Here is a 115343-nt window from a genome sequence, read left to right on the forward strand (position 1 = left end):
CATTCTTGCCATGCTCAGTACCGTCATCTGAACCAGAATCTGTGACGCGAATATCAAAAGATACTTTGCTGTCCACTGCGCTTCCGCTTAACGGAATAGCAGCAGTAATTGTATAACCTTTATTCGTTTCTACAGCGTTAGCTGCCCCTCTTTCAACCTGTACCTTTTTAATTTCATTTCCGCTCTTCACGAACAAATCGACCTTATCACCAGCAAATTTCGATGGATCAGTCACGATTGCCTTTACATAGATATTATTTTCATCCCACAGCACTTTCATAGCAGCTTCTAATACGCCGCTCTTCTCCAATGAAATAGCTGGAATTGTACTCCAGAAAATATCATTGATGTTGCTTGGGTTTGGACTTCCATTTGCAGCATTTGCAGTTTTCTTCACCGCTACCAGCTTCGTTGGATCAACCATTCCCCAATAAGCAGGTTTCGCTTGGAAGTTTTTATCGAAAGCAAATGGCGCGTCTTGACGAGTGACCGGACGATTGTGGAGCCATGTATGGTCGTCAGCGATTCCCCAGAAGGTAACATTACTTATCCAGCCTTCCGGATTTTCAGCTGTCCTGCCCATATCATCCAATTTCTTCAATTCTTCGAACAACTCTTTAAAACGGTAACCTTGTTTGGCAAGCAAATCTTGAGGCACTTCTTGATAGGCATCCGTGTTGTTCGTATAAACCGAGACATCAAATTCAGTTAATTGGTTGTCGAAGCCGGCCTCACCGAACATCTTAATTGAATTCGAAATTTGCTGAATTGACGGTCCGCTAATGTTAATATGAGTTTGGTGGCCAACCGAATCAATAGGCACACCTTCTGCTTTTAATCTCTTTACAAGGGTTAATAAAAAGTTTGCTTTTTGCGGATTATTTGTTCCGTAATCATTAATAACTAGCTTGGAATCCTTAGCCTTTGCATATTTTATCGGGTCCTGCGCATACAACTCATCGAGCAATCTACGCGTTTCAGTAAAGGCAACTTTAATGAAATCTTCGCCTGTTAATTGATACCATAAACTATTACGCATTCCATTCGGTCTGCCCTCATCAATGACCTCATTCACGACATCCCAATCCGTCGCGACGTCTGCATATCTTGGTACCACTGCGCTTAAGTAATCTTTTAGCCGACTGAGAACAAGCGCTTTGTTTTCTGGAGTTGGACTCAATACGGTGCCATTATCATCGTTAAACATCCAGTTTGCTGCTTGTTCATGCCACACAAGCGTGTGGAATCGCATGTTTACTTTGTTGTCTCTTGCGTATTTGGCAAGCCTATCCGCACTCTCGAAATTGTAAGTTCCCTTTGTTGAATTAATTGAACCAGGCTTCATTGCATTCTCAGCAACGACTGAACTGAAATGCATATCTAGAAGTTCTCTGCTTTTCCCTTCAAGCTGAATCGGCTCTAGCGCTGCCCCTATTTTGAAATAATTTTGATAAACATCCTTCAGCTTCGCTAGATCTGTCTGAACAGGTAGGGATGTCTTAGGCGGCGGTTCCGTCATTAAGACATTAATATCGTCGATATAATAAGCGTCACTTACACCCGAACTTTCAACATAGAAGCTTAAATCTGTTAAATTCGAATTGAAACTAAATGTCCCCTTAAGCTGTACCCAATCTGTCGAAGCTACTGCTGCTGAGGCAATGCTTAACCAGCTATATGAACCACTTGCATCCAGTTCAGCCGATAACTTTATCGTTCTGGAAGCGGAAGGCGTTTCAGTAAGCTTGACGAAAGCTGTAACCTCATATTTAGCATTTCTGGTCATTTTGTCGAATACACTAACGGCCGGTCCGTTCCAGTCCAACGAACGGCCTGTCGTTTTCAAGCTGTATTGGCCTGACTTTTGCTGTTCTTGTGATACCGCTACGGCTACGCCATCTCCCCTTGGTTTCCAGCCTTCTACTGTACCGCCATCAAAGTTATAGCCGAATTCCAATGGCCCAATCGGAGTACCTCCACCACTACCAGGGTTTTCAGTTGGTGTATGATCTACGATCAAAAGATCATCAATAAACACGTCAGCAGTCGACGAAACTGTCTCCAAATACATCGTCATAGCTTTTGAGCCAGTAGGTCTCGTATACGATGTTTTCAAGAAGGTTGTCCAGCTTTGATCATTAATGTTTTGGTTGCCCACGATCCAATCAAAGTTATTCGTTTGATCGGTCATTCTCATCGTAACATGCGCTTGATCTGTACCTGCTCCAAGCTTTACTTTAAACGAAATATCGTAACTATGTCCCTCTTGAAGCAAAGCATTGAGCTCAATGCTCGGGCTGCAGCTAACACTCCCCCGCCCAGATAACTTCAAAGCTTTTGATCCCGTTGCGGCCTGCTCTGAAGAAACGGCTGCCTGCGGAGTGCCTCCGCTGCAATTAAACGGCTGCCAGCTGCCAGCATTTCCATCCTCAAACCCATTTTGAAGCACTGTTGTAGATGCTGCTTGAGCTGTGTTCCCGAATCTTCCTATCGGCGTCAGCATACCGAAGAGCAAAATGAACGCCAATAGCATACTTAACTTCCTTCGCATTTCCATCCCCCTTATCTTAATACGAATTGATAACGCTTACACAAAAATCTTATCAAAGCAGAAAGGAATAAAATACCTGAAGAAATATAGATTGTGCTCTAAAAATAATAGTTATATTTATTACTTTAACTAGAGATTTACAGTTTACAAGGGATGAGTTCCACCCAAAGCAGTCGACAATTATCCGCACAAAAAAGACCCTTATCTCACAAATGAGAAAAGGGTTTAACCATTATTATCATTACGTTTAGTTAAAATCGCATAATACGGAACTGCACATTAGAGAGATCAACAAGCTTTACATACACTTTTGTTCATTCTCTGTAACTCCATTATTATCAACGGTTAACTTCGTGCTCCCAGAAAGGGATTCTGTATAACCGCAAGCAACAGTCTCCTTCGTCATTCCCCTGTCATCCGTATATTTCAAGTATACGGCACCTTCACCTGTTAATTTCAATTGCGGTTTTATTCGAACCGTGTCGCCAGCTTTTATTATTTTTGCATAGCTATGCTTTTCAAGGCTTGAAATAATTCCAGTTTCAACCGAAACGATATCATAATCCGATTGATTATTAATCGTCACAGAGAAGCTCTGCAGCATTCCGAAATTGTCAGTATTTGTTCTAAGCCAGTTGAATAAAAAAATGACAAGCAGCAAAGAGAAAACGCCTAATAACATATATCCCATTTTTTTGCTCAATATGGCTCCTCCCTCTCTTCAAGGTATTCATCTGATTATCGATGCGTTTTTCCGAAATATGCATGAAGACTAACTTCTTCCTGATATGTAATAAGACACTCTTCCTATTAAAAAAGTAACATGTCGTTAAAAAATGTTTAAAAAGAAGGGTGTTTTAAAAAGTTAACTTCGGAATCCATACCCAAGCTTTACATCTATTAATTTTCGAGAAAAGAACCTTCGTTTCCACTTTTACAGTTTATTGGAAGGTTCTTTCTACATCCATAAAGTCTACTCACTCACGCCCTTTTGGGGACAGTTTCTAAACTTAGAATTTTGTTCTATAAAATAAAATAGCCTGTGGCCTGTTGTTCCACTAGGAACAAACAGGCACGCAGGCCAAGTACAATGAAATTTATAGTAGTGGCCATTAGGCCATATTAATTTGCTATAGTCTGTTCATTTATTAAATCTATTGCTCGGTTAAAATAATCGGACCATTTTCTGTAATAGCAAGCGTGTGCTCGTATTGCGCAGATAAACCGCCATCGATCGTTCTAGCCGTCCATCCGTCTTCATCGATTTTGCTGTGGTACTTCCCAGTATTAAGCATAGGCTCAATTGTCAAAACCATCCCGGCCTTTAAACGTGTACCTCGATTCGGCGGGCCATAATGAGGCACTTGAGGCTCCTCATGCATTTTCTGACCAATACCGTGACCTATAAAATCTCTTACAACCGAGAAGCCTTGTGCTTCAGCAAAAGCTTGAATCGCATGAGATATGTCGCCGATTCTGTTTCCGACTACAGCCTGCTCTATCCCTTTATACATGGATTCCTTTGTCACATCAAGCAGCTTTTGTGATGTTTCCGATATATTGCCGACTGCATAAGACCAAGCGGAATCTGCTAACCAACCGTCTAGGTTGACTACCATATCAATGGTTACGATATCACCATCGACTAATGCCCGCTCACTTGGAAAACCGTGGCATATTACATCATTAACCGAGGCGCATGTTGCAAAAGGGTAGCCGTGATATCCTTTTTGTTCAGGAGTTGCTCCATTCTTTTGCAAAAAAGCTTCGACAAATTTATCAATCTCTAATGTCGTTTTGCCTGCTTGAATAAATGTACGCAGCTCTCGGTGGCAAGCAGCTAAAATTTCACCAGCTTTTTTCATCTTTGCTATTTCTTCACTCGTCTTGATAACAATCATTTCAATCACCCAATCCTTTACTTCATGGACAATGATGCCTGAAGTATTTTTCTAAAAAACAATGTGATTCTAAGGATACCTCAAATGGTAAAAAAAATATATCCAAACTGCACAAAAACCGTCAGCATGTTGTCAGTTGCGTGTTCTCATTATATGTGCAAATGTCTCTGAGTGTGTAGAGAAGCATTATAAGGTTTTATCCCTTAGGGAGAGATAGCAGCTTATCACGAAGCTCGATATATGCATGATCCCAGCCCATTTTCGCAAAAAAACGAAGACCGTCCAGACCTTTAAAGTATCGAGCTCCAATAAGCCGTTCTTTAAAGTTTTCAATTGGTTTGCCTAAATGCTCATAATGAACACGGAATGCTTCACCCAAATCTATACCAGGTACAGCTTCTTCTATCGTCGCTATATCGATCATAAAGTCGCCATAGATGAAACCTGCATCTATAATTCCGGTAATGCTGCTGCCATCAGAAATAATATTCCACTCATGACAATCATTATGAACAAAATGTCTATGTGCTGCGTTATAGCTGCAAAATGCCAACAGCCTCGAATATATCTCTTCAAAAACATCACGCTCTAAACATGTCGTGCGATACAGCTCATGCCAGTTTTCCCAAAAGGTTCCCTCCTGATTCTCTGCAAAAAACGCTGYTACAAATGACTCCCAATCCGCATATTGACCATTTTTCCCGTCGATGACCGGGCCATATCCTGTTGTTTGTCCTAATTGAACCTGATTCATCTTGGAAATGACATGAACCAGATCCGGCACAACGGCCATTTTTTGCTCAGCCTGCAAATCCGCCAGTACGGTTCCAAGCTTTCGCTCTGAAATACAATAGGAGAAATGCCGCTCTTCACCGATACCGCAAACTTTTGGATAAGGCAACTCTTGTGAAGAAAGCAGATTTGAAATCGTCTCTTCCTGCAGAAAAGATTCTTTGGATGAATTGAAGCGTATCACATATGGTTCATTTGCCCATTCGAAGAAAAAAACGCTGCTGAAATTACCGCCCTCATTAGCCATAATATGGCTTACTTCACTTCCAAAGTGGCGCTGCAGCACCGTATTCACTTCTTGAATCGATAAGCTCGGTTTCGTGTGCGACATAATCAAGCCCCCCTATAATTTGGATTAAATATAGCTTGATTTCGTTAAACGCAGCAAGAGAAACAATAGATATATTCATTTGATACTTTTACCTCAGGTGATCTATTTCTGCATTCGAATATGCAAATAAAAAAAGCCCGCAATGGGCTTTTTTAGAAACCTATTATTCTATTATTCTCCAGTAGCTACTTCGCCTTGCCATTGAAGCATGCCGCCAGCTACGTTTACTACTCTATAACCTTGAGACTCGAGGTAATCACAAGCTTTCCCGCTGCGACCGCCGCTGCGGCAAATAATAAGGATCTCTTCTTCCCCTTGCTGAAACTCATCAATCCGCTCTTGGAGCGACGATAGCGGGATGCTGCGTGCTTCTTTAATATGGCCTTCTTGCCACTCCTCTGTTTCACGAACATCAACTAGATTTAAGGTTTTACCTTCCTTCAACTGGCTCTCTAACTCGGCTGTCGTAATCTCTGAGTACATGTTACCCATCCCTTCAAGCGTTGCATTTAAATTTTCATTTACAAGCATTGTAACGCTACGGCCAGCTCATGTCTATCTTGATTAACCCGATTAATTATTAATAGCATTAAGTAATTGGAACATACTCGCCGCTCCATTCATATTGGTAGTCATTGCTTATCCGTATGTACCCCAGTATAAAGCGTTGTCTTTCCCTGTAAAAAACATCTGAGTAGTTCTGATTGTCTCGATTACCCTCAGCTACGAGTATCTGAGTATCTTCGCAACTCAAAATGATGCCAATATGATCATGAGGCTCATCAGAGAGCAGCTTATCGTAAATGACAATATCGCCTCGCTGAGGTTTAAATCCATCCTGCCCATCCTTATAAAAAAATCCGGTTTCAGGCAGTTGTGCCCATTCCAGCCAAGCAGCTACACCCGCAAAACGACAAACACCATTCGGGTAACGAATGGGGAGACGAAATCCGGCCAATTTGCAGCAATAATAAACAAATGCAGCGCACCAGCTATTTTTCAATACTTTATGGATATCAGAGTCCGGCCAATATCGGCATATCTCTCTATACCTTTCATCGCCAGGCACGCCAATAATATCTTTACCCGCAAGCGACTCTGCGATGTCAGCAAGCAGCTCGCGCGTAGTTGAACGCTCATCCGTCCCGCCAGTATCACAGTTTATTAACGCTCCTACAAACTTGGCAGGAATCATAAGTTCATTTAATACCTTTTCAAGTCTACTTTTACCGTCCTGATCAAAACAATGATTTGGCTGGTAAAGATACAATTGCAATAAATAGGCATCCTTTAAAATTTCTTCATAAGGCCCTTGGCTTCTGCTTCTGTCTTCATAATAAAAGATCGCTCTAAGAATTGTATTTTGCTCTTCCTTCGTAAACAGATCCAAATCCCGAATAAAAGGTCGTACGGACTCCGCACTGTTAAGACCAGAAAACTCACTAATACCGGTTTTGTAATCATAATATCGGTGAAGCAATGCTGCGATTGAAGCGAGCTCAGCATCCTGTCCTCTTTTCATTGCCAACATGGAGGCCAAGCTAGCAACGCCGAATAAATGAATAGACGCTTCTTGTTTTTTCGCCTCATTATTGATCGATGAAATCAATTCTTGGACAAAAAAACGAATACTTTCCATTCGATGCTCTTTTTTTATCGTGTTCAATTGGGCACCTCCTCCGCATAAATAGTAGTATACTAACGCTTCTTTCTGTTTTTCGCTGCAAGCAGACGATTAATCGTGGCTCCGTTCTCTGCTTTGCCTTGCATATTCACACGATTCGAATCTAGTTCTCTTGCAACGCTAGGATCATTTTCTTGCGCGCGCTCCACCTCTTTGGTTGGCACTTGTACGCTCTTGTTCCTTGCAATAGAAACGTTCATTCTTTTCTCATCGTCTCGTTTGCCTGAAGGATCTCCCGATGGGCCTTTATCTTCACGATATCGTGGATGGTTATCTCCGCTATAAAAACGGACTGCTTCTGACTTTCTTTCCTTTAAGCGACTCACAGAGCTTGACGAATGGCCACTTAAAGCTCTTTCGTTATCTCGCTGGATTGATAACTTCGTTTTTCTACGAAATGTTTGGATAATCGGCTGAAACCCACGTTTCCATGAAATAGACAATCTACGAATGGCGATATCGAGCAGCCATAGCAGCAGTGCTGCCACGAGAACGCCATGTGTCCAGTTATAAACTTGCCGTGTAAGAACAGGTTCAAATTGGAAGGCTTGCTTTGGGTCTGTTGGATCTAACATTCTTCCACTAGTTGTGGAGGCCACCTGTTCAAGCAGCTTTAAACCATCCTGATTTGCGATTCGATATTCTGGCGAATAAGGGATCACAAATCCTGCCGTATTCCCATTATGAATAGACGATTGACTATCCCCTTGACCAATCTGCACCAAATAAACACCGGGTTCAGTAACTGCTAGCTTCGTTTCAAATTCACCAGGTGCCACTGGCATTAACCGCTTCCGTTCGCTTTCTCCCTCTTGATTCAGAATACCTGCAGAAAGCTTGCTGTCAGCCCCTGCTCCCTCTGCCTGTGAATGAACGGTTAACTTTGCTTCATTACCATCTACTTGTGCAGTAATGGAATAAGGAGCATGCTCAAACTGTGGAAACGTCCATTTTACCCAATCAACGAAAACTTTAGGAAGCTCTGCCCATTGCACCCATTGGCTTGACCATTTTCCGCTTAAATCACTAGTCCATGCAACCGTCCTTCCAGAACCATAAGACCAGCGTGCGAGGAGTGGATCGCCTTCAGGTGTCCATAATGCAATCTCAGCTGTTTCTTTCGGCGAAGTTGCTATATAGGCATGGATTGCAGGCAATCCATTGCGCCAAAGGGAAGACCACTCTCCTGCTTGACCGATACTTGGGGTGAAGGTTTGCTCCACGACGTACGTTCTAGACATCATCACGGTCTCTCGGCTAAAAATAGCGGGAAGCGTGCTTTCGTCTTTCGTAAAGTAATACCGTCCTTTGGCATTTTTGGCCAGCTGCTCAAGCAGATTTTGATCAGCGCCTTCTCCTACAGCAACTGTCGACAACGTCATATTTTTCTCATTCATTGCATCTGTAATCGTATTGTAGTTGGCATTCGTTGAAGATTGACCATCCGTCAGCAAAATCATGTGCTTGCGCTGTGCGTCAAGCTTATATAAACCTTCATAACCTTCATTCAGCGCTGAAAATATTTCGGTGCCTCCTTCAGGCTGAATGCTTTGGATTTGATCAAGGACAGCTTGGCGATCTGTAAGCTTCGTCGGCTTTACAACCCACCAAGGCGAAGAATCAAACGCAACTACTCCTACTGTATCTGTATCTCGCAGCAGCTCAATCGTTCGCATGGCAGCTTCTTTCGCAAGGTCAAGCTTGCCATCCGACATGCTTCCAGATCGATCAATGACGAGTACAAGTCCTAGCGATGGAATTTGTTTTCTTCCTTGCAAGTCCATATATACGGGTAACGCACGCTCAACTGGCGTTTTGAAATAACCGCCAAGCCCAAAGCTTTCGTCACCTCCGACCATCATCAAGCCTACCCCATAATCGCTAACGGCTTTTGCAATCCATTCCATAGGCTTCTCAGCTATACGCGCAGCGGATACATTATTCATAATAATGCTGTCATATGCTGCATATTGTGCTAGCTCGACCGACAATTGCTCTGGCATGATCGTCTCGTAACGGATGATGGAAGCTTGCAGTGCAGCTTCTATGTTAGCTGAGGAATCAGGGACGCCTTCCACAATTAATACATTTGGTGGACCACTTACCCGGCTAAAGGCATGTGCTGTATTATTTGCCGGCTGTTCATCGCCTGCTGTAAATATTTCAGCTCTAAAACGGTGAAAGCCCGGGTCCAGCGCAACACTTTGCAGCGAATAACGATTTTCGCCTCTTTCAAGCTGGATATCCGATACTGAGAGCTCAGTATCATCTGCATATAGTCGAAGCTGCGCCCGACCCGTAATTGTACTGTTAATGGCAATCTCAAAAGTAAAGGTCTCCCCTTGCTTAAGAGCTGCCGGTACATTCAGTTCTTCAATCGAGGTATCCGTTACAACCGAAGTGTTGATATGGACAACATCAACGGAAATACCTGCATTTTTGAGCATACGTGCTTGTCGAAGTACATCACCTGTATTTTCTGCACCATCAGAGAGCAGAACAATACGTCCTCCGCCTTCTTTTTGCAGCATAGCTCCTGCTAACTGAAGCCCTTGTGACAGATCGGTATAGTTCCGATTGACATTCGCTTGGAAATTAAACTCGGTATCCTCTGCTAAGTTCTTATTCGTAACCGTCCGTTCAACTGCCGCATTCAACCCAGAAGAAATGATTCCTCCCCGATCAGCTTCTTCTTTAGCAGTCCACGCCTCATTTATCCACTTGCCTATACGTTTATCGGCTCGCATGCTCTCTGACCTGTCAGCGACAAATACGAGGCTGCGCTGCTCTCGCTCAATAAACGGCTGGACTTGAGCTGCAATTGCAATCAGGAGTAACAGTATAATCGATCGTGTGGCAATAGACATTATTTTTCTGCGACCGCGAAGTCGAAGGGTCATTATGAACATCCAAACGATATATAAAAGCCAAGGAAGCAGCAATAGAAATGCGAGCGGGAACTCAGCCTGAAAGCCCACGGCGATACACCTCCCATTCAGCTGCCATTATGAAGAGCAATAAAATCGCAACATACAATTGCAATGATATCTGCTGTTCTTCTGTTGAACGATCTATGCCGGGAGCTGGAGCGAGCTCAGAGGTTGCGTTCGGCAAAAACACCCCTGCATCGGGTCCATTATTCTGCAGCTCCTCATGATCAACCGTAACAGCGAGCAACCGACTGCTTACAGCCATTTGATCTTTGTCGCTTTCTACGAGGCGGTATAACCCTGGAATGGAGGGTGCGATATATAATCCAGCTGAATCCAAATCAAGCTCTGCTGACTGACGAAGCAGCGCACGCTCAGCTCGGGAGTCTCCTCCAGTAAGCTCAACCGCTTCCCAAACCGCTTTAACCGTATTCGTATGTAGAGAAATTTCCATTAACTGCTCAGAAATGACAGAACCAAGCTCAAGGCGAGAACCGCCGCTCATCCACTGTGCAGCTTGAAGGATAAGAATCGGAAACTCTGGCCGGAGCGGCAAATCTGTATCTTGAAAATTAAAAGTAAAGCGAAGCTTCGCCTTGCCATTCTCCTTGCCTGCATAAATTGCTGGTATTCCGCCATAGCTAAGTACCGGCTCTCCCCATAAAAGCTCAGATGCATCAGGCTTCTCCAGTCGACCAATATGCGTATCAGCAAATGTGATATAAGTCGTAAGGGGATGCTCCTTCTTCTCTACTCTCGTGTTCGTTGGAATGCTTGCTGTTTCATCCGATTGATCGGGATGATCGATCATCCATAGCGGCTTTGATTTAAGCAGCAGGGACCATTCAGAGTCGGCCATCAGCCGTTCATTCATCCCATCTAAAATAATCCAATCCAGTCTATTAACCTGCTCACCTGTTGGAACGGCGCTGTCTGGACTTATTTTTACCGTTTGGACGCCTGCCAGCTGAAGTGCTTTCTCCAGAAACAAATTTCCTTCCGAAATGAGAAGTGCTTGCCTAGCACTTGGAATTGTCGGAAATTGAAATGCTGTGTTATCAATGACAACAGCATCCATGCGTTGTTCAATTCTGGCTTTGTAATAAAGGGCTGGAGGAAGATCGACGATCTCCACGCTTTCCCACTCGCCTGCTGGAACAATAACGGTTCGATTTGCAGCTAGAATCTGCTTTTTCACATCACTCTCATCATTTGCAGCGAATACATCAAGGTTTACCGTCTGCTCCCGCTTGCTGTCATTTTGTATCGTGATCATACCCACACTTTTACCGCTATCGTTAGAATCTGCTTTGATGCCAAAATATAAAAGCGATACATTGCTGTCAGAGCTCGCTTGTCCTACGATTACACGCTCAACTTTTGCATGCAGGTTGAGCTTGTTGGCTTCTGCAGCATCTGACCACTGGCCATCTGTAAAAATTACGACCTCTCCATTTGAATCCTCTTGCAACAAAGAATCTGCTAACGAAAGGGCTGCGGTATGATCTGTTTTTCCATAAAAAGGAGTTATCGCTTGCAGTTGTCGTTTCATCTGCTCTTTGTTTCTTTGGCGATTCGTCAACACTTCAGGCTGCGCACCTGTGGCAACAATCGTAATCAATCGAGTATTTGATTGTTTGTCAAGCCAGATCTCTGCTGCTTCTATTGCTGATTCAAGGCTTGTCTTCGCAGTAAGATTGTTGTCTCCTGTTTTTGCCGACATGCTTGCAGAACGATCAATGAGGAGGACAGCATGACCAAATGGTGCTGCCTGCCTCATGACTATTGGCTCCATTAAAGCGAAAACGAGTATTAGAGCAACGAGCAGCTGCAAAATGAGAAGCCAGCGGCTGCGGAGCTTTTGCCATGGCCGATTCGCTTCCTGCTCCTGCAATACCCGTCTCCATAGCAGGTGACTAGCGATATGCTGGTTCTTATAGGTTCTCTTTAGGATATACATGGCAGCGATAGCTGGCAACGCAAATGCAAACCAAGCTGATGCCACGGACAAAAACTGCATCCAATACCCTCCAATCCATTCTAATCATGCTTTAAAGAGATCTAGGAAAGTACATATGCAAAAACCTTATAAAGCGATAAATTTGGAACTAGCTGTTAAGTACATGCGAGGACAAAAAAGTGTGTCTAACCGTTTCCTCTAAGGAAACACCAGTATTCACGAAAATATAGGAGGCGCCGCGTGCTGCGCAAATGCTCTTCAGTTCATTTTGAAAGCTTGCAACTGCACTACGGTATTCCTGAAGCAGCTTTTGACCTATCGCTACTTCCTTTCCCGTCCCCAGCTCGCTGTCAATTAGCTTGAGTTCTCCGCTCAAATCGGGGCTTAACTCTTCAGGCGACAATAGATGTACCAGCACGACCTGTTGACCTGCTGCTGTTAACGAAATGAGAGTCTCTTCGATTCCCTGTTCAAACATAGCATCCGTAAGTACCCACGCGGAACCAGAACGTCTCGGCAATGCAGCTGCCGTCTGGAATGGTGCTGCCATGTTAACGAATTTTGTTGCAGCAGAGGAAGAAGAATCGCTATCCCTCTCCAGCTGCTGCATGGCATCTGCTAAAAAATGAAAAAGCTTTGACGAAGAAACACGCCCATGCAGCGGCTGCAGCTCCTTAATGATCGTATCACGAAACAATCGCACCGAAATTCGATCATCTCCGCAAAGGGCGATATGCCCTAAGCATGCAGCTAGTCTTAAGGCATATTGAAGCTTGTTTGTATCCGAATGACCAAAAGCCATGGATTGTGATACATCGATGTAGAGGCTAACCTGCAGCTCTTGTTCATCCCAATATTGCCGAATAAACGCTTTGCCTGTTCGGCCGTAAACATTCCAATCTATTCGGCGGATATCATCACCGGATGAATAGGGCCGATAATCAGCAAATTCTTGCGATCCGCCAAGCGAGCTGGAGCGCCTTTTGCCTGCCAGCAAACCTTTGATGCGGTTACCTGCACGAATACGCATTCGTTCAAGCTCCGTAAGAAAAGATAGATTAGGAAATAATAGCTTCAAAGCTTCCTGATTCGAAAGTCCGGCAGATGGAGAATAGGCATTCTGTAATGAATTTGCTGATTCTTTGCTCACGCTCATCGCGCGGCCTCCACAGCCGTTAAAATGGCTTCGGACATCTGGTCGCTCGACAAGCCCATCGCTTGTGCCTCATAGCTAAGCACGAGTCGATGCCGAAGCACCGGCAAAGCCGTTTGCCGAATGTCATTCCAAGAAATATGAAGCCTTCCAGCTGATAATGCTCTAACTTTACTAACAGCGATAATGGCTTGAACAGCACGCGGCCCCGCTCCGAATCGAACATATCGTTTAACCTCTTCTGGTGCGTCAGGCTCGCCAGCATGCGACATCATAACAACCTTAACCGCTAAATCAAGCACATCATCGGCGACTAAAATCTGTTTAGCAGACATCTGCAGATCCAATAATTCAGCCGCGGAAAGAACAACTGATACTTTGGGCTGAGTGATTGAAGTTGTGCGGAGCACGATTTGTTTAAGCTCCTCGCGGCTTGGATAATCCACTCCAATTTTGAGCAAAAAACGATCAAGTTGCGCTTCAGGCAGCGGATAGGTTCCCTCTTGTTCTATCGGATTTTGGGTAGCTAGCACAAAAAAAGGTTTTGGCAGCTGATGCGTCTCTCCGCCTGCTGTTACCGTACCCTCTTGCATAGCTTCCAGCAATGCGCTTTGTGTTTTGGGCGTCGCCCGATTGATTTCATCAGCGAGCACTAAATTTCCGAAAATCGGGCCTGCTTGAAACCGATGTGCGGCTGCGCCTTGGGTACCAAAATCTATCAATGTTGTACCCGTAATATCCGAAGGCATTAAATCAGGCGTAAATTGGATACGAGAAAACTGCAAAGAGATGCAATCCGCAACAGTGCGGATCAGCATCGTTTTGCCAAGGCCTGGTATTCCTTCGAGAAGGGCATGACCCCCGGCAAGCAAACACCAGAGCAGCTGCTCCACAACGGATTGCTGACCGACGATGACACGGCCAATCTCTTCTTTCAATGCAGCAATCCGCGCGGCAGCCTCATCTAACTGTGCTTTGGATTCAATCATATCGGATCATCTCCATTATCGGTTCGGTTGAATTTGATCAAAATATTGCTTAACCTTCTCCTGCATACTATCAGGCAGCTGAGAGCGTCCTAACGATTGCTTCGCTTCTGCTGCATATTCGTTATAGACATCCTCATAAGGACGTGTCGTTCCATCGATCATCGGGGATTGACCGCCATTTACGGTCTGTCCCCCTGTTGATGGACCACCATCCTGCTGTACATTACCGGAGCCCTGCATCGTACGAGGCGTTGTGACCAAATTTCTACCGCCGGCTCCTGTGCCAGCTCCTGGTCCAGTGCCGGAGCCAGAGCTGGAGCCAGATCCGGATCCAGAACCATAGCCAGAGCCGGAGCCGGAGCCAGACCCGGAACCATAGCCAGAACCAGAGCCGGAGCCGGAGGCAGAGCCAGTACCGGAGCCAGAGTTAGAGCTAGAGCCAGTGCCAGAGCTAGATCCAGTACCTAAGGCAGAGCCAATACTAGAGCCAGAGCCAGAGCCAGTGCCAGTGCTGGAGCCAGTGCCTAAGGCAGAGCCAGTGCCGGAGCTAGAGCTAGGGCTAGAGCTAGAGCCAGAGCCAGTGCCAGTGCCAGACCCGGAGCCAGTGCCTGAGGCGGAGGCAGAGGCAGAGCCAGTACCGGAGCCAGAGCTAGATCCAGTGCCTGAGCTAGTTCCTGAACCAGAGCTGGAACTTGAGTTAGATTGAGGAACAGTGCCGGATGCAGCATTAGAGCTAGAGCCAGTGCCGGGCGCAACGCCCGCGGCGCCTTCCGCAGCAAGCTGCTGTGCCAGCTGCTGCCCGCTTTGCCCGAGCTGGCCCGCCATACCTCGGGCCAACTGCTCCAGCTCGCCCTGCGATAATTCGCGGGCGAGCGCTTTCTTAAGCGCCGCGAGTGCATCGCCGGCGCTCTCGCCATCCGGGGCGGCTCCGCCGTCCGCCCCGGCATCACCTGCGGCGCGCACCTGCTGCGCCGCCTGTTCAAGCGCCGCAGCAAGCTGTGCGGCGCCCTGCTCTTGCGGCTGCTCTGCTGCCAGCCGCTCAAGTGCACTCGCCAGCGCTTCACGCTGCGCTGGCGACAGTTGATGCAGCTGCGATCGCATAGCGTCGATCGCTTGCTGCATGCCTGCGGCGTCTCGATCCTGCAAAGCTTGACCGAGCTGCCGCAGGCTTGGCTCATTGCTCATCGTATTCGCCGCAGCTTCCAACCGCTTCGCCGTTTTTTGCGCAGCTTCAGCTGCTAATTCCAGCTTGTTAATCGCAGCCTCCAGCTGCTCTAGCGCCTCAGTTCCATCGCTGCCCAGCGAATCGAGCTTGCTGCGCAGCTCCTTCAGTGGTTTAAGCAGCTCCTGCTTCTGATCCTCTGGCAGCTCTGCTGCCTCCGCGAGATCAGTAAGCTTCTCCGTTTCTTGATCCAGCGCCACAAGCCTTTCCTTTGCCGCTGCGAGCGCTTCCGCTCGTTCGTCAAGTGAATTAGGCAGGAATAGCAGTATCGCCAAAACGATCCATACAGCAGCTGCGCTATAGATGAGCAAACGCCAGCTTCGCCAGCCTGGCCACGGCAGCGAAGAATGCAATCCGCTCACATATTTATCTGCAGCCTCTGTTGCCGCTTCTCGCTGCATGATAACGATCGGATGAGCGTGATCTTCTTCACGCATTAACCCATCAAGAGCAGTCGATATCGCATCCTCGGTTACTTGTTTATCCATCATTCTAGCTGCTTCCCTTAAGGAAGCACGCTTCCATAATCCAATGCCCGCACCAACAACGAAACCTAAACTGGCAATGATGAACACAAGCAGTCGAACATGCAAAATAGGCCACAGCCTGCTTGCACCAAGCAGCAAAAGGCCAGCAGCACTGCTTCCAAGTAAACCTATCAGCGCATAACGGCTCACTGTAAACATTGTCAACCTGCGTCTAACAGGATGGAGCAGTTCAACCAACGACTTTTTTTGCATAACTGGCCCTCCTATAAGTTTTGCAAAGCAAAACTTTACTTCGTAAGCATCATTTGCGCAGCAAAACCTTACTCTACAGCATGATTTGCTTCACAACTCTCTCTTTCGCAACCATAATTTATTTTTCAAGCATTATTTCCGTCTCAAACGAGGACGAAGTCTACGTATGCCCAGCCATAGAGCTAGGATGGAGAGAAGCGTATAGATAATAATGAACTCCTGCCACAATGCAAGCGGCGCATTATTCCCTTTCTGTCCAATCGAATTTACAGAAAAGGCTTGATTTGAGACGAGCGGATCTAAAATGCTGTACAAAGCAGCGGCAGGATTCAAGGCAATAATATGACCGATCCAGCTGTAAGCATTTGTAGTCGTTTGCGGCATTTGCTCCATCACGCCTACGAGTACAATAAATAATAATGCTGTTCCGCCAAACATAAACAACGTAACGCCATACGTTACGATGACAGAAATCATTGTTCGCTTGAATAATGTCGAGAATAATATGCCGAAGGAGCCGAGTACAAACATAATAAATAAATAAAACAAGAAAACGAGAAAGAGCTGTTCTGGCGAGATGCCGCCATACAAAAAGATCATGCTGTATACAGGAATCGTACTGATCACAATCAGTACCATAAAGCTTAGTGACGATACAAGCTTGCTAAGCACAATCGTTGCTGAGCTCTGCTGCGTCGTGAGCAGCAAATTAAGGGTCTGCTTCTCGCGTTCGCCGCTAATAACACCGGAAGTGAGGCCCGGTGCCATGAAAGCAATTAAACCAAGCTGTGCCATGCTCATAAAATAAAACAAAATTTTGCTTTGCTCAGGATTATAGGACTGTCCTCGTCCAGAAGTTACTTCAGTTAAATAAATAGCGCTTAAAGCCATTAAGCCGATTGCAAATAAGTAAAAGAACAGCGTCCACATCGCGCGAGGCGTTCTCATTCTAAGCTTGAACTCTTTATTCAATACGGGATTGATAAGCTGGTGGCGCCAGCTCATTCGGTCTGCTCTTGCCGAAGATTGCTCCTTCATTCGAGTCCGTCTCCCCCTTTCGTAATTTCCAAAAACACATCCTCAAGATTCGTCTGCGCTTCACTGAAGGAGATCAGCTGAAAACCTGCTGCAACCAGCTCATGAAGCAGCTGCGATTGCTCGGCATCTTGTCCGCCAAAGTGAATTTGTATTCCACGATCATCTCGGAAAATTCGGTTAACATAAGGGCGATCACGCAAAAACAGCTCCGCTTCTGACTCCCGATCAACTAATCTCACATGCAGGAAACGTTTGACACGCAATCTATTTTGAATATCTGCGACATTTCCGATCGCAATCATTTCACCATGCTCAATGACGCCGATTTCATCTACCATTTCGGCAAGCTCAGGCAATATATGTGAAGAAATGATGATCGTTTTCCCCATTGACTTCAGCTCTCGCAATATTTCTCTCATCTCAATCCGTGCTCGAGGATCAAGGCCGGAAGCAGGCTCATCCAAAATAAGCAGCTCTGGATCATGAACGAGGCAGCGTGCCAAGCAAAGCCGCTGCTTCATACCCCGAGACAATGAGTCAACGTAAGCATCTTTTTTATCACTTAAATTGACCAGCTCCAGCAATTGCGGAATCAGCTGCTCCCGCTCCGCCTTCGGTATACCATAGCTGGCGCCATAGAAATGCAAATATTCTAACGTTTTGAATTGGTCATACACACCAAAAAAATCCGGCATATATCCAATTCGCTTACGCACCTCATGCGGATGTTTAGTCACATCAAATCCGTCTACTTTTGCGATGCCTGAGGTGGGTATCATTAATGTCGCAAGAATAGACATCGTCGTTGATTTCCCTGCCCCATTGGGCCCAACAAAACCAAATACCGTTCCTTTTGGAATCGTTAGATCTATTGATTTAAGCGCTTGAAACGTTCCGAATGTTTTGGAAAGCTGCTTGATCTCAATCATCGGAACCAGAGGCGCATCATTTGATGGTTGTTCCGCAGGTTCCGTTTTAGGCACTTCCACATTAATGATCTCTATTTCGTGATTTTTGCTCATTTTTTCTGTATCTCTCCTTCTAAAGCAATCTGCGGTAAAGTCATGTCCACAGAACCAATGACAGAAAACTTCATTCGAACAATTTGATTGTTAATCAAATACTCTTTTGGCGCTGCTGCAGCTTTGCTTGGATCTGTCCAATTTCCTTCTTTCTCGTTCCAGACAGTCAATGTGAGATTTGAAGCAGTTGTACTATTGTTGTATAGGATTTCGAGATGATCATATACAGCATCATGATCATTTGGCAAAATATATTCAAATATAAGTTCGCCATCGCCTACAAAATAAGAACCGTTCCCGTAGTGCTGCAATTGACTCGTGGCATTCTCCGTAATAATGGGATTAATAAGACCTGCTGGTACGATGACACGATTCCCATCAATAAAAGATGTCTCGACCTTCTGAACCCACAGCTTCAAGTTATCAGTCTTTATCGTTTCGCCGTTTACCTTGTAATTCTGCTCATGATCAGTGCTAAAGCCAACCACTATAGGCTCCGGCGGGACAATGCCGCCATTGTTTCGATTCCCAAAGCTGTCTACAAGCTGTCGCTCTCGATTATACCCGTCATTGCCTCGGTTAGATGGATTAGGAAACATCATCTGTCCATAAGGGAAATAACCTGATTGATTAACCGTACTCGTTGTAATCGTCGTTTGCCCACTCTCGCCGACCTTCAAATCGCCAAAGAGCTGAGCTTGCCCATTGATTAGCATGGAAACATTCGTAAGATTAGTTGTCGTATTGTTGGTAGCAGTTACCTCAATCGCATGTCTGATCTGCTTATAAGCAAGAGTTAGCTGCCCCGTATCACTGCTCATCGTCTGCTTTTCTATCCATAGTTTCCGTGTCGACCAATAAGGAACGGAGCGCCATAGTGCTGTAGTCGAATCATTTTCAGAAATCAATTGCGTTTTATCATCCATAATCTGATTTCCATTTTGGTTGTAATTGGCGTAAAAAGATAAATTTACTCTTTTATCAAATTCTGCAGTCACTGTGCCCCCAGTTGGAATGAACACCGCAGTTGCACCTGATCGTACAGCGTCTCCTTGTCCAGTCAACTCAATGATCTCAATCGTATGGGCTGATAAATTCCGCTTATCTTCTGCGCCAAAGAAAAAGATTGCGAAACCGGTAATAACAGAAAAAGCAGGGATAAGCCACCAAGACCACTCTCTGCGATCTGCCTTAGCTAAAATTATATACAGTACCGGCGCTACGATGATCATATAGCCGATAAACATCCACATAAGCAGCATAAAGTTGGGCGGTTTAATCGATGGGAACTCATCTATAATACTTTCAATATTCCATTTCATATTATTGTTGATGCTCATCGCGCCAGGCTGAAGCGGCGTCAAATTTTTTTTAAGCACCTTCGCCCATAGCATCGCGCTGCCAGTCCATGTAGACATAGGCTCAAGTGATGGATCAAAAGCGATATAAATAACGCTGCCAAATCCATGTTCACGGGATATGACAAGCGGCAGGCCATTCTCAGCAAGCTCCGTTTTGCCATCTATTATACGACCTGTCGAGACGAGCAAAGGTTTTTCAAGTGGAAGTGTGGTACCTCCGAAGCTGGCAAGTGAATCCGCGCTGGATATGGTCGATGTGCCTGACGATTCTAACGGTGCAATCTGTTTAAAGGCATCTGCAGTTTTGCCATAGCCGACTCCTCCAGTTAACACAAGTGTGCCGCCTTGCTGTACCCAATCCGTTATGGCTTTAATCTGTGCTTCATCCCATCCCGTGGTTGGCATATCATTGATAACAATCGTGTTGAGTGTTTTGAGTAAAATGGAGTCACTGGGCAGTTCCTTCTGCGCAATCGGAATGACCGTTATTTCGTAGCCTCGTTGATTTAACGATGGCATAAAATTCAAAGTATCCGGGTCACGAGATATGACACCAATGGTGTAGCTGTTAGCCGTTCTTGCGTCTATGTAATCGTTGCCGAAAATCGGAATAAGTTTGCCTGATTTGTAGGAATCCTTATAAAATCGTATTTTACTGTTGCTCCGATTAAGAAGCTCGCCTTGAATAGATGCAGTTAATTGTATGGCTGTGCCTAGAGGCAGCTCTGTGGGTATGATCAAGTCATTAGACCCTGCTATAGATATAACAACTTCGCCTTTCAAATCCTCAGCTGTCTGGTTTGTCAGTGTAAGCCTTACAGGATACCACTCGGATTGTTTCATGTAGCCTTGAAATCCGACACTCGTTTCCAATGAAATTCCCTTCTCCGTTGCTGCTGCCTGTGCGTTGCCAGTTCCCGCTAAGAAAGCAGCTATCAAACTAATCATGACCGCATATGCGATGGTTCGATTTCTTAAATGAATAAAACGGTTCACCATTTGACCCCTCTCTTTACTTGATCTTCCATTTATACACATCCTTATTTTAACGAATTTTACAATTGAATTGTTGCTTCTTTTTCTAAATAATCATAAAATGCAAAAAAAACGACAAAACTTGATCATAGGTGATCATAGTTTTATCGTTTTCCAATTTTATGGTAAATTATTTTACAGGCGTACTGCTGTTCCGCTGACAGCTACCATTAACATTCCTTCACGCACAACCTCATAATCAATGTCGATCGCAACGATTGCATTTGCTCCAATCTTAGCGGCTTGATTTTTCATCTCATCAATGGCTACGTCACGAGCTTCCTTCAGCTTGCTCTCATACGCACCGGAGCGTCCTCCAACGATGTCTGTAATTGATGCAAAAAAGTCACGAACGACATTTGCACCCATAATCGCCTCTCCTGTTACGATTCCTATATAATCTTGAATAGGACGGCCTTCTATTGTTGGTGTTGTTGAAATTAGCATCATTATGCTCCTCTCGCTTCATAAAGAAGCGTGTATTTAAAACATTTGCTTATATTACGAAGCTGGCAGCTGTTTTGTTTCAATTAAGTTCCATTCATTAGCTCTTTCAATTCCACATTTATTAGTCTGTCCGTAATCGTGTTTATTCTTATCGTAACGCGAATAGCAAATTGCTTGGCATCTTTATTTAACAGTAGAACAAAACATTCCTCTGATTCTCCATTAGTTAGCTTTTTTCTTCCTTCGTATTTGTAATTAACAATTGAAGCATCCTCGTATGCTTTTGACGTTTCTTGCATGGCCAGCTTTCCCCACTTTGCGTAGGCCGGCTCCGCATGCAAATGAACCGCATCTGTTGCAAACACTTCCGTATGCGTAAAGCTAAGCAGTGCGAACACAGCCTTAATTACAATATTAATTATCATTTTGCAACCGCCTATTTCATGGATTGTGATGGTACTAGCGTCACCCTCTTCGCTTCGTCCTATTCTTCATTCCTAAAGGCTGCAGCCCAATTTATAGGGATAAGTGCCCTTTTTTCGTTCAAAGCATATTGTAGAGTATGATAAAAAGGAGGCACACCATGATACGCAATCAATCTTATATGCCGCAATCGGCTGTTATGCCTGAGTATTTTCAACAAATGCAAACAAGCCCTGCCCAGGCCAATTTGGGACCGGAAACTGTGAATGCACAGACGGCACCCGCTCCCGCTCCAGCTCATTGCTGTGTTGATTTAAGTCAAATGCATCATTATCCTTACATGCACGACTTTCATGACTTTCACCACATGCATCACTTCCATCCCATGATGGATGATTTTCATCCGATGATGGATGATTTCCACCATATGCATCACTTTCATCACATGATGGATGATTATCATCCCATGATGCATGAGATGTGGGATGAGCACATGCACTACGATCACCATCATCCTCATGATGGATGGGAGCTCTCGACTTTAGATTATCATCATGCTTGGTTTCACCCCATGATGCATCACCATCCGCACCATGTTTGCTTCCCTGTTACATGCCAGCCAGCCGGGGAGCTTCAGAAAAAGGCAGCAGCCGAGCAGCCTAACGGTTAAAAAAGCAAAACATAAAAAGGGCAGATTGAATGATTGCCATCATTCAATCTGCCCCTTTGTCTCCTCATCAACTATTGCGACAAACTGCCTTCGAGTCGTGAACGAGGTCGACATGGGCCAATAGGAATTTGAATAAGACTCGTTTGTCCATTTGGCGTTAATCCATAAAGTTCATTCATGGAGCTAACATCGAATCCTAGCAGCGGGCGTCCTTCCATTCTCAATGCGGAAGCGGCAAGCAGCAGACGTTGAACGAGCATTCCCGCTTCCATTTGTTGAATACGATAGCCGCGAAAGCCCAGCTCCTTATGAAAATGCTCCAGATCACCTGCCACATGAAAAGTAAGCGGCACCTGGAATAAATTCACGTTATCCAAAGACATGCCATACTGAAGCCATGGCCTTTGGTCACCCGCACGGACAAGCTGCAACGCGTGAGCCGCATCATCATAGTAATACGCTCCATCTTGAATCCCATCAACACCATAAAAACAGCCATATAAATGGACGCGCGACGATGGACTTCGCACTAAACCATCCAAATCATTGCGATACTTATAAGAAATCATGATCTCCTGCAATAGTTCTGCCAAATCTGTTAGACTCATGGTTTGCAATACATATTCATTTTCTGGCGAGTAGCGCTGCCTGCATACCGATGCTAGATCATACGTCATCCGATTTACGCTCGGTAAAGCATAAACATCGCTACTGCTGGCTAGTATTTGCTGCCCCTCTAGCTGTTTAAACGCGCGTGCGGATTCCATGATGGATGCTTCATTTAGCTTAATCAGCAACGGATATTCCAATACCTTTTTTGATCGCATGTAGTGCTCATGTCTAATTAACGGAAGCGTACTGCATAATTCATCTGAAGAAATATTTTTTTCCGCGTTATCACCATGGTGGAACCATTCCATATTTGCATCTATCGCAAGAGGAATCGTAGCGTATACACTTTCTTCCGTATCAGGTAGACCAAGCATATGATTGATTGCACCATCTAGAAACTGAAAGTAAACACCCGCCTCAAAGTCATAACGTTTAGCCACTTCAAGCAGCTGACCAACGAGCAAGCCAGCATCTAATCCTTGCAATCGATAGGAGAAGTTATTGTATTTATAAAAGTTTTTCCAAAAATAAGTGGACACAAATACGGCTCCGAAGCCGTTTGTTATGTCGCACCGATCACCTAGCGCATTGCCCAAATATCGATCAAATTGGCCTTCACGCAGCAGCATCAAACGATGATGTGCCACATCATAATGATAAATTCCGTTAGGTAATTCATCCAGCTTCAAATAAAGATATACTTCGCTTGGATACAGCCCTCCGCCTGATGGAACAAAACGTCTACAAAGCTGCAAGGAGTCCTCCCATTCCTCCCCTGTATGTTGTTCAAGAACAGATTGGCTAAGCTGTGTCAGCCCGAACGTATACCAAAGAAAATGACCTATATCCCGTAGCGTTGGCATCGTATGTTCCCGTTTGCCCGTCAAAGTAAGCGGAACATCCGAAGCGAGAGGAAATGCCGGTACATGACGATATAATTTGTACGGTAGAGGAGCGTTATCCCAATCAATTTCCACATCTTGAGGTTTGGTTTTGTCTGGATCATATTGCAATTGGTGCAAAAAAGCCTTCAGACTCATATCTCCCCTCCTAAGTGCCAACTCGCCGAGATCCATTGCATGACAGCAGTCAGTGCTTATGGAAACGGATGCGGATAAGGATTAAGCAGCTCATGCGTTAACCGCTCCTTGACGTAACCCAGCTCAGCTGGTATTCGCAACACCCTCTCAAGTCCTCTCAAGCGGACAAGATGTTGACCAAACGTCATCGGGAGCATTCCTGGAATGAGCACCTTTACACAATGGAGCCCATTTCTCAGCGTTTCCTGCGTCGTTTGATCAATCACGATAACCTCTAAATTTAATTCACGGAAAACTTTGAGGAATACGTTTAATTCATCTGTCAAATCTGCATGCTTTGGCCTTGGTTTAAATGCTTCTTCGAATGTACGGAGCGGCCTCTCATTTTGAAGAAGGAAGTTCAAACGTTCCTCAGCTTCCTTCAAGCTGTACAGCATCGAATGATCATCCATTTGCCGTACTAGAAAAGGATCATGAAGCATGCGTTCATACTGCTCACGGTTTTCTTCTAACCTCTCATTAAATGCGAGCAGCATGCCCGCGATCTCATGGATGGCTCCTTTTGCTGCCCGCACTGGATCGGGATGCGCCCCAGCAGCACAAATCATATTAACGCCATTTTCCGTTCTGTTTTTGGCAAGCACCCAAACACTTGGAATGCCATGCTCCATAGTCGAATCGAATAAATGGACATCATATTGGGTGACATCTCGTAAACGCTCCACCATTAAGGTTAATTCCAGATCTCCGGAGGAATAAGGATCTATAGGATCAAGCGGAAGCTGTGCGTACCAGGTCATGAGAAATGAATCCCGTTCAACTACTTCCAGTATTCCGTAAAAAATAGCTTCCTCCAGGCTACCTCCTAAAGCACAGCCATTTGAGGTTTCGTATACAAATCCGTGGCCGCAGCCGGAGCTGTAATAAGCGAGCAGCTCCGGCACGAGAATAGGCTTATCCTGCAAAAACGAATAACCCCACACCCAATCGATTTTTCTGCTCGGGTCGAATGGTTGAAACGGGAAATCGGGACGCGCATACTGTTCCTTCTCATGTACGCCTACCCGAACGGGATCAAGGGCAATCTCACTCAAATGCTCATAGCTGTCATGAACCGCTGTCCTCTTTCCTCTAGGCGATATACCGCAATAACGTTCTAAACCTTCTAGTATGGCTGTCATTTCACTGTCTGCAAATGAATTTGTACGGCCAGCGCAGCCTTCATCTCCCGAAAACATCGGTAAAATAATGCTCGAATCCGCAAACGGCGACATCAGGTCAATCATTTTTCCATTCAAAAAACCTGTGCGATTGTCCAAATAATCATTGGCTAATACAGCTTTCAGCTCACTCATCGAACGAGTTCGATAGCTATTTTCGCTAATTTTCGGGCTTGGATGCAGCTTAATTCGCGAACCTATAGCTGAATCATCAGGTATTTCTCCACAAATCGTACAAAGCGGATCAGGCAAATAAAAATGAACCGAGCTGTTGAGCGTTTGCAAATGTACCAGCTTTACACGATTTGCAAGATGAGCCTTGTTGTTAAGGAGGAAATGTTCAGCTTCAACAGCAATATGATGAGCCACATGCAGAAGCCCGCTTCGAGAAGACCAAATATCCGGATAAACTTCACCGTGCATAAAAAGATGCTGCAGCTCCCACATTTCTTTTCGATCATTTCCAGCCATCAAACGCCGCAGATCAGCGCACTGCGAGCAGCCTGCTGTCCTGGGAATAACAAGCGGACCTATTACGCCCTCACCAAACGATACAAAGCCGCGCAGCCATGGTGTCCCCGATTGCTTAAACATTTCCTCTGCCATCAGATGAGAAGCTGAATCATAGCCATCGCTCAGTACGAGCGCAAGCTCTGCCGTTTCTGGAACACCAAACGACAGATCGCTCACTCGTTCAACCTGACAAAATTCAGATAATAGATCGGTTACATAATCTGCGAGCAGCCCTTCGCCCACAATTGCCATTTTAGCGCTCACTCTTCTGTCTCCTCTCGGAGCGAGATGCCGAATACTCCCGCCAGCTCCTCATTGAAAAAAGCTTCCGAAGTTAAGTTATACACAAGAAGACGCTTTTGGTTATTTTGTAGATGCATCAAAGCATTCTTCAGTACCTCTCGATGCTCAAATGGATCACACTCGGTTATGGAGAGGTTCACCACTTCGTCTTCCTTCACATTTACAGAAGCCAATTGATTTATTTTCCCTTTAAAGAGAGAATCTTTGTTCTGAATGTCCAGCAATGCGCCCAATAAAACTCTGCGAAGTGCCCTCGTTTCATTTAAATCAACTGCGTGATACCAGCAATCGCTAGTTCGCAGCCATACAACTGGAAAACCAATTAAAGTCTCACTGATGCCAAAGGAAGGGGATCCTTGCATCGTGGTTAGCGCTTTTATATAGTAACGACATCGTTCATCCTCAACATGACTAAGCTTTATCGGTGTGATAGAAGGAGGTTCTGCTTCGTATTGCCTTATCCATTCTTCGGATAAATACTTTTGCAAAGCGCGGCAGACGCCTTCCTCGATCGTCACCCCTGCTCCTACGCCCATAAACACAGGCTCTAATTCAAAGCCAATTTCAGGAGTCTGGTTGATGAATATATTGGCCATACGAGACACATAGGCTTCAATTCCAGCAAGCCCCGCTTCTCTGCGTGCCTCCTCATGTCTAAAACCGTTGCATACAATTTCCGAGAGCAGCAGCGCTGGGCCTTCTGTTAGAGGATCAACTGACTGAACCCGGCATTGCGACAACGGCAGCTGACGCAGCTCTCCTTCCTCCCAAATATGAAAGATGCCCGTCTCCATGGATGTTAATTGACTGAAGAAAGGGAGTAATCCGCTTGAATCACGTTTTCCCGTGCTCTCTTCCGACAGAAGCTCATAATCTTCAATCTTCTTCGCCTTTTGTTTTTCATTGGCTAACGGATGGGGAAGAAACGGATGCCACTTGCCTTCCAGCGTCTCTAGGTTCAGCAGAAAAAGTTTGTTATTTTGTAATTTCGTTACACCTGCAGCTGTTTTTAGCCATTCAAAAACGATCACGTTAGCGAGCAGCGATTCCGCAACAGATGAACCAGCATAATCTTTTGTTTCCTTATAGATAGAAGCATAATGGACTCTGCGCCTTGCTGATTCCCAGTCACCCTCCGAATTTGAATAGGCGAGCGGAGCCGCTAGACCTGCCTGCCCTAGAATTATAGCCGGCAGCAGCACTTTATTATTTAGTAGACATACTTGGTTAAGAGATTGAAGCTCAGCTTCCCCTTCTGGATCTGACACATAAAATATTGCATCGTATGGCTGTATTACTAACGACCATTCCACTCCCCCATCCCTCGGCAAGCTGATCTCATCCACCTTGACCTCAGAATCGAATGGTCTGTAATGGTGCACCAACTCCGTAATTCGTCTAGGTCCCGTCGTTTCCGCGTTCATATTGATGAAGTGAAATTGAGGAAGGCCGGATTCAAGTAATGATTTCACTACTGACACCAAAAAATTCCCGTTCCCGACAACAAGCACGCTGGACTTTCGAAACAGCTCAAAACGGTATGCCCCAGACCCATCAAAGCTGTCCAAAAATTCAATCTGAGCCTCATATTGCTTAACAATATGGCTCGGAAGCTGATGCGGCCTATCCTGACTCACATCTTGGACATAACCATTCGCATACAATACTTTTGCAATCTCAAAAACATGATCACGGTATTGATCTGTCAATCCATCCGTTATTTCATGCATCGAATGCTCGCCATTAAACACCGGAATTAATTTCTCTATCCATTGATCAATCGTACTGCCTTCCATCCGAAATGAACCAATATTGTTGCGGAAATAGACACTTCCGTCCGAGCTCGGGAGAAAAAAAGTATCTCCTCTCACTTTAAGGCGCATAGAAGGATCCAAAATTCATTCCTCCTTATTTTGAAATCTGGCTTTTCGTAACAAGAGTTCCTCTATAAAGATATGTATGGCTATTTGTCCGTCATACCTGCACTCGCATAGAAAGACACCCCAGCATCCCGAAAAGCGTTTGCAGGGGTGTCTTGAACCTTCTATTTACATCTGAATATTTAGTTGACTAACGGCAACGGGCACAGCCAGCACAGCGGGCACAGCCGCCTCCGCAGCGAGCACAGCCACCGCATCTTGCACAACCTCCGCAGCCGCCGCACCCGCCACAGCCGCCGCATGAACAAAACCCGATACAAAAACCAATACAAAAGCCGATACACAAACGAGCATTATTTGGATCCATTTGACCTTGACCAGCATTCGGCGTCATTCCACTCGATTTAAATGCATCCATGTTCAAATTTTGAAGATCGTTCTTAAATTCATTCATCTTAGTAGCCTCCGTTATATGTTCATGTGATTATCATCGGCACTCACAAAATAGGAAATGAAAATGAGAACAACCCAAACTGGTCATATGCCGATAATCGTTCATGACATATACGTATGAAAAAAGCTCCGCTAGTGTTACTAATCCATTTACCTAGTCGCCCATTATGCAAACGGAACAACTAAAAAAAGAGGCAGTCTACAAGGTCAATGACCTTGTGACAGCCTCTCTGCTATCTCGAATCGTTATGCTTCTTCTGCAGTGCGTGGTTTGCGTTTACGGTTCAAGAACTCATAAACGATAGGTACGATAATGAGCGTGAGCAGTGTTGAGCTCGTCAAGCCGCCAATTACGGTAACCGCCATACCTTTAGAAATCAAACCGCCTGATTCGAATCCAAATGCAAGCGGAAGCAATGCACCAACGGTTGCAATCGCCGTCATTAGAATCGGACGAAGACGTGTACCCGCTGCTTCAATAAGTGATTCGCGGACGGAAAGTCCTTCTCTCTCTTTTTGAATAACACGGTCAACAAGGACGATCGCATTCGTGACCACGATACCAATGAGCATCAGGGCACCGATCATTGCGGTAACGCTCAGTGTTTCTCCTGCAATTAACAGTGCTACTAGTGCACCGATAATCGTAAACGGAAGGGAGAACAGAATTGCGAATGGTGTAAGTCCTCCACCAAATGTAATGACAAGCACGAGATAAACGACAGCAATCGCTGCAAGCATTGCTAAGCCTAGCTGCATAAATGACTCATTGATCTGCTCCGTTACTCCGCCCATTTCGATATCGACGCCAGCAGGAAGATCAGTCTCATCAATCATTTTCTGCAATTCTGCCGAAACCTTGCCGACGTCAGATGAAGTTGCATCTGCTGAAATCTCAGCATACATACGACCATCACGTCTTGTTATCGTATTCGGCGATTCACCTTCTTCGATAGTCACGACATCTTTCAAAGCAACTTCAGTACCTAACTGAGTAGTCAATTTTACATTCTCTAGATCTGATTTATTCGTATAGGTTTTTGTATCAACCTTCACATAAACGTTAAATTCCTCGCCATCCACTTCTACTGTCGTCAGAACGGGACGCTCGCGAACCGGACTAAGTGCCATTGCAATCTGGCCTGCTGTTAATCCGTTTTGACTAAGCTTCTCTTGATTAGCTACAATGCGATACTGCTCATACGTTTCTGATAAGCTGGAATCAATATTTTTCAAATCCTTATGATCTGCAAGCTTCTTCATAAGGTCATCCACGATAGGTTGAACCGTGTTCATATCCTGACCATACACAAGCATCGATATGCCCGATCCGCCAAGACCTCCGCCTCCGAAATCCTGCTGTTTCCATTCGCCTTTGCCGCCTAGCTCTTGCAGCATAGGTACAATTTTTTCTTTCTCAGCAGTAAAACCAGCATAATCCTCATCATAGCTCAAGTTAAACAACGCTTGTTTTGAAGCTCCTGGGCTAAATGGATTTTGGCTGCCGACTGCATATTGCACGACTGTAACACCTTCACGATCGAGCAATTTCTTTTCAGCTTCAAGAGCCATTTTCTCTACCTGTTCAAGTGTTTCTCCAGGTGCTGGATTATAGGAAACAATCATCATTTTCTGTTCGTCGCCAGCGATGAAGCTCGTTCCAATCACTGGGAGCAGGAACAAACTTCCGATAAGTAGAAGTGTTGCTAAACCAAAAGTAACCAATTTATGATCAAGCGACCAGCGAAGTGCACCTTTGTACCATTCCGCTAAGCGGCCCGGCTTATCGTGATGCGCCTTGCCAGCTTTCATCCCTTTGCGGAACATCATATGCGCCAGCATTGGTACAACCGTAATGGCAACAAGCAATGATGCTAGTAGAGCAAATACAATCGTTAATGCAAACGGCAGGAACATTTCACCAATCATGCCCGAAACAAGTCCAAGAGGCAGGAATACGGCAATCGTTACGATTGTGGAAGCCAAAATCGGTACGAACATTTCCTTCGTCGCATCAAGAATTAATTCCTTGCCCTTCATCTTCTCTGTAGGGAGCGCCATTCGTCGATATACATTCTCGATAACGACAATCGAGTCATCGATTACCCGCCCAATCGCGACGGTCATCGCACCAAGTGTCATAATGTTCAGTGTAATATCCATCCTACTCAAAATCAGGAGAGCGATCAGGATGGAAAGTGGAATCGAAACAACAGCAATAATCGTGGAACGAATATCGCGCAAGAAAATCATAATGATAATGACAGCGAACAATGCGCCGATTACCGCCTTGCTTAACATCGTGTGAACGGAATCCTCGATCGGCTTGCCTTGATCAAGTGTCGTTACAATAGACAAACCATCATTATTGCCTTCAAGCTCTTTTATTTCTGCTTTTACATTATTAACAACGTCAACCGTATTCGAATCAGCCGCTTTGACTACGTTAAAACCAATGGAGTCTTTGCCATTCGTACGAGAAATAGACTCTGCTTTGCCTACGATGCTTAAATCAGCAACATCGCTAAGCTTAACACCTGGCACGATGACTAAGTTTTTCAAATCACTCTCTGTCGTTATGTTTCCATCAACGACCAGCGCCTTCTCTGTCTCGCCAAATTCATAAATACCTAGCGGTACAGAAATAGCTGACGCTTGGATGATGCCTTTCACCATCTCTTCGGTTAAGCCGATTTGCTTTAGCTTATCCGTTTTGAAGGATAGTTCACCTTCCTTAACATTTTGTCCAGAAACTTGAATGCTCGCTACACCTTCAATACCTTGAAAGCGCGGCAACACATTTTCTTCTATTTCCTTCGTAAGCTGCTCCAAATTCATCTTTTCATTGGAGATACTCATCGCAAGGACAGGGAATGCATTCAAGCTGATCCGTGAAACGGATGGGGTTTGCGTTCCTGTTGGAAGCTTAATCTCGGAGAGGATATTTTTAACTTCCGCTTCCGCCTTTTCCATATCTGTCTCATAGGAGTACTCAATAACGACAGATGAAGCATTCTCATAGGATGTTGAGCTAATGACTTTAACACCTTTAAGATTGCGAGTCCGCTGCTCAATCGGCTTCGTAATTTTCTCCATTACCTCTTCAGGTGCAGCACCCGGCAATACAGTTGTGACGCTTACGATTGGAACCGTAATATCGGGCAATGTTTCCATTTTCATATTCATTCCTGAATAAAGTCCAGCAAATAACACAAGCAGCGTCAAAATCCACAAAGCAAATTTGTTATTAAGCGAAAATCGGATGATGCTCTTCAATCTCTCCCACTCCTCATCTTCTATCTATACTTTAAAACGGTAGCCCACTCCCCAAATTGTTTCTATATATTGAGGTTTGGATGGGTCATGCTCAATTTTCTCACGCAGCCTCCGAATATGAACCGTAACCGTAGCTGCGTCTCCATTTGAATCAAGCCCCCAAATACGTTCAAACAACTCTTCTTTCTCAAACACGCGATTAGGGTGTGAAGCTAAAAGCAGCAGAAGCTCATATTCCTTTGAAGTAAGCATCGCTTCCTGCTCATGTATCATGACTCTTCGTGAAGGCTTATCGATAAACAATCCGCGTATGCGAATATGCTCGCCTCGCTCCCCTTTGTCAGCTGTCAAACGCTCGTAACGAGCCAAATGAGCTTTCACGCGTGCTACCAGCTCACTTGGACTGAAGGGCTTGGTCATATAATCGTCAGCGCCAAGTCCTAATCCTCGTATTTTATCAATATCCTCTTTTTTCGCGGTTACCATCAGCACTGGAATATTGATCGTTTGTCTAATTTGACGACAAATTTCAAAGCCGTCGATTTTAGGAAGCATTACATCTAATATGATAAGATCAAACTTTCCTTCGAGCGCTTTCTCAAGTCCTATATCACCTCTCCCTTCAATTTGAACGTTAAAACCGTAACTTTCCAAGTAATCTCGTTCCAGCTCGGCAATGGCTTTCTCATCTTCAATAATTAGTATGCTCTTCATGACCACCCACCGTTTTGACGGATACTGACTTAGGCAATTTTAGACAGAACAACGCACCTCCATGCTCTGCATTTTCCGCCCAGACCGTACCGCCGTGCCCTTCAATAATTTGTTTGACGATTGCAAGACCGAGACCACTTCCACCTGTCTCTAAATTGCGTGATTGCTCCGCGCGATAGAAACGATCGAAGATATAAGGCAAATCATCCTTCTCAATTCCGGGACCTGAATCCTCAATTTCAATCAGAGCGTGCTCTTCCAGTTCTGTTACTCGAACAACGATGTTATGTTTTTCGAGACCAGAAGATTGTCCCATATACTTGACACAATTGTTCAGTATATTAGTTAAAACACGGCTTAGCTTGTCAGGATCGGCTGCGATCATCAGCGGATCAGAACCATGCTCGATATAATGCAATCCTACACCTGATTTTTCCAGATCAAACCGCTGCTCATCCAAAAAATATTCTAAGTAGCGTTTAATGTCCATCACTTTAAAATCAAAGGCAACCGTTTGAAGATCAAGCTTCGAGAATAGGAACAGCTCATCAATTAATTGATCCATATCTGTAGCTTTACGATAAATCGTCTCCATGTAGCGCTTCCGCTTTTCATCCGTGTTCGCAATGCCATCCATGATCCCTTCAACATACCCTTTAATCGCAGATATTGGCGTTTTCAAATCATGCGAGATATGAGACAGCAGCATTTTACGGTTTTCTTCATACTGAAGGCTTTGATCAATCGACTGCTTCAATCTTACCCTCATATCCTCAAAGGCGATGCTAAGCTGTCCGATTTCACCTTTCGTCGTGGCTTCTACCTTGTGCGACAAATCGCCATCCTTAATTTGTAGAGCTGCGGCTTCTAGTTTTTTAATGGGACGAATGATGCTTCTTGAAACAAAGTAAGTAAGCAGCAAGCTCGTTAATCCAATAAAAGCTAAACTGAAAGCTGTGCCGACCGGCCTCCAATAGATAGGAACCGTATCATTTCGCCGGAACAGAACAGCTCGACCCTCTCCCCCATCAGGATAAATAAAATCGACGGTACTCGTTTCGAATCGAAATGAATTAAATGCAACCTTCGAAGGCGGCTCGTCCAATAATTGCTGCCAATCAGCATGAACAGCTGACTGTTCCAAGAAAGGCGCTACAGAAGTAATCTTCCCATCCCTGGAAATAAGAAGTCCTGCCCATAGCTTGCCTAATCGCTCTTGAATTTCGGCTACGTATTCCTTCTTCTCGAGCTCACCGGAATCATTGCGAAGCACATAGGATAATTCGCCATACACCAAGGCTTGAAGATAAGGCTCTCTGTTCTCATTTTCATAATAATGTCGAACATCCTCAACTCCGCGAGCATAAAAGATAAATATCATAAAAGCACTCATTAATATGATCGGTACAAAAATCATCGCCAAGTATGACATATACAGCTTTACTCGAATGGACAATCCTGTTCACGCCTCGCTGCTGCTTTTTTGTTAAGTGTGTTTCTCTCGTTGTTTCTATGGTTAATCATAACGGCTATTTCTAAACGAATTTGTAACCATTTCTTACAAAAGTATTACGTTTGATGATTTTGTGCATATAATTAATGACGTTTTTATTTAATGCTATAAAATAATTATTCGCTCAGTGTACCGAACTTAGGCAGCGGCCAAATACGGAATACGGCTTTGCCTTCGATGCTGGATCTAGCAATTGGACCAAGTTCACGGCTATCCATACTATGCTCACGATTGTCACCCATAACAAACAGCTGTCCTTCTTTAACTGTAAAAGGCACTGAAACACTGCCAGCTACTGTCTGACCCTTAACATATTGCTCTTCGATTTTTTCGCCATTCAAATATACTTCCCCGTTTTGGATATCAACCACGTCTCCAGGCAAGCCTACGACACGTTTAATTAAACGCAAATCGCTCTCTGGTCCGCTAATAATAACGATGTCGCCGTGACGAGGTTCATGAAGCCGGTAAGACCATTTGTCTTCGATTAATCGTTGTCCAGCGACCAGCGTATTTTGCATAGATACATTATGTACTTCCGATTGAGCATAAACATAGTTTTGGAAAAGCAGCGCTACAACGACGGCAATTCCAAGCGAGACGACCCATTCTCTTACTTCCTTCATCCAGCTTTTTGTTTTGCGTTTTTCTGTTTGCATGAACATTCTCCTCATCAGTAAGTGTTTTTTTTCTTGTAAGAATAATAATAATTGTCTACCTAATACGTTCTTTGCTGTACAAAGTTTTCATTATAGCGCCCAAAATAGGAAGTGACAACCGAACCAGACTTGCGATAAAGTGAAAGCGAAGGGGGCTTCCACAACGATGAATCAAATCTCTGGAGCACAAAGATTGCTTTTTACTACTATAACCATTTTATATTGGACTTCCATGTATGTATATGTCCCTACGCTTTCACCTTACCTTAGTGATCGGGGATTGTCCTTGCCTTTTATCGGCATCGTGCTTGGAAGCTATGGTTTTGTTCAAATGTTCGTAAGATTTCCGCTCGGCATTTTGTCAGATCGTTTCGGAAAGCGCAAGCCTTTCATCCTATTAGGGATGCTAACCGCTGCGATAAGCTGTTTGCTGTTCCTCATCCCTGATTCATGGGTATGGCCGCTTGCTGGCAGATTGATGGCAGGCGTTTGCGCATCTACTTGGGTCGCGTTCACAGTGCTTTACGCCAGCTATTTTGGAGCCGGGCAGACAGGTCGTGCAATGGGCAATATTAGCGTGATGACGGTATCCGGACAAATGATCGGCATGCTCTTTAGCGGATGGTTAACGGATGGTTTTAGCTCAAGTGCTCCATTTATTGTAGGCGCTGTCATTGCTGTCCTTGGTCTAGTGCTCGCTTTCATGCTGAAAGAGCCTCGCTCGGAGCTCAAAGAACAGCCAGGAATGTCGTTTGCCATGATCAAAAATGTGGTAAAAACTAAAACATTGCTGCAGGTTTCTTTGTTGTCCATCCTTGCTCATGGCATTCTTTTTATAACGATGTTCGGATTTACACCGCTCAAAGCTCAAGAAATGGGTGCAGACGGTCTGAAGCTCACCTTGCTCGTATTTTCTTTTATGCTCCCCCATGCTTTTGCCTCACTCGTTACAGCGAGGTGGTTTACGCCTAAATTCGGCTATTGGGGTACGATTGGCGCTGGCTTTATATTGAGTACCATTTGCACAGGAGCAATGGTGTTTGCGGATTCTTTTGGTATACTTGTCGCAACGCAGGCGATTAATGGTTTTGCGCAAGGCTTACATATGCCGCTTCTGCTGGGACTGGCGATTCGAGATGTCGAGCTTCCTGGCCGTGCAACAGCAATGGGCTTATATCAAGCGCTATATGCCATTGGAATGTTCTCTGGACCATTCCTTGCTGGTTGGCTCAATGAAAGCTGGGGATTGAACGGAGGTTTCCTATTTGGCTCGCTGCTTGGAGCTGTCGCATTTGCACTTGTAATCAAGTGGGCGATGTCAGATCGCAAAGCTAAGTTTGCCGCGCGCACGAATCATGCAGAGGAGGTAAGCGGATGATTAAGCCGCAGCTCGTGCTCGATATTGGAGGCGTGCTGGCGACAAACCTGTCGCCGCTCTTCTGGCAGCTGCTAGCTGCGGAAGCGATCGTTTCTGAAGAACAACTTTACTCCGAATATAAGCAGCAAATTAGCGAGCGGCTATGGACAGGCCAAATAACAGAGAAACAATTTTGGAGCTGGATTGCTGAATATACGCCAAACTTAACTAGTGCGCTAGCCAGAAGTTTTATCGATAGATGCCTACTGCCGCTTCCTGCCTTTTCAGAAATCGGCAATTGGAATGCTGTTGCTGATATTCATGTGTTAAGCAATCATTTACCTGCATGGGTTGAACCCATCATTACACCTATCAAGCCTTATTTGAAAAGTATCACGATCTCAAGCGAAGCAGCACTCCAAAAACCTCATCCAGCTATTTTTGACAAAGTAAATGAACTGCTGCCGCCTGACAGCTTTGTTTTATTTGTTGATGATCATCCTAAAAACACAAAGCAAGCAGCGCTGCACGGATGGCATTCGCTGCTTGCTGATGAAGATGGACGTTGGGTTTCGCAGGTTCTCCCTTTTTTAAAACAATACAGAAATAAGAAATAGCAATGAGCCTGCTGCTGCTGCAATACTCATTAGACGAGCATCTGCTCGTCCGAAGCGAAGCCGAAAGCTATAAGTCGGCTTTCGCTTCGCATAACCAAAGCCGCGTGCTTCAAGCGCATCCGCCATTTGCTCCGCAAGACGCAATATTGAACGTACGTAGGGTATAAGAATCGGTAGAAGCCTTTTCATCGGTACCGTCTTAAGAGGCGTAACCGCCTTTCCTCTTGCATGAGCCAGCTTCGCAAACCGCTCCCACTCTCCTGTTAGTAAAGGAATAAACCGAAAAATAAGAGTGACGATGATTGCAAACGAATGAATGGGCACCTTCAGCCTCTCTAGGAAACCAAAGGTTTGCTCAAGCGAGCGCTGAAGTCGTAAAGGCGTCATCAGCTTTAGCATAGGCAAGCCTAAAAGCATAATCAACAAAAGCTTGCCTAATCGAATAACTATTGGCGAAACCTTGTCCAAATCAAAGGAAAGCGGACGAATGCCAATTCCTGCTATTACGCAAAAAATAATAATCATAATGGCATACGCGCGAATGACTCGTCTCCAAGGCCAAATGAGTGTACGAAACGGAATTAAAAGCAAAATCGTTGAAACAGCTGCGACCGTTAGCTCCAATGCTGTTTTTTGCGCAAAAATGCTCGCAGATAGAAATAAATAAACGAGTACAAGCGCACGAGGATCGAAATAATCTGAACGCAGCAAAACCGATGGTTTGGCGGCTCCTAATTGAGAAACCTCTGTTAACGTTTTTTCAGCGAGTTTACCTTTTGGTTCTTCTTTTGGTTCTTCTTTTGGTTCTTCTTTTGGTTCTTCTTTTGGTTCTTCTTTTGGTTCTTCTTTTGGTTCTTCTATTGAAAACGTGTTTGGCTTGTTGTGCTCAGTATCTATGCTTGCAGCACCGTTGGTTACAACTGCTGTTGCTCCTGATTTCTGGCCGGCTCGACTCGCGAGTGCAATGGAAATCGCCGCAGCTAGTTCTTGCGGCGCCGGCCAAGGCGCCTCATCCGCGTCTGCGTGCTGGATGAACTGCTCCAGCGGCATAGCCGCTTCCTCGCGCAGCGCGTCCAGCGCGCGAAGCGCCTGCGGCGCAGAGGCGGCATGCGCGATCGCCGCCGCCTTAGCCGCTGCGCGGACCGTGCCGCCGTCAACGACGGCGACCGCGTCCGCCAGCGGCAGCAGCGCGTCGAGGTCGTGCGTTGCCACGACCGCTCCGCGCCCAGCCGCCCTGTGCGCTTCCAGCACCGCGCACAAGCGGCGAATACCTCCGGCGTCTAACCCCGCCGTCGGCTCATCCAGCAGCAGCCAATCCGGCTCACACGCCAATAAGCAGGCGAGTGACAGCCGTCGCTGCTGACCGCCGCTGAGCGTCCATGGATCACGCTCCAACAGCTCCACTGGAAGCCCTACTCTCGCAAGAGCTTCCGCGATTCTCTCCTCGATTATGGATGAATCGAGCTTATATGGCTTGAGAGAATAAACCATTTCTTCTCGTACAGATGACGCAAACCACTGTGACTCCGCATTTTGCATCGATATGCCAAGCTTAAGCACCACTTCTGGATTTAGGCGGCTGCGGCGGCCATTCTCCAACCATAGCTGATCGGTGCCCAGCTCAATATTTCCGCTTTGAATCGATCGTATGCCCGCCAATGTCTCAAGCAGCGTTGACTTCCCAGCACCATTTCGCCCGATTAAAAGTGTGATTTCACCTGCTTTAAAGGACGTATGTACTTCTTTTAGCAGCTGTTTTTCATTGTCATTCTCCGCGTGCACGCTAACGCCGTTTAACTGCCAGTCAGCGCCCATATTGCTTCACCGCCTCTGCCAGCATAGTTGCTGTGAACGGAAAAGGCGAAAGCTTCACACCCTGCTCCTCTAACTCCCATGCCACCTGAGCACAATAAGGAGCCTCCAAACCAAGCTGCTCACAAAAACTATCCCTTGCTCCCGCAGCCGATCTAGCAAACCAGGCTTCTACCCCGCCATCGTACATAATCGTACCGGCATTCATCGCAACGATTCGATCTCCCGCCTGCAGCTCCTCCAGCTTCTGCGTAATCCAAATGACCGTAATTCCGGCTTGCTGCAAACTTCTTGTTTGCTCCAGCACAGAGATTGCTGCTTCTGGATCCAGCATCGCTGTTACCTCATCAAGCACAAGCATGGGCGCTTTTAATGCCAAACACCCCGCAATCGCAACGAGCTGCTTCTGCCCTCCGGATAAGGTTTCAATCGGTTGATGCATTCTCTCACCCATGCCTACTCTTTGCAGCGCGTGCTCGGCTTCAGATCGAATACTGGCCGCTTCCTGCTCATTCTGCTCCAGCATGACAATAATATCCTCGAGTGGCGTTGCCCCGATCATCGCTGCCTCAGGCTGCTGCATAACAATTGGAATCGGCTTCCCCTTTGCAGCAATATGAATGTTCCTTAAGACTTGACCGCTGACGCCTGCTACCCGAAAACCAGCAGCTACTTTCGCAACTGTGCTTTTCCCGCTTCCATTGCAGCCAAGCAGAGTAATCCATTCTCCCTCTTTTATAACAAACGAAATATCTTTTATTATTGGTTTCCGTTTTTGTCCTTCACCTATTGCCGGAGGCGTAACGGTAACCTGCTTCAATTGTACCTGATTGCTCTGATTCAAAAAATTTCACCCAACCTCTTCCCGAAAACGATAGGCTATGCTACAATTCGATTTGTTAACCCGTTTTAAATATAAATGGTTAACAATAATATCGCAAGTACATAAAGGAGACTAACATCATTATGCAAACCAGCAACATTCGCTCACTCGTCTTTATTTCTTTGTTCGCAGCTTTGTTTATCGTCATGAGCTCTTTGACAATTAAGTTCGGCGGCTCATTTGTCCCGATTACTCTTCAAACCTTGGCTGTTGGATTAGCCGGTCTCTTTCTGACGCCGCGCAACGCTTTCCTCAGCATATTCATCGTCATTTTGCTTGCTGCTATCGGCCTGCCCCTATTTAGTGGGCAAGGCGGTATCCCTCATCTAACAGGACCTACTGGCGGCTTTATATTCGCCTTCCCGTTCTGTTCGCTATTGATTAGCCTAGCGATTGGCGGATTTCTACGCAGTAAAATGTCCAAGGGAAATAAAGCCTTAGCTTTTATTGTTTTTTTCATCATTTTCGAGCTATTCAGCTCCATCACCTCATACATTCCAGGCATTCCATGGCTTATGAATGCTCTGGACCTTTCGTTCCAGAAAGCGATGACGGTCGGATTCTATCCGTTCATTATCGGTGATGCACTTAAATCATTGGCTGGCGCTATTTTAGCAACCTCTTTAACACCTTACATTGTCCACATACGCTCGTCAACCGTAAGAAATAGCGAAGAGAAAACAACTTTTAATGTTTAAAACCGCTGTTCTATGAAAGCAAAAAACCGCTTTCTCCGATTATGCATCTTGAATCGGAATATAGCGGTTTTTGTTTTAGACATCTACTTTGAAATGCCTCGCGAGTTACTTTCCTAAAGTTCTTAAAATGTTCCCGCGATATTCAGTATCCTTTTCTTTCAATTCAAAAACCTTATTCTGTACCGATATATTCATATATATTTCGCAATACAAATCAAGTTCATTATTATCATCGAAAAAGGCCTTAAACTTAATATCTTCATTTGCAATATTTCTAGGGTCACCCTCTAGTGCAAAACATGTAAATGAGATTTCATCATCACACTTTAATTCTCCCTCATAGCCATAAAGCTCCAACAAAGCCGTAATGAACGCATCTGATTCTTTACCAATTGATTTAAGAGTTATTCCCTCAAAATAAAATGCCTCTTGATTGATTTCTCCCTGATTCCATCCAGGAATCATATCCTTGTTTATTAGCACTTCAAAGCCAACAATTTCATTTCCATATTGACCATGAACAAGAAAATAATTTCGATGATTTATCACATGACTTTCAATGATATCGAATTCTAAATCTTGAAAATCTTCTTCAGTGTTTTGGTTTATTTGTCTATATTTCATTTGGATTTATCCCTTCCGCCAGTTCTGTTAATTTGAAAAAAGTTACATTTCATATGTAAAAATGAAAGCCGCATGTCTGCATCCCAAAAAAGGAGCTGCAATACATACGGCTTATAACGCTAGTCTAGCTTATTTTAGTCGCTGCACTCTTCAGGGGCTGGCTCTGACGCATCCTCAACGTTGATTTTCTCAGACACRGTATCACGGATGATCGAAATAACAAGCTGAAGCAAATAATTGATGTCGCTTTGACTTTGTTGGAACTCGGACACGATAGGAATGCCATCAAGCTCGTCCTGCAGCTCTTCCATTTCGCCTTCGATCTTTTTAACCATGTCTGCATTTTTGAAAGTGGTCTCGAAAGCAACAACTTCCTTTTGTTTTTTCTTAATTTTTGTAATCAACTGCTGCACACGCTCATTGCCGTTAATTTGCAGCTCTGCGCGGCGGTAGTGCTGTACTTCCTCTGAAGTAAAGATGAGATTTGCTAATTCTTTCGCTTTTTTCGAAATATCCTCTCGAACGATGAGATCGCGAGTATGGAAACTCGGAATTCCACAGCCTTCGCCATGCTCATGATCATGGTCACATTGCGCTGCTTGATTATCTGCTGTATGCTGCTCTGCCATTTGTCATCTCTCCTGTTTTACCGTTAGCTAACGGCTTCTTGTGCATCCTGTTCTATACTTTCGGCTTTGATATACCAAGTTTGTGCCTCGGTAACCTTAGCCATAATAAACTGGCCAACCCATTCCTTTGGACCTTCCAAATGCACTAATTTATTCGTACGCGTCCGTCCGGAAAGGACGTTAGCGTTGTTTTTGCTTTCGCCTTCAATGAGAACCTCGACAATTTCACCGCGAAGCTGCTCATTCTTTTCTCTCGCATTTGCAGCAAGCTGTGCATTGAGACGCTGTAAACGAGCTTTTTTCACCTCTAGCGGAACATTATCTTCCATACTAGCGGCAGGTGTACCCTCACGCGGAGAGTAAAGGAACGTATAAGCCGAATCAAAGCCAACTTCTTTCACCAGCGTCATCGTATCCTCGAACTGCTCGTCTGTTTCACCAGGGAAACCGACGATTATATCTGAAGTGAGCATCGCGCCAGGTATTGCTTTTTTAATTTTAGCAACCAGCTCTAGATACATCTCGCGTGAATACTTGCGGCTCATTCGTTTCAATATTTCGGTGCTGCCGGACTGTACAGGCAAATGAATATGCTCAACCAAATTGCCGCCTGTTCCAAGCACCTCAATCAAATGATCGTCAAAATCACGCGGATGGCTCGTCATAAAGCGAATACGCGGAATGTCAATTTTGGACATATCATGCATCAGATCGCCAAAGCGATAGCTGATGTCCTCAAAATCCTTGCCGTAAGCATTAACATTTTGCCCAAGCAATGTAATTTCTTTAAATCCTCGTCTAGCTAAGTCGCGCACTTCAGCAATAACATCTTCTGGACGTCTGCTGCGCTCTTTCCCGCGTGTATATGGCACGATGCAATACGTACAAAACTTATCGCATCCGTACATAATATTAACCCAAGCACGCATTCCTTCGCGTTTCTTAGGCATATTTTCGATAATGTCGCCTTCCTTGGACCATACCTCAACGACCAGTTCCTTACTGAAATAAGCATTTTGCAGCAAGTACGGAAGTCTATGAATGTTATGCGTACCAAAGATCATATCTACAAAAGAATGCTTTTGCAAAATACGTCCTACAACCGATTCTTCCTGCGACATACAGCCGCAAACACCTAACAGCAAATCCGGTTTCTCCGTCTTCAGCGCTTTCAAATGGCCAAGCTCGCCAAACACTTTATCTTCGGCATTCTCACGAATGGCACATGTATTAAGTAAGATTACATCTGCAAGATTTCGATCCTCCGTAGCTGTATAACCCATTTCTTCGAACATGCCCTTCATGACTTCGGTGTCATGCTCGTTCATTTGGCAGCCATACGTTTGGATTAAATAAAACTTGCCTATACCCATCGATCGAAGCTCAGCAGGAATCGCAAAGTCATAATGCACCTCGATATCCTCTTTGCCACGCTTCTTCTCATCCTTGTGATTGGGAGCAGAGTTGATTTGTATATTCCGACCTTTAATTCGAACGGTAGTCATGCCATCTTCTTCTCGTAAAATCTTTGCATCCGAAAAATCGAAATACTTGGAGTAGTCCTTAACACCCGTGCCAGATTTTAAGTCTGGTGTGCTTTTGGTCTCCTTCGTCATAGGGATTCACTTCCTTTATCTGCAATTTCCATAATCAATTATATTTATTCATTTGAACATATCAATTAGAAATTATATCATAACGCCCCCGCCTAATCCATCACAAGCAAATCAAAAAAAAGCTTATAGAAATGGTTTCTTTCTTTTACTATCATTTTTATTGATATGTATAGTCAAATGGCAGTCATACAAATGGACATTGATTAATGTTTTAGAACCCACATTGCAATGTCATAATTTACATGCTAAAGTTAATATATAGATCATTGATTAGAGTAACCTTATTCAAACGAAAAAGGAGTAGTTTTATGGCTGGAAAAAAGATTAAAATTGCTGTGCCCGACGAAGAAGGACAGGTTTCCATCATGTTTTCCCGTGGAGGACCTCGTGCTGGAGCCGGAAGAAAAGGATTTGGGGAAACTAAAAAGATTTCTTTAACGCTCACCAATGAGGTCTGGAGCGAGCTTGAAAATCGGTGCAAAACATCTAGTCTCTCCAGATCTGAAGTAATTCGCGGAATAATAGAGTCATCTTTAAACACACACGACAAATTATTGTAAAGACGGGTGACAATCATGCTTGTTGAAGTGAGACAGCAATCGTTGCATATTGGACTTCAGCATATTGCTGCTGGTTTGGCATTAAGAGCAGTTTCCCCTATTCTTTCAGGCATTAAAATTCAAGCCGGAGCCCATGGTCTTTCTCTCACAGCCTGCAATGCATCTATGGCTCTACAATATATTATCCCTTGTCATTGTGACCAGCTTAAAATTGATAAAGAAGGAAGTACAGTTATCTCCGCTCGTCTTTTGCTCGATATTGTCCGCAGTTTTTCAACTGAAAGCAAAGTAAAACTCGCAGAGTTAAAACATAATTTTATACATATTGAATCAGATCATTCTATATACAATCTGGCTACAATGGATGTTTCACAATTTCCAGATATGCGCAGCTTGGAGAATAAAGCTAAATTTCAAATCGATAATATAGCGTTTAAAAAGATTGTGAAGCAAGTTTCGTTTGCAGCTTCCACTTCTGAAGCGAAACCGATATTGACAGGCATTTCTTGTCAAACCATTAATGGAAAGCTGAGGCTTTCTGCTACCGATGGCGTTCGGCTTGCTACAAGCACCTCAAATCTAAGTGAAAACAGCTCAAATTCAGTTCCGTTTGTTATTCCAGCAAAACATTTGTACGATTATTCCAAAATGTTGTCAGATGGATCTAGCAAAACACAAATTACGATTTCAGACCACCTCATTTCCTTCAACACATTAAATTTCAGTATGCAATCGCTGCTTATTCAAGGCACATTTCCTGTAGTTGAAAGATTGGTGCCACAAACCTTTTCAACCGAAATAACGATGAACACTGCTCCTTTTCTTCGGGCCGTCCAACGCGTCAGCTTGCTCGTTAGTGATACACATGCCATCGGGATGCGCATTTCATCTTGTGAAGTCGAATTATTTGCAACAGCAGCTGAGATAGGCGATGTCTCGGAAAAGTTCGCTATTAGCCCTATTTTTGGTGAGCCGCTTATTGTTTTTTTCAATGGAAAATATATGAGAGATATTTTGCAAGCGATTGACAGCACACAAGTGTTGTTGCGATTTACAGGAAAAAATAAACCGATCTTAGTTAGGCCGACCAACAACGAGGATACACTATACATTATTTCTCCAGTGCTGACTGCCCATCAGCTATAATTTCAAGACAAATAAAAGAGAGGACAGCATATACGCTGTCCTCTCTTTTACATTACTAAACAATTAACGAAATAAAGGATCAATAAATGTCTTGCAAAACCGGTCCTGTATTTCTTCACAAGTGTAGCCCATCACGTACCGCAATTGCCTAAACGTATGCGGGGATTGAATGGATATAAAGGAATGAGCAGCATAACAAGGATCAATAGGCTTAATTTGCTCTTTCTCCATTGCTTCCTCAAACAAGCTGCGCAGGACAGTATGCAAATAAAGATAAGGGGGTGATTGGAAAAAATCACCTTTAGGATGTTCAAGTTCGATTTTATTAAAAGATTGCATCACGCCAAGCCATTTCGATTCCTTATCGATAAACGCTATAATTTTGCGCATAACTCCGCTCAATCGCTCATGTACGGACAGCATAGCCTCTTCTGTCAAATACGCGTCGATCTCATTGATGAAAATTTCAAAATTCTCTTTCATCATATCCATACACAAATCACCTTTGTTTGAATACCTCCGGTACAAGGTGCCTTGTCCAATACCGACTGATTTGGCGATTTGATGCATACTGACCGATTCTACCCCATGCTCCGTAAACAAGTGATTAGCCGTACGCAAAATCGCTTTGCTGAGCGCTTGTTTCGTTCTGCTGTTTTCTGGTGCAGTCATCGTTCCTATCTCCTTTTTCCGCGTTTACAAATCTTACGATTGACAATTGCCCCATTCGTCTTTATTATTCAGTAATGCGGACAATTGTCCGCTCATAGAAGCGGTCACCTTTTATTGTAGCCTGCTGGTACACAGAGGTCAACAATAGTTGGATAGACCCTCATATTTGGATAGGAGGAAATAAAATGGCTTCAGCTTCAAAAAAAGCAGCACCTGCTGGTGATCCGATGTCCATGCGCAATATTATTGCACCGCTGATTGCCATTATCGTCGGTATGTTCATGGTTATTTTGGACGGCACCGCAATGAATGTCGCTATGCCAGGCTTAATGGCCGACTTCAAAAGCTCGATGTCACTTGTGCAGTGGACCATTACGGGTTATGCACTTGCACAGGCTGCTGTTATTCCGCTTGCGGGATGGATGTCAGATCGTTTTGGCGCCAAACAAGTCTTTTTGTTCTCAATCATTATGTTTACGATTGGTTCCGGTCTTTGTGCATTAGCAACAACCGCTGAACAGCTTATCGTATTCCGTATCATTCAAGGTCTTGGCGGCGGTATGGTTGCTCCAATCGCAATGGCCTTTACCTTTAGACTCAGCCCTCCTGGCAAACAAGGAGCAGTTATGGGTATGATCGGTATTCCAATGCTGTTAGCTCCCGCTCTTGGCCCTGTAGTAGCAGGCTGGCTCGTTGATTATGTATCTTGGCATTGGATTTTTATTATCAATCTTCCGATTGGTGTCATTGCCGTTATCGTAGGGCTTCGCACCTTGCCAAAAATTGAACGCAAACATGTTCCTTCCCTAGACTTTTTAGGTATGATTTTTGCCCCACTTGCTTTTGCCAGTCTTGCTTATGGCGTAAGCTCTGCTGGCGGCGGTGAAGGCGGCGCAGGCAGCGGCTGGACCTCGCCTGAAGCTTTGATCGGTATGATAGTAGGCGGTATTTCGCTTATCCTCTTCATCATCATAGAACTGAAGCGCAAGGAACCTTTGCTTGAGCTTCGCGTCTTTAAATCAAGCAATTTCACACGCGGCATTATTTTGCAGTGGATTGTTCAAATCGCATTATTCGGAACATTATTCTTAATTCCGATTTTCTTGCAAATCGCCAAAGGTTACTCCGCATTTGATACTGGACTTATTTTGCTTCCACAAGCTTTAGCAGCAGGTATATTCATGCCGATCGGCGGCAAGCTGTTTGACCGTTTCGGAGCTCGCCCAATCGTCATTGCCGGTTTATCCATTGTTACGATTGCAGGCTTCATCCTTAGCCAGCTTTCAGCGGACACGACTCTTCTCACTCTTATGATTCCGATTGCTCTTCTCGGTGCAGGTATGGGCTTGTCGATGATGCCGCTTAACACACATATTATGCAATCCGCTCCTAAGGAACTCGTTAGCCGCGTAACCTCGCTGACCGCAGCTGCGCAGCAGGTTATGACTTCCTTTGCAATCGCCGGCTTGTCGACGATTCTCGCTAGCAGAGTAGAGCATTACAGTGTAACTAACCCAGGACCAAATGTAGTGTACTCCTCTTACGGGGATACGTTCTTCATCTTGGCATCCATTTCAATCGTTGGCGCTCTCACAGCCTTCCTGCTTCGCAGACCGAAGCAAGAGGATGGCACCAATGCTGAGAATAAACCTGAAGTATCCATGATGATGGGACATTAATTCCATTTTTCCAAACAAAAAAAACAGCTTCCTCATCGTCTCTGACGACAGGGAAGCTGTTTTTTTTATTGACTAATCTATGATTTCAGCCATATCTCCGTTTTTCACGCCTGCTGCATTTGCTTCATCTGTATCGATATGCATATCAAGTGCGAATTGATCAGATACACGTGCAACAACATTTTCGAATACGACACCGCGCTCGCCAGCGAAACGAACCCGCAGCGACTGCTTGTCCGCAATACCAAACCGCTCAGCATCGCTTGTGTGGAAATGAATATGACGAGCCGCTACAATGACGCCCTCTTCGATTGTAACCTCTCCAGCAGGCCCTTGAAGCTTAATGCCTGCAGAGCCTTTTGTATTACCGGATTCCCGAACTGGCGGGTTAACGCCTAACGCAAATGCGTCCGTACGCGATACCTCGAGCTGCGTCTCTTTCCGTGCAGGTCCGAGAATTCTTACTTTTCCAAATGTTCCTTTTGGACCAACAACCGCTACCGTTTCATTCGCAGCGTATTGTCCTGGCTGAGACAATGGTTTCATTTCAGTTAACGCATAACCTGCCCCAAACAATATTTCAACATGCTCCTGTGATAAATGAATATGTCTTGCAGATACTCCGATTGGTACTCCTCTATGTATCATGTTGTCACTCTCCTGATTTAATTTTGTTGTTTTCCACAGAGTTTAAAGAAAAAGCATACGGCCTTTTGGCCGCATGCTTATCATACCACTTATTTAAATTCGGCAACAAGCTTATCGAATTCTTCTGGGGTGATTTTGATATTTTGCTTAGCTAGAGCCTCGGGCTTGAAGCCTGTAATCAAATCTTCATAGGCTTTTCGCGTTTTATTCTGATAGATAAGTCCTGTGAGCATGCCGTTTGTTTCCATAATCTTGTTCATCGCCTGCACGCGGTTTGTTGGATCGTAATCAGGGAATTGCTCCAAGTTCACGATATTTTCCTTGAACCAGTCGTACGTATTAATTTTGTTGAAGGTAACACATGGGCTGAATACGTTAATCAAGGAGAAACCTTCGTGGTTGATTCCCTCTTCGATTAATTTCGTCAGCTGCTTCAAATCACTCGAGAATGATTGAGCAATAAATGTTGCACCCGCAGACAACGCAATCTCAAGCGGCGACAGCGTCGACTCAATCGAGCCTTCCGGCGTCGATTTTGTTTTGAAGCCTTCTGCGCTGCGCGGTGAAGTTTGACCTTTGGTTAAGCCATAGATTTGGTTATCCATTACGATATAAGTCACATTCAGGTTGCGACGGATCGCGTGAACCGTGTGCCCCATACCAATAGCGAAGCCGTCTCCGTCTCCGCCTGAAGCGATTACGGTAAGCTCGCGATTAGCAAGCTTTACACCTTGTGCGATAGGCAGCACGCGGCCGTGAATGCCATGGAAGCCATATGCGTTAATGTAGCCAGAGATCCGGCCTGAACATCCAATACCTGATATAACCGCTAGGTTCTCAGGTTCTAATCCTACGTTAGCTGCTGCACGTTGAATCGCCGCTTGAATAGAAAAGTCTCCGCAGCCCGGGCACCAGTTAGGTTTTACATTATTTCTAAACTCTTTGAACGTTGCCATCTAAACTCAACTCCTTACATGCTTTGTGAACGTCGGAAGGTAAAAATGGGTTACCGTCGTATTTAAGCAAGCTATCGATTTTTTCTGCAAAACCAGCATGCATTTTAATTTGTCCTGCCAGCTGTCCGGTTGCATTATTTTCGATGACAATTACTTTTTTCGCATTTTGCAAGTAAGGAAGCAGAGGTTTAGTTGGGAACGGATGAATTTGACGAATCGTGATATGGTTCGTTTTCACGCCATCTAGAGTCAGCAAGCTTCTAGCTTCATCAATCGTGCCGCCAGTAGAACCCATACCGATAATAAGCAAATCAGGCGTTTCATGAGGCGCGTCAACACGAATAGCTTCACGAATGTACATATCATTCAGCTTATTCAATCGCTTATCCATCATGTGCTGACGGTTCATTGCATTCTCCGATGGACGTCCAGTTTCATCATGCTCTACGCCGGTCACATGATGCAGACCGCCCTTCTCGCCAGGCAATACACGAGGGGAAATGCCGTCTTCTGTTAGCTCATAGCGTTTAAACAAGTCGTGGCCTTCAAGGGCAGGCACATTCTCGACTAGTTTGCCGCGTTTGATTTCAATTTTGCTGTAATCAAGCTGATCACAGGATTGTTTGCCGAGCGACAGCTGCAAATCGGTCATCAGAATAACCGGTACTTGATATTCCTCAGCCAAATTGAACGATTCAATCGTATCGTAGAAGCAGTCTTCGATCGATGCAGGAGCAATGACGATTTTTGGAATCTCTCCATGTGTACCATAAACCATTGCGTTCAAGTCCGATTGCTCTTGCTTCGTAGGTAGACCCGTTGAAGGACCGCCACGCTGCGTATTAACGATGACTAGCGGTGTTTCTGTCATGCCTGCAAGACCAATAGCCTCCATCATTAGGGACAGTCCAGGACCCGCAGAAGCGGTCATTGTGCGAACGCCAGCATAGTTTGCACCAATCGCCATCGTTACCGCTGCAATTTCATCCTCCGTTTGCACGACTGTTCCGCCGAATTTCGGAAGCTTTTTAATCAAATATTCCATAATCTCGGAAGCTGGTGTGATCGGGTAAGCCGCCATCAAACGGCAACCAGCTGCCAAAGAACCTAGACCGATTGCTTCATTGCCGATCATGAACAGCTTCTGCTGCCCATCCGCCTCATCTAGCATAAATTCGTCAAGCGGTCCGCCCGCTTGCTCCAGCACAAACTCAGCGCCGCTTTTTACCGCTTCGATATTTTTCTCTACAACAGCTGCGCCTTTGCGTCCAAACTCTTCTTCAACCGCTTTATTGAATACTTCAAGCGGAAGACCAAGAAGCGCCCAAGAAGCGCCGGAGGCAACCATGTTTTTCATTAATGAAGTGCCTAGCTCCTCAGCCATCTTCGTAATCGGAACAGCAAACAGTCTAGCATCTATGCCTTCAGGTATCGTTGGGTTAAACTTTGCATCTGCAACGATAACGCCGCCTAGACGCAATTCCTTCGCATTCAAATCAATGCTTTCTTGGTCAAAAGCAACCAAAATATCCAAATCATCCGAAATAGCACGAATCGGCTTCGTGCTTATACGAATTTTGTTATTCGTATGTCCGCCTTTGATCCGCGAGGAGAAATGACGATATCCATATAAATAATAGCCTAAACGGTTTAGCGCCGTGGAAAAAATCCGGTCTGTACTTTCGACGCCTTCACCTTGTTGTCCCCCGATCTTCCAAGACAATTGACTAATCAAAATGCCCAACTCCTCTTTGTCTAAAACGTGCAATATTCTATTTCATCAAGTAATTATATAGTATAATTCATAACAGTCACAACAAGTTTAAAGCGCATATCTATAAAAATCAAGATGTAAACGCTTAATATAAGCATAGTTTGTTTCGATCAATCCCATACCGCAAATAGATCGAATTCATTTTAGTTAAAAGGGAGATTTTCCCGAAGAAAACGAAGTGCATTGCCGGACATAAACTGTTCGGTTTGCTGCTCAGAATATCGTTTAAGAAGTGCCTCTTGAAGATTAACGAGTTCTCCAGGATGCGTTAATTGTTTCATATAACTATCAATTCCGTCAAAATCAGAGCCGAGCATAATATGCGATGCTCCGCCCAGCTCACAAATATGCTCAATATGACGCAATAAATCATCGATGACAACGACTTCCGCGCTGGATACAAACCAAGGCACAAAAGTAACCCCTACTACTCCATGCATCTCAATTATTTTTTCAATTTGGGCATCCCTCAAATTTCGCGGATGATCACAGATTGCTCTTGCATTTGAATGAGAAGCTAGGATCGGTCTCTTGGAAAGCTCAGCAACATCCCAGAACGCACGTTCAGATAAATGTGATACATCTATTAGTATATCCAAATTATTGCATTCTTCTACTAGCAATTTCCCTTTTGCGGTCAAGCCCCCGCCACGCTGCTCCATCGCTCCGTCCGCAGCCCAATTCGCATGATTCCATGTCATTCCAGCTGCACGTATGCCTAATTGATGCATGATGCGAAGCAGCGACATTTGTCCTTGAAGACCATCAACACCTTCAAGCGACAGTAACGCTCCGATTTTTCCATCCTTAATACAAGAATCCAAGTCATGGGTTGTCCTTACCCACACCATGTCCTCGCAGCTTAATACCATCTGGTGGAAACGATCTATACTCTCCAAAATCGGCTCTAGTCGACCATTCATTGATTGTGGAATATAGATTGCAAAAGTTTGCAAGATCGTTCCTGCTGCCTTTAAACGCTCGTATGTAACATCTAATTTGCCGGGCTTATTGCCTTGAAAATATAAATTTTCATCAATCAACAGTTTGCATAGCACATCGCAATGGAAATCTACCACTTTCATAGACGCACCTCACCGTTTATAATTTGCAGCAAAAAAACCTGTCTACGACGTAAACAGGCGAACGATTGTTTTTTAATCCAATTGGCTTACACCTTAACGCCGCTTGGACTTGCTACCGAGGTTCAACAATCAATTTGATTGCTGTTCGATCCTCCCCATCGATAACAATGTCAGTAAAAGCCGGTATGCAAATTAAATCCACCCCGCTTGGAGCGACAAAACCACGAGCAATCGCAACTGCTTTGATCGCTTGATTTAACGCACCAGCACCAATGGCTTGCAGCTCCGCACCACCACGTTCACGAAGAACGCCAGCTAGCGCACCTGCAACGGAATTTGGATTGGACTTTGCTGAAACTTTTAATACATCCATAAAAAGAACCTCCCCTTGGACTGTTGGATGGATTCCACTTTTAAATAGTATTCGAGGGAGTTTAAAAAATTCCTGCTTTTATTCCGCATATTAACAAACTGTTCTGAATTGTCAGAACTTTCACTAGAATCATAGTATTACATCAGAAGCCATTCATCTTCCGTAAGACGAATTTTCTCAATTTTCCGTGCCTGTCCCGTCGCATCATCGATTTGAACAGAGATTGCATGCAAATGCCACTTTCCTTCATCCACTACAAAACGAACCGGCAGCTGCGTAATAAATTTATGCAAAACGGCGTTTCGCTCCATGCCAAGCACCCCTTCTTTAGGGCCAACCATGCCAACATCTGTTATGAAAGCCGTGCCCCCAGGCAGGATCGTATCATCATTCGTTTGTACATGCGTATGCGTGCCAAGCACGATAGAAGCTCTGCCATCGAGATGCCATCCCATTGCGATTTTCTCCGAGGTTGCTTCCGCATGAAAATCAACTAGGATATTGTTCGTTTGCTCTTTTGCCTCTTCGATCAATTCGTCTGCTTTGCGGAATGGACAATCGATTGGCGGTAAAAAGGTGCGGCCTTGCAAGTTGATAATAGCTAGCTGCTTTCCGCCAGCCTTAATAAAAGCCATGCCTTGTCCAGGAGCGCCTTCTGCATAATTTGCTGGGCGAACCAAGCGCGGCTCGTCGTCGATCCATTCAAAAATATCTTTATTATCCCACGTATGGTTGCCCATCGTTATGCCATGGATTCCCCATTCGAAAAATTCCTTAGCAATGGTTGCTGTAATCCCACGACCAGCAGCGGCATTCTCGCCATTCGCAATAATAATATGAGGGTTATATTTACTTTTAAGTGCTGGCAGTACTCGCTTTAACGCGCTTCTTCCTACATTGCCTACGATATCGCCGATAAATAATACGTTCATTCATTACACTTCCTTTTTTGTACGCCTGCAAACAGAAAAGTGGCTAACTAGCAGCCACTTTTCTGAAAAGCTTATATTTTTTTGTTTACTTACTTTGCATATTCAACCGCGCGTGTCTCACGAATAACCGTAACTTTAATATGTCCCGGATAATCAAGTTCGCTCTCGATTTTTTTCGTAATATCACGAGCGAGTCGGAATGCTTCTGTATCATCGATTTTCTCTGGCTGCACCATGACGCGCACTTCGCGGCCAGCTTGGATCGCGTATGATTTTTCAACGCCTTCAAACGATTCGGAAATGTCTTCAAGCTTCTCCAGACGTTTGATATACGTTTCAAGCGTTTCACGACGAGCTCCAGGGCGTGCAGCGGACAATGCATCTGCTGCTCCTACGAGCATCGCGATAACGGAAGTGGCTTCCGTATCACCGTGATGGGAGGCAATACTGTTAATAACGACAGGATGCTCCTTGTATTTCTTAGCGAGCTCAACGCCGATCTCAACGTGTGACCCTTCAACTTCGTGGTCAAGTGCTTTACCGATATCATGCAGCAAGCCTGCACGCCTTGCGAGCGTAACATCTTGACCAAGCTCTGCTGCCATCAATCCAGTCAAGTAAGCGACCTCCATTGAGTGCTTCAGCACGTTTTGACCATAACTTGTCCGATATTTCAATCGACCTAAAATCTTGATTAAATCCGGATGCAAGCTATGAACGCCAACCTCGAAAGTAGCTTGCTCACCGTATTCACGGATACGCTCATCCACTTCTTTACGAGATTTTTCAACCATTTCTTCAATGCGGGCAGGATGGATACGACCGTCAGCCACAAGCTTTTCCAAAGAAGTGCGGGCAATTTCGCGTCTTATCGGGTCGAAACCAGATAAAATGACCGCTTCCGGTGTATCGTCGATAATAAGATCGATACCAGTCAATGTTTCCAAAGCACGGATATTACGGCCTTCACGCCCAATAATACGGCCTTTCATTTCTTCATTAGGCAAGGTTACGACGGAAACCGTCGTCTCAGCCACATGATCTGCCGCACAGCGCTGAATAGCTAGTGATATAATATCACGGGCTTTCTTATCGGCCTCTTCTTTCGCTTGCTGCTCGATCTCTTTAATCATCTGTGCTGTCTCATGTCGTACTTCCTGTTCAACATTGGATAAAATGATCGATTTCGCATCTTCCGTTGTCAGACTCGATATACGTTCCAATTCACTTAACTGTTGCTTGTAAATGGAGTCGATCTGCTCTTGCGTTTCTTCGATCCGTTTTTCTTTGTTGGCTACAGTTTCTTCTTTGCGTTCTAGCGCTTCTAACTTTTTATCCAGCGACTCCTCTTTTTGGAGCAAACGTCTTTCCTGACGTTGAGCCTCGTTGCGACGTTCACGAATGTCTCTCTCGGCTTCGGAACGAAGTTTGTGGACTTCATCTTTTGCCTCTAGCACAGTTTCTTTCTTCTGAGCTTCCGCTTCTTTTTTCGCATTTTCTACGATTACAATAGCAGCTTGCTCAGCACTTGAAATTTTGGCCTCGGCAATCGACTTTCGAATAAAATAACCAATCCCAAAGAATATTGCGCCAACAAAGAGACAGATCAAGATCCAAATGATCTCATTAGGCATCTTGTTCACCTCCTTGTTGCATACACCAAGGCACTGCTTGGGATGATATTAGGTTTTCAACCGGCTTCAAACCGTTTAAACATTTACTAATTTGACGAAAATAATCGTATTGAATCAACTTTTGGAAGGAAAATTGATTCAATAATGAAGGAATACAACCTCATTTTATCTTTTCGTAAAATCAATTGTCAAGCAAAAGCCCATCATCTTCCTCGAATGAGTCTTCTTCCCCATCCAGATCGATCGACTTTATCACATCTTTCACGATATCTCCCGGAAAGCCGCTGCGCATTAAATACCCCATAAGCTTACGTTTTTTCTCAAATGGTTCGCCTTTTAAAGATCGCCATTTCTTCTCCGCAGCCTTTCTAGCAGATGCTAATTCCACTTTCTGGTCCAGTGAACCGATTGCTTCTGCTGCGGCTTCTTTCGACACGCCTCGCTGTTGCAGCTCTTGCTGAATGAACCGTCGACCTTTTAAGCGATTCTTAAGTCGGCTGGTCGCAAATTGGCGTGCATATTGTTCATCATCCACAATATGCTCTCTTTCTAAACGGTCAAGGGCATACTGAATATTGTCAGCTTCAAAAAACTTGCGATTCAAATATTGCTCAATCTGCTTTCTCGTTCGCGGTCTAGCTCCCAAATATGCGATAGCCATTATATATCCCCGATAGCGCTCATCTTCCATTCGTATTTCATCGGCCTGAGCTTCGGTTACAAGTTGTCCCTTGGTCAATCGATAACGAATCAATATATCTTCATGCACGGACAGAATAGCTTTCTCTGACTCGGCAAAGAGATGGTATAACTTCCGTTCTTTTTTGTCTTGCTTAACGGATAATATCATCCATTCTTCTTCGGTTCTTGAATGGCTTTGGGTCATACGGTACATCCTCTCTAAACACAGCTTCGCCGTCCCTAACAGGACGGCGAAGCATCAACACGTATAATTGCCGGACAACTTATTCTAGATCTTCGAACTCTTCATCGTCTTCATCAGGTTTGAAATTAGCCTGAGTTGCTGCTGCAGACAAGTTGCTCGCATCGCGAATTTGCTTTTCAATAACTTCGGCAACATCCTTATGATCTTTCAAATATTGCTTCGCATTCTCACGACCTTGGCCCAGACGCTCGCCATTGTAAGAGAACCATGCTCCGCTCTTCTGAACGATATCCATCTCAACACCGATATCAACAAGCGTACCTTCTCTGGAAATACCTTCGCCGTACATGATGTCTACCTCAGCTTGCTTAAACGGTGGAGCAACCTTGTTCTTAACAACCTTAATACGAGTACGGTTACCTATCATGTCATTGCCTTGCTTCAACGTCTCAATACGACGTACGTCAAGACGTACGCTCGAGTAGAATTTCAATGCGCGTCCGCCTGGTGTTGTCTCGGGGTTACCGAACATAACGCCGACTTTCTCACGCAATTGGTTAATAAAGATCGCAATTGTTTTCGATTTGCTAATTGCTCCCGATAGCTTTCTCAAAGCCTGAGACATCAGACGAGCTTGAAGACCTACGTGAGAATCCCCCATGTCGCCTTCGATTTCAGCTTTCGGTACGAGTGCCGCAACGGAGTCAATAACGATAATATCTACCGCGCCGCTTCTTACAAGAGCTTCGGCAATTTCCAAAGCTTGTTCGCCTGTATCAGGCTGCGAAAGCAATAGCTCATCAATATTTACACCAAGCTTGCTTGCATAAAGCGGGTCAAGCGCATGCTCGGCATCGATAAAGGCAGCTTGTCCGCCAATTTTTTGAACCTCAGCAATCGCGTGAAGCGCGACTGTCGTTTTACCAGAAGATTCTGGTCCATATATTTCGATAACACGTCCACGCGGTAATCCGCCTATTCCCAAAGCAATATCTAGAGCAAGCGAACCGCTAGGCACGGTCTCAACTTGCATGTGTGTGGATTCTCCCAATTTCATGATGGAGCCTTTACCAAATTGTTTCTCAATTTGACGCAAAGCCATTTCTAGTGCAGCGCGACGATCCGACAAGAAACTCACATCCTTCTTTATTTATAATTTTATGATACCTTTTTTCCGGCAGGTTGACAAGCATTTTTTCGAACATACATTCGCCTTTTCGCTTCGCCCCCTTAAATGGACATAAAAAAACCGCAGCAAAGGTAATCTTCGCTACGGTTCTTCCGATAACTAAGCTTTATTATAACGGTCAAACCGTCAATTGACAAACATTATTTATGGCAATCATCCATTTGCCAAACAAGCATCTGCCATTCCTAATCAGCAAAATTACCGTGCTTGCAGCGCAAGCCACAAACGGTACAAAGCAGACTTTACTGCTCGCATTCTGATCATGCCTCTGCCGCCGCTCAAATTCAGCGTATGAACAGCGGTCGGTTTGCCGCGCTCGGCAATTCCTACATAGACAAGTCCCACTGGCTTGCCTTCTGATTGTGCTGGACCAGCAACTCCTGTCAAAGAAACGCCAAAATCAGCATCGGAGAGTTCTCGAACCCGCTCTGCCATTAAAGCGGCAGTCGAATCGCTAATCGCTCCAGGAGCCCCTTCGCCTTCAAGTTGAGTCATCGGAATGCTGAGCAAATGATGCTTCATTATATTGGTGTAGGTGACAACCCCTCCTACGTACTCTCCACTGCTTCCAGGAACGTTTGTAATTAGCTCGGCAAGCAAACCCCCACTAATGCTTTCCGCGCTCGCCAGCTTGCGTCTTGAGGCTCTCAGCAGGTGTATAACCTCCTCCTCCAGAGGGATATCCTGCTCTGCATACAAATACTCGCCTACCCGATCCTTAATCTGCTGCACACTTTTATCGATTTTCAGATCAGCCTCAATGGAAGAGCTCGCTTTGGTCGATACGCGTATCGAAACCTCGCCTTCCTTTGCATAAGGTGCGATCGTTGGATCAAGCTGCCCATCAATTAGATCCAGAAGCTTAGCTTCGAGGTTGGATTCACCTATCCCCGCAAACTTTAAAATGCGAGAATAAAGCGGATTGGCCTCTCCCAACATCGAACGCAGCCACCGTTCACCGGCGCCTTCCATCATCGGCTTCATTTCACGCGGCGGTCCCGGCAGCAGCAAATAAAGTGTTCCATCAACAGACAAACCGTTGCCAACTGCTAAGCCTGTTGTATTTTCCAACGGAACCCCGCCATCGATCATCAAAGCCTGACGACGATTGCTCTCCACCATATGAATGCCGCGCGAGCTGAACATCTGCTCAATTGCTGACATAGACGGCTCATGAATACTCAGCTCACGGTTCAAATAATCAGCTAATACATCTTTTGTAAGATCATCTTGTGTTGGTCCGAGTCCGCCAGTAAAAACAAGCAAATCCGCTCGGCTTCTGCCGATCTCAATGGCTTGCCTCAGGCGAGCAGAATTATCCCCAACTACAGTCTGAAAATAGACGTCTACACCCAACTCTGCAAGCTTCTGCGATAAGTATTGGGCATTAGTATTAACAATTTGCCCGAGCAGCAGCTCTGTCCCGACTGCAATAATTTCTGCTTTCATGATTCAAGTTCTCCTTCATATTCAAATGTATGAGTAAATACAGGCAAATACAGGCATATAAGCAAAAGCATCTCCCCTTTTTGACGGAAAGATGCTTTACCATTATTCTACCGGAATCAGATGTTTGTTTTTCAAGAAATAATCAATGCCTGAGTAAACCGTAATAGCAGCTGCTACCCAGCTTGCGATAACATCGAATGGAAAATCAATAAAATTGAATGGGAAATTATTAATAAGGAGAGCGATAATCATCGTAATTTGAATCGCCGTCTTCCATTTCCCCCAAGTGCTGGCAGCCATAACAGAACCCTCTAAAAGTGCGATTTGACGAAGTCCTGTAACAGCAAACTCTCTACTGATAATAACAATGGCAATCAGCGCATTAAGTTTATCCATTTCAACAAGTGAAATGAGAACTGCCGCCACGAGAAGCTTATCCGCCAAAGGGTCAAGCAGCTTGCCGAGGTTAGTTACAATTTTGTTTTTCCTTGCAATATAACCATCTAGACCGTCTGTGCTTGCTGCCACAATAAAAATGAGTGCCGCTGCAATTTGATTGTATGTAATGGAGAAGTCAGAAATCGTGAACGACCCCAAATCCACTTTAATAAGCAGAAAAAACATAATAACCGGCACCAAAAATATTCTGGCTAGTGTAATGCGGTTCGCCAGATTCACGCAATTCCCTCCTCAGATCGATCTAACTCATAGGTGTGCGTTACGCGAACCCTTTGTTTGTAAAAAAAATCAGATTTTTGTCCCAGCTGCAATTCATTTGTTAAGCAGCTTTGAGTGACCGCATGTGTTTTTTCTCTCATCTATGTATCCCCCAGATCCAACTATAAAGCTGTCTAAACAAGTATAATACATGCCATTACACGTGTCAAAAGCGGCTAAAGCCTCATTTTTCATCTACGGCTTTACCAAAACGAAAAGCCCCGTTTCTCGGAAACCGATGAAACGAAGCCTTTTTAAATATAAGAAAGTATATAGTTTGCACCTACTCTTCTTATATTTCTTCGTCAAAGCTGATTCAGCATCCAGAAGACGCTGAAGGCGTTTTTGCTTGTTAGGAACGATAATTAGTAAATTGAAGCTCTACAGGCAAATCTGCTTCCCTAAGCAGCTTCATAACAGCTTGCAAATCATCTAAGCTTTTTCCGGAAACGCGCAGTTGGTCGCCTTGAATCAAGCTTTTTACCTTCAGCTTTGAATCGCGAATAAGTATATTAATTTTTTTTGAAACATCCTGCTCAATACCCTGTCTTAGCTTAATGCGCTGACGAACCGTATTGCCGGAAGCACCTTCAATTTTTCCGTAGTCCATATTTTTAATTGGAACTCCGCGTTTTACCATTTTGGATAATAAAATGTCCAGCACACTCTTAAGCTTATACTCATCTTCTGAAGCAACAACAAGATCTTCCTTCTCAAGTGCAATGGAACTCTTGCTGCCTTTAAAATCAAAGCGTGTTTCAATTTCCCGCTCCGCCTGCTTAATCGCATTGGCTAATTCTTGCATATCCACCTTGGATACAATATCAAATGCATTTTCTGATGCCAATTCAATCTCTCCTTTGTTACGGTAATCATTATTCCGTTTTCGTTTGATTCGTTCCCGTAACTGTACCTGTACCTGTACCTGTGTTAGTGCCAGATTCAGTTCCAGTATCAGTATTTCCACCTGTTGGAGCGTTTTCGTCAATTAGAGGTTTAAGCAGCAGCTTCTTCGAGCCCGCTCTGTCCCCGTCAGGAACAATAACGCCATCAACCTTAATTTCCGTCAAATCTGCTCTACCAACATTAATATAAAGCGGACCCGTCAGTTCAAATGTTTCAACACTGCMGTCCTCAGCATTCGCAGAATAAAGCTTCTCGCCTTGATTGCTGTCTGAACGTACCTCTAACCAGCTTCTGCCGCCGCTCACTTTAACTTCAACCTTATGGGCAACGCCAACAGGACCGATATCATATTGATCCGCTTTGCCTACTTTGCTTCCGAAAGTAACCGTCGTTGGTGCTTGTGTTGGTGTTGGCGGAGCTGGATTGTCGGTTGGCGTGTTTTCGTTTCCACCCGCGGTTCCTCCCTCGTTCGTAGCTGGAGGTTTGGAAACTTCCGTGATATTGGTATTGTTGTCGGTTTGTTTGGCACCACCTGTGTCATTATTAATAACATACACCCAGATGACGACAACAATTAAAATAAGAAACGACCACATCATCACATTGAAGCCGATTTTCCCTAGTCTTTCTGAAGACTGGGACTGCACACGCCTTGGTGATCTTGATACAATCGGCTCAGATATTTGTTCTACCGGCGCTGCAGGCACCTCATGCTGATACAAACGAAGCACTTCGTCCGGATCAAGCCCAACAGCTTCTGAGTAATTTTTCACAAATGCTCGTACATAAAAAGGACCAGGCAAAACCGTGTGGTCTCCACTTTCAATCGCTTCCAAATACCGTTTTCTAATTTTTGTCGTTTCTTGAATATCGTCAAGCGTTAATCCACGTTGCTCTCTCGCCTTGCGAAGCAATTCTCCTAAGTCAGACATGAGACGGCCTCCTTCCGATTAGAAATCGTCTGTATAGTTAGTTGTAAAAGACTCATAAGAAATTTCTTCATCTGGGTTATTCCGTAATTCAACAATTATATCAAAATGGCTATAATCGTAATTGGATTCCTTAATAAATATGTCCGGATGCTCAATTACTTTAGTTGATGGCATAGCCATAATTTCCTGAAGCAAGCTGTAGTGCTTTTCATTTGAACGAATCGTACTGACGATACCATCAATGATAAAAATCGTATTCGGCTGCATTTCGTCCTCTGACATCTGGCTTCTAACCGTCTGGCGCAATAAGGTGGAGGACACAAAGGACCATCGTTTGTTCGAGCATACGCTTCCTGCAATAATGGATTCCGTCTTCCCAACTCGCGGCATCCCTCTTACACCTATAACCTGATTGCCGTCTCGTTTAAACACTTCACCCAAAAAATCGACCAAAATGCCCAGCTCATCACGTGTAAAACGAAACGTCTTGCGATCATCAGAGTCACGTTCAATGTAGCGTCCATGGCGCACTGCCAAAATATCTACAATTGTAGGCGTTCTCAGTTTGTTAACAGTAATATTATCTACTTTTTGCAGCATTTTGCCAAGCAATTCAATCTTCTCATCATCGTCAGTTTGAAGCAGCATGCCCCTTGTTCTATCTTCCACACCGTTAATTGTCATAATATTAACCTCAAGCATACCGAGCAATGAGGCGATATCTCCAAGTAATCCCGGGCGGTTTTTATGTATTTTGTATTCCATGTACCATTGTTTCGATTCCAATGCGGTCACCGTCCTAAACCTGTTCTTGTAGAAGTATGTAAAAAAAGATTACATACATCATGAAACATAATTCTACAAGTTTCGTCACAATCCTGCAACCCAAAAAGAAACATTGCAGAAAAGCCTCCTAGAGGAGGCTCTTCTGCTTCTGCTTCTGTTAAGGAAGATGACGATTTCGTACGATTGCTGCTAAGACTCCTGAACGAGCTTGACCATTAAGCATGCAAGTGTTTTGCGTTCTGCTTCATCGCCAGCGTCCCATAGCTGCTTCAATACGCGTTCTTCCTCATTTTTCGGATCGACCTTCTCGTCGAGAAAAGTACCGATTTCGTAAGCTAAGCTTGAAATCGTTTCTTCCGTCATGCCGATTTTTTTGGCTTGCGATACGCGCTCTGCCAAAAATTGCTTCCATGTTGCAAAATTAGAAAGTACGGTTGACATGTTTCTTCGCCTCCTAAGGGTATAGAAAAAAATCATCAACAGTCATATGATGCGTAAACACTGTTCTAATTATGCAACAAGCTTGTCCCAAGAAGCAGCAGCCACCGACTACGTATGCCATCCGCCATTCGGACTAATGACTTGGCCCGTAATATAGGAAGATTCCGGCAGTGCAAGAAAATATACAAGTGAGGCAATTTCATCTGTTGAGCCAAAACGTCCAACCGGAATTTCCTGCTGAATAGCTGCCTTTTCCTCCGCATTGAACCCATCCATCATTTCTGTCTCAACTGCACCAGGAGCAACCGCATTAACAGTAACGCCTGTCGGCGCCAGCTCTTTCGCCAGCGCCTTAGTAAAGGCGTTCATGCCACCCTTCGTCGTGGAATAGAGAACCTCGCACGAAGCACCTGACATTCCCCAAATAGAAGAAACATTTATGATGCGGCCAAAGCGCTGTGCAATCATATTCGGCATAAATAACTGCGAACAAAGGAACATTCCTTTTAGGTTGACCGCCATCACATCATCCCATTCTTCCTCTGTCACATCCATTAACATGCCATAATGTGAAATTCCGCCATTATTAACCAATATATCGGGAAGCATATTATGGCTCTCCAGCTTCTCCCGCATCCGCTCCAGCTGCTCCTTAGAGCGCAGATCAGCAGAAATGGTTAACACATTCGCGCCAAGAGCCATACACATCCGTGCCGTTTCATTTGCTGTCTCATGAGATTGCAAGTAATGGATAACGATATTTACGCCTTCCGCTGCAAATCGTTTAGCAATAGCTGCTCCGATGCCGCGGCTTCCCCCCGTAATAAGAACCGTCATCTGTTGGAGCGTCTTCATTTTGAAGGCTGTTCCACAATGGATACTGCAAGCTGATCGAAATCAAAATGCTCGCGGAGCCGTTCATTCACTTGTTCAAGTGTACATTTCTCATAGAAATCGAGGACGTCGAACATGTCGCTGTCACGGAATCGATATCTTGTAAATTCACCGGCAATTGCTTCTGGGGAGTTAAGCATACGCAAATATCCACCGATTTTTTTACGTTTGGATCTTTCAAACGCAGTAGGCTCAATACCGCTTACCAAAATGGCTTCAACCGCTGTTCGGATTTGCTTAATAAGCTCATCAGGATTTGGAGTATCTCCGCCGATAACGGAGAAAGCATAACCCGTGCTCGAATTATACTCGCTTCCAAATGAATCAGAGATCAGATCATTTTCATACAGCTGCTGATAAAGCTTAGAGCTAGGCCCAATCAAAGCATCCAACATCAGCTTAGTCGTTACTTCTTGACGAAGAAGCGCTTCCCCTTCAAGACCTGTCTGCTTTTCTTTGAAGCCCAGCATGCATTTAGGCAATGATACAGGAAGCTCCGTTACCTTACGCGCAATTTTCACTGTTTCCGGCTCTTTCTCGAAATAACGTTCAATCGGTCCTTGAGGTTCAAACGACTTGCTATTTTGATTGTCGCGGACAAGCTGGAATACTTCCTCCGCCTTCACTCCGCCAACAACAAACAACAACATATTTGATGGGTGATAAAACGTTTCATAGCATCGATATAGCGTTTCCTTATCTATTTGCCTGATAGACTCGACAGTGCCGGCGATATCAATATGAACAGGATGCTCATGATAAAGCGCATCAATCAATCCAAAATAGACTCTCCAATCCGGATTGTCGCGGTACATATTGATTTCTTGCTCAATGATCCCTTTTTCCTTCTCCACATTTGTATCCGTAAAATAAGGGTTCTGAACAAAATTGATAAGCGTCTCTAAATTCGCGTTAATTTGCTCCGTTGCCGAAAACAAATATACCGTTCGGTCAAAGCTCGTAAAGGCATTAGCCGATGCACCTTGAGAGGCAAATACTGCGAAAATATCGCCAGTAGGCTCTTCGAACATTTTATGTTCCAAGAAATGTGCAATACCGTCCGGCACTTTTACAGGCGGCTGGCTGCCAACTGAAAAACGGTTGTCAACGGAACCGTATTTTGTAGAAAATGTCGCGTACGTTTTATGAAAGCCTTCCTTCGGAAGCACGATAACTTCAAGTCCATTATCAAGCACTTCACGATACAAGGTTTCCTGAACATTTGGATAATTTAGGGTTTGCACCTTTTATGCCTCCTTTCGATCGCGCAAAAAGTAAATCGTATCGAGCTGTACTTGCTCTGCAACCTTAACGATATCCTCAGCTGTTACCGCTTGAACCTGCTCAAGCAGCTGCTCTGCACTTCGATCTTTACCCGTTAACACGCCATTAAAATCATAAGCAATCATCTCATATGCCGAGTCTTGAAGCTCACGGAGATGATTGGATATCATCGCCTTGGTTTGGTTCATCTCAAGCTCGGAGAGCTTTCCTTGACGCATGCTTTCAAGCTGCTCTTTAATAATCGCAACCGCTCGCTCGTAATTCGCAAACTCAATTCCGGATTGAATTGTGCATAACCCTTTATGTCCATCAAGACGAGATGCAGCGTAATAAGCCAAGCTCTCTTTCTCGCGCACATTCAAGAAAAGCTTAGAATGAGGGTATCCGCCTAAGATGCCGTTGTACATTAATGCAGCTGGATAAGCATCATCAACATACCCGACTCCCGTACGAAGCCCTAAATTCAGCTTGCCTTGACTGACCTCCATCCGTTCTGTCACCTGTTTCACTTCCTTAACAGGGTGATGGATATTCGGAGTGGAATAAGCAGATGGGGAACCATCCTTCAGCTTAAAGGAGCTCGCCACAAGCTTCGTTACTTCCTCAAGCGTCGTATCTCCAACGACATACAAGTCAAGCGCTGCATTATCCAGCCACTGCAAATAGGAATCATACAGTGAAGATGAGGTAATGGATTCGATTTCAGCAAGCTTGCCTAGTGGATGCAAACGATAAGGCTCATCCGCGCACATTTCTTCCAAGCAGCGCTCTGCGGCGTATCGAATTTTATCATTGACGATCGCCTCTAAACGTTTTTTGAGCGTCGTTTTTTCGGCATCAACATACTTCTGATGGAAACCATTCTGATCTATGAGCGGATCTGTTATTACATCACCTAGAAATTGCAGCGATTCTGCAAGAAGTGGAGTATCGGATGAAACAAACTCATCATTTATGACATCCATTCGAAATTGGACAATCTGAGAGTCGCCTCTTTTATATACATCAAACCCAAAGCCTGCTCCATATAAATCGTCAAGCTTCTCACGAAAAGTAATCGTTTCTGGTAATTTCGCCGTGCCTCTTCTCAGTACAAACGGAATAAGAGCAACCGGTGTTACTGTTGCTTCTTCAAGTGAAAGTCCCGCAAATAACGAAATGGCAAACGTTTTGAATCGTTTTGTAGGCAATACATGCAGACGAATGCGCTGCAGCTGCCCTCTTTCAAATGTGGACACTCGGTTTGCTCCTTTCAACGGCGCGTTATAGAGTAAATCTATTCCATTAAACAAATCACTATACCATTCTAACCTATAGGAAATGGAAGAAGCAACCACTGCTGCACTAGGCAGTAACGGCTGCTTCCTTTCGAGAATGGCTTATAGTTACATACAGAATATATGCTTGCCGATTGTTTTAATTTGTGTTCTTGTCCAGATCCATTTTGAGGTTGCTGTTTCTGGATTGAAATAATAAAGACAACCACCAGAAGGATCTTGGCCGTTAATGGCATCCATAACTGCCTCGCGCGCTTTCGCATTAGGCGTGAGCCAAATTTGCCCGTCAGCAACCGCTGTAAAGGCACCAGGTTGGAAAATGACACCATAAATCGTGTTGGGGAAACTTTGAGACTTCATACGGTTAATGATAACCGCAGCAACCGCGATTTGGCCTTCATACGGCTCACCTCTTGCTTCACCGTATACGGCATTAGCCATAATCTGTATGTCATTTTCCGACAAGCCTAACCGGTTGGAACCTCCAATGGGTGCCTTATTGCCGGAAGAACCAGCATCTTCTTTACCGCCAGAATTAGAACCGGAAGCAGGCGGGGCTGCTGCTGATGGCGTCCATTTTTTTGTTGCTTCCCAAAGCTTCAGCTTTGTTTTGGCACCGACAATACCGTCCGATTTAAGCCCAAACTTCCATTGAAACCATGTGACCGCATTTTTTGTGCTCGATCCAAACTTCCCGTCTATATCACCTTTAAAATAACCGAGGTGCTTTAGCCGTCCTTGCAATTCTTTTACGTCTTGTCCAGTTGAGCCTACCGTTAAGGTGGCGTTGCTGAACGTTTCCTTTACTCCGTCATGCTTTCCGCTCAGTAACGAAAAGGAACCGAACAACAACAGCACGATAATCGAGGTCACCAAAATCAAACGATTTCTCATGATGGGATCTGCCTTTCTCTTGCAAGTTAGTTCGCTTAAGGTAGCGTTACCTAACTTTAGTATGAGAAGTTGATCCCACTTCTATGCACTTCGTTCCGTTTTCTGCAAACTTCGGAAATTATGAGCTAGCTCTTCCAGCTTGAAATTGATCGAGTGTAATTAACACTTCACGCGGCTTACTGCCTTCATAAGGACCAACAATAGAGCGAGCTTCCATTTGGTCGATCAATCTTGCCGCTCTAGTATAACCAATTCTCATACGGCGCTGCAGCAAGGAAACCGATGCCTGCTTCGCTTCCAATATCACTTGTACTGCCTGATCATAAAGCTCGTCCAGCATTTCGTTCCCATCCGTTGATTCCTCTTCAACTTCCGGTACAAGATCCTCTTTATACTGCGCTTCGGCTTGACCGCGTGCGTAGTTTACTAATGATTCTACTTCCTGATCGGATAAAAAGGCTCCTTGCACCCTAATCGGCTTCGACATCCCAACCGGCAAGAAAAGCATATCACCGCGGCCAAGCAGCTTTTCCGCTCCAACCATATCAAGAATGGTCCGAGAGTCTACCTGAGAAGATACACCGAAAGCAATACGGGAAGGGATGTTCGCTTTAATAACGCCCGTAATGACATCGACTGATGGCCGCTGCGTTGCAATGATAAGATGAATACCAGCTGCACGCGCCATTTGAGCAAGCCTTGCAATGGAGTCCTCTACATCGTTTGCAGCAACCATCATCAAGTCAGCAAGCTCGTCCACAATAACAACGATATAAGGAAGAACAGCTGCAGGATTATCGGCCATTAAATTGTTGTAGCCTTCGATATTGCGAGTTGCGGATTTGGAGAAAAGCTCATAGCGGCTTTCCATCTCAACAACAATTTTCTTTAGAGCCAGAGAAGCACGCTTTGGATTCGTAACAACAGGAGCGAGCAAATGCGGAATCCCATTGTATACGTTCAGCTCAACCATTTTTGGGTCAATCATAAGAAATTTAACCTCGTCTGGCGCAGCCTTATACAAAATACTCGTAATAATGCCGTTAATACAAACAGATTTACCCGAACCTGTTGCACCTGCTACAAGCAAATGGGGCATTTTCGCTAAGTTGCCTACGATCGTCTGTCCAGATATATCTCGGCCGAACGCGATAGACAATTTGGATGCAGCATTTTGAAACGCAGTGGTTTCCATTACCTCGCGCATCGTTACGACGGAAACCTCCATATTTGGTACTTCTATCCCTATGGCTGATTTCCCCGGAATCGGTGCCTCCATCCGAATATCCTTAGCTGCTAACGCAAGAGCGATATCATCCGTTAAACCAACAATTCGGCTAACCTTAACGCCCGTTGCCGGCTGAACTTCATAACGAGTTACTGCTGGCCCGCGAACAACATCCAGTACCTTGGCACGTACGCCAAAGCTTTCCAGCGTTGCCTCCAGCTTTCGGCGAGAGTCGTACATGTCGGACGCATCTGCATTTTTACTCATTAAATTCGGTTTAGTAAGCAGCGTAAAAGGCGGCAGCAGGTAAGGCTTAGGTGCGTTCTCTTCTGCAATAGGACGTTTCGGAATCGGTTGCTCCGTATCTTCCTCATACACAAGCGCTTCTGAAGAAGTAGTACCAGCCGCGATTATTTCAGGATCCAATAGATCCGTATCATCATCCTCAGCCTCTTCCAGAGTATCGTTAAGCAGCTCTGAATCGGCTAATTCCTGAATAGGATTCGTTTGGTTCCATGCTTCATCACGATTAGGTACAAGCGGCTCGTGGTCGATTATAAGACCATCACCAGCATTTTCCCATGGCGGCGTGCTGTCATGCTCATGAATATCTGGAGTTAATTCTGTATGTAAATCAGCGCCGGATTTCTCCCAAGGCGGTTCGATATCATTTTGCCAGGCAGGCTTTGCGCTTGCAAGCGTATCCGTTCCATTTGGCTCGAACACCCATTCATCCTGCGGATGACTGGATATATCAGACTCTTCCTCATCTTGATCCTGTCTCCAAGAGAAAAACAAGGATCTTCTCTTCTTCTTCTTGGGAGGAGCAGCAACATAACTTTCATGATCGTCATCAATCGTTTCATCATCATCATCGAAATCAGCCTGTCCAACATTGGCACTCGCTTGTGCTGCTGCGGCAGCACGCAGAGAAGACCTCTTCTCCCATTTAGCTGCAAGCAGCTTGAACATACGATTGCCACGGGCCGTTACCAATCTCCCTAACTCAACATACGACTTACCTGTCATAAGCATGATAGAGATCGCGAACATAACAAACATAATAAGCTTCGCGCCATAATACCCGAACAAAGAGAAAAATAATGAATATTGAATAGCGCCTACAAAACCACCGCTTATTTCTTTGTCTCTGATCGGTAAATCATTTTCGGCAGGTACACTTATTAAAGATAATTTCAAATCGCTGCTAAGCTGATTAAAAATCAACGACCCTGTCAAATCAGTCGTAGGGCTCAGCTTTTGATCAATTTCAGATATGGAGCTCATGAGTGTAAACGCCAGCACCATGATAAACAAGCCTGTTCGCTTGTTCGTCCACCCTTTAGGCCAAGTGCGTTTGATCATGACCGCAAGTCCAATGACAATCCCAATTAGTGCTAATACAAAATAAAACTTGCCGAGCACAAGCCCAAATAGCTTGGATAACGAGCGCCCGACAGCCGCCTCTCCAGAGAGGGCAATAATTGATATTGTAATAAGCAAAATTCCATATACTTCATATTTTAAGTTTGTGCCAATTGATTTTTTTCGTCTCTTTTTCTTTGCCAAATCCGTCACCTCTGGTAAAAGATTATACCATAGGTGGGCAAATGTTCCTATGAGACATTTGCACGAACATTTGTTTGTTCATTATTTATAATTCACAATCGTGCCCGGCATTAAATTTGGATTGAGATAGTCGTCGAGGCTGCAATCTAATAAACGAATAATTTTCCCCATTCCCGGTGCGATGGGAGTCACCTGCATCTTTACACCATTTGACCATACCTCTTGCGATTGCTCCATTTCGTTATTAAAGCCCTCCAGCACAACCTCAAGAGGCATATTCGTATAAAGTGTCATTGGATATTCACCTCAATTCTTCCGAGCTTGGAAGCCTCAATTCTTCGGTTTAATTCCTTTAACGCCTCACCCAAGCCGCCAACGGCATCAATCAGACCATGCTTGACTGCATCAGACCCAATAACCGTAGTTCCTATATCCCGTGTAAGCTCCCCCGTCTTGAACATGAGCTCTTTAAATGTATGTTCCGTCACGTTCGAGTGCGAAGTTACAAATCGTACGACGCGCTCCTGCATTTTATCCAAATATTCAAAGGTTTGTGGTACACCGATTACTAAACCGTTAAGACGAATTGGATGTATCGTCATCGTTGCTGTTTCTGCAATAAACGACATATCGCCAGCAACGGCAATCGGAACGCCTATAGAGTGTCCTCCGCCAAGCACGAGCGTTACTGTTGGCTTGCTGAGTGATGAAATCATCTCAGCTATTGCCAGTCCTGCCTCGACATCGCCGCCTACAGTATTCAGAACGATAAACACACCTTCAATTTTATGATTTTGTTCAGCTGCTACGAGTTGTGGAATAAGATGCTCATATTTAGTCGTTTTATTTTGCGGTGGCAAAACGAGATGTCCCTCCACTTGCCCAATGATGGTCATACAAAAGATATTGGATTCCGTCAATGCAGGAGCCGCTGTCTGACCAAGCTGCTGAATCGTTTCGACAACAGCATTCGCCTTTTTTTTATCGTCTGGAATAGGTTGTTCAGGCTGCTCTGAAGTAAACTGCATGTTTGTGTGACCATTCATTTAAATATCCCCCTCTTATGTTGATGCTCGTCATAGTATGAGGTCTGGTCAAAAATTTATACAAAATACAGTCTAGATCTCTTGATTTGACAAACCAAGCAGAAAAGTCTTCTGTTCTTATATAAAAAAAGAATCGCTTGTGTCCGCCGCGGCAATTGCGGAAAGGACAAGCGATTCTTTTCATTAATTATTTATATGTTAAACTTCCATAATGATTGGCAAAATCATTGGACGACGACGAGTCTGCTCGTACAAGAAACGACCAAGCGCATCCTTCACATTCGTTTTGAGCGATGCCCACTCATTTACTTTATCATTCATCAAACGTGTAAGCGTCGATGTCACGATGCGATTGGCTTCATCAAGAAGACCTTCGGATTCACGAACATAAACGAAACCGCGAGAAATAATATCTGGACCAGACAAGATCGCGCCATCTTGTTTGCTTAATGTAACAACAACGACCAAAATGCCATCTTGCGACAATAGCTTGCGATCACGCAATACAATGTTACCAACATCGCCTACGCCCAATCCATCAATCAATACGTTTCCTGCTTGTACTTTCGAGCCTTTGCGGCCGCTGCCGTTCTGGAACTCAACTGTATCACCGTTATCAATAACGAAGATGTTCTCGCGCTCAATTCCGATTGCTTCCCCAAGCTTCGCATGCTGACGAAGCATACGATATTCACCGTGGATAGGAATGAAGTATTTTGGCTTAATCAAGTTAAGCATAAGCTTAAGTTCTTCTTGGCTGCCGTGACCAGATACGTGAACGCCTGAAACGGAACCATTTCCGTAAATAACATTTGCACCAAGGCGGAATAATTCATCAACAGTACGACCAACATATCTTTCGTTGCCCGGAATTGGTGTTGCCGCAATAATGACGGTGTCGCCTGGTAAAATATCAACTTTGCGATGTGTCGAACGTGCCATGCGAGTAAGCGCCGACATCGGCTCGCCTTGACTGCCTGTACACAAAATAACAACACGATCAGCAGCTAATTTGTTTACTTCTTCCGGCTCGATAATCATTCCCTCTGGAATATTCAAGTAGCCAAGATCAGAAGCGATACCTACAACGTTAACCATACTGCGGCCAACAACCGCAATCTTACGTTTTGTTGCAATAGCAGCATTTATAATTTGTTGAATCCGGTGTACGTTGGAAGCAAAAGTTGCTACGACAACGCGTTGTGACGATTTGCGGAAAATATCCTCTAGATTGTCGCCAACTTGTGCTTCAGATGGCGTGTATCCTGGACGTTCAGCATTTGTACTGTCTGACAATAGCGCCAAAACGCCGCGCTTGCCAATCTCAGCAATACGCTGCAAGTCAGCAAATTGCTCATTCACCGGCGTATGGTCAAATTTAAAGTCACCTGTATGAACGACAGTACCTTCCGGTGTATCCAAGCTGACACCAACGGAATCTGGAATACTGTGGTTCGTTCTGAAGAAGGATGCACGAATCGTGCCTAATTGAATTTCGCTATCTGCATTGATGAGAATACGTTTCGTTTCTCCGAGCAAGCCGGCTTCCTTCAATTTTCCTTCGATAAGTCCGAGTGTTAGTTTTGTTGCATATAATGGCACATTTAAGCTTTTTAGTACATAAGGCAAACCGCCAATATGATCCTCGTGACCATGTGTAATAATAATTCCGCGAACTTTGTCGCGATTTTCCGTTAGGTAAGAGATGTCAGGGATAACAATATCGATTCCGAGCATGTCCTCTTCAGGGAACTTAAGTCCTGAGTCAACTACAACGATATCATTGTTATATTGGATGACGTACATGTTTTTCCCGATCTCGCCAACTCCGCCTAGTGCAAAAATGAGCAATTTATCCTGGTTGTTCTTCTTAGACAAGTGTTTTCCTCCTTAAAATTTTGCGAAGCGAAATTCGCTTCGTAATCATTGGGTTAATTTTCGAAGCAAAATAGCTTTGTAAGCATTTTCTTAAATATTTCGAAGCGAACGGCTCCGTAAGCATCTAATTATTATTGCGAAGCTATAATGGCCTCGTAAGTATTGTCGTAATATGGAAAAGCAATATTTATTTTGTACGGATCCACAGGTAATTAATGCCGAACATTGTTTACCTATGCGTTGTTATCGTCAGATGCCGCTCTGACGTTAATTTCATTTCCAAATATTTGCCGCACCCAGTCACTTGAAATCATTATACATGAAGAAAAAGCTGGAATACAAGTGAAACACGATATTGCTATTATGCAATATGCTTCCCAAAAAAATAAAACCGATGCTGGATGCACCGGCTGCAATCAACGATTACGTGTATTTACACCAGTAAATTGCGTAAGAATGCGGCCTCAGCCTCGGTCACAGTAACAAGCGGAAGTCTAACTCCTCCAACTGGCAAACCTTTTAAGCCAAGTGCAAATTTCACGGCCACAGGATTAGGTACAGGATGAGGACAATAGAATAAACCTCTGAAAATTGGATGTAAAATACCATTTATTCGAGCAGCTTCCTGAACGTTTCCGTTCACATAGGCTTCGATTAATTGTTTCATTTGCGCGCCAACGACATGTCCCGCAACGCTAACGATTCCGTAAGCTCCAATAGCTAAAGCAGGAAGTGTAGCACTGTCGTCCCCGCTGTATACTTTAAATCCTGCAGGAGCACCACTAATAATTTGAGTTAATTGATCTGTTGAAGCACAATCTTTTGTCGCCACAACATTGTCGATTTGTGCTAAGCGAAGCGTCGTTTCGACAGAGATGTTGACTCCCGTACGACCTTCCACATTATACAAAAGAATAGGCAATTTTGTTGCTTCAGCAATAGCCTTAAAGTGCTGATAAAGTCCTTCTTGACTAGGACGGTTATAATATGGAGCGACAAGCAAAATGCCATCAACGCCTGCTGCTTCTGCGTCTTTTGTCAGATGGATGGAATGGGCTGTGTTGTTGCTGCCCGTACCAGCAATGATTTTGCAACGACCATTCGCATGCTTAACAGCAAATCGGAACAGTTCCAGTTTTTCTTCATCGGAGAGCGTCGGTGATTCGCCAGTCGTGCCTGAAACGACAAGACTATCGCTTTGCTGCTCCTCAATCAAATAATCAATTAATTTTGCTGTCGTTTCCCAATCAATATGACCGTCCGCATCAAATGGGGTTACCATTGCGGTAATTAGTCTTCCAAATTCCATCTGAATTCCTCCCAAAAAAGTTGCTCTATCGATGAAGCTCGAACTTAGCGTGCAGAGAACGAAGTGCCTCTACCATATCCGCTTCACGAACGAGCACCCATATCGTAGTATTAGAATCAGCCGATTGCATGATTGAAATGCCCTGCTCCGTCAGCGCTTCCACGATACGCGCCATAACGCCTGGCTCTCCATTCATACCACCGCCGATGACGGATACTTTAGCACAGCCTTTAATAGCTGAAGGTGCAAAGCCGCATTCCTTCAGTACATCAACTGCACGTTTAGCATCATGATCAAATACGGTATAAACTGCACCGCTTGGCGTTACATTAATAAAATCAACACTAATATGATGTTTAGCCATAGATTGAAACACTTGCAGCTGCACGTCATTTCGGCCTTCAATACCCTTTACTGATATTTGAGTAATCCCTGCTGCATGGGCAATTCCTGTAACATGACGATCCTTAACCGCCAGCTCAGCCTTAAGCTCAGCAGAATCAGTTACTAATGTGCCTGTTTCACTTGAGAAGGTAGAACGAACGCGGAGCGGTATACGAGCCTGCTGAGCAATCTCAACGGCACGAGGATGGATAACCTTAGCTCCTTGCCTTGCCATGTTGCATATTTCAGCATAGCTTACGACAGGAAGCGGTTTCGCCTCCTCGACTAATCTAGGGTCCGCCGTTAAAATCCCGTTAACATCCGTATAAATATCGACCATTTCAGCGCGCAGCGCAGCACCTAATGCTGTAGCTGAAGTATCGCTTCCGCCGCGGCCAAGTGTTGTCGTATCTCCTAATGCAGTGCTTCCTTGAAAACCTGTTACGATTACAACGGTTCCTTCACGTAAATGATGAAGCACCTTATCTGGCCGAATCTCTTTGATTCGGGCTTGCCCATACTGCTCGTCAGTAATCATGCCCGCCTGTCCTCCGGTTAGGACAACGGAAGGAATGCCGCTCGCAATGAGCAAGCTGCATAAAGCGGCTGCGGAAATAATTTCTCCGCAGCCTAGCAGCATATCTCGCTCACGCGCTGGCAGCCTGTCGCCATTATCACGTATAACCTGAAGCAAGGTATCCGTTGCGTAAGGATCGCCCTTACGCCCCATAGCAGATACGACTACGACTACAGCAAGGCCACTGCTGCGTTCTCTGGTAATATGACTAATTACGTGTTCTCTGGCATGATCGGTAGAAAGAGAGGTGCCCCCGAATTTTTGAATCAGGATGCGCATATTATAATCCTCCATGATCGATCCAGGGAAGAAGCAAGCTTTATTACCTTTTACTTAATACATTAACCTCTTGCGATATGTTCAGCGATTTGAACAGCATTCCATGCTGCTCCTTTGAGCAGGTTATCGGAGACGATCCACATATTAAGTCCGCGATCCGATCCAAGATCACGTCTCAAGCGACCAACAAATACATCCGGCTTACCGGCAGCATCAGTCGCAAGCGGGTATTGCTGATTAGCAGGATCATCAACGAGCGTAACGCCCGGTGCATCTGCAAGCAGCTGCTTAACCTCTTCCAAATCGTAGTCGTTTTTGAGCTCAACATATAGAGATTCCGAGTGACCGTAAACGACAGGAATTCGCACGCATGTAGCTGTAACCTGAATAGACTCGTCACCCATAATTTTTTTCGTTTCGCGAACCATTTTCATTTCCTCAAGCGTATAACCATTCTCTTGAAACTTATCAATTTGCGGAATCGCATTAAATGCAATTTGATGCTTAACCGGCAATGCGCCTACTGGAAGAATAGCTGGGTTTACCTCTTCACCCTGAAGTGAAGCTGTAGTTTGACGAAGCATCTCATCTATGGCAAGATTTCCAGCACCAGAAACCGCTTGATAGGTGGAAACGATAATACGCGAAATGCCAAAACGGTCTTGTAGCGGTTTAAGAGCTACTACCATTTGAATGGTCGAGCAGTTCGGATTAGCGATTATGCCCTTATGCTCGCTAACCTTCTCAATATTTACCTCAGGAACGACAAGCGGTGTGTTTTCGTCCATGCGGTATGCATTGGTGTTATCAATACATACTGCACCATGTTTAACCGCATGTGGAGCCAATGCTTTAGTAACATCGCCTCCTGCACTAAACAAAGCGATGTCGATACCTTCGAAGCTTTCCGGCTTTGCTTCTTCAACCGTAAGCTCCTGATCTTTAAATGTAATTTTTGTGCCGGCTGAGCGAGCAGACGATAACAGCTTAAGCTTTCGGATCGGGAAGTTTCTGGAAGCAAGTAATTTCAGTATTTGTTCTCCTACTGCGCCTGTTGCACCAACAACTGCAACGTTAAACAATTTCTGATACGACATCTGTTGTCGTCTCCCCTCTATCCGTGTGTCATGAATGACGTTCGATAAGCAGAGGCTGCAGCTGTTTGCCAGAGAGGGCAGCTTCGCATGCTTCCAAGACCAAATCCATTCTGGCAACAAGCGAATTAGGCTTCTGCACCGGGTTATCTTGGCCGAACGGTACAAAATAAATATGTTTAGCCACTAATAGCTTCGCTATGTTAGCGGCATTTAAACCAAGTCCATCATTTGTCGAAATAGCAAGAACCAGCGGACGGCCGTTGCGCATTTGGGCTTTAGCAGCCATAAGTACTGCGCTGTCCGTTATCGCATTTGCAAGTCGGCTTGTCGTATTTCCTGTGCAAGGTGCTATGACAAGAACGTCCAGCAGCTTAGAAGGCCCAAGTGGCTCCGCCTGCACAATGGTCGAAATAAGTTCATTTCCGGTAATCGCTTTTAACTGTGTTTGCCAATCCTCGGACTTTCCAAATCTAGTGTCCGTTGTCATAAGTGTATTCGAAACGATCGGCACCACATTGGCCCCCGCATCGACGAACCGCTTAATTTCAGGCATAACTTCAGCAAACGTACAATGTGAGCCTGACAATGCATAACCTACCGTAATTCCAGACCAATTCATATCCCATTCCCCCGCTTAATCGTATCGTCCAAAATCAACTGAGATAAGCAATCCGCTATGATACGTCCAGCTGTTTTCGGTGCGACGATACCGGGTAGTCCGGGTGCGAGCATCGCTTTAATGCCACGCTTCTCAGCGAAGCGGAAATCTGTCCCGCCAGGCTTCGATGCGAGGTCAATAATGACGGCTCGCGAAGGTAAATTTGCGATAATTTGTGCTGTGACTATCATAGTCGGAATTGTATTAAAAAGCAAGTCAATATTGCTCACATGATGCAATAAACCACTGATGTAGAAAGGCTCAAAACCCATCTCTGCCGCTCTTGCAAACTGCTCTGAACGCCGTACACCGACCTTCACTTTGGACCCCAAACCTTGAAGCGTTCGTGCCATTGTAAAGCCTGTTCTACCGAAACCAAGCACCATAGAAGAAGACCCATGAATCGTAATATCCGTATTCTGAATGGCCATCATTAAGGCGCCTTCCGCTGTCGGAATTGAATTGTATATGGCAACATCATCACGGTCAAACAGCTCAACGAGCGACAGTGAATGCTGCTCGCATAGCTGACGCAAATAAGGCTTCGCCATTCCTGTATATACTGTGCAATGTTTTGGCAGCTTTGCAAAATGGCTGTCTGCCAGCTGCATTTGTCGGTCACTAAAAACACTCTGGATGATCCCTTGATCATCAGTGCCTACGGCAGGCAACAACAACGCATCGACGGATTCAAATAGCTGTTCCTCGAACTCCGCCTGTACCGCTCCGTCGAGTGACGAATGCAAGCCGTCAAAACCCGAAACTGTGACAGCAGCATCAAGCTCAGTCAGCTTTCGAATTACCTCCAGCTGCCTTGCATCACCACCAAGCAGCAGCACTTGAACGCCTGTTAGCATTAAGCTTCACTCCTTTCTTGCTAATAGCTCTAGATCATCTTATGCTTGCGCCCAGAGCGGGGTGAAAAAGAAAAAAAGATCGGGCATATGCCCGATCTTCTTAATACTCATTTATGAATTCAAATCGCTTAAACGCCAGTATGTCCAAACCCGCCGGCACCTCGTACGGTGTCAGGCAGCTCATCAGCTTCTATAATCGTAACTGCCGGCACGAGTTGGAATACCATTTGAGCTATTCTTTCCCCGCGCGTAATTGTAAACGGCTGATCGCCTAAATTAACGAGCAGCACTTTCACTTCTCCTCGGTAGTCCGCATCAATCGTTCCTGGTGAATTCAAGCAAGTAATGCCATGCTTATACGCAAGGCCGCTGCGCGGTCTAATTTGCGCCTCCAGCTCCCCGGGCATTGCCATTGCAAAGCCGGTAGGAATAAGCTTACGCTCGCCTGGCTGCAATACAACAGGCTCTCCTACAGAAGCTTGCAGATCAAAGCCAGCTGCCCATTCGGACATTTTTTTCGGTATGGCTATATCTTCATTTCCTTCTAATCGTTTAAACTGAACTTGATACAAATTGATCCCTCCTGAGCTCTGCTGCTGCTTTATCATTCGTTCCGACCATTGCAACGGAGAAAGGAGCAGCTAACATACGCTTCGTAACATCAACTACATCTGACATCTGCACCGAATCGATACGCTTCAACAGCTCATCAAGCGTGTAATGATGACCGAGCATCAACTCGTTCTTGCCCAATCGATTCATTCTGCTGCTCGTGCTCTCCAAGCTCAAAATCAAGCTGCCCTTCAATTGCTCCTTGCCGCGGTGCAGTTCATCCTCGCCTAATCCTTTTACGGACAGCTCGTTCATCTGCTCCATCGTTAAATCAAGTACTTCCTTCGTTTGCTTAGGCGCCGTTCCAGCATATAAAGTAAACAAGCCAGTATCCGCATAAGAAGTGTGATAGGAATAGACAGAATACGCGAGTCCGCGCTTCTCTCTTATTTCTTGGAACAGCCTCGAGCTCATTCCGCCCCCTATAGCATTGTTAAGAAGAATCATGGCATACAAATTTGAATCGGTAATCGAACACCCTGGGAAAGAAACACATAGATGGTTTTGCTCTGTTTTCTTTTTGTAAAACAAATAATCGCCATGAAATGCCGGAGGCGTAATGATGGATGAAGCTGGCTTGCTATTCTTAAAGCTTCCAAAATATTGTTCCATTAACGCAAGCAAGCTCTGCTCTTCAACATTGCCCGCAACACTGATTACTACATTCTCAAGCGTATAAGTATCATTCATATATCCGCGAAGCGTATCGGAGGTCATGGCAGTCAAACGATCCTCAAGCCCCAATATCGAATAAGCAAGCGGATGTTCACCGAATGCTGCGCGAGAAGCTTCGTCATGCACCTTATCATCCGGAGTATCCTCATACATAGAGATTTCCTCTAGAATAACATTTTTTTCTTTCGCCAATTCTTCCGGATCAAATTGGGAATTAAAAAACATATCCGAGAGAGCGTCTACGGCAAGCGGCAAATGCTCATCAAGCACCTTGGCAAAATAACACGTATATTCCTTCGAGGTAAACGCATTGACATTTCCGCCTATACCGTCGAATAAATCCGCTATGTCCTTTGAAGTACGGCTTTCTGTGCCTTTGAACAGCATGTGTTCAATGAAATGGGAGATACCGTTATTTTCTGGCGTCTCATTGCGTGAGCCCGTTTTGACCCATATGCCAAACGATACTGATCTTACTGTCGGTATGTATTCTACGACAACACGCAATCCATTGCTAAGTGTGTATTTGTTCATCAGTAGTCCTCCTCATGTTTTGTGCAGCAAAATGATCATTATTATACGTCTCATCATTTTGCCTTACAAAACTGACATCATATACATGTGACTCTAAACATGAATGTTTTTACTATAGCAGAATCAGTCCGCTCCCTCAACTTCATCGGGAATCCGCTTGGAGGAAAGCGTCTCACTAACCGTTCCTATCGCGTAGCCTTTTGATTTAGCTGTAGCAATTATGCCAGGCAGCGCATCTCGTGTTGTGGCTGTAGGATGCATTAATATTAGCGCTCCAGGCTCTAATTTCGCTGCAATTTTGCGCACAACGGCATCTGCCGGCGGTTTCTGCCAATCAACCGTATCAATGGTCCACAGCACCGTTTTTAACCCCTGCTCCTCGGCGATCTGGACAGTAGCTTGATTAAAAGAGCCCGAAGGCGGAGCAAACCATTTGTTGTTTACGTTCAAGCTCGATTTTAATAAAGCTTCGGTTTTGGCTATTTGATTGTATTGCGCTTCCCTGCTAATCGCACTCATATCAGGATGAGTATACGCATGATTAGACATTTCATGTCCTTCAGCTTGTATTTGCTTAGCAACATCAGCGTTTTTACTTAGCCAACTGCCATCAAGGAAAAAGGTAGCTTTCACCTTTTCACGTTTAAGTGTTTTTAAAATGGAATCTATGTACTCATTGCCCCAAGCAACATTGATCATAAGCGATATCATCTTTTTGTTGGGATTGCCGCGAAAGATCGGATGTGGACCAAGATCATTAAGGCTAATTTCGGGTTCAACCTCTTTATATACATAAGGAATGGTTTGAGAAGGCGGAGCGAGCAAGGCAGCTTCGAGCGTTTTATCCACATCGACTTCCAAGCCGTTATACCCTGGAATAGCTCTCCAAACACGATCAATCCGCGCGTCTACTGGTGCAATATTCAGCTTATCTGCTTCTTCTGAAATCATGTTCAGCAGCCTCTGCTTCTCCGATTGCGTATAAGAATATTGTGCATAAACCATTTTATTATCATATTTTAAAGAAGAGAGAAATTTTGATATGTCGTCGTTCATACTGACGAATGCAAGCACTAGAAGCATGCTTGCCACAATTGCAGCTGATTTTCTAAGCATCATTATTCCCACTCCCATATAAGTCCTCGCACGCTTCCTAAGCTTGACCTTATTTCGGCATGTTAATTCATATGTATGAAAAGTAGGACGAGAATATGCAGCGGATGGGCTAGATGGTGACCCGATGTCGCTTAAAAAAACAAAAAGAGCCAGATCAAATCTGTCTCTTTTCTTCTTATTAATATGACCGCCAAGCCTTAAAAGCTTATTGCGGCGATGCTTCTGGCGTCATCAAAATTTTGGCAGACAAGTTAATACGGCCTTGTCCGTCAATTTCGGTTACTTTAACTTTGATTTGGTCGCCAATGTTAACGACATCCTCTGTTTTTGCAACACGTTCATTCGACAATTGAGAAATATGGACAAGTCCATCTTTGTTCGGCAGAATTTCAACAAAAGCACCGAACTTCTCAACGCGCTTAACCGTACCCATATAAATTTCACCAACAACCACTTCTTTAACGATACCTTCGATAATCGATTTAGCTTTTTGGTTCATCTCTTCGTTTGAAGAAGCAATAAATACCATTCCGTCTTGCTCGATATCGATTTTCACGCCAGTTTCTTCAATGATTTTGTTGATGATTTTTCCGCCTGCGCCAATAACATCACGGATTTTGTCCGGATTAATGCGAAGCGTCAAAATTTTCGGTGCATACTTCGATAAGTTTGGACGAGTAGTCGGCAAGCTTTCGAGCATTTTACCTAGGATGAAAATACGGCCTTGGCGAGCTTGTTCAAGCGATTGCTCCAATATAGCGCGGTTGATGCCGGCAATCTTGATATCCATTTGAATAGCTGTAACGCCTTCAGCTGTACCTGCAACTTTAAAGTCCATATCGCCGAGATGATCTTCCATCCCTTGAATATCAGAAAGAATTGCAAAGTGATCGCCATCTTTAATGAGACCCATAGCAATACCAGCTACTGGCGCTTTGATTGGTACCCCTGCATCCATCATAGCAAGTGTGCTTGCGCAAATGCTTGCTTGTGAAGAAGAACCGTTAGATTCCAAAACTTCCGAAACAAGACGAATCGTGTAAGGGAATTCAGCTTCAGATGGAATAACTTTGGAAAGTGCACGTTCTCCGAGAGCACCATGCCCGATTTCACGACGGCCTGGCGGACGAAGCGGACGTGCTTCACCAACGCTGAACGGCGGGAAGTTATAGTGATGCATGAAACGTTTTGTTTCTTCTGGTGAAATACCATCCAAAATTTGAACGTCGCCCATTGCGCCAAGCGTACAAATACTTAGTGCTTGTGTTTGTCCACGAGTAAACAGCCCTGTTCCGTGTGTGCGAGGCAAAATTGCCACATCACAATCGATTGGACGAATTTCATCAAGGGAACGGCCATCTGGACGAACTTTATCATGAGAAATAAGACGACGTACTTCTTCCTTCACGATGTCATAAAGAACTTCTTTAACATCAGAGAGAAGTTCTGGCGTATCGATATATTGCTCTTCAAAGTGAGCAACTGCTGCGCTGTTAACTGCATCAATTGCTTCTTGACGAGCATGCTTTTCTTCAACCTTAATCGCTTCAACCAAACCAGCAGAAGCATAAGCGCGAACATCAGCATTCACTTGCTCATTTACAGTATGTAGCTTAACTTCCATTTTCGGTTTGCCGGCTACAGCTTGCAGCTCTTCTATTTTTGCTACGATCTTTTTGATTTCGTCATGACCAAACATAATCGCTTCAAGCATTACTGCTTCAGAAACTTCGTTTGCTTCTGCTTCCACCATCATAATCGCATCTTTCGTTCCAGCGACAACTACAAAAATATCCGTTTCTACGCTTTGCTCCACCGTCGGATTAATTATGAATTCGCCATTAACACGACCCACGTTTACTCCGCCAATTGGACCGTCAAAAGGAACGTCAGAAATGGATAGTGCAGCAGAAGTACCGATCATAGCCGCAATTTCTGGCGAACAATCTTGATCCACGCTCATTACAATGTTCATGACTTGAACGTCATTCCGGAAACCTTCAGGGAATAACGGACGAATAGGCCTGTCCGTAAGTCGGCTGGACAAAATCGCCTTCTCGCTTGGACGGCCTTCACGTTTAATGAATCCACCTGGAATTTTACCAACAGCATACAAACGTTCTTCATAGTTAACAGTCAATGGGAAGAAATCCAGATCCTTCGGACCTGCTGACGCTGTTACCGTACACAATACGACAGTATCACCATACTGAACAGTGACTGCTGCATTCGCCTGCTTCGCAAGGCGGCCGGTTTCAATGGATAGCGGTCTTCCGCCTACCATCATCTCAATTCGTTGTACCATTTTATCCCTCCTAATAGTTATTCGATTAGTCTATTTCACTGCTAATTGGCAGTTTATTCCGAGTGTTTCCCTATTACAAAAAGCAACCCGAATCCGCTCATCCGTTATTCCCGGACGGCTGGACAACCAGGTTGCTTTTCTTTACGCATGTTTTAGCGGCGTAGGCCGAGTTTTTCGATCAATGCGCTGTAACGTCTAACATCATTGTTTTTAAGGTATGCAAGCAGCTTACGGCGCTGACCTACCATCTTGAGCAAACCACGACGGGAATGATGATCTTTCTTGTGCTCCCGCAAATGTTGAGTCAAGTTAACGATGTTTTCAGTCAGGATAGCCACTTGAACTTCCGGGGAACCCGTGTCAGTTGCATGTGTCTTATGCGTCTCAATCAGTTCGTTTTTACGTACTTGTGTAATTGCCATCCTAATTCACCTCCTTCTTGATAATCGCCATTAGCCTCGAAGCCGTCGGTGAGATCGGACATCCAAGCTAAGGTTAAGTTTGTCCGTATGTCACACAAAATGTATGACTACTTACAACGTTGTATAGTATAACACATAAGGTGGACGAATGTCGAGGAACATAAATAAAGAATACCCAACATTCGTTTACACACGAATGGATGATACGATCAGTTAGTTGTAACCATGGATCGCCTTCGCTTGCTCAGAATCAGATCCAATCTGCTCAACAAGCTCGGCAATGGAATTGAATTTTTTCTCCGAACGGATAAACGATAGCAATTGCAAACGCATATGCTCACCGTATATATCGCTGTTGAAGTCAAACAAATGAGCCTCCATTACAGGTTTCAGCTCATCTTTATTAAAGGTTGGTTTTAAGCCATAGTTTAAAACACCAGGGTATGCGGTATCACCAATCCAAGCCATTACCGCATAAACGCCAAGCCTTGGCGCGATATATGGGGCATTAAATTGCAGGTTTGCTGTTGGGAACCCGATCGTACGACCTCTTTTGTCCCCATGAACAACGATCCCTTCAACTTCATATGGCCTGCCAAGCAATCGTTCTGCCAGTTCAAGATCACCTTGCTCAAGTGCTTCACGGATATAAGTACTGCTTACTTTTACCCCGTTCTCGATCAAAGGCTCAATGATATGAACAGAAATATCAGGCTCTGCCAGCTGCTTCAAAGTCTCTGCATTACCTGAGCCTTTATGGCCGAAGTTGAAATCAAAGCCTACAACGACCTGCTTAGCACGGAGTGTGCGCAGAACCTCATTGACGAAGCGCTCAGGTGATACTGAAGCAAACTCAAGATCAAACTTCATTATGAATACAAGATCTACGCCAAGCTCTGCAAATAACGCTGTCTTCGCATCAAAAGGCGTAAGGCAACGATAATATTGCTCACCTTGTCCGAGAACTTCTTTCGGATGAGGATCAAATGTCAAAACCGCTGATAGCATCTCGGATTCCTTCGCCGCATTTACAGCTTGGCGAATCACGTTCTGATGTCCACGATGAACCCCGTCAAAATGACCGATTGCTATGGAAAGCGGTTTGTCCAGCGACAACGTGGACAAACCGTTTAAAGGAAAACTTAATGGAATAATTTCCAACGCTGAAGCACCTGCATTTCCTATTAACTTTCTACAACGATAAGCTAAGCTGAAAACACTTTGATTGGCTTGAAAACATTTGCATTCAAATCAATCTGAAAAATACCTAGAAACGAGCTTTGATCATTATACAGACGTATAAGTTGTCCATCTAAAGTCAATGCTGCATGTTCGACTGAATGGCTGAGACTAACTTTCTGTCCTTGCAGTGCAAGTTTCCCAAACGATTCTGGAATCGTCACACGATCCAAATGTGTAATGGCTTCATCGGCGGAAATGATATGTCCGCTTAATTCACCGGATTGCTGCAATTGCTCGATTTGCTCAAGCGTCAAGCAGCTTTCCTTTGTAATGCCGCCTGACATCGTTCGCGTCAAATGGGCCATCGTAGCAGGAACACCTAGTGCTTTGCCGATGTCCACACATAACGTGCGAATGTATGTACCTTTTGAACAAACGACAGAAAACGAAATCTGAGGCTGATCAAGATCGAGCTGAGTATCAATGAGATCTATTTGATGAATCGTTACTTTTCTCGATTTCCGCTCAACGGTCTTTCCTTCTCTAGCTAACTCGTACAATCGCTTGCCATCAACTTTGACAGCGGAATACATGGGAGGTACTTGATCGATCTCGCCTAAAAACTGCGACAGTGCATGGCGAACATCCTCTTCTGTAACCGATATTGGCGATTGCCGCGCAATAACTGTACCCGTTATGTCCTCTGTATCTGTTGCAATTCCAAGCTGCAATACGGCTTCATATGACTTAGGCCGCTCTTGCACATATTCGACTACTCTCGTTGCACGCCCAAGACATAGCGGCAATACACCCGTAACCATAGGATCAAGCGTTCCTGTATGACCAATTCGCTTCATCTTTAGCACTCGGCGTACTTTTGCAACCACATCATGAGAAGTCCAGCCTTCAGGCTTCCAAACTGCCAAAATGCCGTCCATCGCTTAAATCAACGCCTTTCTGACTGCTTCCACTAGCTCTTCAATCGAGGTCGTTAAAGAACCTTCAATCCGGCATCCTGCTGCACGCACATGACCGCCACCACCGAATGCTTGCGCAATTGCGGCTACATTGGCTTTGCCTGCTGAACGCATGCTTGCTTTGACTGCACCGTCTTCCGTTTCTTTAAATAGAATGCCGACTTCAACTCCATCCACATTAAGCGCATAATTCACGATTCCTTCTAGATCTTCAGGAACAGCACCTGTATTGCGCAAATCATCTTTGCCAATATAGACCCAGCCGATCTCTAAGTTATCCGTAAATGTGAGGCGATTGAGTGCGAGCTGGAGAAGCTTGAGCTTAGCCATAGTCATTTTCTCTAGAAGATGATCAGCGAGCTCATTGCCGGACACGCCTAAAGCGAGCAAATGCGAAGCAATCTCCATGACACGCGGACTCGTGTTGGAATAACGAAACCCGCCTGTATCGGTCAATAAACCGGTGTAGATTGCTGTTGCACAATTCACATCTAAGGCGATTTCTGCTCTCTCGATTAAATCATACAATATTTCAACAGTAGCCGCAGCTTCTGCTCGTATAACATTTACGGTGCCAAATCCATTGTTGGTTGGATGATGATCGATATTAAGCAGCTTTGCATCTGGTGCAAAGCTGCTCGCTACCTCTCCAATACGTTTGAAATCCGCACAATCGACCGAAATAATGGCATCAAATGTTTGCTGATTTACATCGCGCTTGTAATTGAGAATGGAATCAAATTGATGCAAAAAACGAAGTCTGGACGGCAGCTCGCTTTCATTAATCAGTACTGCCGTCTTCCCAAGTTTCTCAAGCATCCAGCCTACGACAACAGTAGAACTAATAGCGTCACCGTCAGGCTGTACATGTGATACGACCAAAAAATGATCGTAAGTTTTCATTAACGCCAGCGCTTCATCTAGCTGCATCGAATAGCTGCTTTGATTTATCATCGAGCTGAATTCCCATTGTTGATGTTTTCAAGCAATGCCTCGATGCGGCTGCCATATTCAATACTGCTGTCAAACTTGAACAGCAATACGGGTGTATGGCGAAGGCGCATGCGCTTGCCAAGCTCTGTGCGAATAAATCCTGTTCCGCTCGCTAGTGCCTTAAGCGTCGCTTCCTTCTGCTCTTCGCTGCCAAGCACGCTTAAATACACTTTTGCTTGTGAGAGATCACTTGATGTTTCAACACCTGTTACAGTAATGAATCCGATTCTAGGATCTTTCAACTCTGTTTGTATAATTTGGCTCAGCTCTTTTTTAATCTGTTCGCCGACCCGCCCTACTCGGATTTTTGCCATGCTTTACTCACCTCTCTACTGATTCCATGACAAACGCTTCGATAATATCGCCTTCACGAACATCGTTGAAACGATCAAGCGTGATACCGCACTCATAACCTGCTGCAACTTCTTTAGCATCGTCTTTGAAACGTTTTAGGGATTCAATTTTGCCTGTGAAGACAACGATACCGCCACGAACCAAACGTGCTTCAGCGTTACGGGAAATTTTACCGTCAGTAATCATACAACCTGCAATTGCGCCAACTTTAGTCACTTTAAATACGTTACGAACTTCAGCGTGGCCAATAACAACCTCTTTGTAGATTGGATCAAGCATGCCTTTCATTGCTTGCTCAATCTCATCGATTACGTTGTAGATAACGCGGTGCATACGAACGTCAACCTTTTCTTGTGCAATCGTTGCTTCTGCTTGTGGATCAGGACGAACGTTAAATCCGATTACGATAGCATTGGAAGCTGACGCCAAAATGATATCCGATTCTGTAATCGCGCCAACACCGCTGTGGATGATTTTTACGCGAACGCCTTCGATTTCAATTTTTGCGAGCGAGCCTTTAAGTGCTTCGGAAGAACCTTGAACGTCGGATTTGATAATAACGTTCAGATCTTTAATTTCACCATCTTTGATATGGTTATACAGATCATCAAGCGTTACGCGTGTATTCGCACCCATATCCGATTGACGCTGTTTAATGGAACGACGATCAGCAATATCACGGGCTTTGCGCTCATCTTCAAATACCATGAACGGATCTCCAGCTAATGGAACTTCTGTTAGACCAGTAATTTCAACTGGTGTAGAAGGACCTGCTTCTTTTAAGCGACGGCCTTTATCATTAACCATTGCTCTAATACGGCCGAAGCAGTTACCTGCAACAAAAGCATCTCCAATTTTCAAAGTACCGTGTTGAACGAGAATACGTGCAACTGGACCTTTACCTTTATCAAGCTCAGCTTCGATAACAGTAGCGCGAGCGCGTTTGTTCGGGTTAGCTTTGTAGTCATTCATCTCAGCTACGAGCAAAATCATTTCAAGAAGGCCTTCAAGACCAATTCTTTGTTTAGCGGAAACTTCGACGAAAATGGTGTCGCCGCCCCACTCTTCCGGAACGAGTTCATATTCAGTCATTTCTTGTTTGATTTTCTCTGTATTCGCTTCTGGTTTATCGATTTTGTTAACCGCTACGATAATAGGAACGCCAGCTGCTTTTGCATGGTTGATGGCTTCAACCGTTTGCGGCATGATGCCGTCATCAGCTGCTACTACGATGATCGTAATGTCCGTAACCTGCGCACCGCGTGCACGCATAAGCGTAAACGCTTCGTGACCAGGCGTATCGAGGAACGTAATTTTTTTATGGTTAATTTCAACTTGGTAAGCACCGATGTGCTGTGTAATTCCGCCGGCTTCTCCGCCTGTAACATTCGTTTTGCGAATGGCATCAAGCAAAGTTGTTTTACCGTGGTCAACGTGACCCATAATGGTAACAACCGGTGGACGTGACACCAAATTTTCATCTTCGTCTGTTTCTTCTACGGTTTCGAAGGAATCTTCCTCAACAGGAATTTTCACTTCAACCTCTACCCCGTAGTCTGTTGCGATCAAATGAATCGCATCCATATCGATTTCTTGGTTGATCGTAGCCATTACGCCAAGGAAAATCAGTTTTTTAATAACTTCTGATGCATCCTTATGCAGCAATTTTGCCAATTCGCCAACAGTCATTGTACCGCGTACAATAATTTTCTTTGGCGTATTGTCAATTTTCTCGCGTGGCGGTTGTTGTTGGAACTTGCCGCCGCGACCTTTTTGACCACCACGGCCATTGTTGCCTCTGAAGCCGCCTGGTTTGCCGTCTTCAAATCTTTTTTGGCCAGGTCTTGCGTTTCTGTTGTCGTTACCGCGCGCTTGACCTTGTGCTGGCTTAGAGTCGAAACGACTTTGGCCTGATGGTGCTGGACGGCTGCTTGCGTCTGAACGCGGAGCGCTTGGACGGCTGCCAGTATTGCTTTGTCCGCCTTGTGAAGGACGGCTTTGTCCAGATGATGCTGGACGACTGCTTTGACCGCCTTGACCTTGTGATGGACGGCTTGAACCCGCGTTAGAACCCGCTGGGCGATTACCTTGTCCGCCTTGTCCTTGGCTTGGACGGCTCGAATTAGAACTGCCTTGTGATGGACGGTTGCTGCTTGATTGTGATGCTGGACGACTTGTTTGTTGTCCTGCTGGTCTTTGTTCTGACTGCTGTTGGGTTGTTTGTGGTTTCGTATTAATAGAATTCATAGGCCCCTGTCTGTCTTGATTCGTATTTTTATTTTCTTGTACTGGCTGCGGCTTCTTCTCCTGCTGTTGTGGCTGCTGCGATTGCGGCTTGTTGGCAGTAGGTTGAGCGGAAGAAACCGTTACATTTGTTGTTTCTTGCGCGCGCTTTGCAGCGGCATTTTGTTTAATATTGCGGAAAAAACCTTCAACCTTATTTACCATTTCGTTTTCCATGACACTCATATGGTTATTGACTGGCAAATCAAGTCTTTTTAGGATCGTTATGATTTCTTTGCTGCTCATATTAAGTGACTTGGCATACTCGTAAACGCGCAGCTTATCTTTATTGTCCTTGCTGTCTTGTTTATTGTCCAATATGATCCACCTCCGTATTATGGCTCAGATGACTCGCAATCATTTTTCCGAATTGCGCATCGGTTACCGCTATTACAACCCGTTCTGGCTTACCAATCGCCTTTCCTAGTTGCTCACGGTCGAATGCTTCGGCGAGTTGTATTCCGTAGGTGTTGCATTTGTCACGAAACTTTTTTTTCGTATTGTCTGAAGCATCTCCTGCAAGGATAACGAGATGCACTTGTTTATTTCTTACAGCTTTGAGGACAATTTCATCGCCTGTAATCAGCTTTCCGGCACGCATTGCCATGCCAAGCTGTGATAAGCTCTTATTCTGCTTCATCGCTTATCAGCTCCTTACCAGCAATAAACTGTTCCTCTACCGCTATAAAATCCTGCTCAAGTTGATCGTAAATGTGTTCACCAACATGCTGCTTCAGTGCTCGATCAAGCGCCTTGGATTTCTTCGCTAATTTAAAGCAACTGACTTTACCGCATAAATATGCACCGCGGCCAGCTTGTTTGCCTTTCAGGTCAATCTGCACCTCTTCGGCCGGTGTCCGCACAATCCGAATGAGCTCCTTCTTCGGCATCATGTCCTGACAAGCGACGCATTTGCGAAGCGGTACTTTTCTCGGTCTCATTGTACACCCCTCCTCTGCCAGCTGAATTGACGCGTATCTGTTGAAAAATTCAGATTAGTCGATGGATACTGAATCCTGATGCATGACCGTAGTCATTGATTTCGGACGTCCATACTCCTGCTCTGCCTGCGTTTCGCTCTTAATATCGATTTTCCAGCCAGTCAGCTTGGCAGCAAGCCTTGCATTCTGACCTTTAATACCGATCGCAAGCGATAGTTGGTAATCCGGCACGATTACTCTGGCCATCTTCTCTTGTTCGAATACGATAACCTCTAGCACCTTTGATGGGCTAAGAGCATTCGCAACATATTCATCCACGCTTTCAGACCAACGAACGATATCGATTTTTTCACCTTTAAGCTCGTTTACGATCGTCTGAACGCGCAGTCCTTTTTGGCCAACACATGAACCGACTGGATCAACCTCGGAGTTACGGGAATGAACCGCAATCTTTGAACGGAAGCCAGCTTCACGAGCAACCGAACGAATTTCTACTACTCCGTCATAGATCTCAGGCACTTCAAGCTCGAACAAACGTTTTAAAAGGCCAGGATGCGTGCGGGATAAAATGATTTGAGGACCTTTAGTCGTGTTCTCAACTTTCGTGATATACGACTTCACGCGGTCACCATGCTTAAACTTATCAGTTGGCATAAGCTCAGTCAAAGGCAATACAGCCTCAACCTTGCCTAGATCCACAAATAAATTGCGAACATCCTGACGTTGAACGATACCGTTAACGATATCTTCCTCTTTATCGATAAAAGCATTATAAATCAGTCCGCGCTCAGCCTCACGAATACGCTGAGTAACAACCTGCTTCGCTGTTTGAGCAGCGATACGTCCGAAATCACGCGGCGTAACTTCAATATCCGCAATATCGTCAAGCTGATAATGAGGATTGATTTCTCTTGAAGCCTCCACTGTAATTTCCAGACGCGGATCTAGTACTTCATCAACAACAGTCTTGCGGGCGTATACTTTGATAACACCAGTATGACGGTTAATATCGACGCGTACATTTTGAGCGGTATTAAAATTTCTTTTGTAGCTGGAGATAAGAGCAGCCTCAATGGCTTCAAGGAGCACATCCTTGGTAATCCCTTTGTCTCTTTCTATTTCTTGTAGTGCTTCAATAAAATCCATACTCATTGGACTGGATTTCCCCCTTTCAATATAGAAACGAATATTTAGAACACGATTGCGAGTCTGGCGCCAGCCACCTTATCGTAAGGAATGGTATATTCCTTTTTGGCTGTACGAACGACTGCATTTTCTCCATCAAATGCAAGTAGCAGCCCCTCAAATTCTTTAGCGCCGCTAATCGGTTCATATGTCGTTATGTAAACGTGCTTACCGATTGCTTTACGTACTTCATCTTCATTCCGAAGCGGTCTTTCTGCTCCTGGGGAAGATACTTCCAAGAAATAAACATCTGTAATTGGATCGTTTTTGTCCAATTGCTCACTTATGAATTCGCTGATACGACCGCAGTCATCGATGTCGATGCCGCCTTCTTTATCTACGAAAATACGAAGGAAATAATTGCTTCCTTCTTTTACATACTCAATATCAACCAGTTCAAATCCATTGCTGCTGAGGTATGGTGAAACCATTTCCTGGACAGCGGCTTTGATTTTGGATGTACTCAAATTCAGTTGACCTCCTGTTTATACGCACTATGCCATTTTGCCATTAACAAAACGTAAAGAGTGGGTTTCCCCACTCTTCTGCATCAAAGTCTTTATAATCATCATTGCCAGAAAAATTATAACATAACCGCACTATAGTGACAAGAAATCTTTTCTATTCAAGCCGCTTCTAGAACAGTGAAAGCTGATTAGATTCAGGCAATCCACGGAAGCAGCCCATGTTTCCAAGAACCTCAATAATCGTTTTTGTCGCCTTTGATTTCATTTGGAAATCCTCGATTGACAAGTACTCGCCATCGTCTCTTGAGGCTGCGATATTACGTGCGGCGTTATCGCCAATTCCCGCAATGGCAGCAAATGGCGGAATAAGGGAATCCCCATCTACAAGAAACTTCGTCGCGTCAGAACGATACAGATCGATCGGCTTAAAGGAGAAGCCGCGCGCCGTCATCTCAAGTGACATTTCCAGCTGCGACACCATGTTTTTCTCTTTAGGGAGCGCATTAAATCCTTTGGCTTCAATCTCGATCAGCTTACGCAAGATCGCATCATATCCTTGGCAAAGCAGCTCCAAATCAAAATCGTCCGATCTTACTGTAAAGTAAGTAGCGTAATACTCTATTGGATGATAAAGCTTGAAATAGGCGGTGCGAACTGCCGAAATTACGTAGGCCGCGGCATGTGCTTTCGGGAACATATACTCGATGCGCAGGCAAGAATCAATGTACCACTGAGGCACCTTGCATCGCTTCATCTCTTCGATCCACTCTGGCGTCAAGCCTTTACCTTTACGTACACTTTCCGTAATTTTAAATGCAAGTCCAGCGTCCATTCCAGCTTTATAAATCAAGAACAACATGATATCATCCCGGCAACCAATTACCGTCTTGATGTTGCAAGTGCCGTTCTTGATCAGCTCTTGTGCATTTCCTAGCCAAACTCCCGTGCCATGAGACAATCCGGAAATTTGCAGCAAATCGGCAAACGAAGAAGGCTGCGTCTCTTGAAGCATTTGACGAACGAACTTCGTTCCCATTTCCGGCACTCCGTAAGTGGCTACCGAAGAGCGAATTTGCTCGCCTGGCACGTTAAGTGCTTTGGTCGAGTTGAACATGCTCATGACTTTAGGATCATTCATCGGTATTGACGTTGGATCAACGCCGGTCAAATCCTGCAGCATCCGCATCATTGTCGGATCATCGTGCCCCAGAATATCGAGCTTAAGCAAGTTTTCATCAAACGCGTGATAGTCAAAATGAGTTGTCTTCCATTCCGCATTCACATCGTCTGCTGGAAATTGAACAGGTGTTATATCTTCAACATCGATATAATCGGGAACAACGACGATACCGCCTGGATGCTGTCCCGTGCTTCGTTTTACACCCGTACAGCCACTAGCAAGTCTGGCAAGTTCAGCACCGCGCCATTTCTTGCCATGCTCTTCCTCATACTTCTTAGTGAAACCATAGGCCGTTTTCTCTGCAACCGTACCAATCGTTCCTGCACGGAACACACACTTCTCGCTAAACAATATTTTTGTATAGTTATGAGCAATCGGTTGATAGTCTCCGGAGAAGTTCAAATCGATATCGGGAACTTTATCGCCTTTGAAGCCAAGGAAGGTTTCGAACGGAATATCCTGTCCTTCACCCTTCATCGGCTTCTCGCATTTCGGACATAATTTGTCCGGTAAATCGAAGCCGCTCGGAATACTTCCGTCCAAAAACCATTCGCTATGCTTGCAATCCGAGTTTTTGCACAAGTAATGAGCAGGCAGCGGATTAACCTCTGAAATACCCAGGAATGTGGCAACGACCGAGGAACCAACCGATCCCCGTGAGCCGACCAAATATCCATCTGCGTTCGATTTCTTAACAAGCTTCTCCGAGATCAAGTAGTTGGCAGAAAACTTAAATTTGATAATAGGAATAAGTTCTTTCTCCAGCCTGTCGATAACGACCTGAGGAAGATCTTCCCCATACATCGACTTCGCTGTGTCATAACAAGTGTTGCGAATTTCCTCGTCGGCACCCTCAATAATTGGAGCAAATAGTCCAGTAGGGAACATATCATACGGCTCAAATCGATCAGCAAGCTCAACTGTATTCGTAATGACGACCTCACGAGCTCTTGCTTCCCCTAAAAATGCAAATTCCTCCAGCATTTCTTCCGTTGTACGGAAATGAGCATCTGGCTTGCGAATACTCTTAAGCGGGCTAAAACCAGTGATCCCATGAATCGTTATGTCACGATACATTTTGTCGCGCGGATTCAAGTAATGAACGTTTCCTGTAGCAATAACCGGCTTGCCCAGCTCATCCCCGATTTGGCAAATCCGGCGATGCGCCTGCTCAATCTCAGCTCGGCTGCCTACTAGCCCCTTCTCAACTAAGTGCATGTAGAAATCAATTGGCTGGATTTCAAGCACATCATAGAAACGTGCAACCTCCAGCGCTTCCTCATACGACTTATTCAGAACGGTTTCGAAAAACTCACCTTTCTCACAGCCAGAAATAACGAGCAAGCCTTCACGGTGTGCAACAAGCTTCGTTTTTGGTATCGTAGCTACCCGTTTGAAATGTTCAGTATGTGAGATGGAAATAAGCTTGAATAAATTTTTCTTCCCAACAGCATTAAGTGCATAAATATTGCTGTGGAAAGGCCGAGAATTAGATAAATCAATGCCTACATAGTCATTTAGCTGATGTAGATTCGTAATATTTCGCTCAGCTGCATCTGCAATCAAGCCATACAACACGCCGCCAAGAGCAAGGGAATCGTCTACAGCGCGGTGATGGTTGTCGAGACTAACCTTATATTTATCTGCTAACGTATTCAAACGATGATTTTTGAGCGTTGGAAAAATAAATCGTGCGAGTTCCAGCGTATCGAGCACTGGATTTTTCACTTCCGGCATGCCGAAAGCTTTGCAGTTGGCTTGAATAAAGCCAATATCAAATCTTGCATTGTGGGCGACAAGAACATCATCACCAATGAATTCAATAAATTCTCTAAGCTTAGGCTCAATATCCGGCTGCCCTTTTACCATATCATCATTGATGTTAGTCAACTGCGTAATGTGGTAAGGAATTTTTTCATGCGGATCAATAAGGGTAGAGAAACGATCAATCTCTTTGCCATCACGCATTTTAACGCCGGCAAGCTCAATAATTTTGTTATTAATAACGGAAAGGCCCGTTGTCTCTATATCGAAAACAATATAAGTTGCTGTCGCAAGCGGTTCAGGTCTTGATTCCAGCACCATTGGCACTGCGTCGTTCACGATGTTCGCTTCAACACCAAAAAGCACTTTTATGCCGTGTTTTTTGGCTGACTTATTCGCATCCGGATAACATTGAACATTGCTATGGTCCGTTACTGCAATCGCCTTATGTCCCCATTTGGCAGCCGTCTTTACATAGACATCTACCGGAGTTACCGCATCCATAGCGCTCATGGTTGTATGGAGATGAAATTCGACTCGCTTTTCCTCCGCTTTATCCATACGCTCAGCAGGTGTTCTGACCTCATGCAAATCATTCGGCATCATCACAAGCTCCGGTTCTTGCATGAAGCGATCATATTCTATGCGCCCGCGAGCTTTGACCCACTTGCCATTGGCAAGCTGGTTCAATATTTTCACATCGTCCTTCGTCTTCGCAAACATCTTCATCGCGATAGAGTCGGAGAAGTCAGTTACATTGAACGTAAACAATGTGCTTCCGTTACGAAGCTCTTTCACTTCGAGGCCGAATACCGCGCCTTGTACTGTAATTTTTTTCTCTTCTTCGATGATATTCATCAATGGAACCGGCTCTTCCCGAATATCATAACCAACCGCCAGCTTGATTTCACTCTCATCGACGAGCTCAGACTCGGATTGCGCGCTCGCCATCAGCTCCTGCACATATTCCCGTTCTTCCTGCACCATACGAAGAGAGAATTCATCCAAAATTTCTTGCCTGGATTCGCTGACGATCATTTTCACTTTGCATGCGCGCTGGAAATTTTCATTAAAGAAACGAATAATTTCATCATCCAATCGTTTCTTCCGAGCGAGATCCAATCCCGTATTGTCAAGGAGAGATAGAGTTAGCAAGTCTCCTTCAACCGTGATCGAAGATTTCTGCAGCCATCCATTTACGGAAGCGATCTCGCGCTGTGCCCACTCCATGAACAAACCCCAGTATTGCAGCACAATGGATTCAGTCTCTACAACAGGATCATAAATCAGCAAGAAACTGACTGCAGCGATAGACTCAAACTTCATTCTAGCCGCCTGGCATAGCCCATTATAGGCCTGTAAAGGCACCATGGACGTTTTGCGGATGCAAAACGTCCATTCTTGATTGCTGTTGCTAACGATAACTTGATCTATATATCCATCTTGAAAATAGGTTTGTATAAGTTCTTGCGGCAGCTGAATATGCTGTAAAAGCATTTCAAAACTCTGCCGTTTTTTTGCGGTTTGGCTCATAAAATACCACTCCTTAAGATCCGAACCGAACTAGCTTCAGTCCTTAATAAGCTCTTGCAAATACAACAGTATGTTTGGATGGATCTCCACATACGAGACATGTTTCTTTGTGCGATTCAGGGGCAAATGGAATATTCCGGCTTGTCGCTCCAGTTTCTTCCTTGACCTGCTTCTCGCAAGCAGCTGAGCCGCACCAGCCAGCTTCTACGAAGCCGCGCTGTTCTTCCAAAAAGCTTTTCATTTCATCAAGCGTTTCAACCGAACGAGAGTTGTCAATACGGAACTGCTTCGCACGATTAAACATTTCTTGATGCGTTTCTTCAAGCATAGTTTCTATTTCTGCTAGAAGATTAGCTTGCTGTACAATACGCTTCTCTCCAGTAACTCTGGAAACAAGCACAACTTGTCCATTTTCCATATCACGCGGTCCAAGTTCAAGGCGTAGTGGAACACCGCGCATCTCATATTCGTTGAACTTCCAGCCTGGGCTCACGTCAGCACGATCGTCCACGCGTACGCGAATACCGGCTTTCTTAAGCTCTGCATAAAGCTCATCCACACGGCCAACAACCTGCTCGCGCATTTTTGCAGGGCCAATTGGAATCATAACCACTTGTGTTGGAGCAACTTTTGGAGGCAGCACCAGACCACGATCATCGCCGTGAACCATAATAAGGGCGCCGATTAGTCTTGTGCTCACGCCCCAAGAAGTTGTATGAGCGAATTGCAATGTATTCTCACGATCAAGGAATTTAATATCAAAAGCAACTGCAAACTTCGTACCCAAATAATGCGATGTTCCGGCTTGAACAGCCTTCCCGTCCTTCATCATCGCTTCGATCGAATACGTATCAACCGCACCAGCGAACCGCTCAGAAGGCGTTTTTTCACCTTTGATTACAGGGATAGCAAGGAATTCTTCAACGAACTGCGTGTAAACATCAAGCATCTGCATCGTCTCTTGACGCGCTTCCTCTTCTGTTTCATGCGCAGTATGGCCTTCTTGCCACAAAAACTCACTCGTACGAAGGAATGGCATTGTGCGCTTCTCCCAGCGAACGACGTTTGCCCATTGGTTAATGAGCAGCGGAAGATCGCGGTACGATTGAATCCATTTGGAATACATGTGTCCAAACATCGTTTCCGATGTTGGACGAATAGCAAGGCGTTCTTCGAGCTTCTCGCCAGCTGCTTCAGTTACCCAAGGCAGCTCGGGATTAAAGCCTTCAACATGCTCTTTTTCTTTCTGGAAAAAGCTCTCAGGAATAAAGAGCGGGAAATACGCATTGCGATGTCCCGTCTCCTTAAAGCGGCGATCAAGATCACGCTGAATATTTTCCCAAAGCTCATATCCCTCAGGACGGAATACGATACAGCCTCTTACAGGCGAATAATCCATAAGCTCGGCTTTTTTAATAACATCAATATACCATCTGGAGAAATCCTCGCTTTGAGGCGTGATTTCTGTAACAAACTGTTTATCCTTAGACATAAGCGACTATTTACTCCCCTTTTACCAATCGTAAAATATCATTATAAGTTACTACGAGCATTAATAACATGATGAGCGCGAAACCGACAAAATGTACCATGCTCTCACGGTTCGGATCAATCGGCCGGCGTCTAATCGCTTCAATTCCGAGGAATATGAGGCGGCTTCCATCAAGGGCAGGAATCGGCAGCAAATTAAATATTCCTAAATACAAGCTTAGCAGTGCTGTCCATGATGTTAACTGAGCAATGCCTTGCTGAGCAATCTGGCTCGTGACTTCTGCTGTTCGCACAGGTCCGCCAAGATCATCAAGCTTGAACTCTCCGAAAATAAGCTTCTTGAAGCCTTCAAAAATGCTTACTGTCATGTTTTTCATGAGCTTGCCTGCGCCTGTGAACGTTTCAGAGAAAGTAGCCGGACGTGTTGGCAATGCGGCACTGATCCCAACCTTGCCTACACCCTCTTTATTCGGTTCAGGTGTTATAACAACTTGCTGAGCTTTGCCGTCACGAATAATATCCATTTTAACAGGAACATTCGGTGATTTACCGATAATCGCGATCATTTTATCAAAATCAGCTCCGATTTTGATGCCGTTGACTGCATCGATGACATCGCCCTTTTTCAAATCTACTTTATCAGCTGGCATGCCTTCTGATATTTCATTAACAAGCAGCTTATCAGGCGACTCAACAGGAACACCTGCTAACTGAATGTAGGTAGCAAACAATACAAATGCAAGCACAAAGTTCATCATAGGGCCAGCAAAAATAGCAAGTGCACGCTGCGCTACTGTTTTGCTGCCAAATTGTCTGTCGAGCGGCGCGATTTGTGTTTCTTTGCCTTTTGTGATCATCAAAGCAGTAGGGTGTACCGAGAAAATCTCGTTTTCCCCTTCTACGTCAAGTGTAACAGATAGCTTGCGCTCAAGATCGATCGCCACGATTTCTCCGCGAATAACACCGCTGCGGTCATCAAGACGATCCAAATAAAGTCTAGTCACTTTATTGTCTTTCAGACGAACCGCGATCGTTTGACCGGGCTGGACATCAACAATTTCTGGATCTTCTCCCGCCATTCGAACGAAACCGCCGGCAGGTATTAATCGAAGCGTATATCTCGTCTCGCCACGTTTTACCGAAAAAAGCTTCGGCCCGAAGCCAATTGCGAATTCTCGCACCAATATGCCTGCGCGTTTTGCGAAATAGTAATGACCCCATTCATGGATCGTTACGATCACGAAAAAAACGAGTATGGTCAAGAAAACAACTTGAATCATGTGCATTAAGCTGAAGCCTCCTGTTCGTTACGGCCTGTACATAGATTATCATTATTCTCCCGTCCGATACAAGAGAACCGGAATTTAACCGATATTATACGGATTGGGCCAGCTGTCTTGCCCAAGCGTCCACTTCTGAGATCATCTGCAAATCATTGATATCAGCTGCTTCGTGCTTGCCAACGACCGTTTCCAATATCCGTTCAATGTCAAGAAACGTAATTTCACCCTTCAAAAACCGTGCCACCGCAACCTCGTTTGCAGCATTGTATACTGCAGGAGCTGATTGACCTAGCTTCCCGCACTCGAATGCCAGCCTTAGACATGGATATCTTTCAAAATCCATCTCGCGAAAATGCAGCTTTCCGATTTGTGCCAGGTTCAGCCTGCTTGTCGGGGTTACATTCCGTTCCGGATATGACAACGCATATTGAATCGGTACTCGCATATCCGGCATTCCAAGCTGCGCGATTATGCTGTGATCGGTAAACTCCACATAAGAATGAATGATGCTCTCCGGATGAATAATGACACCTATTTGATCGTATGTAACATCGAACAGCCATCTTGCCTCAATAACTTCCAGCCCTTTATTAACCATAGTCGCTGAATCAATCGTAATTTTTGCGCCCATCGACCAATTGGGATGATTTAGCGCTTCAGCTACTGTTACACCCTCAAGCTGTTCTCTTGTGCGATCACGAAAGGAGCCGCCGGAGGCTGTTAATGTAATTTGATTGATAGATTTGCGATCTTCGCCGTTTAAGCATTGAAAAATCGCCGAATGTTCACTGTCTATCGGCAAAATCGATACTCCGCGCTGTTTCGCACGTTCCATTACGATATGACCAGCCGTTACGAGTGTCTCTTTATTCGCCAAACCGATCATTTTCCCCGCATCAATCGCCGCCAATGTTGCCGGCAGCCCTCTGCTTCCCATAATTGCTGTCACAACGACATCAGCGTCCGTCCCAGCGGCTACTTCAACAAGTCCTTCTTCGCCATAGACAACCTTTGTTCCAGGCGGCATATGGGGACGAGCGGCTTCTGCGTCTGCTTTGGAAGCCAAGCTAACGAGCGAAGGTTTAAATTGTTTGGCTTGCTCTATAATCAAATCGACATTCGCACCAGCGGACAAGGCAACAACCTGATAACGATCAGGATCATGGGCAATAACGTCCAGCGTCTGTGTTCCGACTGAACCTGTCGAACCTAATATACTTATTTTTTTCACACAAAATCCTCCTGACTTATACAGGCAGCAGCCCAGTAAGCACTAACAGCGGAAATACGATTAGCCAGCTATCGCATCGGTCGAGCACTCCACCATGTCCTGGCAGAAGCGTACCTGTATCCTTTATATCTCTCACACGTTTATAAGCAGATTGAATCAAATCCCCAAACTGTCCAGCTACAGCGGCAATTAAACCGATTAGCAAAGCTTTTGGCAAATCAATAAAATCGGGCATCGTGAGTGCGAATACTGCCGATACGATTAAGGATAACAATACGCCGCCTAAGGCGCCTTCGATCGTTTTGTTCGGGCTGATTGAAGGCCATAGCTTCGTTTTCCCAATGGCTCGTCCAGTAAAATAAGCACCGATATCCGAAGCCCAAATACAGCCAAAGGACAAAAACGTCCACAATAGGCCATGCTCCTCAATTTGACGAGCTTCGCCCATTGCTGAAAAGCCGTAACCTACATATAAAGCGCCTAGCAACATAAGTGCGGCGCCATCAATTGTCGTTTTATTTTTGGTAATCACGGTTAGGGCAAGCAGCAAGAAGGCCAGCATCCAAACAATAGTCAGGAAAGATGGAATAACAATACCCCAATCAGACCATGGTAGCACAAACAGTAGCACACCCGCATATCCGAGCAAAGTTGACGGATGCGACCATGCTACACCATTCATTCGCGCATATTCAGTAAAACCAATAATAGCTAGCAATACGAGGAGAGTTGTATATAACCATCCGCCTGCTATTGTTAAACCTATGAAGCCTGCACCTGCTACAATTCCAGTAATCAATCGTTGTCTCAATGAAAAGTCACACTCCGTCGCTTGAAGCTACAATCCACCATATCGACGCGCGCGGCGCTGATACTCCAAAATCGCTTCTTGAAAATGCGCTTCCGTAAATTCAGGCCAATACACATCCGTAAACCACAATTCACTATAAGCAAGCTGCCACATCATAAAATTACTTAATCGCAATTCACCGCTTGTACGAATGAGCAAATCTGGATCAGGCAATCCACTTGTAAGCAAACGATCGGCCATTACTTTATCATCGATATCATCGATTGCAAGATTTCCTTGCTGAACCTCAGATGCGATGCTTTTCACAGCTTCAAGCATTTCCTTACGGCTTCCATAGTTTAAGGCAAAGTTTAGAACTAGCCCTGTATTGTTAGCGGTCTTTATAATGGCTTCTTCAACTGCACTGATCGTAAATGAAGGCAAATCCTCTTTATGTCCCATCATGCGAACCTGCACGTTGTTGGCTATCAATTCTTCTAATTCAATTTCAAGAAATTGCTGCGGAAGCTTCATAAGAAAATCCACTTCAGCTTTAGGTCTCTTCCAGTTTTCCGTTGAAAACGCATATAACGTCAAATATTTGACGCCTAACCGATCCGCTGCAATGGTAATACGTTTGACCGCTTTCATGCCGGAATGATGACCAGCCATACGTGGCAATCCACGATCTTTAGCCCAACGGCCGTTCCCATCCATTATAATTGCAACATGCTCAGGCACATTTTCTGAGGCCACAGAATCAGTCGGCTGTAAGGACGATTTGCCTAATTTGGCCCAAAGTCGCTCGATCATCTTACTTCCTCCCAACCGAAATCAAAACCAAACCCCACCTATCGGAGGGGCCCAGAGATTATTATACTTCCATAATTTCTTTTTCTTTGGCAACAAGCACTTTATCTACTTCAGCAATAAATTTATCAGTTGCCTTCTGAATATCCTCTTGGTGACCACGTGATTCATCTTCAGAAATTGTTGTTTTCTCAAGTTTTTTCACGCTGTCGTTAGCATCCCGACGAATATTGCGAATAGCTACCTTTGCTTCTTCGCCAAGCTTTTTCGAAGTTTTCACAAGCTCTGCCCGGCGCTCTTCTGTAAGCGGTGGGATAGAAAGACGAATCGATGCACCGTCATTGGAAGGTGTCAGTCCAAGATCCGATTTCATAATCGCTTTCTCGATTGCCGACATCGACGATTTGTCCCATGGTTGAATGAACAACGTACGAGAGTCTGGCGTACTGATGTTAGCAAGTTGATTGACAGGCGTCATTGCGCCGTAGTATTCCACTTGAATACGGTCAAGCAAAGATGAATTAGCTTTACCAGCGCGCAAAGACGACAAATCACGTTTTAGCGCGGAAATCGCTTTATCCATACGTTCTTCTGCGTTTTTTTTCAGCTCTTGTGGCATTATTTCGCACTTCCTCTCACTATCGTTCCGATTTTCTCACCCAGCACGACGCGTTTAATATTCCCTTTCTCTGTAATCGCAAATACGATAAGAGGAATATTATTATCCATGCAAAGTGAAGCTGCGGTTGAATCCATTACGCCTAGATTACGGTTAAGCATGTCGAGGTATGTAAGCTCCTCAAATTTCTCAGCTGTGCTATCTTTAAATGGATCAGCAGAATATACGCCATCCACTTTGTTTTTCGCCATTAATATTACTTCTGCTTCGATCTCAGCTGCGCGAAGCGCTGCTGTTGTATCTGTTGAGAAAAATGGATTACCAGTTCCTGCAGCAAAGATTACGACGCGTCCTTTTTCCAAATGACGGATAGCACGACGTCTGATGTACGGTTCAGCGATTTGTTGCATCGCGATCGATGTTTGTACGCGAGTAGGTACATCGATTTGTTCCAGTGCATCTTGAAGTGCAAGTGAATTCATAAGAGTAGCCAGCATTCCCATGTAATCAGCTGTTGCACGGTCTATGCCTTTTGCAGAACCTGCAATTCCACGCCAAATGTTGCCGCCTCCGACAACGATGGCCACTTCTATGCCAAGTGCTACGACTTCCTTCACCTGATCAGCAATTGAAGATATGACCGTCGCTTCAATGCCATAACCTTCCTGACCAGACAATGATTCACCGCTTACTTTCAAAACGATACGTTTATACACAGGATGCTCCAACGTTAATACCTCCATCATGCACCTCAGTAAATGAGGTCCTTCAAATATGTTCTAATCATACAAGCAGGCGGGGCGGACGCCCCGCCCCGCCTGTGCGTTCGGATTAATGTTTAACTTGAGCCATAACTTCTTCAACGAAATTGTCAACTTTTTTCTCTAGACCTTCACCAAGCTCATAACGAACGAAGCGACGGATGGAAATGTTTTCACCAATTTTGCTGATTTTTTCATTAAGCAATACGGAGATTGTTTTGTCTGGGTCTTTAATGAACGATTGCTCAAGAAGACAGAACTCTTCGTAGTATTTCGAGATACGGCCTTCAACCATTTTTTCAACGATTTTTTCAGGCTTGCCTTCGTTAAGTGCTTGAGCTTTCAAAATTTCGCGCTCTTTTTCAAGCTCTTCAGAAGAAACCTCGTCACGGCTAACGAATTTAGGGTTAGCTGCAGCGATTTGCATAGCTACGTCTCTTGCAAACTCACGGAATTGATCCGTTTTTGCAACGAAATCCGTTTCACAGTTTACTTCAACGATAACGCCGATACGGCCGCCTGCATGAATATACGATTCAACTACGCCTTCGGTTGCAATACGACCAGCTTTATTTGCTGCTGCCGCCAAACCTTTTTCACGAAGTACTGCAATTGCTTTTTCAACGTCATTGTTTGTTTCGTCCAAAGCTTTCTTGCAATCAAGCATTCCAGCTCCAGTTCTTTCACGAAGCTCTTTTACCGCGCTAGCACTAACTGCCATTGTAAGCCCTCCTATAGGTTTCACGAAGTCTATGTAGCTTCGAGAATCATTAATTGTTTTTTTTAGTGATTTACATTCAAAAAAAGGGCAGTGAGAGGTTTATCACCATCTGACCACCCTTTGTTGACTAATTAAAGCCTTTAAATTAAGCCGTTGTTTGTTCGCCTTGGTTAGCTTCAACGATTGCATCAGCCATTTTCGAAGTCAACAACTTAACGGCACGAATTGCATCATCGTTACCTGGGATTACGTAGTCAATTTCGTCTGGATCACAGTTCGTATCAACGATACCAACGATTGGGATACCAAGTTTGCGAGCTTCTGCAACAGCAATACGCTCTTTGCGTGGGTCGATAATGAACAACGCGCTTGGCAAACCTTTCATTCCTTTAATACCGCCAAGGAATTTTTCCAAACGGTCTTTTTCTTTGTTAAGGATGATAACTTCTTTCTTAGGTAGAACCTCGAAAGTGCCGTCTTCAGCCCATTTTTCAAGTTGTTTCAAACGATCAATACGTTTTTGAATCGTTTGGAAGTTAGTCAAAGTACCGCCCAACCAACGTTGGTTGATGTAGAAGTTGCCGCAACGCTCTGCTTCTTCTTTAACGGAATCTTGAGCTTGTTTTTTCGTACCTACGAACAGCATAGTGCCGCCGTCTGCAGCGATCGATTTAACAAAGTTGTACGCTTCGTCAACTTTTTTCACCGTTTTTTGCAAATCAATAATGTAAATCCCGTTTCTTTCTGTGAAGATATAACGATCCATCTTCGGGTTCCAACGACGAGTCTGATGACCGAAGTGTACCCCAGCTTCTAGTAGCTGTTTCATGGAAATAACCGCCATTTCTCCAACACCTCCTATAATGGTTTTTTTAGTGCTCCTCCGCTAGTCGCATCTTTCGCCAAAACTTCCGCCGGGCGGAAGCACCGTTTGACAAAATTGACCTGCGTGCGTTTTTAACACCGTGAATTAATATACCATAAATACACATCGCATGCAACAATCGTTTCAGAAAAGATAGGATAGCTATTTTTTGTTGGCAGTTAGAAGATTTACTTCTGAAGATGTTAAAGGCTCGCCGGTTACGATCCGAATGGCTTCTTCAACCGTTATCTCCTCATGAAACAAAAAATAACCGGCGCGAACCAGCTTCTTTGACTTTTTCATTTTTGATACAAAAGCGGTTTTATCTTTAATAATATTATTCGAAGCAAGCAGCTCTGCTGTATTCGTCAGACTAGAGCCTGCTTTAATTCTTATAACATGCTTGATCTCAGACTGTTCCTGAACAGGGACTGCCGTAGCCGTAGGCGCAGCTTTATCAGTCTTCGCCTCGCTTGTCTGCTCCTTAGCTTTGTCAGAATCAGCAGCAGGCTTAGTCTCCTGTCCCCCTGTGTTGTCCTTATTAAGCTGAAGCGAGTCTTGATTTGCCTTTAACAAAGCATCAACTTCTAGTTGAGTGTACAGCTTCTCATCTGACTCTTTTCCTAAGTCACTTAGCCTTTGCCTGCTTTGCTCGCCAGAGAGCATGAGCTGGAACAACAAAGCGCCAATGATGATACCTGCACCTAATCCCATAAGAAATACTCGACTTTTAAGCATGGACAGAATCCTCCTGCTTAGCAAGCTGTATAATAAGCTGTACCTCACCTTTGTTCATACCAAGCTTTTTGGATATCGCTTCAATCGATTTCCCTTGCTCATAAAGTGTAAACAGCTCTTTATATCTGTCCTGGATGGTGTTCATCCGAACTGTCTCTTCTATAATATGTTCAACAACAGACGCATCTTTAACAAGTTGTTCATTCGAATTTAATGAGACCGCTGGCAATGGGGTTTCCACTGGACGAATGTAGGCCGTGGACTCGGACATTTTCTTTTGCAACTGCTCTGTGAGCTGTTCGCATTTCCGCTCCAATTCTACAATACGCTGCTCCTTGCGATCCGCATCTAATTTCGATTCTTGCTGAGCAGTTCTAACGAGGAGCACGAGATCCTCATTATCCTTCTCCATGTTCTCCATAAACTGCTCCAGCGCGGTTTCCATGTTTTGCATCGATTGTGACGGTAGAGCTGTATCCTGCTTCTTACGAGGCATTACAAAGGCACCGACAATAACAACCGCTCCTAGTAATACGATATATTGCAAGTATGGCTGCATCGTTCATAGCCTGCCTTTCATATGATGCCTTCATTTTATAACTTAATATCAAGCCTATGGCCTTTGTACGGATGTGTAGGAGCCGCCTCCTGTTCATCAACATCCGAGGATAACTGTGTACGCTTACGTTTTGCCTGCTGATAAGCGTTACCTTGCTGACCTTCTTGATCACTGCGAATATGAAGTCCGTTTGATTGCTCGATCGCTGTGTTTTTCCCTCTTAGAAGCTCTGTTTGTTTGGCGGACTGATTGGCCAACGTATTTTGATCAGCTACAGGTTTATGCATCGCTTGTCCATGCATGCCGCTGAATTCTTGCGTTCGTGGTACAGACATCTGCAAATCAATGGATTTGAACGTCATATCTGCTCACCCCTTTGCGCCATTCATCAATTTCAACCGTTATTTGGTATAAGGAACTAAGACGATATCCCCTTCGGAATAACGGAAGGTCACCCGCTGTGCTGAATCCTTCACAAACTTTGTGTACCTGCCAATTACAATTTTTGTTCCGCCAAATACAATATTGCTGACATCGATCTTCGATCGATCTGTGTTCTCCAGCGTTTTCTCTATCTCAAGAATACGGCTTCTCGTCTCATCATTCTCAAGCACGGTCTGACGTTTTGTGGCGGTCAGCTTAACGCGCAATGCCAGCTTCTCAGGAGTTAATTTCCCTGTCACAGCTAATTGATCCAAAATAACAAGCGCTTTATCCGTTTTATCTAAATTATCCATGTTCTGCCTTAACCTCGTTCTTAGCTCGAGCAGCTCCGAACGATATTCAGGGTTTACGCCTACTTCAATGGTTGTGGCTGTGGACATCGAGTTGCCAATCGTTCGCGCGCTGACAAGGTCACCTGCTTGTACAAGTCCGCCTACGATCAATCCTTTAGCGCCAGAGCACACAACATTTTTTCCGGCTTTTACATGCGAATGCATGATGCTCTGAGATACCAGCACCTCTTCGCCCGCGATAACATTGCCTTCTTGTATAAATGAGCTCCGGACGTTTCGTCCAGCTTTTACAAAACCTTTGTTGCTTCCCAATATTCCGCCTGTAATTTCAACAGAGCCTTCTGATTCGATTTCTGCCCCTTCAACTCCGCCAATAACTCGGATATCGCCCGAAGCTTTAACCCTGAATCCGCTAAGAACATTGCCTCTGATGACTACTGTACCAACAAAATCAATATTGCCGACACTATAATCCACATCGCCGTTTACTTCGTAAACAGGAAACACATTAATTTTTTCTTTTTCAGTAAGCGAAATCAAGCCGTCAATTGCCGAATACATAGCCGTCTGCTCATTGTTCAAAACGACATTTTTGCCTACTTTAAATCTAACGTGCTTGCCGAGCCTAGGAGCAATTTCTTCTCCCGTTACCGTCCTGCCAACAGGACCTGCTGTAGGCTCGAATCGCTCAGCAATCAATTGACCACGCTTGACATTTTTCAGCTGAACAACTTCTTTAAAGTCAACCTTCCCATCTTCGAGCTCCGTTGGGGCGTTCACATTTTTATCCATATCATAAACTAGCTTCACATATCCGTCTTTACCAGGTGTAGGAGACTGCCCTTGCGCAACAAGTGTTTGTTCTTTGAAATATGCGAGAGGATTAGTGCCAATCTGACTCAGAACTTCTTTTCGAAGGCCAAAAACGATCCCCTTGCTATGCAAGAATCGTTCTAGCTCATCGCCGTTACATTCGAATTCGTCCGAAATCCTGCTAAAGGTTAAAAATGCAGACAAATTATCGGCAGATGTCTGTATGCGTAGGTATGATTCTAATTGAAGATTTTCCACGTAGCTCCCCCCTTTTAATGTTGCATGAGTTGATCTTTATGCTTAGCCAAAGCTCCTCGCAGCCTCAAAATCGCTTTAGAATGGAGCTGGGATATTCTCGACGGTGATAGTGACATTACTTCAGCAATTTCACTTAATGATAATTCCTCATAATAGAAGAGAGAAACGACTGTTCGTTCCTTTTCCGTAAGTTTTTCAATCCCTTTAACCAATGATTCTTTCAAATAAAACTCATGAACCTTATGATCCGGGTTTTTCGCTTTATCGTCCACTAGCAAAGACATTCTTGTCTCCGATTCCTCTTCACGAATCGGGTCTTCCAATGAGCAAACCGTTGTAACCGCAATATCTTGCAGCATATTAATGAATTCTTTCTCCGTTACATCAAGATAGCGGCTAATTTCTGCATCTGTCACAGAACGCAAGTACTGCTGCTCTAAATGCTGATATGCCTCTTCTACTCGTTTGGCCTTTTCTCGCACAGAACGCGGGACCCAGTCACCTTGTCTTAAGCCATCTATAATAGCGCCGCGAATGCGCCATGACGCATACGTTTCAAACTGCAAGCCGCGGCCGTAATCAAATTTTTCAATTGCATCAATAAGACCCATTACGCCATTGCTTGCAAGGTCATCTCTAATGACGTTTTTCGGGAGTCCAATGGCCATTCGATTCGTTACATAATCAACCAGCGGCAAATATTGTTCAATCAACGTTTTTTTCGCTTCCAAATCGCCTTGTTCTCTCCAGGCTTGCCACATCTGCAAGTTTGTCAAATGAGGGGTCTTCTGCTCAATCATCGACTCACTCTCCTGTCAGGTGACGAATGGCTTTAACCAATTCTTCAGGCTGTGTATTTTTTGTATTTAACAATTGCGGAGGATTTAACGGACGAAAATCGCTTGCATCATCTTTCTGAGTTTCGATTGGCTGCTTGCCAGCACCATCTTTAATCTGTGATTTCAACAATTGATTGATATCTTCTGATTCATCAGGTGTCTGTAAATCTAGCTGACTGCCTTTTCCTTCTTCATCTTCAATTTCCGAGCCTATTAGTGCTGGCGGTTGAAGGATGTATGCCAATATTGCCCGTACTCCATACGCAAGAACAAAAAAAGCGATGAAAGCATACATACTTCTAAGCAGCATAACAGTAATCGGATTGTTACCGATTGAGAAAGCTACCGTAAGCACGGTGCCGAAAATTCCAAATACGACATTCCATCGCCATGTTCCGAACATTTTAAATCTCCTTTGTTCCAAATTGCACACTTCTTATAGAAAGCATTCCGCTAGTACTGTCAAACTCTATCGTTCTACCAAAATTTCCGCCCGTATCCTGAGAGATAATCGGAATTTTGAATCTTCTAAGCATTTCTGTACAGGATTCAACATTGCGCGGGCCAATTCTTAGCGAATCACTGTGTCCAGACATAGCAAACATTTGAGCTCCACCAGCCATCTTAGCTTTCATGCGTTCAATGTATGCACCTGCTGCTATCATCCGATCAAGCAGCTCGGGTATGGCGGTATCTGCATATTTAGCTAGATTCATTTTGGTCTCACGGGCAATGTCTGAAGATGGCAGCATGACATGTGCCATACCGGCTATTTTTCGCGTTGGATCATACAAGGTAAGTCCAACACATGAACCTAAGCCGGTCGTTTTGAGTATCGCCCCATCCGTTGCAATATTTAAATCTGCCATGCCGACTTTGACCAAATTTTGTTGTATCATTCGCTAACGACTCCCAAAGCCCTAAAAATTTTCTCAAACGACTCTGGATCTGGAATGAGGAAAAAATGTCCTTCAAGCGACTGACAATCCTCCAAAAAGGTCGTTTCAATAAGTAGGGCCGAGTCCCCCATCTCTCCGTATTGCATTAAACCGTAGCTAAGCACGGCACCTGCCATATCTACTGCTATAGCGGGTACGGAGGGGGCCATTGCTAAATGAGTGAAATCAGCTAATGAAGATAAATAAGAGCCTGCTAAAATATTGCCAATCTCACAAAGAGCAGACAGCTCCATTTCTGAATAACCGTCCTGCTCTTCAATATTTAAGGAAAGCAGCTGACGCAACAATCGCCTTGCCGAATCTTCTTCAATGATAAAAAACATGTTGCCGGGAGCTTCTCCTTCCACTCGAAGAAAAACAGCAATGACGATTTTTTCGGAACCGCCAACACGCTCTGCAACTTCTTCAAATGGAAGCAAACTTACCTTCGGCACCGCCATATCAACTGGCTTATCTAACAAGCGGGATAATGCAGTAGCAGCATTGCCTGCTCCAATATTGCCGACTTCTTTCAATACATCTAATTCAAATGCTTCAAAGCGGCTAAAAAGGTTCACAAGTTATACCTCAAGCTGCTCAAGTTGAATGATTTCATTCTTGTTGAGCACTTCGGACAAGTTCAGCATGATGAGAAGTCGACCTTCACCAAGCTTTGCAATGCCTCTTAAGTATTTAGCTTTAATGCCTCCAACAATTTCGGGCGGCAAATCAATCGTATCTGTATCAATGTCGATGACATCATTCGCCGAGTCTACGATGAATCCAACTTCGATGTCAGCCACTGAAACAACAATAATTCTTGAGTTTTCTGTAGTTGCCGTTTCCGTTAGATTAAATCTGCCTCTTAGGTCAATGACAGGAACGACCACACCGCGAAGGTTAATAACCCCTTTAATAAAAGTAGCTGTTTTCGGAACGCGTGTAATTGGAGACAATCTTTCAATCGTACGGACCTTATCTACTTCAATTCCATACTCTTCGCTGCCTAGTGCAAACACGATAACCTTTAATTCTTCTCCCATCGTAAAAACCTCCCTATTTGATAAGTGCATTCGGATCGATAATCAATGCGACATAACCATCGCCAAGTATCGTAGCGCCGGAAATTGCTTTAATATTCGTTAAATATTTGCCCAGCGTTTTTAGCACGATTTCACTTTGACCAATAAATTCATCGACCATTACAGCTGCCCACTTCTCGCCTTTTCGAACGACTACAATTTCCGTTTCAAGCTCGTCATTCTCATTAAAATCAGGAGAGTCAAGCACTTTGCTTAGCGATACTAGAGGTATGATGGTATTTCTGAACTCTATCATTTTGTTGCCATGCACTTGAAGAATTTGTTCTTTGCGGATAATGCCTGTCTCAACGATCGAAGACAATGGGATAGCATACTTCTCCGACCCCAGCTTGATCAGCATTGCGGAAATAATGGATAGCGTAAGCGGCAATTGAACAGAAAACTTCGTTCCTCTACCAAATGCAGAATCTATTGTTACGTTTCCGCCTAGAGAAGTAATTTTTGATCGAACGACGTCTAGACCAACACCGCGTCCGGATATGTCCGAAATTTTATCTGCGGTACTGAAGCCAGCCGCAAAAATAAGCATATTAATTTCATCCGGCGTCAGCAGTTTTGCTTCGTCAGCCGTGACGACGCCATTTTTAATGGCTGTTTTTAGCACTCGTTCATGGTGTATGCCGCGGCCATCCTCTTCCACTTCAATGAAGACATGATTTCCGCTATGGAACGCTCGCAAGAAAATCGTACCGGTTTCTGGCTTGCCTGCTGCAATTCTCTCTTCCACCGTTTCGATTCCATGATCAACCGAGTTGCGCAATAGATGAACAAGCGGATCTCCAATTTCGTCGATAACCGTACGGTCAAGTTCCGTATCGGCTCCAGTAATAACAAGATCGATTTTTTTGTCTAGCGATTTAGCTAAATCTCTAATCATACGAGGGAAACGATTGAATACCGAATCCACAGGTACCATGCGAAGCTTAAGTACAATACTTTGAAGATCAGAGCTTACGCGTGCCATATGTTCCACAGTTTCAGTCAAATCACTGCGTTTGATTTCACTAGAAAGCTGTTCCAGCCTAACACGGTCAATAAGCAATTCGCTAAACAAGTTCATGAGCGTATCGAGCCTCTCAATGTCTACACGAATCGTCTTCGACACATTAGCTGGTGTGCTGGCAGCAGGTGCCGATCGAGCTTGTCCTTTTGCTGCTTCAACAGATGTAACTGCTGTTTCGGTTTGCGGCGCAGCCGTTTCAGCAATTTCGACAACCTCTACTGCCGCAGCTGCGTTAGATTGGCCAAGCACGGCTAATGACTCTGCATCCAAAGAAGTTACAACAGCGGATTCAATTTCTGAAATATTAAGCAGCTGCGCTTGAAGATCTTCCTGCTGCAAGCGTGAAATCGTAAATACCGTAAAAGTGAAATTGAATTTTTCTTGTTCAATGTCTTGAACGGATGGATCTGATTTAATAACTTCACCATTGCGCTCTAGCAAATCAAATACCATATAAGCACGAACGGCTTTTAGCAAGCAATTATCGCGAATAGCGATTTGAATATGAAAAACGTTATGTCCTGTTTCTATCGATTGAAGCAAAATCGAAGATTGAAACTCATCAAGCAGCATCGCCCCTGATGCGCTTGATTCTGCAGCACTTGGTGCATTAGCCGCTACGGTTGGAGCCTGAGTCGCTTTGCTTGCGCTATAATCGCTTTTCAAGATGATTTGCAGCGATTCAACGATCGAGGTAACGTCCGCTTTCCCTGTACCGCCGTCCACAATATCCTGAACCATTGCTTCAAGCGCATCTAACCCTTTAAACAAAGTGTCAAAAATAAAGCTGTCCATTTTTAACTTGCTGTTGCGAACGAGGTCAAGCACATTTTCCATTTCATGCGTCAGCGCTGCTAAATCTTCAAAACCCATCGTAGCTGACATTCCTTTGAGCGTATGCGCTGAACGGAATATATTTTGAACGATACTAAGCTCCTCAGGCTCGCTTTCCAGACGAAGCAAATTTTCATTCAAGGATTGCAGGTGATCATTAGATTCATCGATAAACATCGATAAATAGGCATTCATATCCATTTCCTAGCACCTCCTGTTAGTATGGTGAAGCCATTCTAGCTTATCTATTTCAGCACTGCTTGCTTCAGTTGCGATGCAATATGCTGCAGTGGCAATACTTTACTCACACATCCAGCTTCAACAGCCGATCTCGGCATTCCATAAACGACACAGGTCTCTTCTGCTTCTGCTATGGTCGTTTCAATTCCACATTCGGATAACAGCTTCATTCCCTTCGCCCCATCGCTGCCCATGCCTGTCATTATGACCGCATGACGCTTCAGTTCGCGATGTTCAGCCAAGGATTCAAACAATACATCTACAGAAGGACGATGTCCGTTGCGCTGCGGCTGTTCAGTGAGCGCAATTGAGTAGCTGGAAGCATCTTTGACAAGCTCCATATGAAAGCCGCCAGGTGCGATATAGGCAACGCCAGCAACTACTTTCTCTCCCTGCTCTGCTTCTACGACATGAATCTCGCTAAAGCTGTCTAGCCGCTGTGCCAATGATTTGGTGAACTTGGGAGGCATATGCTGAACAATAAGCACCGGTGCTGGGAAATCAGCTGGCAAAGAAGTAATTACCTCATGCAAAGCTCTAGGACCGCCTGTCGAAGTTCCAATGGCTACGATATGTTTAAAGGTAGAAGCTGTCTGGACTGTCTTTGCTTTTTTTGTTGAAGGTGGCTCAGAGAAATGAGATTTAGGTTCAGCCTGCGGTGCCTTTTCGACTGATTTGCGAGGTGCAATCTTAGATTTGGCATCGTTAGGCTTTGCTTCATCTTGCATATTGCTTGTAAGCTTATTATGTAAAGGGGGAACCGAGCGCTGTTGCCCTTGTTTATCTTCCGCTTTCTTGAACGGCAATTTGTTCCGATCTTTAGCAGGAGTAGACAAGGCTTCAAACGGCAGCTCCTCATGGTGTAAAATGTTGTTCGAAACTACTTCTTTTTTCGCTTTTGGCAAGCTGCTATCATCTGCTTTTGTTTCTTGTTTCTCGCTAATCGTAATCACTGGCTGATAACGCTTCGTTAATACTGCGATACGCAATTTCTCAAGCAGAACCTCTCCAACTTGGCGAATATCATTAGAGATCGTTGCTGATGGTTTTCTAATGAAGTCGAATGCACCAAATTGCAGTGCTTTAATCGTTTCTCTTGTATTGTCTTCACTTATACCCGAGAGCATAATGACAGGAGTTGGATGATCCTTCATAATAATCTGCAATGCGTCAATTCCGTTCATTAACGGCATTTCAAGATCTAAGGTAACGACATCCGGTTTCCATTCACGCACCGCTTCAATGGCTTCATGACCGTTTTTAGCTGTAGCTACGATCTTGAACTGTGAATCCTGAATGATTAAATCACTAATGATCTTTCGCATAAATGCGGAATCATCTACAACTAGTACGCGATAAGGAACCATTCCATTTCCTCCTCACTTCCAAAGGATTATCTTGAGAGTCTGAACATTTTATGCAGAAATCCTTTGACACCGCCGTTAATTGCAGTATTCTGTGGTATTTCAAGAAATTGCTTTGCGATCCGGTCAATAGCAACGGATGCTTCGCTTCCAGGATAGGCTACAGTAAAGGGCACTTGACGCTTCACAGCTTTTGACACATTTGGGTCATCCGGCAAAATACCAAGATGAGGCAAATCGGATTGAAGAAACCTGTGTGCAACCATGCTAATTTTATCAGCGGTTTGTTTTCCTTCACGGAAATCAGCGGCTCGATTGACAATTAATTTGAAGTGAACATCCACCTCCATCGCTTTAACCATCTTAATTAAGGCGTAAGCATCTGTAATTGAAGTAGGTTCGGGCGTTGTCACAACGATTGTTTCTTGCGCTGCAGTTATAAATTTAACCGTTTCCTTCGATAGGCCTGCGCCAGTATCAAACAAGATCACATCATACCTGCCATGCAGCTTGCTAATCTCATCAGCGAAACGGTCAAGCTGCTCTGTAGACAAATCCATCAAATCTCTAAAACCAGATCCACCTGCAATAAAGTTCAGCCCTTCCGGACCTTCCTGCACGATTTCCCAAATTGTTTTCTCCTGCTTGAGCAGATGATACAAATTGTACGTGGACGAAACGCCCATAAGCACATCAATGTTGGCCATTCCGATATCTGCATCAAAAACGAGCACTTTTTTACCCAATCGTTGGAGCGCTAATGCAAAATTCAAGCTGAAATTCGACTTTCCAACTCCGCCCTTTCCGCTCGTTACCGTCACTACACGAGTCGTGCGGCCTTCATCTTGAAGCTCCTGCTGCTTGACTAAATTACGTAATGCTTCAGCTTGATCCATCATAAACCGTTGCTCCCGAGCAGCTGCTTAACGTATGAATCCACTTGAAACTTCTCGATATCGTCTGGAACGGTCTGCCCACTCGCCATATAGGTAGGAAGCAATTCAAAATTCATAATGAGATTAAAAATTGCTCCGTAAACCGAAGTTTCATCAAGCTTTGTAAACAACACTTTTCGAACGCCGTATTTGCAAAAATGATTGGCTACTGCTGACATATCCTTCGTCTTGCCAGTCATGCTAAGCACAAGCACCGTTTCGTTAGCCTCGGTCGTTTGAAGCAAGCTGCTGACCTCTGATACATGAAGCTCGCTGCGAAAATTCCTTCCAGCTGTATCCATATAAATGAGCTCTCGCTCTTCAAGCTGCTTGAAAGCACGGGGCAAATCCATCTGCGAGAAAACGACCTCTAGCGGCACGTTCAAGATGTTGGCATAAGTCCTAAGCTGATCCACGGCTGCAATTCGGTAGGTGTCTGAAGTAATGAACCCCACTTTCCTGCCCTGCTTGATTGTTTGTTCAGCTGCAAGCTTCGCAATAGTCGTCGTCTTGCCAACTCCGGTTGGACCAACAAAATGAACCACTCTTACATGACTGCTAATACTGCTGCCACTGTAGGGTTGCAGCCACTCTTGCAGCAGCTCTGCCGCATGCTCCCATATTTGTTCCTTTGAAAAAACGATTTTTTCTTCGGATTCTTTGTCAGAAATAGCTTGTATCAAACGCTCGATCCACTGCAATTCCATTTCTTGTTCTATCAAGTGTTCTCTCAGTGCAATCAAGTGCTCTGACATAGAAATTAGATTGTTTTGCTGTTTCGAGAGTTTTAACATGTATTCTCTTAAATCTCGAATCTCATCGATGATGAATTGCTCTCGTTCTATTTTTTCCTTCTGAGGCTCTGCAATCGGTACCGAAGAAACTGCTTGAACGCTTGGCGGCTCCATTACAGCCGTTGCTGTTCGCTGCGCCGTTTGCAAAATTTGCTCAACGACCGCATCCACTTGAGGATCCGGGTTTCGCTGAGGTTTTACTTGGGGATTCGATTGATTCGATTGATTCGATTCGATAGCGGCGATAACCTCCATCTTTTTCTTACGAAACATCCCCATAAAGCCGCCTACTTTAATTTCCTTCGTATTCAATATAACTGCATCTTTCCCAAGCTCGCTTCGAATCAGAGAGACCGCTTCTGGCAATGCACTGACGACATATCGTTTTACTCTCATAGATTCACCACCCCGACACTCTGAACTTCAATAT

At 44.6% G+C, this 115343-nt stretch carries 103 protein-coding genes (2 of these 103 running past the window's edge); 7 read left to right on the forward strand and 96 right to left on the reverse strand.

The window, feature by feature from the left end; genetic code table 11:
* The 16 genes from AC1DM9_RS12605 to AC1DM9_RS12680 all read right to left on the reverse strand — a co-directional run.
* A protein-coding gene (locus AC1DM9_RS12605) for an endo-1,4-beta-xylanase (protein WP_477580279.1) crosses the window boundary here: on the reverse strand, positions 1 to 2551 show its 5' portion. 1883 nt of this gene lie to the left of the window's left edge; 2551 of the gene's 4434 nt are visible here — the first part of the coding sequence; the start codon lies at positions 2549 to 2551; its stop codon lies off the left edge, out of view.
* Between the two features lie 298 nt (positions 2552 to 2849).
* Positions 2850 to 3254, reverse strand: coding sequence for a hypothetical protein (locus AC1DM9_RS12610; RefSeq protein WP_441884692.1), 405 nt, complete (start codon positions 3252 to 3254; stop codon positions 2850 to 2852).
* A 451-nt stretch (positions 3255 to 3705) separates the two neighbouring features.
* Positions 3706 to 4452, reverse strand: coding sequence for a type I methionyl aminopeptidase (gene map, locus AC1DM9_RS12615; protein ID WP_441884758.1), 747 nt, complete (start codon positions 4450 to 4452; stop codon positions 3706 to 3708).
* 196 nt (positions 4453 to 4648) lie between these two features.
* Positions 4649 to 5575 carry an aminoglycoside phosphotransferase family protein gene (locus AC1DM9_RS12620; protein ID WP_477580281.1) on the reverse strand — a complete coding sequence of 309 codons (927 nt, stop codon included), beginning with the start codon at positions 5573 to 5575 and terminating at the stop codon, positions 4649 to 4651.
* 171 nt (positions 5576 to 5746) lie between these two features.
* Complete coding sequence (locus AC1DM9_RS12625; protein WP_477550327.1) at positions 5747 to 6058, reverse strand: rhodanese-like domain-containing protein; 312 nt, start codon at positions 6056 to 6058, stop codon at positions 5747 to 5749.
* Positions 6059 to 6164: 106 nt separating this feature from the next.
* Positions 6165 to 7241 carry a CHAP domain-containing protein gene (locus AC1DM9_RS12630; RefSeq protein ID WP_477580283.1) on the reverse strand — a complete coding sequence of 359 codons (1077 nt, stop codon included), beginning with the start codon at positions 7239 to 7241 and terminating at the stop codon, positions 6165 to 6167.
* Between the two features lie 32 nt (positions 7242 to 7273).
* Positions 7274 to 10237 carry a VWA domain-containing protein gene (locus AC1DM9_RS12635; RefSeq protein WP_477580285.1) on the reverse strand — a complete coding sequence of 988 codons (2964 nt, stop codon included), beginning with the start codon at positions 10235 to 10237 and terminating at the stop codon, positions 7274 to 7276.
* A complete protein-coding gene (locus tag AC1DM9_RS12640) occupies positions 10221 to 12209 on the reverse strand; it encodes a vWA domain-containing protein (RefSeq protein WP_477580287.1) in 1989 nt (662 codons plus the stop codon). The genes AC1DM9_RS12635 and AC1DM9_RS12640 overlap by 17 nt, the downstream gene beginning before the upstream one ends.
* 88 nt (positions 12210 to 12297) lie before the next feature.
* On the reverse strand, positions 12298 to 13305 hold the full coding sequence (locus AC1DM9_RS12645) for a DUF58 domain-containing protein (RefSeq protein ID WP_477580289.1): 1008 nt from the start codon (positions 13303 to 13305) through the stop codon (positions 12298 to 12300).
* The gene (locus AC1DM9_RS12650) at positions 13302 to 14291 is read right to left on the reverse strand and encodes an AAA family ATPase (RefSeq protein ID WP_477580291.1); all 990 of its coding nucleotides are present in this window, start codon (positions 14289 to 14291) and stop codon (positions 13302 to 13304) included. Before AC1DM9_RS12650 ends, AC1DM9_RS12645 begins: the two co-directional genes overlap by 4 nt.
* A gap of 15 nt (positions 14292 to 14306) precedes the next feature.
* A complete protein-coding gene (locus tag AC1DM9_RS12655; RefSeq protein WP_477580293.1) occupies positions 14307 to 16253 on the reverse strand; it encodes a hypothetical protein in 1947 nt (648 codons plus the stop codon).
* 132 nt (positions 16254 to 16385) lie between these two features.
* Positions 16386 to 17291: an ABC transporter permease gene (locus AC1DM9_RS12660; RefSeq protein ID WP_477512663.1), complete on the reverse strand. Its 906-nt coding sequence runs from the start codon at positions 17289 to 17291 to the stop codon at positions 16386 to 16388.
* A complete protein-coding gene (locus AC1DM9_RS12665) occupies positions 17288 to 18220 on the reverse strand; it encodes an ABC transporter ATP-binding protein (RefSeq protein WP_441913191.1) in 933 nt (310 codons plus the stop codon). Before AC1DM9_RS12665 ends, AC1DM9_RS12660 begins: the two co-directional genes overlap by 4 nt.
* 89 nt (positions 18221 to 18309) lie before the next feature.
* On the reverse strand, positions 18310 to 20673 hold the full coding sequence (locus tag AC1DM9_RS12670; protein ID WP_477580295.1) for a DUF4350 domain-containing protein: 2364 nt from the start codon (positions 20671 to 20673) through the stop codon (positions 18310 to 18312).
* 171 nt (positions 20674 to 20844) lie between these two features.
* A complete protein-coding gene (locus AC1DM9_RS12675) occupies positions 20845 to 21156 on the reverse strand; it encodes a YbjQ family protein (protein ID WP_076269253.1) in 312 nt (103 codons plus the stop codon).
* A gap of 83 nt (positions 21157 to 21239) precedes the next feature.
* Complete coding sequence (locus AC1DM9_RS12680; protein ID WP_477580297.1) at positions 21240 to 21581, reverse strand: DUF3889 domain-containing protein; 342 nt, start codon at positions 21579 to 21581, stop codon at positions 21240 to 21242.
* 158 nt (positions 21582 to 21739) lie between these two features.
* On the opposite strand from AC1DM9_RS12680, the gene AC1DM9_RS12685 reads away from it, so the two are divergent.
* Positions 21740 to 22249 carry a hypothetical protein gene (locus tag AC1DM9_RS12685; protein WP_477580299.1) on the forward strand — a complete coding sequence of 170 codons (510 nt, stop codon included), beginning with the start codon at positions 21740 to 21742 and terminating at the stop codon, positions 22247 to 22249.
* 71 nt (positions 22250 to 22320) lie between these two features.
* Here the strand turns inward: AC1DM9_RS12685 and AC1DM9_RS12690 are convergent, their stop codons facing one another.
* The 8 genes from AC1DM9_RS12690 to lepB all read right to left on the reverse strand — a co-directional run bounded on the left by AC1DM9_RS12690 (position 22321) and on the right by lepB (position 34432).
* On the reverse strand, positions 22321 to 23901 hold the full coding sequence (locus AC1DM9_RS12690) for a SagB family peptide dehydrogenase (RefSeq protein ID WP_477580301.1): 1581 nt from the start codon (positions 23899 to 23901) through the stop codon (positions 22321 to 22323).
* A 56-nt stretch (positions 23902 to 23957) separates the two neighbouring features.
* Positions 23958 to 25898, reverse strand: coding sequence for a TOMM precursor leader peptide-binding protein (locus tag AC1DM9_RS12695; RefSeq protein WP_477580303.1), 1941 nt, complete (start codon positions 25896 to 25898; stop codon positions 23958 to 23960).
* Positions 25895 to 27832 carry a putative thiazole-containing bacteriocin maturation protein gene (locus AC1DM9_RS12700; RefSeq protein WP_477580305.1) on the reverse strand — a complete coding sequence of 646 codons (1938 nt, stop codon included), beginning with the start codon at positions 27830 to 27832 and terminating at the stop codon, positions 25895 to 25897. Before AC1DM9_RS12700 ends, AC1DM9_RS12695 begins: the two co-directional genes overlap by 4 nt.
* 153 nt (positions 27833 to 27985) lie before the next feature.
* Entirely contained in the window at positions 27986 to 28201 is a 216-nt protein-coding gene (locus tag AC1DM9_RS12705; protein WP_441884723.1) for a hypothetical protein, read from the reverse strand.
* Positions 28202 to 28516: 315 nt separating this feature from the next.
* Complete coding sequence (locus tag AC1DM9_RS12710; protein WP_441884725.1) at positions 28517 to 31546, reverse strand: efflux RND transporter permease subunit; 3030 nt, start codon at positions 31544 to 31546, stop codon at positions 28517 to 28519.
* A 24-nt stretch (positions 31547 to 31570) separates the two neighbouring features.
* Positions 31571 to 32260: a response regulator transcription factor gene (locus tag AC1DM9_RS12715; RefSeq protein ID WP_076269246.1), complete on the reverse strand. Its 690-nt coding sequence runs from the start codon at positions 32258 to 32260 to the stop codon at positions 31571 to 31573.
* Complete coding sequence (locus AC1DM9_RS12720) at positions 32238 to 33716, reverse strand: sensor histidine kinase (RefSeq protein WP_441884727.1); 1479 nt, start codon at positions 33714 to 33716, stop codon at positions 32238 to 32240. The genes AC1DM9_RS12715 and AC1DM9_RS12720 overlap by 23 nt, the downstream gene beginning before the upstream one ends.
* 173 nt (positions 33717 to 33889) lie before the next feature.
* Positions 33890 to 34432 carry a signal peptidase I gene (gene lepB / locus AC1DM9_RS12725; protein ID WP_339209012.1) on the reverse strand — a complete coding sequence of 181 codons (543 nt, stop codon included), beginning with the start codon at positions 34430 to 34432 and terminating at the stop codon, positions 33890 to 33892.
* Between the two features lie 166 nt (positions 34433 to 34598).
* Between lepB and AC1DM9_RS12730 the strand changes: the two genes are divergently transcribed.
* Together AC1DM9_RS12730 and AC1DM9_RS12735 are read left to right on the forward strand one after the other, a co-directional pair.
* A complete protein-coding gene (locus AC1DM9_RS12730) occupies positions 34599 to 35810 on the forward strand; it encodes an MFS transporter (RefSeq protein ID WP_441884729.1) in 1212 nt (403 codons plus the stop codon).
* Positions 35807 to 36406: an HAD family hydrolase gene (locus tag AC1DM9_RS12735; RefSeq protein WP_441884731.1), complete on the forward strand. Its 600-nt coding sequence runs from the start codon at positions 35807 to 35809 to the stop codon at positions 36404 to 36406. Before AC1DM9_RS12730 ends, AC1DM9_RS12735 begins: the two co-directional genes overlap by 4 nt.
* On the opposite strand, the gene AC1DM9_RS12740 is transcribed toward AC1DM9_RS12735, so the two are convergent.
* Entirely contained in the window at positions 36380 to 38221 is a 1842-nt protein-coding gene (locus AC1DM9_RS12740; RefSeq protein WP_477580307.1) for an ATP-binding cassette domain-containing protein, read from the reverse strand. The genes AC1DM9_RS12735 and AC1DM9_RS12740 overlap by 27 nt on opposite strands.
* Positions 38211 to 39062 (reverse strand): ATP-binding cassette domain-containing protein, encoded by an 852-nt coding sequence (locus AC1DM9_RS12745; RefSeq protein WP_441884735.1) that lies wholly within the window; start codon positions 39060 to 39062, stop codon positions 38211 to 38213. Before AC1DM9_RS12745 ends, AC1DM9_RS12740 begins: the two co-directional genes overlap by 11 nt.
* Positions 39063 to 39184: 122 nt before the next feature.
* Between AC1DM9_RS12745 and AC1DM9_RS12750 the strand changes: the two genes are divergently transcribed.
* A complete protein-coding gene (locus tag AC1DM9_RS12750; RefSeq protein WP_441884736.1) occupies positions 39185 to 39799 on the forward strand; it encodes a biotin transporter BioY in 615 nt (204 codons plus the stop codon).
* 105 nt (positions 39800 to 39904) lie between these two features.
* Here AC1DM9_RS12750 and AC1DM9_RS12755 read toward each other — a convergent pair whose 3' ends face one another.
* The 3 genes from AC1DM9_RS12755 to miaB form a co-directional block, all read right to left on the reverse strand.
* Positions 39905 to 40423: a hypothetical protein gene (locus tag AC1DM9_RS12755; RefSeq protein ID WP_441884738.1), complete on the reverse strand. Its 519-nt coding sequence runs from the start codon at positions 40421 to 40423 to the stop codon at positions 39905 to 39907.
* A 134-nt stretch (positions 40424 to 40557) separates the two neighbouring features.
* Positions 40558 to 41052: a YlbF/YmcA family competence regulator gene (locus AC1DM9_RS12760; RefSeq protein ID WP_076269237.1), complete on the reverse strand. Its 495-nt coding sequence runs from the start codon at positions 41050 to 41052 to the stop codon at positions 40558 to 40560.
* Between the two features lie 23 nt (positions 41053 to 41075).
* The gene (gene miaB, locus AC1DM9_RS12765) at positions 41076 to 42668 is read right to left on the reverse strand and encodes a tRNA (N6-isopentenyl adenosine(37)-C2)-methylthiotransferase MiaB (RefSeq protein WP_477580310.1); all 1593 of its coding nucleotides are present in this window, start codon (positions 42666 to 42668) and stop codon (positions 41076 to 41078) included.
* 308 nt (positions 42669 to 42976) lie between these two features.
* Between miaB and AC1DM9_RS12770 the strand changes: the two genes are divergently transcribed.
* Positions 42977 to 43228 carry a hypothetical protein gene (locus AC1DM9_RS12770; protein ID WP_477580312.1) on the forward strand — a complete coding sequence of 84 codons (252 nt, stop codon included), beginning with the start codon at positions 42977 to 42979 and terminating at the stop codon, positions 43226 to 43228.
* Between the two features lie 15 nt (positions 43229 to 43243).
* The gene (dnaN, locus tag AC1DM9_RS12775) at positions 43244 to 44374 is read left to right on the forward strand and encodes a DNA polymerase III subunit beta (protein WP_477580562.1); all 1131 of its coding nucleotides are present in this window, start codon (positions 43244 to 43246) and stop codon (positions 44372 to 44374) included.
* A gap of 63 nt (positions 44375 to 44437) precedes the next feature.
* Here dnaN and AC1DM9_RS12780 read toward each other — a convergent pair whose 3' ends face one another.
* Positions 44438 to 45046 (reverse strand): TetR/AcrR family transcriptional regulator, encoded by a 609-nt coding sequence (locus AC1DM9_RS12780; protein ID WP_441884746.1) that lies wholly within the window; start codon positions 45044 to 45046, stop codon positions 44438 to 44440.
* Positions 45047 to 45231: 185 nt separating this feature from the next.
* On the opposite strand from AC1DM9_RS12780, the gene AC1DM9_RS12785 reads away from it, so the two are divergent.
* Positions 45232 to 46725, forward strand: a complete 1494-nt coding sequence (locus tag AC1DM9_RS12785; RefSeq protein ID WP_441884748.1) for a DHA2 family efflux MFS transporter permease subunit — start codon at positions 45232 to 45234, stop codon at positions 46723 to 46725.
* 72 nt (positions 46726 to 46797) lie between these two features.
* Here AC1DM9_RS12785 and pduL read toward each other — a convergent pair whose 3' ends face one another.
* From pduL to flhA, 66 genes are all read right to left on the reverse strand, one after another.
* Entirely contained in the window at positions 46798 to 47373 is a 576-nt protein-coding gene (gene pduL, locus AC1DM9_RS12790) for a phosphate propanoyltransferase (protein WP_372239009.1), read from the reverse strand.
* 89 nt (positions 47374 to 47462) lie between these two features.
* Positions 47463 to 48329 (reverse strand): 2-oxoacid:ferredoxin oxidoreductase subunit beta, encoded by an 867-nt coding sequence (locus AC1DM9_RS12795; protein ID WP_076269213.1) that lies wholly within the window; start codon positions 48327 to 48329, stop codon positions 47463 to 47465.
* Complete coding sequence (locus tag AC1DM9_RS12800; RefSeq protein ID WP_477580314.1) at positions 48307 to 50064, reverse strand: 2-oxoacid:acceptor oxidoreductase subunit alpha; 1758 nt, start codon at positions 50062 to 50064, stop codon at positions 48307 to 48309. Before AC1DM9_RS12800 ends, AC1DM9_RS12795 begins: the two co-directional genes overlap by 23 nt.
* 182 nt (positions 50065 to 50246) lie before the next feature.
* Complete coding sequence (locus AC1DM9_RS12805) at positions 50247 to 51188, reverse strand: dipeptidase (protein WP_339208987.1); 942 nt, start codon at positions 51186 to 51188, stop codon at positions 50247 to 50249.
* 112 nt (positions 51189 to 51300) lie between these two features.
* Positions 51301 to 51561 carry a stage V sporulation protein S gene (locus tag AC1DM9_RS12810; protein ID WP_006036664.1) on the reverse strand — a complete coding sequence of 87 codons (261 nt, stop codon included), beginning with the start codon at positions 51559 to 51561 and terminating at the stop codon, positions 51301 to 51303.
* Between the two features lie 137 nt (positions 51562 to 51698).
* Positions 51699 to 52493 (reverse strand): TIGR00282 family metallophosphoesterase, encoded by a 795-nt coding sequence (locus AC1DM9_RS12815; protein ID WP_477580317.1) that lies wholly within the window; start codon positions 52491 to 52493, stop codon positions 51699 to 51701.
* Between the two features lie 89 nt (positions 52494 to 52582).
* Positions 52583 to 54127 (reverse strand): ribonuclease Y, encoded by a 1545-nt coding sequence (rny, locus tag AC1DM9_RS12820; protein WP_076269209.1) that lies wholly within the window; start codon positions 54125 to 54127, stop codon positions 52583 to 52585.
* A gap of 181 nt (positions 54128 to 54308) precedes the next feature.
* Entirely contained in the window at positions 54309 to 55013 is a 705-nt protein-coding gene (locus AC1DM9_RS12825; protein WP_477580319.1) for a regulatory protein RecX, read from the reverse strand.
* 79 nt (positions 55014 to 55092) lie between these two features.
* A complete protein-coding gene (recA, locus tag AC1DM9_RS12830) occupies positions 55093 to 56142 on the reverse strand; it encodes a recombinase RecA (protein ID WP_054028920.1) in 1050 nt (349 codons plus the stop codon).
* A gap of 258 nt (positions 56143 to 56400) precedes the next feature.
* Positions 56401 to 57651 carry a competence/damage-inducible protein A gene (locus AC1DM9_RS12835; RefSeq protein ID WP_441911362.1) on the reverse strand — a complete coding sequence of 417 codons (1251 nt, stop codon included), beginning with the start codon at positions 57649 to 57651 and terminating at the stop codon, positions 56401 to 56403.
* A 102-nt stretch (positions 57652 to 57753) separates the two neighbouring features.
* Positions 57754 to 58329, reverse strand: coding sequence for a CDP-diacylglycerol--glycerol-3-phosphate 3-phosphatidyltransferase (pgsA, locus tag AC1DM9_RS12840; protein ID WP_138751526.1), 576 nt, complete (start codon positions 58327 to 58329; stop codon positions 57754 to 57756).
* 391 nt (positions 58330 to 58720) lie between these two features.
* Positions 58721 to 59215: a YajQ family cyclic di-GMP-binding protein gene (locus AC1DM9_RS12845; protein ID WP_076269206.1), complete on the reverse strand. Its 495-nt coding sequence runs from the start codon at positions 59213 to 59215 to the stop codon at positions 58721 to 58723.
* Positions 59216 to 59243: 28 nt separating this feature from the next.
* A complete protein-coding gene (locus tag AC1DM9_RS12850; protein WP_477580321.1) occupies positions 59244 to 60206 on the reverse strand; it encodes a RodZ domain-containing protein in 963 nt (320 codons plus the stop codon).
* An 18-nt stretch (positions 60207 to 60224) separates the two neighbouring features.
* Positions 60225 to 60992: a DUF3388 domain-containing protein gene (locus AC1DM9_RS12855; RefSeq protein ID WP_076269204.1), complete on the reverse strand. Its 768-nt coding sequence runs from the start codon at positions 60990 to 60992 to the stop codon at positions 60225 to 60227.
* 189 nt (positions 60993 to 61181) lie between these two features.
* The gene (locus AC1DM9_RS12860) at positions 61182 to 61433 is read right to left on the reverse strand and encodes a DUF3243 domain-containing protein (protein ID WP_076269203.1); all 252 of its coding nucleotides are present in this window, start codon (positions 61431 to 61433) and stop codon (positions 61182 to 61184) included.
* Between the two features lie 108 nt (positions 61434 to 61541).
* Entirely contained in the window at positions 61542 to 62288 is a 747-nt protein-coding gene (gene ymfI / locus AC1DM9_RS12865) for an elongation factor P 5-aminopentanone reductase (protein ID WP_076269202.1), read from the reverse strand.
* Positions 62285 to 63571: an EF-P 5-aminopentanol modification-associated protein YfmH gene (yfmH, locus tag AC1DM9_RS12870; RefSeq protein ID WP_477580323.1), complete on the reverse strand. Its 1287-nt coding sequence runs from the start codon at positions 63569 to 63571 to the stop codon at positions 62285 to 62287. The genes ymfI and yfmH overlap by 4 nt, the downstream gene beginning before the upstream one ends.
* 3 nt (positions 63572 to 63574) lie before the next feature.
* Positions 63575 to 64849, reverse strand: coding sequence for an EF-P 5-aminopentanol modification-associated protein YfmF (gene yfmF, locus AC1DM9_RS12875; RefSeq protein ID WP_477580325.1), 1275 nt, complete (start codon positions 64847 to 64849; stop codon positions 63575 to 63577).
* A 147-nt stretch (positions 64850 to 64996) separates the two neighbouring features.
* On the reverse strand, positions 64997 to 65782 hold the full coding sequence (sleB, locus tag AC1DM9_RS12880) for a spore cortex-lytic enzyme (protein WP_076269200.1): 786 nt from the start codon (positions 65780 to 65782) through the stop codon (positions 64997 to 64999).
* A 118-nt stretch (positions 65783 to 65900) separates the two neighbouring features.
* Positions 65901 to 68579 carry an FtsK/SpoIIIE family DNA translocase gene (locus AC1DM9_RS12885; protein ID WP_477580327.1) on the reverse strand — a complete coding sequence of 893 codons (2679 nt, stop codon included), beginning with the start codon at positions 68577 to 68579 and terminating at the stop codon, positions 65901 to 65903.
* An 81-nt stretch (positions 68580 to 68660) separates the two neighbouring features.
* A complete protein-coding gene (locus tag AC1DM9_RS12890) occupies positions 68661 to 68873 on the reverse strand; it encodes a YlzJ-like family protein (RefSeq protein WP_477580329.1) in 213 nt (70 codons plus the stop codon).
* Positions 68870 to 69607 (reverse strand): ClpP family protease, encoded by a 738-nt coding sequence (locus AC1DM9_RS12895; protein WP_430055122.1) that lies wholly within the window; start codon positions 69605 to 69607, stop codon positions 68870 to 68872. Before AC1DM9_RS12895 ends, AC1DM9_RS12890 begins: the two co-directional genes overlap by 4 nt.
* A 216-nt stretch (positions 69608 to 69823) precedes the next feature.
* A complete protein-coding gene (locus tag AC1DM9_RS12900; protein ID WP_053375776.1) occupies positions 69824 to 71503 on the reverse strand; it encodes a ribonuclease J in 1680 nt (559 codons plus the stop codon).
* Between the two features lie 433 nt (positions 71504 to 71936).
* Positions 71937 to 72812, reverse strand: coding sequence for a 4-hydroxy-tetrahydrodipicolinate synthase (dapA, locus tag AC1DM9_RS12905; protein ID WP_076269197.1), 876 nt, complete (start codon positions 72810 to 72812; stop codon positions 71937 to 71939).
* 25 nt (positions 72813 to 72837) lie between these two features.
* Positions 72838 to 74052, reverse strand: a complete 1215-nt coding sequence (gene dapG, locus AC1DM9_RS12910) for an aspartate kinase (protein ID WP_477580331.1) — start codon at positions 74050 to 74052, stop codon at positions 72838 to 72840.
* A gap of 62 nt (positions 74053 to 74114) precedes the next feature.
* Positions 74115 to 75149: an aspartate-semialdehyde dehydrogenase gene (asd, locus tag AC1DM9_RS12915; RefSeq protein WP_339208968.1), complete on the reverse strand. Its 1035-nt coding sequence runs from the start codon at positions 75147 to 75149 to the stop codon at positions 74115 to 74117.
* Between the two features lie 28 nt (positions 75150 to 75177).
* A complete protein-coding gene (locus AC1DM9_RS12920; protein WP_441881234.1) occupies positions 75178 to 75768 on the reverse strand; it encodes a dipicolinate synthase subunit B in 591 nt (196 codons plus the stop codon).
* On the reverse strand, positions 75765 to 76664 hold the full coding sequence (gene dpsA, locus AC1DM9_RS12925; protein ID WP_441881236.1) for a dipicolinate synthase subunit DpsA: 900 nt from the start codon (positions 76662 to 76664) through the stop codon (positions 75765 to 75767). Before dpsA ends, AC1DM9_RS12920 begins: the two co-directional genes overlap by 4 nt.
* A gap of 128 nt (positions 76665 to 76792) precedes the next feature.
* Entirely contained in the window at positions 76793 to 77236 is a 444-nt protein-coding gene (dut, locus tag AC1DM9_RS12930) for a dUTP diphosphatase (RefSeq protein WP_339208965.1), read from the reverse strand.
* Entirely contained in the window at positions 77217 to 78485 is a 1269-nt protein-coding gene (locus AC1DM9_RS12935; RefSeq protein ID WP_076269191.1) for a M16 family metallopeptidase, read from the reverse strand. Before AC1DM9_RS12935 ends, dut begins: the two co-directional genes overlap by 20 nt.
* 123 nt (positions 78486 to 78608) lie before the next feature.
* Entirely contained in the window at positions 78609 to 79604 is a 996-nt protein-coding gene (locus tag AC1DM9_RS12940) for a polysaccharide deacetylase family protein (protein WP_477580334.1), read from the reverse strand.
* Positions 79605 to 79806: 202 nt separating this feature from the next.
* Positions 79807 to 81906, reverse strand: a complete 2100-nt coding sequence (pnp, locus tag AC1DM9_RS12945; RefSeq protein WP_076269189.1) for a polyribonucleotide nucleotidyltransferase — start codon at positions 81904 to 81906, stop codon at positions 79807 to 79809.
* Positions 81907 to 82058: 152 nt separating this feature from the next.
* Positions 82059 to 82328, reverse strand: a complete 270-nt coding sequence (gene rpsO / locus AC1DM9_RS12950; RefSeq protein WP_053375765.1) for a 30S ribosomal protein S15 — start codon at positions 82326 to 82328, stop codon at positions 82059 to 82061.
* A gap of 213 nt (positions 82329 to 82541) precedes the next feature.
* Entirely contained in the window at positions 82542 to 83489 is a 948-nt protein-coding gene (locus tag AC1DM9_RS12955; protein ID WP_430054921.1) for a bifunctional riboflavin kinase/FAD synthetase, read from the reverse strand.
* 44 nt (positions 83490 to 83533) lie between these two features.
* Positions 83534 to 84448 (reverse strand): tRNA pseudouridine(55) synthase TruB, encoded by a 915-nt coding sequence (truB, locus tag AC1DM9_RS12960; protein ID WP_076269187.1) that lies wholly within the window; start codon positions 84446 to 84448, stop codon positions 83534 to 83536.
* A gap of 3 nt (positions 84449 to 84451) precedes the next feature.
* A complete protein-coding gene (locus AC1DM9_RS12965; protein WP_477580336.1) occupies positions 84452 to 85441 on the reverse strand; it encodes a DHH family phosphoesterase in 990 nt (329 codons plus the stop codon).
* A complete protein-coding gene (rbfA, locus tag AC1DM9_RS12970) occupies positions 85438 to 85794 on the reverse strand; it encodes a 30S ribosome-binding factor RbfA (protein WP_054028943.1) in 357 nt (118 codons plus the stop codon). Before rbfA ends, AC1DM9_RS12965 begins: the two co-directional genes overlap by 4 nt.
* A gap of 7 nt (positions 85795 to 85801) precedes the next feature.
* The gene (gene infB, locus AC1DM9_RS12975; protein WP_477580564.1) at positions 85802 to 88363 is read right to left on the reverse strand and encodes a translation initiation factor IF-2; all 2562 of its coding nucleotides are present in this window, start codon (positions 88361 to 88363) and stop codon (positions 85802 to 85804) included.
* Between the two features lie 61 nt (positions 88364 to 88424).
* Positions 88425 to 88757, reverse strand: coding sequence for a L7Ae/L30e/S12e/Gadd45 family ribosomal protein (locus AC1DM9_RS12980; RefSeq protein ID WP_054028945.1), 333 nt, complete (start codon positions 88755 to 88757; stop codon positions 88425 to 88427).
* Positions 88744 to 89058 (reverse strand): RNase P modulator RnpM, encoded by a 315-nt coding sequence (gene rnpM / locus AC1DM9_RS12985; protein ID WP_076269184.1) that lies wholly within the window; start codon positions 89056 to 89058, stop codon positions 88744 to 88746. Before rnpM ends, AC1DM9_RS12980 begins: the two co-directional genes overlap by 14 nt.
* Positions 89059 to 89112: 54 nt before the next feature.
* Positions 89113 to 90210: a transcription termination factor NusA gene (gene nusA / locus AC1DM9_RS12990; RefSeq protein WP_054028947.1), complete on the reverse strand. Its 1098-nt coding sequence runs from the start codon at positions 90208 to 90210 to the stop codon at positions 89113 to 89115.
* 38 nt (positions 90211 to 90248) lie between these two features.
* On the reverse strand, positions 90249 to 90710 hold the full coding sequence (gene rimP / locus AC1DM9_RS12995; RefSeq protein WP_076269183.1) for a ribosome maturation factor RimP: 462 nt from the start codon (positions 90708 to 90710) through the stop codon (positions 90249 to 90251).
* Between the two features lie 169 nt (positions 90711 to 90879).
* Entirely contained in the window at positions 90880 to 95187 is a 4308-nt protein-coding gene (locus AC1DM9_RS13000) for a PolC-type DNA polymerase III (RefSeq protein WP_477550299.1), read from the reverse strand.
* A gap of 43 nt (positions 95188 to 95230) precedes the next feature.
* Positions 95231 to 96679 (reverse strand): proline--tRNA ligase, encoded by a 1449-nt coding sequence (proS, locus tag AC1DM9_RS13005; RefSeq protein ID WP_441881253.1) that lies wholly within the window; start codon positions 96677 to 96679, stop codon positions 95231 to 95233.
* A gap of 10 nt (positions 96680 to 96689) precedes the next feature.
* The gene (gene rseP, locus AC1DM9_RS13010; protein ID WP_076269180.1) at positions 96690 to 97964 is read right to left on the reverse strand and encodes an RIP metalloprotease RseP; all 1275 of its coding nucleotides are present in this window, start codon (positions 97962 to 97964) and stop codon (positions 96690 to 96692) included.
* Positions 97965 to 98052: 88 nt separating this feature from the next.
* Positions 98053 to 99192 (reverse strand): 1-deoxy-D-xylulose-5-phosphate reductoisomerase, encoded by a 1140-nt coding sequence (locus AC1DM9_RS13015; RefSeq protein ID WP_477550298.1) that lies wholly within the window; start codon positions 99190 to 99192, stop codon positions 98053 to 98055.
* A gap of 16 nt (positions 99193 to 99208) precedes the next feature.
* Positions 99209 to 100003: a phosphatidate cytidylyltransferase gene (locus AC1DM9_RS13020; RefSeq protein WP_430054928.1), complete on the reverse strand. Its 795-nt coding sequence runs from the start codon at positions 100001 to 100003 to the stop codon at positions 99209 to 99211.
* Positions 100004 to 100030: 27 nt separating this feature from the next.
* Positions 100031 to 100795, reverse strand: coding sequence for an isoprenyl transferase (locus AC1DM9_RS13025; protein WP_076269177.1), 765 nt, complete (start codon positions 100793 to 100795; stop codon positions 100031 to 100033).
* A gap of 61 nt (positions 100796 to 100856) precedes the next feature.
* Positions 100857 to 101411 carry a ribosome recycling factor gene (frr, locus tag AC1DM9_RS13030; RefSeq protein ID WP_339208952.1) on the reverse strand — a complete coding sequence of 185 codons (555 nt, stop codon included), beginning with the start codon at positions 101409 to 101411 and terminating at the stop codon, positions 100857 to 100859.
* Positions 101411 to 102139 carry a UMP kinase gene (pyrH, locus tag AC1DM9_RS13035; protein WP_053377774.1) on the reverse strand — a complete coding sequence of 243 codons (729 nt, stop codon included), beginning with the start codon at positions 102137 to 102139 and terminating at the stop codon, positions 101411 to 101413. Before pyrH ends, frr begins: the two co-directional genes overlap by 1 nt.
* Before the next feature lie 103 nt (positions 102140 to 102242).
* A complete protein-coding gene (tsf, locus tag AC1DM9_RS13040) occupies positions 102243 to 102917 on the reverse strand; it encodes a translation elongation factor Ts (RefSeq protein WP_339208950.1) in 675 nt (224 codons plus the stop codon).
* A gap of 121 nt (positions 102918 to 103038) precedes the next feature.
* Positions 103039 to 103737 (reverse strand): 30S ribosomal protein S2, encoded by a 699-nt coding sequence (rpsB, locus tag AC1DM9_RS13045; RefSeq protein WP_054028957.1) that lies wholly within the window; start codon positions 103735 to 103737, stop codon positions 103039 to 103041.
* 183 nt (positions 103738 to 103920) lie between these two features.
* Complete coding sequence (locus AC1DM9_RS13050) at positions 103921 to 104496, reverse strand: hypothetical protein (protein ID WP_477511413.1); 576 nt, start codon at positions 104494 to 104496, stop codon at positions 103921 to 103923.
* Entirely contained in the window at positions 104489 to 105055 is a 567-nt protein-coding gene (locus tag AC1DM9_RS13055; RefSeq protein ID WP_441881262.1) for a DUF6115 domain-containing protein, read from the reverse strand. The genes AC1DM9_RS13050 and AC1DM9_RS13055 overlap by 8 nt, the downstream gene beginning before the upstream one ends.
* 35 nt (positions 105056 to 105090) lie before the next feature.
* The gene (locus AC1DM9_RS13060) at positions 105091 to 105417 is read right to left on the reverse strand and encodes a hypothetical protein (RefSeq protein ID WP_076269172.1); all 327 of its coding nucleotides are present in this window, start codon (positions 105415 to 105417) and stop codon (positions 105091 to 105093) included.
* A gap of 39 nt (positions 105418 to 105456) precedes the next feature.
* A complete protein-coding gene (locus AC1DM9_RS13065; RefSeq protein ID WP_076269171.1) occupies positions 105457 to 106863 on the reverse strand; it encodes a DUF342 domain-containing protein in 1407 nt (468 codons plus the stop codon).
* 14 nt (positions 106864 to 106877) lie between these two features.
* Positions 106878 to 107663, reverse strand: coding sequence for a FliA/WhiG family RNA polymerase sigma factor (locus AC1DM9_RS13070; RefSeq protein ID WP_339208940.1), 786 nt, complete (start codon positions 107661 to 107663; stop codon positions 106878 to 106880).
* Positions 107664 to 107667: 4 nt separating this feature from the next.
* The gene (locus tag AC1DM9_RS13075) at positions 107668 to 108105 is read right to left on the reverse strand and encodes a hypothetical protein (protein ID WP_076269170.1); all 438 of its coding nucleotides are present in this window, start codon (positions 108103 to 108105) and stop codon (positions 107668 to 107670) included.
* 1 nt (position 108106) lies between these two features.
* Positions 108107 to 108601, reverse strand: a complete 495-nt coding sequence (locus AC1DM9_RS13080; protein ID WP_076269169.1) for a chemotaxis protein CheD — start codon at positions 108599 to 108601, stop codon at positions 108107 to 108109.
* Positions 108598 to 109218, reverse strand: coding sequence for a chemotaxis protein CheC (locus AC1DM9_RS13085; protein ID WP_076269168.1), 621 nt, complete (start codon positions 109216 to 109218; stop codon positions 108598 to 108600). Before AC1DM9_RS13085 ends, AC1DM9_RS13080 begins: the two co-directional genes overlap by 4 nt.
* A gap of 3 nt (positions 109219 to 109221) precedes the next feature.
* Positions 109222 to 109683, reverse strand: coding sequence for a chemotaxis protein CheW (locus AC1DM9_RS13090; protein ID WP_076269167.1), 462 nt, complete (start codon positions 109681 to 109683; stop codon positions 109222 to 109224).
* Between the two features lie 13 nt (positions 109684 to 109696).
* The gene (locus tag AC1DM9_RS13095) at positions 109697 to 111781 is read right to left on the reverse strand and encodes a chemotaxis protein CheW (RefSeq protein WP_477580341.1); all 2085 of its coding nucleotides are present in this window, start codon (positions 111779 to 111781) and stop codon (positions 109697 to 109699) included.
* 44 nt (positions 111782 to 111825) lie between these two features.
* Positions 111826 to 113187, reverse strand: a complete 1362-nt coding sequence (locus AC1DM9_RS13100; RefSeq protein ID WP_441881270.1) for a protein-glutamate methylesterase/protein-glutamine glutaminase — start codon at positions 113185 to 113187, stop codon at positions 111826 to 111828.
* 26 nt (positions 113188 to 113213) lie between these two features.
* Complete coding sequence (locus AC1DM9_RS13105) at positions 113214 to 114083, reverse strand: MinD/ParA family protein (protein WP_339208931.1); 870 nt, start codon at positions 114081 to 114083, stop codon at positions 113214 to 113216.
* Positions 114080 to 115309, reverse strand: a complete 1230-nt coding sequence (gene flhF, locus AC1DM9_RS13110) for a flagellar biosynthesis protein FlhF (protein ID WP_477580343.1) — start codon at positions 115307 to 115309, stop codon at positions 114080 to 114082. The genes AC1DM9_RS13105 and flhF overlap by 4 nt, the downstream gene beginning before the upstream one ends.
* Positions 115306 to 115343, reverse strand: partial view of a flagellar biosynthesis protein FlhA gene (gene flhA, locus AC1DM9_RS13115; RefSeq protein WP_076269162.1) — the 3' portion only. 1993 nt of this gene lie beyond the right edge of the window; the window shows 38 of its 2031 coding nt (coding positions 1994-2031); the start codon falls outside the window, past its right edge — the gene reads right to left on this strand; the stop codon is at positions 115306 to 115308. Before flhA ends, flhF begins: the two co-directional genes overlap by 4 nt.

This window comes from Paenibacillus sp. 01T431, assembly GCF_056398625.1.

Bases quoted from the DNA above. Each gene is read 5' to 3' on its own strand.
- AC1DM9_RS12780 (WP_441884746.1), bottom strand. From the start codon at position 45,046: ATGACTGCACCAGAAAACAGCAGAACGAAACAAGCGCTCAGCAAAGCG.
- AC1DM9_RS13090 (WP_076269167.1), bottom strand. From the start codon at position 109,683: ATGGGAGAAGAATTAAAGGTTATCGTGTTTGCACTAGGCAGCGAAGAG.
- AC1DM9_RS12920 (WP_441881234.1), bottom strand. From the start codon at position 75,768: ATGAATTGGTCTGGAATTACGGTAGGTTATGCATTGTCAGGCTCACAT.
- AC1DM9_RS12655 (WP_477580293.1), bottom strand. From the start codon at position 16,253: ATGCAAAAAAAGTCGTTGGTTGAACTGCTCCATCCTGTTAGACGCAGG.
- AC1DM9_RS12730 (WP_441884729.1), top strand. From the start codon at position 34,599: ATGAATCAAATCTCTGGAGCACAAAGATTGCTTTTTACTACTATAACC.
- AC1DM9_RS12670 (WP_477580295.1), bottom strand. From the start codon at position 20,673: ATGGTGAACCGTTTTATTCATTTAAGAAATCGAACCATCGCATATGCG.
- asd (WP_339208968.1), bottom strand. From the start codon at position 75,149: ATGTCGTATCAGAAATTGTTTAACGTTGCAGTTGTTGGTGCAACAGGC.
- AC1DM9_RS12705 (WP_441884723.1), bottom strand. From the start codon at position 28,201: ATGCTGGTCAAGGTCAAATGGATCCAAATAATGCTCGTTTGTGTATCG.
- AC1DM9_RS13095 (WP_477580341.1), bottom strand. From the start codon at position 111,781: ATGGATATGAATGCCTATTTATCGATGTTTATCGATGAATCTAATGAT.
- pduL (WP_372239009.1), bottom strand. From the start codon at position 47,373: ATGATACATAGAGGAGTACCAATCGGAGTATCTGCAAGACATATTCAT.
- AC1DM9_RS12645 (WP_477580289.1), bottom strand. From the start codon at position 13,305: ATGAGCGTGAGCAAAGAATCAGCAAATTCATTACAGAATGCCTATTCT.
- infB (WP_477580564.1), bottom strand. From the start codon at position 88,363: ATGAGCAGCAAAGAAATCATAACGATCCTAAAAAGACTTGATTTGCCA.
- flhF (WP_477580343.1), bottom strand. From the start codon at position 115,309: ATGAGAGTAAAACGATATGTCGTCAGTGCATTGCCAGAAGCGGTCTCT.
- AC1DM9_RS12650 (WP_477580291.1), bottom strand. From the start codon at position 14,291: ATGATTGAATCCAAAGCACAGTTAGATGAGGCTGCCGCGCGGATTGCT.
- AC1DM9_RS12785 (WP_441884748.1), top strand. From the start codon at position 45,232: ATGGCTTCAGCTTCAAAAAAAGCAGCACCTGCTGGTGATCCGATGTCC.
- ymfI (WP_076269202.1), bottom strand. From the start codon at position 62,288: ATGAAGACGCTCCAACAGATGACGGTTCTTATTACGGGGGGAAGCCGC.
- lepB (WP_339209012.1), bottom strand. From the start codon at position 34,432: ATGCAAACAGAAAAACGCAAAACAAAAAGCTGGATGAAGGAAGTAAGA.
- AC1DM9_RS12660 (WP_477512663.1), bottom strand. From the start codon at position 17,291: ATGAAGGAGCAATCTTCGGCAAGAGCAGACCGAATGAGCTGGCGCCAC.
- AC1DM9_RS12770 (WP_477580312.1), top strand. From the start codon at position 42,977: ATGGCTGGAAAAAAGATTAAAATTGCTGTGCCCGACGAAGAAGGACAG.
- AC1DM9_RS12715 (WP_076269246.1), bottom strand. From the start codon at position 32,260: ATGAAGAGCATACTAATTATTGAAGATGAGAAAGCCATTGCCGAGCTG.
- AC1DM9_RS13070 (WP_339208940.1), bottom strand. From the start codon at position 107,663: ATGATTGAGCAGAAGACCCCTCATTTGACAAACTTGCAGATGTGGCAA.
- AC1DM9_RS12805 (WP_339208987.1), bottom strand. From the start codon at position 51,188: ATGAAAGTGGTAGATTTCCATTGCGATGTGCTATGCAAACTGTTGATT.
- pnp (WP_076269189.1), bottom strand. From the start codon at position 81,906: ATGGTACAACGAATTGAGATGATGGTAGGCGGAAGACCGCTATCCATT.
- dnaN (WP_477580562.1), top strand. From the start codon at position 43,244: ATGCTTGTTGAAGTGAGACAGCAATCGTTGCATATTGGACTTCAGCAT.
- rseP (WP_076269180.1), bottom strand. From the start codon at position 97,964: ATGCACATGATTCAAGTTGTTTTCTTGACCATACTCGTTTTTTTCGTG.
- AC1DM9_RS13075 (WP_076269170.1), bottom strand. From the start codon at position 108,105: ATGTTCGGAACATGGCGATGGAATGTCGTATTTGGAATTTTCGGCACC.
- AC1DM9_RS12740 (WP_477580307.1), bottom strand. From the start codon at position 38,221: ATGGGCGCTGACTGGCAGTTAAACGGCGTTAGCGTGCACGCGGAGAAT.
- AC1DM9_RS12755 (WP_441884738.1), bottom strand. From the start codon at position 40,423: ATGAAATATAGACAAATAAACCAAAACACTGAAGAAGATTTTCAAGAT.
- AC1DM9_RS12825 (WP_477580319.1), bottom strand. From the start codon at position 55,013: ATGACCCAAAGCCATTCAAGAACCGAAGAAGAATGGATGATATTATCC.
- rpsO (WP_053375765.1), bottom strand. From the start codon at position 82,328: ATGGCAATTACACAAGTACGTAAAAACGAACTGATTGAGACGCATAAG.
- AC1DM9_RS12940 (WP_477580334.1), bottom strand. From the start codon at position 79,604: ATGATGCTTAGAAAATCAGCTGCAATTGTGGCAAGCATGCTTCTAGTG.
- AC1DM9_RS13025 (WP_076269177.1), bottom strand. From the start codon at position 100,795: ATGATCGAGCGACTTTGGGCCAAATTAGGCAAATCGTCCTTACAGCCG.
- proS (WP_441881253.1), bottom strand. From the start codon at position 96,679: ATGTCTAAGGATAAACAGTTTGTTACAGAAATCACGCCTCAAAGCGAG.
- rpsB (WP_054028957.1), bottom strand. From the start codon at position 103,737: ATGGCGGTTATTTCCATGAAACAGCTACTAGAAGCTGGGGTACACTTC.
- AC1DM9_RS12665 (WP_441913191.1), bottom strand. From the start codon at position 18,220: ATGATTGAGATCAAGCAGCTTTCCAAAACATTCGGAACGTTTCAAGCG.
- AC1DM9_RS13105 (WP_339208931.1), bottom strand. From the start codon at position 114,083: ATGATGGATCAAGCTGAAGCATTACGTAATTTAGTCAAGCAGCAGGAG.
- AC1DM9_RS12750 (WP_441884736.1), top strand. From the start codon at position 39,185: ATGCAAACCAGCAACATTCGCTCACTCGTCTTTATTTCTTTGTTCGCA.
- AC1DM9_RS13080 (WP_076269169.1), bottom strand. From the start codon at position 108,601: ATGATACAACAAAATTTGGTCAAAGTCGGCATGGCAGATTTAAATATT.
- rny (WP_076269209.1), bottom strand. From the start codon at position 54,127: ATGCCTAATGAGATCATTTGGATCTTGATCTGTCTCTTTGTTGGCGCA.
- miaB (WP_477580310.1), bottom strand. From the start codon at position 42,668: ATGACGAAGGAGACCAAAAGCACACCAGACTTAAAATCTGGCACGGGT.
- map (WP_441884758.1), bottom strand. From the start codon at position 4,452: ATGATTGTTATCAAGACGAGTGAAGAAATAGCAAAGATGAAAAAAGCT.
- sleB (WP_076269200.1), bottom strand. From the start codon at position 65,782: ATGAGAAATCGTTTGATTTTGGTGACCTCGATTATCGTGCTGTTGTTG.
- AC1DM9_RS12965 (WP_477580336.1), bottom strand. From the start codon at position 85,441: ATGATAAATCAAAGCAGCTATTCGATGCAGCTAGATGAAGCGCTGGCG.
- truB (WP_076269187.1), bottom strand. From the start codon at position 84,448: ATGGACGGCATTTTGGCAGTTTGGAAGCCTGAAGGCTGGACTTCTCAT.
- AC1DM9_RS12890 (WP_477580329.1), bottom strand. From the start codon at position 68,873: ATGACACTTTATACGAATATGCCTCTTGAGGTTGTGCTGGAGGGCTTT.
- dapG (WP_477580331.1), bottom strand. From the start codon at position 74,052: ATGCGCATCCTGATTCAAAAATTCGGGGGCACCTCTCTTTCTACCGAT.
- nusA (WP_054028947.1), bottom strand. From the start codon at position 90,210: ATGAGTATGGATTTTATTGAAGCACTACAAGAAATAGAAAGAGACAAA.
- AC1DM9_RS12935 (WP_076269191.1), bottom strand. From the start codon at position 78,485: ATGAACAAATACACACTTAGCAATGGATTGCGTGTTGTCGTAGAATAC.
- AC1DM9_RS13060 (WP_076269172.1), bottom strand. From the start codon at position 105,417: ATGACGTTCAAATCCATTGATTTGCAGATGTCTGTACCACGAACGCAA.
- rbfA (WP_054028943.1), bottom strand. From the start codon at position 85,794: ATGGCAAAAATCCGAGTAGGGCGGGTCGGCGAACAGATTAAAAAAGAG.
- rnpM (WP_076269184.1), bottom strand. From the start codon at position 89,058: ATGAGACCGAGAAAAGTACCGCTTCGCAAATGCGTCGCTTGTCAGGAC.
- AC1DM9_RS12685 (WP_477580299.1), top strand. From the start codon at position 21,740: ATGATACGCAATCAATCTTATATGCCGCAATCGGCTGTTATGCCTGAG.
- AC1DM9_RS13050 (WP_477511413.1), bottom strand. From the start codon at position 104,496: ATGCTTAAAAGTCGAGTATTTCTTATGGGATTAGGTGCAGGTATCATC.
- AC1DM9_RS12815 (WP_477580317.1), bottom strand. From the start codon at position 52,493: ATGAACGTATTATTTATCGGCGATATCGTAGGCAATGTAGGAAGAAGC.
- AC1DM9_RS12795 (WP_076269213.1), bottom strand. From the start codon at position 48,329: ATGGCAACGTTCAAAGAGTTTAGAAATAATGTAAAACCTAACTGGTGC.
- AC1DM9_RS12675 (WP_076269253.1), bottom strand. From the start codon at position 21,156: ATGCTAATTTCAACAACACCAACAATAGAAGGCCGTCCTATTCAAGAT.
- dpsA (WP_441881236.1), bottom strand. From the start codon at position 76,664: ATGCTAACAGGCGTTCAAGTGCTGCTGCTTGGTGGTGATGCAAGGCAG.
- AC1DM9_RS12680 (WP_477580297.1), bottom strand. From the start codon at position 21,581: ATGATAATTAATATTGTAATTAAGGCTGTGTTCGCACTGCTTAGCTTT.
- AC1DM9_RS12860 (WP_076269203.1), bottom strand. From the start codon at position 61,433: ATGTCAACCGTACTTTCTAATTTTGCAACATGGAAGCAATTTTTGGCA.
- AC1DM9_RS12810 (WP_006036664.1), bottom strand. From the start codon at position 51,561: ATGGATGTATTAAAAGTTTCAGCAAAGTCCAATCCAAATTCCGTTGCA.
- AC1DM9_RS12835 (WP_441911362.1), bottom strand. From the start codon at position 57,651: ATGAAAGCAGAAATTATTGCAGTCGGGACAGAGCTGCTGCTCGGGCAA.
- AC1DM9_RS13100 (WP_441881270.1), bottom strand. From the start codon at position 113,187: ATGGTTCCTTATCGCGTACTAGTTGTAGATGATTCCGCATTTATGCGA.
- AC1DM9_RS12690 (WP_477580301.1), bottom strand. From the start codon at position 23,901: ATGAGTCTGAAGGCTTTTTTGCACCAATTGCAATATGATCCAGACAAA.
- AC1DM9_RS12895 (WP_430055122.1), bottom strand. From the start codon at position 69,607: ATGCAGTTTACTTCAGAGCAGCCTGAACAACCTATTCCAGACGATAAA.
- AC1DM9_RS13055 (WP_441881262.1), bottom strand. From the start codon at position 105,055: ATGCAGCCATACTTGCAATATATCGTATTACTAGGAGCGGTTGTTATT.
- AC1DM9_RS12735 (WP_441884731.1), top strand. From the start codon at position 35,807: ATGATTAAGCCGCAGCTCGTGCTCGATATTGGAGGCGTGCTGGCGACA.
- frr (WP_339208952.1), bottom strand. From the start codon at position 101,411: ATGCCACAAGAGCTGAAAAAAAACGCAGAAGAACGTATGGATAAAGCG.
- AC1DM9_RS13000 (WP_477550299.1), bottom strand. From the start codon at position 95,187: ATGAGCCAAACCGCAAAAAAACGGCAGAGTTTTGAAATGCTTTTACAG.
- AC1DM9_RS12625 (WP_477550327.1), bottom strand. From the start codon at position 6,058: ATGTACTCAGAGATTACGACAGCCGAGTTAGAGAGCCAGTTGAAGGAA.
- AC1DM9_RS12640 (WP_477580287.1), bottom strand. From the start codon at position 12,209: ATGCAGTTTTTGTCCGTGGCATCAGCTTGGTTTGCATTTGCGTTGCCA.
- dapA (WP_076269197.1), bottom strand. From the start codon at position 72,812: ATGGAATTTGGAAGACTAATTACCGCAATGGTAACCCCATTTGATGCG.
- AC1DM9_RS12980 (WP_054028945.1), bottom strand. From the start codon at position 88,757: ATGAAGCAGAATAAGAGCTTATCACAGCTTGGCATGGCAATGCGTGCC.